85 protein-coding genes and 8 pseudogenes are annotated in these 96908 nt (G+C 68.2%); 30 read left to right on the plus strand and 63 right to left on the minus strand.

The window, feature by feature from the left end; all coding sequences use genetic code 11:
• The 7 genes from CLG85_RS09990 to CLG85_RS10020 form a co-directional block, all read right to left on the minus strand.
• On the minus strand, window positions 1–663 hold a 663-nt coding region (locus tag CLG85_RS09990; RefSeq protein ID WP_260348813.1), incomplete at its 3' end, for a Y-family DNA polymerase.
• A complete protein-coding gene (locus tag CLG85_RS09995) occupies window positions 590–1192 on the minus strand; it encodes an ImuA family protein (protein ID WP_260348814.1) in 603 nt (200 codons plus the stop codon). The genes CLG85_RS09995 and CLG85_RS09990, both read right to left, overlap by 74 nt.
• 208 nt (window positions 1193–1400) lie before the next feature.
• Complete coding sequence (locus CLG85_RS10000) at window positions 1401–2213, minus strand: arginyltransferase (protein WP_095884102.1); 813 nt, start codon at window positions 2211–2213, stop codon at window positions 1401–1403.
• Between the two features lie 248 nt (window positions 2214–2461).
• On the minus strand, window positions 2462–2914 hold the full coding sequence (locus CLG85_RS10005) for an RDD family protein (RefSeq protein ID WP_095884101.1): 453 nt from the start codon (window positions 2912–2914) through the stop codon (window positions 2462–2464).
• Window positions 2915–3066: 152 nt separating this feature from the next.
• Window positions 3067–3513: a DUF2852 domain-containing protein gene (locus CLG85_RS10010; RefSeq protein ID WP_095884100.1), complete on the minus strand. Its 447-nt coding sequence runs from the start codon at window positions 3511–3513 to the stop codon at window positions 3067–3069.
• Between the two features lie 154 nt (window positions 3514–3667).
• A complete protein-coding gene (locus CLG85_RS10015; protein ID WP_260348848.1) occupies window positions 3668–4300 on the minus strand; it encodes an alpha/beta family hydrolase in 633 nt (210 codons plus the stop codon).
• A 5-nt stretch (window positions 4301–4305) separates the two neighbouring features.
• Window positions 4306–4773, minus strand: coding sequence for a YbaK/EbsC family protein (locus tag CLG85_RS10020; protein ID WP_260348815.1), 468 nt, complete (start codon window positions 4771–4773; stop codon window positions 4306–4308).
• A gap of 113 nt (window positions 4774–4886) precedes the next feature.
• On the opposite strand from CLG85_RS10020, the pseudogene CLG85_RS10025 reads away from it, so the two are divergent.
• A pseudogene (locus tag CLG85_RS10025) lies at window positions 4887–7665 on the plus strand (bifunctional [glutamine synthetase] adenylyltransferase/[glutamine synthetase]-adenylyl-L-tyrosine phosphorylase).
• A complete protein-coding gene (locus CLG85_RS10030; RefSeq protein WP_260348817.1) occupies window positions 7662–7919 on the plus strand; it encodes a hypothetical protein in 258 nt (85 codons plus the stop codon). Before CLG85_RS10025 ends, CLG85_RS10030 begins: the two are co-directional and overlap by 4 nt.
• 143 nt (window positions 7920–8062) lie before the next feature.
• On the opposite strand, the gene CLG85_RS10035 is transcribed toward CLG85_RS10030, so the two are convergent.
• From CLG85_RS10035 to CLG85_RS10045, 3 genes are all read right to left on the minus strand, one after another.
• Complete coding sequence (locus tag CLG85_RS10035) at window positions 8063–8704, minus strand: bifunctional 4-hydroxy-2-oxoglutarate aldolase/2-dehydro-3-deoxy-phosphogluconate aldolase (RefSeq protein ID WP_260348818.1); 642 nt, start codon at window positions 8702–8704, stop codon at window positions 8063–8065.
• 90 nt (window positions 8705–8794) lie between these two features.
• A complete protein-coding gene (gene edd, locus CLG85_RS10040) occupies window positions 8795–10600 on the minus strand; it encodes a phosphogluconate dehydratase (RefSeq protein WP_224845242.1) in 1806 nt (601 codons plus the stop codon).
• A 222-nt stretch (window positions 10601–10822) separates the two neighbouring features.
• Window positions 10823–11512, minus strand: coding sequence for a glutathione S-transferase family protein (locus CLG85_RS10045; RefSeq protein ID WP_095882885.1), 690 nt, complete (start codon window positions 11510–11512; stop codon window positions 10823–10825).
• Between the two features lie 148 nt (window positions 11513–11660).
• Here CLG85_RS10045 and CLG85_RS10050 point away from each other — a divergent pair, with 148 nt between their 5' ends.
• Both CLG85_RS10050 and CLG85_RS10055 read left to right on the plus strand, forming a co-directional pair.
• Entirely contained in the window at window positions 11661–12857 is a 1197-nt protein-coding gene (locus CLG85_RS10050; RefSeq protein ID WP_095882886.1) for an RSP_2647 family RNA methyltransferase, read from the plus strand.
• Window positions 12854–13401: pseudogene (locus CLG85_RS10055) on the plus strand (RSP_2648 family PIN domain-containing protein). The gene CLG85_RS10050 and the pseudogene CLG85_RS10055 overlap by 4 nt, the downstream one beginning before the upstream one ends.
• A 4-nt stretch (window positions 13402–13405) precedes the next feature.
• On the opposite strand, the gene CLG85_RS10060 reads toward CLG85_RS10055, so the two are convergent.
• From CLG85_RS10060 to CLG85_RS10085, 6 genes and pseudogenes are all read right to left on the minus strand, one after another.
• Entirely contained in the window at window positions 13406–13801 is a 396-nt protein-coding gene (locus CLG85_RS10060; protein ID WP_095882888.1) for a Na+/H+ antiporter subunit G, read from the minus strand.
• A complete protein-coding gene (locus CLG85_RS10065) occupies window positions 13798–14070 on the minus strand; it encodes a K+/H+ antiporter subunit F (RefSeq protein ID WP_217989778.1) in 273 nt (90 codons plus the stop codon). Before CLG85_RS10065 ends, CLG85_RS10060 begins: the two co-directional genes overlap by 4 nt.
• Window positions 14067–14570, minus strand: coding sequence for a Na+/H+ antiporter subunit E (locus CLG85_RS10070; protein ID WP_095882889.1), 504 nt, complete (start codon window positions 14568–14570; stop codon window positions 14067–14069). Before CLG85_RS10070 ends, CLG85_RS10065 begins: the two co-directional genes overlap by 4 nt.
• Window positions 14570–16267, minus strand: coding sequence for a monovalent cation/H+ antiporter subunit D (locus CLG85_RS10075; RefSeq protein WP_095882890.1), 1698 nt, complete (start codon window positions 16265–16267; stop codon window positions 14570–14572). The genes CLG85_RS10070 and CLG85_RS10075 overlap by 1 nt, the downstream gene beginning before the upstream one ends.
• Entirely contained in the window at window positions 16264–16659 is a 396-nt protein-coding gene (locus CLG85_RS10080) for a Na+/H+ antiporter subunit C (protein ID WP_095882891.1), read from the minus strand. The genes CLG85_RS10075 and CLG85_RS10080 overlap by 4 nt, the downstream gene beginning before the upstream one ends.
• 25 nt (window positions 16660–16684) lie before the next feature.
• A pseudogene (locus CLG85_RS10085) lies at window positions 16685–19519 on the minus strand (monovalent cation/H+ antiporter subunit A); the annotation flags it as partial.
• 468 nt (window positions 19520–19987) lie between these two features.
• Between CLG85_RS10085 and CLG85_RS10090 the strand changes: the two are divergent.
• A pseudogene (locus CLG85_RS10090) lies at window positions 19988–21068 on the plus strand (ABC transporter ATP-binding protein).
• 3 nt (window positions 21069–21071) lie between these two features.
• On the opposite strand, the gene CLG85_RS10095 reads toward CLG85_RS10090, so the two are convergent.
• From CLG85_RS10095 to CLG85_RS10110, 4 genes are all read right to left on the minus strand, one after another.
• Window positions 21072–21974 carry an AEC family transporter gene (locus CLG85_RS10095; protein WP_095882894.1) on the minus strand — a complete coding sequence of 301 codons (903 nt, stop codon included), beginning with the start codon at window positions 21972–21974 and terminating at the stop codon, window positions 21072–21074.
• A gap of 61 nt (window positions 21975–22035) precedes the next feature.
• The gene (locus CLG85_RS10100) at window positions 22036–22980 is read right to left on the minus strand and encodes a glycosyltransferase family 2 protein (protein WP_095882895.1); all 945 of its coding nucleotides are present in this window, start codon (window positions 22978–22980) and stop codon (window positions 22036–22038) included.
• The gene (locus tag CLG85_RS10105; protein WP_095882900.1) at window positions 22977–24725 is read right to left on the minus strand and encodes a glycosyltransferase family 2 protein; all 1749 of its coding nucleotides are present in this window, start codon (window positions 24723–24725) and stop codon (window positions 22977–22979) included. The genes CLG85_RS10100 and CLG85_RS10105 overlap by 4 nt, the downstream gene beginning before the upstream one ends.
• 102 nt (window positions 24726–24827) lie before the next feature.
• Complete coding sequence (locus CLG85_RS10110) at window positions 24828–26039, minus strand: polyhydroxyalkanoate depolymerase (RefSeq protein WP_095882896.1); 1212 nt, start codon at window positions 26037–26039, stop codon at window positions 24828–24830.
• Window positions 26040–26143: 104 nt separating this feature from the next.
• On the opposite strand from CLG85_RS10110, the gene CLG85_RS10115 reads away from it, so the two are divergent.
• Complete coding sequence (locus CLG85_RS10115; protein ID WP_095882897.1) at window positions 26144–26800, plus strand: glutathione S-transferase family protein; 657 nt, start codon at window positions 26144–26146, stop codon at window positions 26798–26800.
• Here the strand turns inward: CLG85_RS10115 and CLG85_RS10120 are convergent.
• The 5 genes from CLG85_RS10120 to CLG85_RS10140 form a co-directional block, all read right to left on the minus strand.
• Entirely contained in the window at window positions 26797–27981 is a 1185-nt protein-coding gene (locus tag CLG85_RS10120; protein WP_095882898.1) for a vWA domain-containing protein, read from the minus strand. The two genes, CLG85_RS10115 and CLG85_RS10120, sit on opposite strands and share 4 nt — an antisense overlap.
• 140 nt (window positions 27982–28121) lie before the next feature.
• The gene (locus tag CLG85_RS10125; RefSeq protein ID WP_224845217.1) at window positions 28122–28289 is read right to left on the minus strand and encodes an apolipoprotein acyltransferase; all 168 of its coding nucleotides are present in this window, start codon (window positions 28287–28289) and stop codon (window positions 28122–28124) included.
• A gap of 9 nt (window positions 28290–28298) precedes the next feature.
• Window positions 28299–29669: a DUF2927 domain-containing protein gene (locus CLG85_RS10130; protein ID WP_260348820.1), complete on the minus strand. Its 1371-nt coding sequence runs from the start codon at window positions 29667–29669 to the stop codon at window positions 28299–28301.
• 3 nt (window positions 29670–29672) lie between these two features.
• Entirely contained in the window at window positions 29673–30125 is a 453-nt protein-coding gene (locus tag CLG85_RS10135) for a GNAT family N-acetyltransferase (RefSeq protein WP_260348821.1), read from the minus strand.
• Between the two features lie 204 nt (window positions 30126–30329).
• Entirely contained in the window at window positions 30330–31937 is a 1608-nt protein-coding gene (locus CLG85_RS10140; RefSeq protein ID WP_260348822.1) for a peptide chain release factor 3, read from the minus strand.
• 88 nt (window positions 31938–32025) lie between these two features.
• On the opposite strand from CLG85_RS10140, the pseudogene CLG85_RS10145 reads away from it, so the two are divergent.
• Window positions 32026–32290: pseudogene (locus CLG85_RS10145) on the plus strand (Rho termination factor N-terminal domain-containing protein).
• A 137-nt stretch (window positions 32291–32427) separates the two neighbouring features.
• Here the strand turns inward: CLG85_RS10145 and CLG85_RS10150 are convergent.
• The gene (locus CLG85_RS10150) at window positions 32428–33468 is read right to left on the minus strand and encodes a Hint domain-containing protein (RefSeq protein ID WP_260348823.1); all 1041 of its coding nucleotides are present in this window, start codon (window positions 33466–33468) and stop codon (window positions 32428–32430) included.
• A 187-nt stretch (window positions 33469–33655) separates the two neighbouring features.
• Here CLG85_RS10150 and CLG85_RS10155 point away from each other — a divergent pair, with 187 nt between their 5' ends.
• The gene (locus CLG85_RS10155) at window positions 33656–34435 is read left to right on the plus strand and encodes an SDR family oxidoreductase (RefSeq protein WP_095884346.1); all 780 of its coding nucleotides are present in this window, start codon (window positions 33656–33658) and stop codon (window positions 34433–34435) included.
• A 10-nt stretch (window positions 34436–34445) separates the two neighbouring features.
• Complete coding sequence (locus tag CLG85_RS10160) at window positions 34446–35585, plus strand: YhaZ family DNA alkylation repair protein (RefSeq protein WP_260348824.1); 1140 nt, start codon at window positions 34446–34448, stop codon at window positions 35583–35585.
• Here the strand turns inward: CLG85_RS10160 and CLG85_RS10165 are convergent.
• The 14 genes and pseudogenes from CLG85_RS10165 to CLG85_RS10230 form a co-directional block, all read right to left on the minus strand.
• Window positions 35582–36676 (minus strand): AbrB family protein, encoded by a 1095-nt coding sequence (locus CLG85_RS10165; protein WP_095880465.1) that lies wholly within the window; start codon window positions 36674–36676, stop codon window positions 35582–35584. The two genes, CLG85_RS10160 and CLG85_RS10165, sit on opposite strands and share 4 nt — an antisense overlap.
• Before the next feature lie 297 nt (window positions 36677–36973).
• A complete protein-coding gene (locus CLG85_RS10170) occupies window positions 36974–37552 on the minus strand; it encodes a c-type cytochrome (RefSeq protein ID WP_095880464.1) in 579 nt (192 codons plus the stop codon).
• The gene (locus CLG85_RS10175) at window positions 37549–38811 is read right to left on the minus strand and encodes a PQQ-dependent sugar dehydrogenase (RefSeq protein ID WP_260348826.1); all 1263 of its coding nucleotides are present in this window, start codon (window positions 38809–38811) and stop codon (window positions 37549–37551) included. The genes CLG85_RS10170 and CLG85_RS10175 overlap by 4 nt, the downstream gene beginning before the upstream one ends.
• 197 nt (window positions 38812–39008) lie before the next feature.
• A pseudogene (gene hemA, locus CLG85_RS10180) lies at window positions 39009–40223 on the minus strand (5-aminolevulinate synthase).
• 2 nt (window positions 40224–40225) lie between these two features.
• Complete coding sequence (locus CLG85_RS10185; RefSeq protein ID WP_095883361.1) at window positions 40226–40651, minus strand: DUF302 domain-containing protein; 426 nt, start codon at window positions 40649–40651, stop codon at window positions 40226–40228.
• A gap of 55 nt (window positions 40652–40706) precedes the next feature.
• On the minus strand, window positions 40707–41930 hold the full coding sequence (locus CLG85_RS10190; protein WP_095883362.1) for a c-type cytochrome: 1224 nt from the start codon (window positions 41928–41930) through the stop codon (window positions 40707–40709).
• Window positions 41914–43167, minus strand: coding sequence for a sulfite dehydrogenase (soxC, locus tag CLG85_RS10195; protein ID WP_260348827.1), 1254 nt, complete (start codon window positions 43165–43167; stop codon window positions 41914–41916). Before soxC ends, CLG85_RS10190 begins: the two co-directional genes overlap by 17 nt.
• Window positions 43168–43199: 32 nt before the next feature.
• Complete coding sequence (soxB, locus tag CLG85_RS10200) at window positions 43200–44897, minus strand: thiosulfohydrolase SoxB (protein WP_095881926.1); 1698 nt, start codon at window positions 44895–44897, stop codon at window positions 43200–43202.
• Window positions 44898–44982: 85 nt separating this feature from the next.
• Window positions 44983–45837 (minus strand): sulfur oxidation c-type cytochrome SoxA, encoded by an 855-nt coding sequence (soxA, locus tag CLG85_RS10205; protein ID WP_095881927.1) that lies wholly within the window; start codon window positions 45835–45837, stop codon window positions 44983–44985.
• 90 nt (window positions 45838–45927) lie between these two features.
• Window positions 45928–46257: a thiosulfate oxidation carrier complex protein SoxZ gene (gene soxZ / locus CLG85_RS10210; RefSeq protein WP_095881928.1), complete on the minus strand. Its 330-nt coding sequence runs from the start codon at window positions 46255–46257 to the stop codon at window positions 45928–45930.
• Between the two features lie 15 nt (window positions 46258–46272).
• Entirely contained in the window at window positions 46273–46689 is a 417-nt protein-coding gene (gene soxY, locus CLG85_RS10215; RefSeq protein WP_095881929.1) for a thiosulfate oxidation carrier protein SoxY, read from the minus strand.
• Window positions 46690–46702: 13 nt separating this feature from the next.
• On the minus strand, window positions 46703–47182 hold the full coding sequence (gene soxX, locus CLG85_RS10220) for a sulfur oxidation c-type cytochrome SoxX (RefSeq protein ID WP_095881930.1): 480 nt from the start codon (window positions 47180–47182) through the stop codon (window positions 46703–46705).
• A gap of 168 nt (window positions 47183–47350) precedes the next feature.
• Window positions 47351–47929, minus strand: coding sequence for a thioredoxin family protein (locus CLG85_RS10225; protein ID WP_095881931.1), 579 nt, complete (start codon window positions 47927–47929; stop codon window positions 47351–47353).
• A gap of 27 nt (window positions 47930–47956) precedes the next feature.
• Window positions 47957–48691, minus strand: coding sequence for a cytochrome c biogenesis CcdA family protein (locus CLG85_RS10230; RefSeq protein ID WP_095881932.1), 735 nt, complete (start codon window positions 48689–48691; stop codon window positions 47957–47959).
• Window positions 48692–48777: 86 nt separating this feature from the next.
• Here CLG85_RS10230 and CLG85_RS10235 point away from each other — a divergent pair, with 86 nt between their 5' ends.
• The 5 genes from CLG85_RS10235 to CLG85_RS27395 all read left to right on the plus strand — a co-directional run bounded on the left by CLG85_RS10235 (window position 48778) and on the right by CLG85_RS27395 (window position 51563).
• Window positions 48778–49149 carry a hypothetical protein gene (locus tag CLG85_RS10235; protein WP_095881933.1) on the plus strand — a complete coding sequence of 124 codons (372 nt, stop codon included), beginning with the start codon at window positions 48778–48780 and terminating at the stop codon, window positions 49147–49149.
• Window positions 49150–49154: 5 nt separating this feature from the next.
• Window positions 49155–49502, plus strand: coding sequence for an ArsR/SmtB family transcription factor (locus CLG85_RS10240; protein WP_224845185.1), 348 nt, complete (start codon window positions 49155–49157; stop codon window positions 49500–49502).
• 42 nt (window positions 49503–49544) lie between these two features.
• The gene (locus CLG85_RS10245) at window positions 49545–50582 is read left to right on the plus strand and encodes a YeeE/YedE family protein (protein ID WP_095881935.1); all 1038 of its coding nucleotides are present in this window, start codon (window positions 49545–49547) and stop codon (window positions 50580–50582) included.
• 71 nt (window positions 50583–50653) lie between these two features.
• The gene (locus CLG85_RS10250) at window positions 50654–51370 is read left to right on the plus strand and encodes an MBL fold metallo-hydrolase (RefSeq protein ID WP_311734983.1); all 717 of its coding nucleotides are present in this window, start codon (window positions 50654–50656) and stop codon (window positions 51368–51370) included.
• On the plus strand, window positions 51339–51563 hold the full coding sequence (locus CLG85_RS27395; RefSeq protein WP_311734984.1) for an MBL fold metallo-hydrolase: 225 nt from the start codon (window positions 51339–51341) through the stop codon (window positions 51561–51563). The genes CLG85_RS10250 and CLG85_RS27395 overlap by 32 nt, the downstream gene beginning before the upstream one ends.
• A 33-nt stretch (window positions 51564–51596) precedes the next feature.
• On the opposite strand, the gene CLG85_RS10255 is transcribed toward CLG85_RS27395, so the two are convergent.
• The 6 genes from CLG85_RS10255 to CLG85_RS10280 all read right to left on the minus strand — a co-directional run bounded on the left by CLG85_RS10255 (window position 51597) and on the right by CLG85_RS10280 (window position 58203).
• Window positions 51597–53021, minus strand: a complete 1425-nt coding sequence (locus CLG85_RS10255; protein WP_260348849.1) for a gamma-aminobutyraldehyde dehydrogenase — start codon at window positions 53019–53021, stop codon at window positions 51597–51599.
• Window positions 53022–53046: 25 nt separating this feature from the next.
• A complete protein-coding gene (locus tag CLG85_RS10260) occupies window positions 53047–53853 on the minus strand; it encodes an ABC transporter permease (protein ID WP_095883848.1) in 807 nt (268 codons plus the stop codon).
• Entirely contained in the window at window positions 53843–54793 is a 951-nt protein-coding gene (locus CLG85_RS10265; protein WP_095883849.1) for an ABC transporter permease, read from the minus strand. The genes CLG85_RS10260 and CLG85_RS10265 overlap by 11 nt, the downstream gene beginning before the upstream one ends.
• A gap of 2 nt (window positions 54794–54795) precedes the next feature.
• Window positions 54796–55818 carry an ABC transporter ATP-binding protein gene (locus CLG85_RS10270; RefSeq protein ID WP_260348829.1) on the minus strand — a complete coding sequence of 341 codons (1023 nt, stop codon included), beginning with the start codon at window positions 55816–55818 and terminating at the stop codon, window positions 54796–54798.
• Window positions 55819–55883: 65 nt separating this feature from the next.
• On the minus strand, window positions 55884–57041 hold the full coding sequence (locus tag CLG85_RS10275) for an ABC transporter substrate-binding protein (RefSeq protein WP_095884157.1): 1158 nt from the start codon (window positions 57039–57041) through the stop codon (window positions 55884–55886).
• Window positions 57042–57288: 247 nt separating this feature from the next.
• Window positions 57289–58203, minus strand: a complete 915-nt coding sequence (locus tag CLG85_RS10280; protein WP_095884156.1) for a LysR family transcriptional regulator — start codon at window positions 58201–58203, stop codon at window positions 57289–57291.
• A 305-nt stretch (window positions 58204–58508) separates the two neighbouring features.
• Between CLG85_RS10280 and CLG85_RS10285 the strand changes: the two genes are divergently transcribed.
• Complete coding sequence (locus CLG85_RS10285; protein WP_375796910.1) at window positions 58509–59939, plus strand: aminotransferase class V-fold PLP-dependent enzyme; 1431 nt, start codon at window positions 58509–58511, stop codon at window positions 59937–59939.
• A gap of 9 nt (window positions 59940–59948) precedes the next feature.
• On the opposite strand, the gene CLG85_RS10290 is transcribed toward CLG85_RS10285, so the two are convergent.
• Window positions 59949–60410, minus strand: coding sequence for an Lrp/AsnC family transcriptional regulator (locus tag CLG85_RS10290; RefSeq protein WP_224845168.1), 462 nt, complete (start codon window positions 60408–60410; stop codon window positions 59949–59951).
• Between the two features lie 177 nt (window positions 60411–60587).
• On the opposite strand from CLG85_RS10290, the gene CLG85_RS10295 reads away from it, so the two are divergent.
• On the plus strand, window positions 60588–61496 hold the full coding sequence (locus CLG85_RS10295; protein WP_260348831.1) for an AEC family transporter: 909 nt from the start codon (window positions 60588–60590) through the stop codon (window positions 61494–61496).
• 394 nt (window positions 61497–61890) lie between these two features.
• On the opposite strand, the gene CLG85_RS10300 is transcribed toward CLG85_RS10295, so the two are convergent.
• Window positions 61891–62034, minus strand: a complete 144-nt coding sequence (locus tag CLG85_RS10300; protein ID WP_176476648.1) for a hypothetical protein — start codon at window positions 62032–62034, stop codon at window positions 61891–61893.
• A 44-nt stretch (window positions 62035–62078) separates the two neighbouring features.
• On the opposite strand from CLG85_RS10300, the gene CLG85_RS10305 reads away from it, so the two are divergent.
• From CLG85_RS10305 to CLG85_RS10330, 6 genes are all read left to right on the plus strand, one after another.
• A complete protein-coding gene (locus CLG85_RS10305; protein ID WP_217989786.1) occupies window positions 62079–63074 on the plus strand; it encodes an ABC transporter substrate-binding protein in 996 nt (331 codons plus the stop codon).
• Window positions 63074–63850 carry an ABC transporter ATP-binding protein gene (locus CLG85_RS10310; protein WP_260348832.1) on the plus strand — a complete coding sequence of 259 codons (777 nt, stop codon included), beginning with the start codon at window positions 63074–63076 and terminating at the stop codon, window positions 63848–63850. Before CLG85_RS10305 ends, CLG85_RS10310 begins: the two co-directional genes overlap by 1 nt.
• An 11-nt stretch (window positions 63851–63861) precedes the next feature.
• Window positions 63862–64677 (plus strand): ABC transporter permease, encoded by an 816-nt coding sequence (locus CLG85_RS10315; protein WP_095883186.1) that lies wholly within the window; start codon window positions 63862–63864, stop codon window positions 64675–64677.
• Between the two features lie 123 nt (window positions 64678–64800).
• Window positions 64801–65802 (plus strand): isopenicillin N synthase family dioxygenase, encoded by a 1002-nt coding sequence (locus CLG85_RS10320; RefSeq protein ID WP_095883183.1) that lies wholly within the window; start codon window positions 64801–64803, stop codon window positions 65800–65802.
• Window positions 65803–65812: 10 nt separating this feature from the next.
• Window positions 65813–66784, plus strand: coding sequence for a LysR family transcriptional regulator (locus tag CLG85_RS10325; RefSeq protein ID WP_217989785.1), 972 nt, complete (start codon window positions 65813–65815; stop codon window positions 66782–66784).
• A 29-nt stretch (window positions 66785–66813) separates the two neighbouring features.
• The gene (locus CLG85_RS10330) at window positions 66814–68181 is read left to right on the plus strand and encodes a cytosine deaminase (RefSeq protein ID WP_260348834.1); all 1368 of its coding nucleotides are present in this window, start codon (window positions 66814–66816) and stop codon (window positions 68179–68181) included.
• Between the two features lie 19 nt (window positions 68182–68200).
• On the opposite strand, the gene CLG85_RS10335 is transcribed toward CLG85_RS10330, so the two are convergent.
• The 6 genes and pseudogenes from CLG85_RS10335 to mnmC2 all read right to left on the minus strand — a co-directional run bounded on the left by CLG85_RS10335 (window position 68201) and on the right by mnmC2 (window position 74177).
• A complete protein-coding gene (locus tag CLG85_RS10335; protein WP_260348836.1) occupies window positions 68201–69199 on the minus strand; it encodes a HupE/UreJ family protein in 999 nt (332 codons plus the stop codon).
• A complete protein-coding gene (locus CLG85_RS10340; protein WP_176476690.1) occupies window positions 69196–70038 on the minus strand; it encodes a peptidylprolyl isomerase in 843 nt (280 codons plus the stop codon). The genes CLG85_RS10335 and CLG85_RS10340 overlap by 4 nt, the downstream gene beginning before the upstream one ends.
• A gap of 25 nt (window positions 70039–70063) precedes the next feature.
• Window positions 70064–70468 (minus strand): DUF302 domain-containing protein, encoded by a 405-nt coding sequence (locus CLG85_RS10345; RefSeq protein WP_095883744.1) that lies wholly within the window; start codon window positions 70466–70468, stop codon window positions 70064–70066.
• Between the two features lie 2 nt (window positions 70469–70470).
• Window positions 70471–72390 (minus strand): DUF3604 domain-containing protein, encoded by a 1920-nt coding sequence (locus CLG85_RS10350; protein WP_095883743.1) that lies wholly within the window; start codon window positions 72388–72390, stop codon window positions 70471–70473.
• A gap of 244 nt (window positions 72391–72634) precedes the next feature.
• Window positions 72635–73508, minus strand: a pseudogene (locus CLG85_RS10355) (DMT family transporter).
• A complete protein-coding gene (gene mnmC2 / locus CLG85_RS10360; RefSeq protein WP_260348838.1) occupies window positions 73509–74177 on the minus strand; it encodes a tRNA (5-methylaminomethyl-2-thiouridine)(34)-methyltransferase MnmC2 in 669 nt (222 codons plus the stop codon).
• A 51-nt stretch (window positions 74178–74228) separates the two neighbouring features.
• Here mnmC2 and CLG85_RS10365 point away from each other — a divergent pair.
• Window positions 74229–75283: pseudogene (locus tag CLG85_RS10365) on the plus strand (NAD(P)/FAD-dependent oxidoreductase).
• 106 nt (window positions 75284–75389) lie between these two features.
• Entirely contained in the window at window positions 75390–76571 is a 1182-nt protein-coding gene (locus tag CLG85_RS10370; protein ID WP_311734985.1) for a M20 aminoacylase family protein, read from the plus strand.
• A gap of 46 nt (window positions 76572–76617) precedes the next feature.
• On the opposite strand, the gene CLG85_RS10375 is transcribed toward CLG85_RS10370, so the two are convergent.
• From CLG85_RS10375 to CLG85_RS10405, 7 genes are all read right to left on the minus strand, one after another.
• The gene (locus tag CLG85_RS10375) at window positions 76618–77286 is read right to left on the minus strand and encodes a class I SAM-dependent methyltransferase (protein ID WP_095882004.1); all 669 of its coding nucleotides are present in this window, start codon (window positions 77284–77286) and stop codon (window positions 76618–76620) included.
• A 101-nt stretch (window positions 77287–77387) separates the two neighbouring features.
• Complete coding sequence (locus tag CLG85_RS10380) at window positions 77388–78341, minus strand: DMT family transporter (RefSeq protein WP_095882003.1); 954 nt, start codon at window positions 78339–78341, stop codon at window positions 77388–77390.
• A gap of 89 nt (window positions 78342–78430) precedes the next feature.
• Window positions 78431–79735, minus strand: coding sequence for a sigma-54-dependent transcriptional regulator (locus tag CLG85_RS10385; RefSeq protein WP_260348839.1), 1305 nt, complete (start codon window positions 79733–79735; stop codon window positions 78431–78433).
• The gene (locus CLG85_RS10390) at window positions 79732–81525 is read right to left on the minus strand and encodes a sensor histidine kinase (RefSeq protein ID WP_260348840.1); all 1794 of its coding nucleotides are present in this window, start codon (window positions 81523–81525) and stop codon (window positions 79732–79734) included. The genes CLG85_RS10385 and CLG85_RS10390 overlap by 4 nt, the downstream gene beginning before the upstream one ends.
• Window positions 81525–81896 carry a DUF1850 domain-containing protein gene (locus CLG85_RS10395; protein ID WP_260348842.1) on the minus strand — a complete coding sequence of 124 codons (372 nt, stop codon included), beginning with the start codon at window positions 81894–81896 and terminating at the stop codon, window positions 81525–81527. The genes CLG85_RS10390 and CLG85_RS10395 overlap by 1 nt, the downstream gene beginning before the upstream one ends.
• Window positions 81893–83974, minus strand: coding sequence for a TRAP transporter permease (locus tag CLG85_RS10400; protein WP_224845131.1), 2082 nt, complete (start codon window positions 83972–83974; stop codon window positions 81893–81895). The genes CLG85_RS10395 and CLG85_RS10400 overlap by 4 nt, the downstream gene beginning before the upstream one ends.
• Before the next feature lie 57 nt (window positions 83975–84031).
• A complete protein-coding gene (locus tag CLG85_RS10405; RefSeq protein ID WP_095880987.1) occupies window positions 84032–84979 on the minus strand; it encodes a TAXI family TRAP transporter solute-binding subunit in 948 nt (315 codons plus the stop codon).
• 402 nt (window positions 84980–85381) lie between these two features.
• Here CLG85_RS10405 and CLG85_RS10410 point away from each other — a divergent pair, with 402 nt between their 5' ends.
• Window positions 85382–88171 (plus strand): bifunctional aconitate hydratase 2/2-methylisocitrate dehydratase, encoded by a 2790-nt coding sequence (locus CLG85_RS10410; protein ID WP_095880988.1) that lies wholly within the window; start codon window positions 85382–85384, stop codon window positions 88169–88171.
• A 123-nt stretch (window positions 88172–88294) separates the two neighbouring features.
• On the opposite strand, the gene CLG85_RS10415 is transcribed toward CLG85_RS10410, so the two are convergent.
• Complete coding sequence (locus CLG85_RS10415) at window positions 88295–88846, minus strand: TetR/AcrR family transcriptional regulator (RefSeq protein WP_095880989.1); 552 nt, start codon at window positions 88844–88846, stop codon at window positions 88295–88297.
• A 97-nt stretch (window positions 88847–88943) separates the two neighbouring features.
• On the opposite strand from CLG85_RS10415, the gene CLG85_RS10420 reads away from it, so the two are divergent.
• The 3 genes from CLG85_RS10420 to CLG85_RS10430 are packed head-to-tail and all read left to right on the plus strand — an operon-like array spanning window position 88944 to window position 92699.
• Complete coding sequence (locus CLG85_RS10420) at window positions 88944–89444, plus strand: (2Fe-2S)-binding protein (protein ID WP_095880990.1); 501 nt, start codon at window positions 88944–88946, stop codon at window positions 89442–89444.
• Entirely contained in the window at window positions 89441–90466 is a 1026-nt protein-coding gene (locus CLG85_RS10425; RefSeq protein ID WP_095880991.1) for an FAD binding domain-containing protein, read from the plus strand. The genes CLG85_RS10420 and CLG85_RS10425 overlap by 4 nt, the downstream gene beginning before the upstream one ends.
• The gene (locus CLG85_RS10430) at window positions 90459–92699 is read left to right on the plus strand and encodes a xanthine dehydrogenase family protein molybdopterin-binding subunit (RefSeq protein WP_260348843.1); all 2241 of its coding nucleotides are present in this window, start codon (window positions 90459–90461) and stop codon (window positions 92697–92699) included. The genes CLG85_RS10425 and CLG85_RS10430 overlap by 8 nt, the downstream gene beginning before the upstream one ends.
• A 43-nt stretch (window positions 92700–92742) precedes the next feature.
• On the opposite strand, the gene CLG85_RS10435 is transcribed toward CLG85_RS10430, so the two are convergent.
• Entirely contained in the window at window positions 92743–94335 is a 1593-nt protein-coding gene (locus CLG85_RS10435; protein WP_260348844.1) for a BCCT family transporter, read from the minus strand.
• Between the two features lie 517 nt (window positions 94336–94852).
• Between CLG85_RS10435 and CLG85_RS10440 the strand changes: the two genes are divergently transcribed.
• Both CLG85_RS10440 and CLG85_RS10445 read left to right on the plus strand, forming a co-directional pair.
• Window positions 94853–96634, plus strand: coding sequence for an ABC transporter ATP-binding protein (locus CLG85_RS10440; protein ID WP_260348845.1), 1782 nt, complete (start codon window positions 94853–94855; stop codon window positions 96632–96634).
• Window positions 96631–96908, plus strand: a 278-nt coding sequence (locus CLG85_RS10445) for a hypothetical protein (protein ID WP_260348846.1), incomplete at its 3' end; no start/stop codon positions are given. The genes CLG85_RS10440 and CLG85_RS10445, both read left to right, overlap by 4 nt.

Below are 96908 nucleotides of genomic sequence, written 5' to 3' on the forward strand. Positions count from 1 at the left end.
CCGAGCGCCTGGTCCGAGCCGCATCACCAGCGCCGGGCCGAAGCGTTTCGCCAGCGGCGCGCGGGGCAGGTGCACCAGATCGGCGATGCGCGAGAGCCCGACGCGCGAGAGCGTGGCGGCGGTCTCATGGTCGATGCGCAGGGCCGAGACCGGCAGCGGCCCCAGCCCCTCGGCCAGCGCGCCCTCGGGCAGCAGGCCACCGCCGTGGCGGGCCAGCGCATGGGCCGCGCCGCGGGTGCCGGCGATGGCGCTCTGGGCTGCCAGTCCCACGCGGTCGAGCCTGTCGTGCAGATCGGCGCGCAAGGCCGCCTCGCCGCCAAAGAGATGCGGCACCCCGGTGATGTCGGCGATCAACCCGTCGACGCCGTCGCGGGCCACCAGCGGCGCGTAGCGCCCGGCCCAGCGGCGCACGCCCGAGAGCGCCGCCGCCTCGCGCGCGAGATCGGCGGGGCGGGTGGCGAGATCGGGACAGATGGCGCGGGCATCGGCCAGCGCCATGCCGCGCGCCAGCCCATGCGCCTGCGCCAGCGGCGAGACGCAATGCAGATGATCGGAATTGCCCGACCGCAGGGTCAGGGCAAAGGGCCCCTCAACGGGGCGTTTCCGCAGGCTCGTGTCGCTCGCCAGCCGCGGAAACCAGATGGAAAGCAGACGTCTCGCCACGCCAATCCACGGTCCAGAGTTTAAGTGTTCCCTTTTTGTTCTTGATAAGCTCCCAGTGCTGCAGAGTCGAGTCCGCCGCGCGGCTGGGAAGCTGTTCGCAGGCCCAGCGTGTCTCGGCGGCATTGCTGCCCTGGCCGCTCTGGATGAGCATCAGCCCGGTGGTCCGCCCGGCCTCGGCGGCCAGCTGCAGCCGCCGTCCGGCGGTGAGCGACAGGAGCTCTCCCGGCTCGGCCACCACCAGCCCCACGGCGGGGCAGCGCAGCGCCTCCTCGGCGGTCCACAGCAGATCGGTCTCGCCTTGCGTCCGGACCAGGAGCAGCCGCGCGCCAAGGCCCTCGGGCAGGCCGCGCAGCAGCGGGGTCTGCGGCGCATGGCGCGGCAGGATCCAGATCAGCGGCCCCGCATGGCGCGTCGCCTGGAAGAGCGCGAAGCCGCGCCGCGCACGCCCCTCGGCCTCGTGCACCCGGGCGGGGCAGAGGGCGAGGGGATCAGCCTCGGCAAGAGGCGCGCTGGCGGGCAGGGAACGCATGGGGACAGTGGCAGCAGAGTCGATACGAGGGGGTAGAGTGAGAACATTGCCAGAACATTCAGCCGGAGGGAAGCATCGGACGGCCCTCCACGGGGGATCGTGCTCCCGCCGGAAGACAGGGCGCCGCGCCCGGCCGTTCTTCTAGGCAGAAATATCCCCGCCGGAGGCAGGATCGCGCAGCGATCCTCCAAGCCTCGTGGCCCTGGCCTCAGCCCCGGCTGTCGGGAAGGGAGATGTTCGCCACCTGCTCGGCAATCGGGTCGGTGCTCAGCGGATGGGTCTCGGAGGCATAGTCGTCATCCCCGCGCATCGGTTCCCAGCGGCCGCGGCGGTAGATCTCGAGCGCCGAGAACTGCGCCTTGTAGCCCATCTTCGGAGAGCCGGGCACCCAGTAGCCCAAGTAGACATAAGGCAGCCCCGCGTCGCGGGCGATGTCGATGTGATCAAGGATCATCCAGGTGCCGAGCCCGGACTTGGGCAGTTCGGGGTCGTAGAAGGAATAGACCATCGACAGCCCGTCATCGAGCACGTCGGTGAGGCAGACCGCGGCGAGGTCGCCGCGCGCGCCGTCGGTGTATTCGACAACGCGGCTGCGGATCGGCGTCTCCTCGATCATCGCGGCGAATTCGAAGATGTCCATGTCGGCCATGCCGCCGTCGGCGTGGCGCGCGTCGAGGTAGCGGCGGAAGAGCTCGAACTGGTCCTCGGTGGCCCAGGGGCTCGAGGCGCGGCGGTGCAGGTGGGCATTGCGCCTCAGCGACCGGCGCTGGCTCTTGGAGGGCGCAAAGCGCCGCACGTCGATCCGCGCCGAGAGGCAGGCGGAACACTCGGAACAGGACGGGCGGTAGAGCACGTTCTGCGAACGGCGGAACCCTTGCTTGGAGAGGCTGTCGTTGAGCTTCTCCGCGCTGTCCCCCTGCAGCGCAGTGAACAGTTTGCGCTCCATCCGGCCCGGCAGGTAGGGGCAGGGTTGCGGCGCCGTGACGTAGAATTGCGGCGCAAGGGGCAGCGAGTGGCGCATTTCGGAACCGTCCGAGCTGTTTGAAAGAAAAACGTAACAACGAAAGGGTCAGTCGCCAACCCCACCTCATCTTACATATGCAGCTATCACGATCTTGGGAGAAGGCGAGCGCGAAAGATCGCCGAAGGGCGCATGGCCCTGAGACCCCGACGCGCCCTACAACTGGCACGCAGGGGCCCTCACGTCCAAGCCGCATAGCAAAGAAAAGGGGCCGAAGCCCCCTCATGACTTACAGAACTGGCGCGGTGTCAGACGGCGCGGCGGTTCAGCGCCACGGTCCCGAGGGCAAGGTCGGTCAGGCCCTGGCCGCGCTCGGTGGCCAGCATGCAGACGATCGACACGATCTGCAGCGGCGCGAAGGACACGGAAACCGTATACCCCAGCGTGTGCAGCAGCGCCTGCGGCAGCCCGAAGCGCTGGCCCTGCCAGTCGCGGAACTCGATGGCCATGAGCCGCATGCCCCAGGTCGCCGAGCCGGTAGCCAGCGTCGCCACGCGGTAGCCGAAGCTGACCACGAGCCAGATGGCGAAGAAGATGAACACGCCAAGGAAAGCGGTGAACAAAAGGGCGATGAACACCAGAACGGCGACGATCATCGTGTCGATGACCCAGGCCATGCCGCGCTTGAGCGCAACACTCTCATAGAAGGCACGCTGGCGCACCGGGTCGGGTAGCTGGGAATAGGTCGCGTTGGGGTACATGTCTCTCTCGCTCGGGCTGTCCGTCTCGGGCGGGGTCAGGTGCTTTGGGTTACGGGGCAGGTGGGGATGATGCCCCTAGATGTCCAGAGGGCAGGGTCCCGAAGAGGAGGCCATGGCCCGGGCTGGGCCATGGCGATATGCGATCGCGGCGATCAGGCGTTTTCGATCTCGCCCGTTTCGCGCTCATCGCGGGCCTTGCGGTCACGCTCGTCCATGAACTGGTCGAACTCGGCCTTGTCACGGGCTTCGCGCAGACGCTGGAGGAAGTCCTCGAAGCTCTTCTGCTCGTCCTCGAGACGGCGCAGCGTGTCGGCTTTGTAGGCGTCGAAAGCGGCGTTGCCGCTCGGGCGCATGGCGTTGAAGCCTTGATGGAACGCGGTGTGACGGGTGCTGTGGCGATTGCGGCAGGATTTTCCGAACATGCGTTTGCTCCAGATCATGTAGGCCAGCAGGCCAAGGCCGATCGGCCAGAAGAAGATGAAACCGAGGATCATGGCGACGATCCACGCGGGTCTGCCCCGCTGGTCGAGCCAGAACTCGGCACGGCGCAACCAGCCGGGGTTGGCGGGCTGGGTGTAGTGCTGCGAGGCGGCGGTCATGGGTCGTGTCCTTTCGGTCCGGGTTGATGTGAATGCTCTTCACATTACCGAAGATCGGTATTCGACCAGTCTCCTTCAAGGGGTGATGTGAAAGGTTTTTACATTTTTCGCGCTGGGCGATTTTTTCGCGGGGCCCGCCGCGCTGGGCGCGCGCCTAGCGCGTCCGTGCCACCCAATCCGAAACCGCCATCGCGGCGCCCGTAAGATTGTCGTCGTGGTTCAGCCCGCTCACGCTCTTGCGCGGCTTGAGGTCATGATCGCCGTCCTCGAGCCAATGCAGGGCTATGCTCTCCGAGAGCGCATAGCCCGCCATCTCCTCGCAAGTGCCGAAGGGATCGCGCGTGCCCTGACAGATCAGCGCGGGCGTGCGCAGCGCCGCCAAATGCTCGGTGCGCAGCGTCTCGGGCTTGCCGGTGGGGTGGAACGGGTAACCGAGACAGACCAGCCCGGCGATCCTGCCCGAGGCAAAGAGATCATCGGCAATGAGGCTCGCGATCCGCCCTCCCATGGATTTGCCGCCGATGAACAGCGGGCCGTCGCAGGCCAGAGCCTCGATCGCCGCGCGGTATTCCTCCTGCAGCAGCTCCACCTTCGGTGGCGGGCGCTTGGAGCCACCCGCGCGCCGCTGCGCCATGTAGCCGAACTCGAAGCGCACGACGCGCAGTCCCTCGCTGGCCAGAAGCGCCGCCAAGCGCGCCATGAAATCGCTGTCCATCGCCGTGCCCGCGCCATGGGCGAGCAGCAGGGTCGGGCGGCCGGGCGCGTCACCGTCGACAAGGAATTCCACGCCCGTCACTCGGTGAACTCCGCCGCCACCGCGCCGGTCAGCCCCGGCAGCACATGCGCGTCGAGCGCGAAGAGGTGCCGCGGCGTGCCTGCCGCCGCCCAGACATGGTCGAACTCCAGCAGCCGCGGGTCGATCCAGGCGCGGATCGGCGTGAGGTGCCCGACCGGCGAGACGCCCCCGATGGCGAAGCCGGTCTGGCCGCGGATCAGCGCCGCATCCGCCTTGCCCAGCGGCTCGCCCGCCAGCGCCGAGGCCTTCTCGGCGCAGACCCGGTTTCCGCCCGCGGTCAGGAACAGCACCGCCGCGCCGCTCTGCTCGGCGCGGAAGATGATCGACTTGGCGATCTGGTCGAGCGCGCAGCCCACCGACTCGGCCGCCTCCTGCGCGGTGCGGGCGTTCTCCACCTCCAGGATCTCCACCGGCAGCCCGGCCTCCTCCAGCGCCGCGCGCACACGTTTCAGGCTCTTGCTCATGATCGTCTCCCGTCTCTGTCGCCCCGAGGCATAGCCGCCCGTGCGGCGGCGCGGCAAGCCACCGCATGCCACATGGCATTGCACAATGCGCGCAACCGTGGCCATCTGCCGCCATGAGCCTTGCCGATGCGATCACCCGCCTGCCGCGCCCCTTCGAACCCGCCCTCGGTGAAGAGGCCCGCGCCGCCGTGCCCTGGGCGTCGGGTGCGATTGCCGATCTGATCGAGGGGACGGGCGGCTCCAGCCCCTATCTCGCGGGTCTCATCCGCAAGGAGGGCGCCTGGCTCGAAGGCGCTGTCGAGGCGCCGCAAGCCGCGCTGGCCAAACTCTTCGACGTGCTGCGCAACACCGAGGGCGACCCCGGCGTGCCGCTGCGCGAGGCCAAGCGCCGGGTCGCGCTGCTGGTCGGGCTCGCGGACCTTGGCGGCGCCTGGCCGCTGGAGCAGGTCACCGGCACCCTCACCGATTTCGCCGACCTCGCGACGCAGATTGCCCTGCGCGACGCGATCTCGCGCGAGGTGAAACGCGGCAAGCTGCCCGGCGCCACCGAGGACGACATTGCCATGGCCGGGGGCATGGTGGTCTTTGCCATGGGCAAGATGGGGGCGGGAGAGCTCAACTACAGCTCCGACATCGACCTCATCTGCCTCTTCGACGAGACCCGCTTCGACCGCGACGATTTCCACGAGGCCCGCGCCTCCTTCATCCGTGCCACCAAGCGCATGAGCGCCACGCTCAACGACCTGACCGGCGAAGGCTACGTCTTTCGCACGGACCTGCGGCTGCGCCCCGATCCCGCCGTCACCCCGGTCTGCATGGCGATGGAGGCCGCCGAGCGCTACTACGAGAGCCTTGGCCGCGCCTGGGAGCGCGCCGCCTGGATCAAGGCCCGGCCCTGCGCCGGCGATCCCGAGGCCGGTGCGCGCTTTCTTGAATCCCTGCGCCCCTTCGTCTGGCGCAAGCACCTCGATTTCGCCGCGATCAAGGACGCCCACGACATGCGCCTGCGCTACCGCGAGACCAAGGGGCTTTCGGGGCCGATCACCCTGGCCGGGGCACAACATGAAGCTGGGCCGCGGCGGCATCCGCGAGATCGAATTTTTCACCCAGACCCGGCAGATCATCGCCGGGGGCCGCGATCCGCGGCTCAGGGTGCGCGGCACGGTGCCGGGGCTGCAGGTGCTGGCCGAGACCGGCTGGGTGCCGCAGCAGGTCTCCGAGACGCTGACGGACCATTACCGCGCGCACCGCGAGATCGAGCATCGCATCCAGATGGTGCAGGACGCCCAGACCCACGCGCTGCCCGGCAGCGAGGAGGGGTTTGCCCGGCTCGCCGCGCTCTGCGGCCGCGACCTTGCCGAGCTGAAGACCGAGCTCAGGACCCGGCTCGAGGAGGTGCACGAGCTGACCGAGGGCTTCTTCGCCCCCGAAAGCCGCAGCGAGCCCGCGGCCGCCTCGCCGCTGGAAGACAGCCCGTTGGTGGCGCGCTGGCCGAGCTACCCGGCGCTGCGCTCCAGCCGCGCGGTGGAGATTTTCAACCGCCTGCGCCCCGAGATCCTCAACCGCCTCGGGCGGGCCGCCCGCCCCGAGGAGGCGCTCTCTGCCTTCGACGGCTTCCTTGCCGGTTTGCCGGCGGGGGTGCAGCTCTTCTCGCTCTTCGAGGCCAACCCGCAGCTCGTCGACCTGCTGGTCGACATCGTCTCGGTGTCGCCCGAACTGGCGCTGCACCTGTCGCGCAACGCGCAGGTCTTCGACGCGGTGATCGGCGGCGACTTCTTTGCTCCCTGGCCGGGGGTCGCGGCGCTCACCGCCGATCTTGCGCAGCGGCTCGATCGCGAGGAGGACTACGAGCGCCAGCTCGATTTCACCCGGCGCTGGCAGCACGAGTGGCACTTCCGCATCGGTGTGCACCTGCTGCGCGGCATCTCCGAGCCGCAGGAGGCGGGCAAGCACTACGCCGAGCTGGCCGAGGCGACGCTCGCCGCCCTGACCCCCGCGGTGCAGGCGGAATTCGCCCGCAAGCACGGGGGCGCCCCGGGCCGCGGCGCGGTGGTGGTCGGTATGGGCAGCCTCGGGGCGGGGCGGCTGCACGCGCATTCGGACCTCGATCTCATCGTCATCTACGACGCGGGCGGGGTCGAGGCCTCCGAGGGCAGGCGGCCGCTGCCCGCGCGCACCTATTACGCCCGGCTGACCCAGGCGCTGATCACCGCGATGACCGCGCCGATGGCCGAAGGCAAGCTCTACGAGATCGACATGCGCCTGCGCCCCTCGGGCAACCAGGGGCCGGTGGCGACCTCGCTCGCCGCCTTCACCGAGTACCAGCGCACGGACGCCTGGGTCTGGGAGCACCTGGCGCTGACCCGCGCGCGGGTAGTGGCGGGCCCGGCGGATCTCGCAGCCGAGGTCGAGGCGCGGCGGCACGAGCTGCTGGCCGGCCCGCGCGATCGCGCTGAGGTGCTGGCCGAGCTGTCGAAGATGCGCGCCCGCATCGCCGCCGCCAAGGGCGCAGGCGATCCCTGGGATCCGAAGCTCGGGCAAGGGCGGATGCAGGACATCGAGCTGGTCGGTCAGGCGGGGGCACTGCTCTCGGGCCAGGCGCCGCGGCGCACCGCGTGCGGCCTCGCCGCGGCGGCGCAGGAGGGCTGGCTGGGCCGAGGCGAGGCCGATCACCTCGCCGCCACCTACCGCCTCTGCTGGGCGCTGCAGATCGGCGCGCGGCTGATCACCGAGGGCAGGCTCGATCCCGGCGAGCTGGGAGCCGGCGGCTGCAGCTTCCTCACCAGCTTGGCAGGGGTCGAGGGCCGGGAGGCCCTGCGCGCGAAGCTGGACGAGATGACCACCCGCGCCGCCGCGATCATCGACGCCGCCCTGCCGGTGCCCGCGGAATGAAGGGCGACGCGCTCGATCCCAAGGCGCTGATCGCCGAGGCCTACCGGATCGAGGGCATCAGCCTCGAGGAGTGCCGCGCGATCTTCCTTGACTGGGCGCTGTCGCTGCCCGAGTCGGAGGAGCCGCGGGCCGCGCTCGAGGCCCTTCTGGCGCGCCACGGCACGCCGGGTCACCCGATGACGCAGGTCTTGGCCGAGGGCCGCACTCCCGTATTGCGACGTCGCCGCGGAGGCCGCGCCGCGCGGCGTCCCTGAGCAGAGAGGTCCCGGCTGCGCCGGAAGCGCCTGCGGCGCGCGTATTTAGGAAAGAGAAGAAGCCTGGAGGCGGGCGTTTCTTCCAGGCCGGAAGGTATCCCGGGGGGAGCGGCGCGGGCGGGGGCGGCGCTGCAACGCCGGGCTCAGCGCGGCAGCGCCGCCGCCTCGCGGGCCAGCGCCACGATACCGTCCCAGTCGCCCGCCTGCATCAGCTCCTTCGGCGCGACCCAGGAGCCGCCGCAGCAGAGCACGTTCTTCAGCGACAGGTAGTCGCCGACGTTCTTCATGCTGACGCCGCCGGTGGGGCAGAACTTCACCTTCGGGATCGGCGCGCCGATGGCCTTGAGCGCGGGGGCGCCGCCATTCGCCTCGGCGGGGAAGAACTTCTGCACCGTGTAGCCGCGCTCGAGCAGGGCCATCGCCTCGGAGGCGGTGGCAGCGCCGGCCAGCAGCGGCAGATCCGCCGCCTCGCAGGCGTCCAGCAGGCGGTCGGTGGCGCCCGGCGAGACACCGAATTTCGCACCAGCCGCGACGGCTGCGGTCACGTCCTCGGGCGTGAGCAGCGTGCCCGCACCGACGACACCGCCCTCGACCTTCGCCATCTCGCGGATCGCGTCCAGCGCCACCGGCGTGCGCAGGGTCACTTCCAGCACCGGCAGGCCACCGGCGACCAGCGCCTCGGCCAGCGGCCGGGCGTGGGCGACGTCGTCGATCACCAGCACCGGGATCACCGGGGCGAGCTTGCAGAGGGCTTCGTTGGCGCGGCTGGCGTCCTGGGGGGTCATGGGCGGGGCCTTTGTCTGGGTGTCACTGGAAGCGGATGGGTCGCGTCAGGGTTATTTTCGAAATGCCGGAAGGGCAAGCGCGAGGCGTGGTCAGACGACCACCGCCGCGCCGTTGGAGGCAAGGCCGACGTTTCGGCGGAAGGCCTCGAAGAGCTCGCGCCCGACGCCGTGGCCATTGCCCGAGAGGTCCGCCGTGGCGTTCTCGCGGGCGTCGAAGCCTTCGGTGAGGCACTGCAGCGTGCCGGTTGTGGCATCGAGCCGGACGATGTCGCCGTCGCGCAGCTTGGCGAGCGGGCCGCCGTCGGCGGCCTCGGGGCAGACGTGGATCGCCGAGGGCACCTTGCCGGACGCGCCCGACATCCGCCCGTCGGTGACCAGAGCCACCTTGAGGCCGCGGTCCTGCAGCACCGCCAGCGTCGGCGTCAGGCTGTGCAGCTCGGGCATGCCGTTCGACTTCGGCCCCTGGAAGCGCACCACGACGATGGTGTCCGAGGTGAATTCGCCAGCCTTGAAGGCGTCCTTCACCTGCGCCTGGTCGTGGAAGATGCGCACCGGTGCTTCGACGACATGATGCTCGGGTTTCACCGCCGAGATCTTCATGATGCCGTGGCCGAGGTTGCCGATCATCTGCTTGAGCCCGCCCGACTTCTGGAACGGGTCCGAGGCGGGGCGCAGGATCTTGTCGTTCTGGCTCTCGCGCGGGGCATCTTCGTAGACGATGGCACCGTCTTTCAGCTTCGGCTCCTGCGTGTAGAGGCGCATGCCGTCGCCGGCGACGGTCTTGACGTCCTCGTGCATGAGGCCCGCATCCAGCAGCTCGCCGATCATGTACTGCAGCCCGCCCGCGGCGTGGAAGTGGTTCACGTCAGCCAGGCCGTTCGGGTAGACCTTGGCCATCAGCGGCACCGCCTGCGAGATCTGGTCGAAGTCCGACAGCTCGAGCGCCACGCCCGCGGCGCGCGCCATCGCGGGCAGGTGCAGCACGAGGTTGGTCGAGCCGCCCGTGGCCATCAGCCCGACGATGCCGTTGACGAAGGCCTTGGCGTCGAGCACGTCGCAGACCGGGCGGTACTCGTTGCCGAGCGCGGTGATCGCCAGGGCGCGTTTCGCCCCGGCCTCGGTCAGCGCGTCGCGCAGCGGGGTGTTCGGGTTGATGAAGGAGCTGCCCGGCATGTGCAGACCCATGAACTCCATCAGCATCTGGTTGGAGTTGGCGGTGCCGTAGAAGGTGCAGGTTCCGGGGCCGTGGTAGCTCTTCATCTCGGCTTCCATCAGCTTGTCACGGCCGACCTCGCCGGTGGCATATTGCTGGCGGACCTTGGCCTTCTCGTCGTTCGGCAAACCGCTGGTCATCGGTCCGGCGGGCAGGAAGAGGCCGGGGATATAGCCGAAGGTGGCCGCGGCGATGACGAGGCCGGGCACGATCTTGTCGCAGACGCCGAGGTAGACGGCCGCGTCATAGGTGTTGTGCGAGAGCGACACCCCTGCGGCGAGCGCGATCACGTCGCGAGAGAAGAGCGAGAGCTCCATGCCGACCTGACCCTGGGTGACCCCGTCGCACATGGCCGGAACCCCGCCCGCCACCTGCGCCGTGCCGCCGACCGAACGCGCCGCGCTGCGCAGCAGCTCGGGGTAGCGCTCGTAGGGCTGGTGGGCCGAGAGCATGTCGTTGTAGGCGGTGACGATGCCGAGGTTCGGCGCGCGCCCCTCGGCGAGCGCGGGCTGGTCGGCGCCCATGGCGGCATAGGCGTGGGCCTGGTTGCCGCACGTCAGATGCGCGCGGCGCGGGCCTTCCTCGGCGGCGCGGCGCATGCGGTCGAGATAGGTGCCGCGGAGGGTTTCCGAGCGGGCCTCGATCTCGGCTGTGACCTTGGCGATGGTGGCGTTGAGCGACATGAGAGGGGCTCCTTTCGCTGTCCGGGGTCGGCCCGGTCTGGCGTCCTTGAGCAGGATGTAACGCGGTTAGCGCTATCAGTAAAGATGCCAGGGCGCGGCAGATGTCCGCGCAGAGGCGCGCGCGCGAAAATGGGGCGATGCGCCGGGGCGATGGTCAGCACTGGTCTCCGTTGATCCCGCGCGTGCCATGGCCGGTAGGGCTGGGCGATGCCACCTCCGGCCTCAGGTCGGGACGGAGGGCTGAAAGCGCGCGTCCATGCGGTCGCGGAACGGGAAACTCTCGAACCAGGGCTGCGCCTCGATCAGGACGCGGCTGAAGGAGGGTCGCAGCAGGAGCCGCTCGAAATAGGCATCGAGCGCGGTCTGCGCGGGGTCGAAGGGCTGCAGGATGCGGGCAAAGAAGAGTGCGGGCGCGGCGGAACACTCGGCAAGCGAGAAATGCTCCCCGGCTGCCCAGACCCGCCCCGTCATGTGCCGCTCGATCATCGCGTAGGCCTGACGCAACTGCTCTCCGGCCTCGGCAACGCCCAGGTGGTCCTTCTGGTCCTCGGGGCGGAAACTGTCGAAGACGATCTTCTGCATCGGCCCCTGCACGTAGAGGTCGAAGAACCGGTCCCAGAGCCGCGCCTGCAGGCAGGTGTCGGGGTCGGCGGGCAGCATCGGCTGCGGCCCGGGGAAGACCCGGTCCAGGTAGTCGATGATGATTGTCGCCTCGGGCAGGGTCACGTTCCGCTCGGTGTCCTGCAGCACAGGCAGCTTGCCGACCGGCCAGAGACCGAGGAGCCGCGCATGCTGGGCCGGATCGCCGAGATCCACCGTGACCGTCTCGAAGACGGTTCCAGCTTCATAGAGCGCAATCAGGATCTTGTGGCAGTAAGAGGCAAGCGGATGGGAATAGAGCGTCAGTCTCAAGGCGGCTCCCTCCTCGGATCGGCAGAGGGAATACTCGGGCCTCGCGCCGCCCGTGGCAAGCCTTCTCGACCGAAGTTGCATGGCAGGGCTGCAGCGCGCGGCTCCGAAGATGCTTTCCAAGGCACCCGAGCGGCGCTAAAGGGGCGAGATGACACAGCCCGATCTCCCCACCGTCCGTCTCCTTCCCAAGGCCAAACCGCAGACGCTGCGCCGCGGCTATCCGTGGGTCTATGCCAACGAACTGGTGGTTGACCGCCGGACCCGGAACCTCGCCGCCGGCACCGTCGCGCGGCTCGAGGACAACGACCGCAAGCTGCTCGGGCTGGTGGGCGTGACGCCGAGCTCGAAGATCATCTGCCGGATGCTCGACCGCGACCCCGAGGCACAAATCGACAAGGCCTGGCTCGCCGCCAAGCTGACCCGTGCGCTGGAACTGCGCGAGCGGCTCTTCCCGGCGCCCTACTACCGGCTCATCCACGCCGAGGCCGACGGGCTGCCCGGCGTGATCATCGATCGGTTCGGCGACACGGCGGTGATCCAGCCGAACGCCGCCTGGGCCGAGCTGCTGCTGCCCGAGCTGGCCGAGGCGCTGGCCGAGGTCTCCGGCGTCAGGAACATCCTCAAGAACGCTGGGGGCCGCGGCCGCCAGCTCGAGGGGCTCGACGATGTCGATGCCGTGCTGCTGGGCAAGGCGCCCGAGGCACCGCTGCCGGTCGAGATGAACGGCGCGACCTACATGGCCGATCTCACCGGCGGCCAGAAGACCGGCCTCTTCTACGACCAGCGCCCGAACCACGGCTTCGCAGCGCGTCTGGCGAGCGGGCAGAAGATGCTCGACGTCTTCTCCCACGTGGGCGGCTTTGCACTTGCAGCCCTTGCGGGTGGCGCGGCAAGCGCGCTGTCGGTCGACGGCTCGGCCTCGGCGTTGGCGCTGGCCGAGGAAGGCGCGAAACGCATGGGTGCGGCGGAGCGCTTCGCCACCCGGCAGGGCGACGCCTTCGACACCCTCGAGGCACTGGGGACCGAGGGCGAGCGCTTCGGCCTGGTGGTTTGCGACCCGCCTGCCTTTGCCCCCGCCAAGCCCGCGCTGGAGGCCGGCCTGCGTGCTTATGAAAAGGTCGCGCGGCTCTCGGCTCCGCTGGTCGAGGAGGGCGGCTACCTCGTGCTCTGCTCCTGCTCGCACGCCGCGGATCTCTCGAGCTTCACCGGCGCCTGCCTTCGCGGCATCGGCCGGGCCGGACGGCGCGCACAGCTGCTGCACACCGGCTTTGCCGGGCCGGACCACCCTCTGCTGCCGCAATTGGCGGAATCGGGCTACCTGAAGGCGCTGGTGTTCCGCCTGTGAAGGTGCTGCTGGACACCTGCGTGATCTACCCCACGGTGATGCGCGAGGTGCTCCTCGGCGTCGCGGCACAGGGGCTCTACCAGCCGCTGTGGTCGGGGCGCATCCTGGAAGAATGGGCCCTCGCGGCGCGCAAGCTCGGCCCGATGGGCGAGGTGCAGGCGCGCGGCGAGATCGCCCAGGTCCGCGCTGCCTGGCCCAATGCCGAGGTGCGCTATCAGCCCGCGCTCGAGGACCGGCTCTGGCTCCCCGACCGGCGGACCTGCACGTGCTGGCCGCCGCCATCTCGGGCAGTGCCGATCTCATCGTCACCGAGAACGCCAAGGACTTCCCGCGCAACATCCTCGCCGAGGAGGGACTTTCCCGAGTCGATGCCGATGGGTTCCTGCGCGGTCTCTGCGAGGCGAACCCGGGCAAGGTCAGGGAGGCCTGCGAGGCGGTCCTCGCCGAGGCCCGGCGGCTTTCGGGCGAGGACTGGAGCATGCGCGGGCTGCTCAAAAAGGCGCGGCTGCCGCGGCTCGGCAAGGCGCTCGAGGCCGCGGGCTGACCGCCTACGCGTCGGCCTTCATCTCCAGCACGTCCGGCGTATCCTCTTCGCGCTTGGCCTCGGTGGCCCAGATCCGGTCGCGCGCCGGTTTCGGCAGTGGCTTGCGGTTCTGGCCGAGGTGGATGTGCACCTTGCCGATGAACGAGGCCGAGACCGGCGCCGTCATGAACAGAAATGCGATGATCAGCAGCTCGTGGTAGGATGGCGCGCCGGAGGCATAGGCAAAGAGCACCGAGGCGAGCAGGATCGAACCCACCCCCAGCGTCGAGGCCTTGGTCGGCGCATGCAGCCGGGCCATCGGGGCCTGCAGTTTCAAAAGGCCGATCGAGCCCACCAGGGTGAAGAGCCCGCCGATGACCAGCGCCGCGGCGATGCAAATATCGAGGATGTCGTGGCTCATTCGATGATGTCTCCTCTCAGCACGAAGCGGGCGACGGCCACCGTTGACACGAAGCCGAGCATGGCGATGATGATCGCCGCCTCGAAGTAGATCTGCGTTGCCCCGGCGATGCCCACGAGGATGATCAGCGCCACGGCGTTGATCGACAGCGTATCGAGCGCGAGGATACGGTCGCCGCTCCGGGGGCCCTTCACCAGCCGGACCATGGTCAGCAGCAGCGACAGGCTCACGGCGGCGAAGGCGAAGATGAGCGCATAGGTGACAATCATTCGAAAATCTCCTTCAGGCGGCGTTCGTAGCGGGACTTGATCTTGCGGGCGACCTTCTCGGGATCCTCGGCGTGGAGCGCATGGACCAGCAGCGCGTGGCCGTGGTCCGAGAGGTCCACCGAGACCGTGCCCGGCGTCAGCGTGATGGTCCCCGCGAGCGCGGTGATCGCCTCGGGGGTGCGGATGTCGAGCGGTATGTTGACCCAGGTCGAGCGGATGTCACGGTTGGGTTTGAAGAGCACGATCATCGCCACGGTGACATTGGCGGTGATGATGTCCCATGCAACGATCAACCCGTAGGGGATGAGCTTCCACGGTCGGGTCACCTGCGGCCTGTTCGGCCAGTATGCGGCGGTGGTGAATGGCAGCAGGACGCCGAGCATCGCCCCGAAGATGAGGCTGTTGATCGACGGCTCGTTGACCAGCAGCTGCCAAATGACCACCAGCGCCACCGAGAGCAGCGGGTGCGGAAAGAGCCTTTGCATGAAACGCGTGGCCATCAGTGTCCTCCCAATGCGTCGTCAGTGGTCGCCTCGGTGCCGGGCTCATGGGATTCGTCGACGGGCAGCTCGGGGCCGCCGGGCTTGGTCTCATGCGCATCGCCGTGGTCGTCATCGTGCTTCACGATCTCCTTGCCCGGGGTGTCGAGCACGGTGGAGATATAGGGTTGCGGCGCGAAGAGTTGTGCGGCGGTGGCATCGAGCTGCCGCGTCACCGGCCCGGCGAAGACGGTCAGCGCCACCAGCAGGCTCACCAGCAACCCGATGGCCAGCATCGGCAGCGGCCGGTTGCCGCCCGTGGGGTCATGTATTTCGCGTGCGCCCTGTTCGTCCTCGGGATCGTCCACCGAACCGCATTGCTCGACGGCAAGCTGGTGCGGCTTCCAGAAGATCGTCGAGCCTGCGCGGGAAAAGCCGACCACCGCCACCAGCGAGGAGCCCAGCACCACGGCCCAGACCCAGCCCATCAGCGCGCCGCCCTCGGCGGCATCGAGGATAAGCAGCTTGCCGAGGAAGCCCGACAGCGGCGGCAGGCCGGTCATGGCGATGGAGGCGATGAAGAAGAGCCCCGCCACCAGCGCGCCGCCGGCCATGGGCAGCGTTGCCTCGAGCTGGCCCGCTACGCTGCCGCGGCGGCTGCGGATCACGTCGACGATGAGAAAGAGCGCCGCCGTCGCCAGTGTCGAATGCAGCGCGTAGTAGAGCGCCGCCGAGATGCCCGCCGGGGTGAATTGCGCCACCGAGGCCAGTAGCATGCCCATCGAGCCGATCACGGAGAAGGCCACCAGCCGCCCGATCTCGCGTGTGCCCAGAACGCCGACCATGCCGATCGCGAGCGTGACCAGCGCCAGCGGCAGCAGCCATTCCTCGTGTGCGCCCGACATCAACGGCAGCTCGGGCGGGAAGATCATCGTGTAGACCCGGATGATGCCATAGGCGCCGACCTTGGTCATGATGGCAAAGAGCGCGGCGACCGGGGCCGGGGCCTCGGCGTAGCTCGACGGCAGCCAGAAGTGCAGCGGCAGCAGCGCCGCCTTGATCGCGAAGACCAGCAGCAGCAGAACGGCAGCGACGCGCAGACCTGCGGAGTTCTCCACGTCCGCCGCCGCCACGCGCTGCGCAAGATCGGCCATATTGAGCGTGCCGGCCTGCGCGTAGAGCGTGCCGAGCGCAAACAGGAACAGCGTCGAGCCCAGCAGGTTGTAGAGCATGTACTGCACGCCCGCCCGGGTGCGCGTCGCGCCGCCCGAATGGACCATGAGTCCGTAGGAGGCGATCAGGAGTACCTCGAAGAAAACGAAGAGGTTGAAGGCGTCACCGGTGAGGAAGGCGCCCATGATCCCCATGATCTGGAACTGGAAGAGCGCGTGGAAATGTTGCCCGCGCCGGTCCCAGCCCGAGCCGATGGCGTAGACCAGCACCGGCAGCGCCAGCACCGCGGTAAGCAGCACCATGGTCGTCGCCAGCCGGTCCGCCACCAGCACGATGCCGAAGGGCGCCTGCCAGTTGCCGAGCTGATAGAGCGTCACCGTGCCGTCGCTGGCCTGCGCGTAGAGGCCGATGGCGATCGCGAGCGTGGCCACCACCGAAGCGACCGAGAAGATCCGCTGCAGGGTCTCGTGGAAGCGCGCGGCAAGCACGATCGTGGCGGCCATCATCGCGGGCAGCACCACGGGTGCGATGATCCAGTGCATCATGCGCGGGACTCCTTCTCGTCGCCCTGTCGTGTGTCAGGGTCTTCTCCGGCGCGACGCTCGCGGGACAGCTCCCGCGCCTCGTCGACATGGTCGTCATCGGCGTTGAGGTAGGAGGCCAGCGCGATCATCACCACCACGGCGGTCATGCCGAAGGAGATCACGATGGCCGTCAGCACCAGCGCCTGCGGCAGCGGATCGGTGTAGCTCGTCACGCCGCCGCGCAGGATCGGCGGCTCGTTGATCACCAGCCGCCCTGAAGCGAAGAGGAACAGGTTCACGGCGTAGGTCAGCAGCGAGGTGCCGATGATCACCGGGAAGGTCCGCAGCCGCAGCACCATGTAGATGCCTGCGGCGGTCAGCACGCCGATGGTGGTCGCAATGAGAAACTCCATCGATCAGGCCCCCCCCGGTCTCGGTATCGCGCGAGGGGTCGATGTCCATCGCGTGTTCGCTGGTCTCGTCGCCCGAGCGGCGCGCCATCCGCGAGAAGCTCTCGAGCGACAGCAGCACGGCGCCGACCACCGCGAGGAAGACCCCGAGGTCGAAGGCCATGGCCGAGGCCAGCTCGAACTTTTCCAGCCCCGGCAGCGTCACGTAGCCGAAGGTCGAGGTCAGGAAGGGCTTTCCGAACAGCCAGGCGCCGATCCCGGTGAGCCCGGCGATCAGCACGCCGGCGCCGATCACCCCGTGGTAGGGGTAACGCTGGCGCTCGTTGGCCCAGGCGAAGCCCGAGGCCATGTATTGCATGACCACGGCGATCGACACCACGAGCCCCGCGACGAAGCCGCCGCCCGGCTCGTTGTGACCGCGCAGGAAGATATAGGCGCCGACCATCAGCACCACCGGCAGGATCAGCCGGGTCACCACCACCATCATCAGCGGGTGGGCGTCACCGGCCTGCGCCTGGTCGGGCACGCGGTTGAGCAGCCTTGCGCGCACCGGCCCGGACAGCAGTGCCTCGGTCACCGCGTAGATCACCAGCGCCGCGATACCAAGCACGATGATCTCGCCGAAGGTGTCATAGCCCCGGAAATCCACAAGGATAACGTTCACCACGTTGGTACCGCCGCCGCCGTCATAGGAATTCTCGAGCATGTAGTCCGAGATCGTCCCCATCGAGAAATCGCGGCGCAGGATGGCATAGGTCAGCCCGGCGGCACCGAGACCCGCCACGCCCGCCAGCACTCCGTCGCGCACCCGGCGCGAGACCGGGGACTCGATCGGCGTGGTGTTGGGCAGGAAGTTCAGCGCCAGCAGCAGCAGGATGATCGTCACCACCTCGACCGAGATCTGCGTTAGCGCAAGATCCGGCGCCGAGAGGTAGTTGAAGGCGATAGACACCATGGTGCCGATGACCCCCATCAGGATCAGCGCGGTCAGGCGGTTGCGGTGGAAGAAGACGATGAGCCCGGTGGCGCTGACGATCAGGATCCAGCCCGCCAGCGGCAGCGGCTCGATCGGCAGCATCTCCCGCGACACCGGCCCGAGCGTGCCGGTGAACCAGGCATGGGCGGCGACCGCCAGCACGGTCACGGTGAAGACCGAGGCATAGCGCGAGAAACTGCCGTTGTGCATCCCCTTCGTCAGGCGCTCGGCGCCGCGGGCAAAGGCGCCAATGAGGGCGTCGAAGATCTGCTTGGCCTCGGGTCGCGGGGCGGCGTCCCAGCCCTTCAGGAGCGGGGTGAAGAGCGCCAGCAGGATCAGGCCGCCGACGGTGGCGATGATCGACATGATCAGCGCCGGGGTGACGCCGTGCCAGAGCGCCAGATGCGCGTGCGGCACCTCGGCCACCTCGCCAATCACCGCGGCGGTCACCAGCTTGACCACGGGCTCGGCGAGGAAAGGCAGGCAGCCCACGGTGACCACGATCAGCCCGAGGAAGGCGGGCGGCCCCCACATGCCGAAATTGGGGTCATGCGGCTTGTGCGGGTAGTCGTCGCGCGTCTTGCCGAGGAAGGCATGGGCGATAAAGCGGAAGCTGTAGGCGGCAGAGAAGATCGCCCCCAGCGTCGCCAGCGCGGGCACCAGCCAGTCCGAGCCGAAGAGCACCGTGTGAGAGGCTTCCTCGAGGAACATCTCCTTGGACAGGAAGCCGTTGAAGAGTGGGATGCCCGCCATGGCCAGCGCGCCGACGATGGCGATGGTCGCGGTCACCGGCATCAGGTGCCGCAGCCCGCCGAGCCGTCGGATGTCGCGGGTGTGCGCCTCGTGGTCGACGATGCCGGCACTCATGAAGAGCGAGCACTTGAAGGCAGCGTGATTGAGGATGTGGAAGACCGCCGCCATGGCGCCATAGGCGGTGCCGGTGCCGAGCAGCATGGTGATGAGGCCAAGGTGCGAGACCGTCGAGAAGGCCAGCAAAGCCTTGAGATCATGCTTGAAGAGACCGATCACAGCGCCGAGCACCATGGTGATCAGGCCCGCCGAGGTGACGATCCAGAACCACTCTTGCGTCCCCGAGAGCGCGGGCCAGAGCCGCGCCATGAGGAAGATGCCCGCCTTCACCATGGTCGCCGAGTGCAGGTAGGACGAGACCGGCGTGGGCGCTGCCATGGCGTGCGGCAGCCAGAAGTGGAAGGGAAACTGCGCCGACTTGGTGAAGCAGCCGAGCAGGATCAGCAGCAGCGCCGGGACGTAATAGGGCGAGGCCTGGATCACGTCGCGCCGCGCGAGGATCTCGGTGATCTCGTAGGTGCCCGCCGCCGAACCCAGCAGGAGCATGCCCCCGATCAGCGCCAGCCCGCCCATGCCGGTCACCGTCAGCGCCATGCGCGCGCCCTGGCGACCCTCGGGGAGGTGCTTCCAGAAGCCGATCAGCAGGAAGGAGGAGAGCGAGGTCAGCTCCCAGAAGATCAGCAGCAGCAGGATGTTGTTGGACAGGACGATCCCAACCATCGCGCCCTGAAAGAGCAGCAGGTAGGTATAGAACTCGCCCATGTTGTCATCACGCGTCAGGTAGTAGCGGGCGTAGATGATCACCAGCGCCCCGATACCGAGGATCAGCCCGGCGAACATCATTCCCAGCCCGTCGAGGAAGAGCGTCACGTTCAGCCCGAGCGCGGGCAGCCACTCCACCGAGGCGGTGACCGTCTCTCCGGCCCAGACTGCGGGCAGGTGGGTGATCAGCCCGAGCAGCGCGGCAAGGGTGACGAAGAGTGTCGTCATCCCGCAGGCGCGCCGACCGGCCTGAATCATCAGGCCCGGCAGCAGGGCTCCGAGGAAAGGAAGGAGCGCAATGATAAAAAGTGACATGGAACTCCCTGATCGTCGTTGGCGGCGTCGAGAGAAGGCAGCCGATTTCACACCGCATCACAACCCGAAAACGGCTAATCTGACGTGAATTTCAGGAAAGTTAGCCGAATTCTAACGGTAATGTCAGGTCGAAAAATTCCATCGAAGTATTGCGATTGTTACTTGCGGTTACTATGGGCGTGAGGTCCTTTGAGTAGAACCATTGCGCCAATATCAACTTTAGGTTGATCAAAGTGTGTGCGTATTTGACGCAGCTGCGCGCGCCGCGACTCCGGTGGTCTCTTCGCCGGTTTTCTGCCTTGGCCCTTGAGGGCGTGCTGCGCGCTCCTGGGCGGCACCCGCTGACGCCGGGAGCTGGTCCGGCCATCGCGGCCCTTCTTCTTGTCTGCCGCTTTTGGGGCTGCTACTCCGGCGTGTAAGCTCAATCCCCGACGATTTTACTTCGGGAACAACGCGAGGCAGGCAGCAGTGGCGCACCCCCGACTGGAGATCCGGAACCTCGTGCGGCGGTTCGAGGGGCGCGCCGTCGTGGATGACGTGTCGCTGACCATCGAGCCGGGGCATGTGACCTGCCTTCTGGGGCCCTCGGGCTGCGGCAAATCGACGACGCTTCGGATGATCGCCGGGGTCGACATGCAGGACAGCGGCGCGATCTTTGTCGACGGCAAGTTGATCTGCGACACGGTTTTCCGCATCCCGCCCGAGCGCCGCGCCATCGGCCTGATGTTCCAGGACTTCGCGCTCTTCCCGCACCTGTCGGTGGGCGAGAACGTTGCCTTCGGCCTCAAGGGCGCGGGCAGCGCCAAGAAGTCCCGGGCGGTGGAACTGCTCGACCGGGTCGGGCTGGCGCATTTCATCGACGAATACCCTCACCAGCTTTCGGGGGGGCGAGCAGCAGCGCGTTGCGCTGGCCCGGGCGCTGGCACCGAAGCCGCGCATCATGCTGATGGATGAGCCCTTCTCGGGTCTCGACAACCGCCTGCGCGACGGCATCCGCGACGAGACGCTGGCGGTGCTGAAGGAAGAGGGCGCCTCGGTGCTGCTGGTCACCCACGAGCCCGAAGAGGCCATGCGCATGGCCGACGAGATCGCCCTGATGCGCGGCGGCAAGATCGTCCAGCGCGGCGCGCCCTACAATATCTACAACGCCCCGGCGGACAAGGCTGCGGTGGCCTTTTTCAGTGATATCAACTCGCTGCGCGGCAAAGTTCAGGGCGCTCTGGCGGATACGCCCTTTGGGCCCTTCCTCGCACCGGGCGTGCCCGACGGCGGAGAGGTCGACATCGTCTTCCGCCCGCAGCATGTGGGCATCGACTTCGATCGGGGCGGGCGCGGTCCGAACCCGACGCAGATGGCCGGCACCCCGGCGCGCGGCGTGGTCGAAAGGGCGCGCTTCATGGGCTCGGAGAGCCTCGTCGAGTTCCGCATGGATTTCGACGGCGGCATGATCCGCGCGACGGTGCCAAACGTCTTCCTGCCGAAACCCGGCACGCCGCTCTGGCTGACCGTGCGCCGCGACCGCTGCTTCGTCTTCCCGGCGCGGGACTGAACCTCAGGCCAGCGCCGCGAGCGAGACCACCGACAGCGCGCTGGTCCAGATGGTCACCGCCGCAATGCGGTCCGTGCGGACGCCATGCAGCAGCGCCAGCGCAAAGGCCATGGCGCCCGACGGGCCCGCCGCCAGAAGCGAGACCTGCGCCTGCCAAAGATCGCTCGCCCCGGCCAGCCAGACCGCCAAGCTGACCATCAGCGGGAAGCCGATCAGCTTCAGCGCCGAGAAGGTGGTGACCACCGTTGAGGGTCTCAGGCTCTGGCCCGAGAGCAGCACGCCGAGTGCGAAAAGGACCAGCGGCGCGGTGGCCGCGCCGGCGAAGCGGCAGGCGGTGAGGAGCGGCTCGGGCAGTGGCAGGCCCGCGAGGTTGACCGCGACGCCGAGCAGGATGGCGCTCAGCGTGGGGTTTGTCGCGAGCCGCTTCAGCGCCGGCAGCGGTCCGGCCGAAGGGCGGGCGATGAGGTCCGAGCTGATGATGAAGAACGCAAACGCTATCGCGGTGTCCCAGGCGACCACCGCGGTCACCGGCAGTGCCCCATCCTCGCCGTAGAGCAGCAGCGCGATCGGGCGGATGTAGAGCAGCGAGTTGACGAAGACCACGCCCATGGCCAGCAGCCATGCCTCGAGTTTCTCGCATCCGAAGGCCCGGCGGGCGAGCGCGTAGGAGGCGGCGAAGGCCAGCGCCTCGCAGGCGCCGTAGGTCAGCAGGGCGCGCACCTCGAAGGCGGCGAAGGGCACGGTTGCGATCACCATGAAGATTAGCCCCGGCTGCATCACCATCAACGCGACCCGATTGGCCGAGGCGGCGTCCTGCCGCGCGAAGACGCCGCGGCGCCCGAGCAGGAAGCCGAGTGCCAGTAGCGCGAAGACCGGTAGGATGTCATGGGTGAGGACGGTAAGCATGGGGGTCTCGTTCTGGGGCGCCCCGAAGTGACGGGCGACGGATCCTTGGGTCAAGCGAGCATCAGCTCTCGGGAGCGCCGGGAAAATGGCGTGCACGCAGGGCGGGCAGGTTCATGGTCCGGCGGCGCAGGAGGCCGTGGTCCGACAGCCTTTGGGTAAGCCCGGGCGTGGCGGTGCAGACCTCGCCGTAGAAGGCGCGCAGCGCCTCTTCGCCGCCCGCATCCTCTATCATCGCGAAAAGCGCGTTCAGGCTCACCGCGCCTTCGCCGCGCGCCTGCGGCTTCAGCTCGGCGCGGTAGGAGCCACGGGCCATCCGGAAGCGATAAGCCGCGAGGAAATGCGCCCAGTCCGCGGCGTGGAAATGCCCAAGCTCGGTCTCGGGCAGGGGGCGCTCGCCGGGGTTGGTCCGGTCGCCGAGCGTCACGTTGTGAATGCGGATATCCAGACCATCGGTGCCGGGCCGGAAGAAGAGCTTGCCCGCCACATGGCTCAGGAACCCGCCCGAGAGGTGCCGGCCCCAAGTGGGAAAACAGGCCTCGGCGGCGCGCTGGCGGGCGGTCTGGTCGAGGGGGAACGCCTTGAAGAGCGTCTCGGCCTGATCGGGCGCGGCGGCCAAGGCCTCGACCGGTCGGACGCGGGCGCAGAGGCAGTCGGGCGGCAGTCCGGCGAGTTGCTCGCCAAGCGGGCGCTCGGGCAGAAGGAATTCGTCCACGTCGATATGCGCCAGCCAATCCACCTCGGGTTTGCGGTTGTTGGCGTGCCGCGCGTTGCGGCCCTGCCGGGCCTGGTGCTTCTCGGGGCGCTTGCCGCGCTTGGCCCACCAGGCGGCATCGGTGGTGGAGACGCGGACCTTGGGGTGGGCGGAGAGCGCCGCCTCCGCCGCGGGGTCGGCCTCGTCGAGGTAGATGTAGAGCCTCTGCGCGCCTTGCTCGAGGTGCCAGGCGGCGAACTCGAGGATGCGGGGAAGGGGCGCATTGGTGGTGGTGACGGTGCCCCAGCGGATCACGGCAGCGCTCCGAAGACGCGGGTCACGGCGGCATCGGGATCGAACGGGTGTTCGAGCAGCATGCCATGCGCCCTGAGCCGGTCGCGCAGCGCGGGCGTGTCGGCGCAGACCTCGTCGAAGAGCGCGCGCAGTCCCGCATCGCCCTCTTTTTCCATGAGAAAACCGATCAGCTCGGCCTGTCCCATCTCGGGGCGCTCCGAACTTTTCCGATAGGATCCGAGCGTCCTGCGGAAATCGAGATGGCCGCGGAACTGCTCCCAGCTGCGGGCGTGCAGATGTGCCAGCCATATCTCGCCCAGCCGGTGACGGTTGACGGCATCCACGCCGCGGTATTTCAAAGTGTGGATGCCGAGCCGGGTTTCGGGGATGCCGGTGCGGGCGAAGACCTTGCCCGAGGTGTGGCTGAGAAAGCCACCGTAGAGATGCGCGCCGAAAGTCGGGTAGATCTCCTGCAGCACCGCCTTGGGCTGGCCCGCGTGCTTGTGGGTGGTCTTGAAGCGCTGCGGCAGGCCTTGCTCGGGCGCTAGCGCCTCGACGGGAGCGATGCGGGCGAAGGCGGCGGCGAGCGGGACCTCTGCCAGCAGCTCACTCAGCGGCCGCTGCGGCAAGAGGAATTCGTCGACGTCGAGATGCCCCAGCCATTGCACGCCCAGCCCGTCGCGCAAGCTCTGCGTTGCGTTATACGCTTGCCGGACCTGATGCGCTTCGGGTCGGGCGCGGCCGCTCGCCTGCCAGTAGGCGACGTCGCATCGGGTGACGCGGATCGCGGGGTGGCGGGTGAGGAAGGCCTCGGCCTCGGGATCCGGCGCATCGAGGTGGATTTGCAGAACCGCGGCGCCGAGCTCGAGGTGATGCGCGGCGAAGCGGGCGATCTCTGGAAGTGGCGCGCGGATGGTCGAGGTCAGCCCCCAGCGCAGGGTCTCGGAGGTGAGCCCGCGGTGGCCGGCAGGCACCGGCGCGGGCGTGTCTGGCGTGCCGGCCGTCTTCGCTCCGACGCGCCGGGCCTGCCGCTGGCGCATGGTCATCAGCCGACGGAACACCGTGCGCTCGTCGGAGATCAGCAGCTCGAGCAGGTGATGGGCGAGGGGCCCGATCACCGGATCGCCCTCGGCCTCGAGCCAGAGCCGCCCGATCATGTTCACGTCGAGCCCGCCGCTCGGCAGCGCGTAGCCGTCCATCTCCATCGGCAGCGGCCCATGGGCCTTGCCGTCGAGCCCGAACGGCCGGTCGGCGGCGTGCCCCGAGTAGAGCCGCTCGCTTTCGTAGAGCTTCATCGTGCCGAAGAGCGTGCTCAGCGCCAGCCCCACCGACCGCTGCACGGGGCCGAGCCCGTGATCACCGAAGGTGGTCACCGACGATACCAGCCAGCGCGGGTCGAGCTGCTGCCGCAGCGCCGCGCCCTCTTCGGCCCAGAGCCGCTGGAACAGCGCCGGGGCATGGGCGGGGAAGTCGCGCTTGCGCAGGTGGGCGATGAGCAGTGCGTTGAGAAACACCAGCTCCGACCGACCGGTCAGTTCGCGCCGCAGCGCGTGGCGCTTGCGATGATGGTTCGAGCGGAAAGGCGGCGCCTCGGCGGGGTCGGCGTCGGGGTCGGTGACGATCTGCGCAGCAAGCCCGGAGAGTGGCGTGTCATAGGGCAAAAGCGCCTCGCCCGGGGCGAAGTCGAGCGCATCCCGGCGCCCCTCCATCTGGGTGAGAATGGCCGCGATTCCGCCGGGATAGGGGGATGTCTTCTCTCCGCTCATGGCGCGGAGACTGGCGCCATCGCGCGGCACAGGCAATCTCCCGCGACCGCGCGCCGCCGCAAGGCCCGCCAGCGTCGCCTTTCCGCCACGGGCCGCGCGGGGTTATTCCATGGCAAGGATCATGTTGCGCACCACCGGGTAGATCTCGTTCTCCCACTTGCGCCCGTTGAAGACGCCGTAATGCCCGACGTTGGCCTGCAGGTGATGGCGCTTGAGGTGCGGACGTAGCGAGCAGCAGAGGTCATGCGCCGCCGAGGTCTGGCCGAGCCCGCAGATGTCGTCGCGCCCGCCCTCGACGGTGAGCAGCGCGGTGTGGCGGATCTTGCCCGGGTCGACCTTGCGGCCGCGGTAGGTCAGCGCGCCGGTGGCCAGCTCGGCCTTCTGGAAGATGCGCTCGATGGTCTCGATGTAGAATTCCTCGGTCAGGTCGAGCACGGCGAAATACTCGTCGTAGAACTCCTTGATCTTGCGCGCCTGCTCGGTCTCCCCGGCGACGATGTGATCGTAGAGCCTCCGGTGCGTCGCGCGGTGCCGGTCCATGTTCATCGACATGAAAGCGGTGAGCTGCACGAACCCCGGGTAGACCTTGCGACCGGCGCCGGCATAGCGCCACGGCACCCGGGCGATCACGTTGCGCTCGAACCACTCGATGGGCTTCTCGTTGGCCAGATCGTTGACCATCGTCGGGCTCTCGCGCACGTCCACCGGACCGGCCATCAGCGTCATCGACAGCGGCGTCGCCGGGTTGCGCTCCTCGGAGATGACGGCCACCGCAGCCAGCGCCTGCACGCAAGGCTGGCAGACACCGAGGATATGCGCGCCCGGGCCGATCTCCTCGAGGAAGCGGATGACGTAGGTGATATAGTCCTCGATCCCGAAATCCCCTTCAGACAGAGGGACGTCGCGGGCGTTCTTCCAGTCGGTGACATAGACGTCATGGTCGCGCAGCAGCACCTTCACCGTGCCCGCGAGCAACGTGGCGAAATGGCCCGAGAGCGGCGCGGTCACCAGCACCTTCGGCTGCGGCGTGTCCATGTCCTTGCGAAAATGCAGCAGCGTGCCGAAGGGCAGGTCCAGCGCCACCTCCTCGACCACCGGCACATCGCGGTTGTCGACCCTTACGGAATTGATGCCGAAAGCCGGGCGGCTGTGACTGAGCCGGAACCGCGAGACCATCTCCAGCACCGCCGCGTTGTGGCGGCTCAGTTGCGCGAAGGTGCCGCCCAGCCGGGGCATGAAATTGATCCCCTGCATCGCCGCGATGCGAAAAGGGGCGATAAAATCATCAAGTCCCTGGTATCCGGCGTAGAGCACGTCGTTTTCCCTTCCCTGCCTCGCAAAAACGCTAGCCAGTTCGGAGCGCCCGATGCGACAAGAAAATGAGGTCTCGCGTCGAGAGGCAGCACCGAGGGGCAGACATGGCGGAAGCAACGCTCACCATTTCATCGAAGAACTACTCGTCCTGGTCGCTGCGCGGCTGGCTGCTGTGCCGCATGGCCGGGCTCGATTTCGTCGAGGAAATGGTCGACACCTCCGACGCCACCGCCCGTCAGGAGCTGCTGCTGCTCTCGCCGACGGTGCTGGTGCCGCGGCTGATCCACGGGCGGGTACAGGTCTGGGACACGCTGGCCATTGCCCAGTATCTCAACGAGATCTTCCCCGACGCCGGGCTCTACCCCGAGGACATCGCCGCGCGCTCGCATTGCCGCTCCATTTCGGGCGAGATGCATTCGGGCTTCTACAACATGCGCTCTGCGCTGCCGATGAACCTCAAGGCGCGGCATGCCAGCTTCAAGATCTTCTCCGGCGCGCGGCCCGACGTCGAGCGGATCAAGCTGATCTGGAATGAATGCCTCGATGCCTACGGCGGGCCGTTCCTCTTTGGCGAGAACCCCTCCGTTGCCGATGCCATGTACGCGCCGGTCTGCACCCGCTTCCGCACCTACTCGGTGCAGCTGGATGACCGGCTGGGGGCCTATGTCGACACCATCCTGAATTGGGCGCCAATGAAGGAATGGACCGAAGGCGCGCTGGCCGAGCCCGACGAGATCGTCGAGCTCGAGGTGGAGTTCTAGCGCGCCAGCTCGCGGATCCCGCGCTCGATCCCTTCCAGCGTCATCGGCACCATGCGCTCCTCGAAAATCTCGCGGATCATCGCGATCGACTGCGTATAGCCCCAGTGTTTCTCGGGCACCGGGTTGATCCAGAGGTGGTCGGGCCATTGCGTCCGCGCCCGCCGCAGCCAGACCTCGCCCGCTTCCTTGTTCCAGTGCTCGCTCGCGCCGCCGGGCACGGCGATCTCGTAGGGGCTCATCGAGGCATCGCCGACGAAGATGCACTTGTAGCTCGGCCCGTAGGTGTTCAGCACCTCCCAGGTCGGCATCTGCGCATCCCAGCGCCGCCGGTTGTCGCGCCAGACACCCTCGTAGAGGCAGTTGTGGAAATAGTAGTGCTCGAGGTGCTTGAACTCGGCCCTCGCCGCCGAGAAGAGCTCCTCCACCACCTTCACATGCGGGTCCATCGAGCCACCCACGTCCAGGAACAGCAGCACCTTCACGGCATTTCGGCGCTCGGGGCGGGTCTTCACGTCGAGATAGCCATGCTCGGCGGTGGCGCGGATTGTGCCGTCAAGATCGAGCTCCTCTTCCGCCCCGTCCCGTGCCCAGGCCCGCAGCCGCTTCAGCGCCACCTTGATGTTGCGCGTGCCGAGCTCGACCTGGTCGTCGAGATTGCGGAACTCGCGCTTGTCCCAGACCTTCACTGCCCGCTGGTGCCGGCTTTCCTCCTGGCCGATGCGCACCCCCTCGGGGTTGTAACCGTAGGCGCCAAAGGGCGAGGTGCCCGCGGTGCCGATCCACTTGCTGCCGCCCTGGTGCCGCCCCTGCTGCTCGCGCAGCCGCGCCTTGAGGGTTTCCATCAGCTTGTCGAAGCCGCCCGCCACCTCGATCTCGGCGCGCTCTTCGGGCGTGAGGTGCTTCTCGGCCATCTTGCGCAGCCAGTCCTCGGGAAGGTCGAGCGCCTCGAGCATCTCGCCCAGCGAGATCGCCTCGAGCCCTTTGAAAGCCTCGGAAAAGGCGCGGTCGAAGCGGTCGAGATGCCGCTCATCCTTCACCAGCGCAGTGCGCGCGAGATAGTAGAAGCCGGTCACGTCGTAACGCGCCAGCCCCGCCTTCAGCGCCTCGAGAAAGCTCAGGAATTCGCGCAGCGACACCGGCACCTGCGCCTGCCGCAATGTCTCGAAGAACCGAAGGAACATGGCTCACCTCCCGGCGGCGATGATGCCGCGCCCGCCCCGAAGCCTCAACCCGGCCCGTTCTTCTAGGCGAAAATATCCCGGGGGAGAGGCGCGCAGCGCCTCGGGGGCAGAGCCCCTCCATTCGCGGCACTTCCGAAAACTCAGAACGCCAGTTTTTCCACGAAGATCGTCAGGATAAGCCCGACCAGCGAAAAGGCGATGGCATAGACCGCGACGAATTGCGCGATGTCGGCCTTGTTGCCCTTGCGGCGCGCGGCGGTCATCCCGCCGATGATGGCGCCAAGAATGGCTCCCGCGATGACGATCATGTGGTGTCCTCAGCTCCCTTGCGCCGGGTCGAGCGCGGCGAGCCTGCGCATCTGCGCGGCGCCGTTCCAATCCGGGCCGAAGCCGTAGCGCGCCCACCCCAGAGAGTCCAGCCGCACCGCGGCGGCCTCGGTCGGGCGGCCGAGCGCGTCCAGCGCCTCGGCGCGCAGGGTCATCAGGCTGGCCAGCAGCGCGGCGTTCTCGTGCCGGCGGGCCGCCGCTTCATGGGGCGCAGTCAGAGCCAGCGCCTCCTCGGGATGGCCCGTCCTGAGCGCCAGCGCGGCGAGCTGGGCAGCGGCATAGGCCTCGTGCAGCCGGGCGTCGGGCAGGGCCGAGAAGATGCGCAGCGCGGCGCGGAACTGGGTCTCGGCCTGCGCGGCCTCCTCGCTGACCAGCAGCCGGCCGAGAGCGAAATGCGAAAATCCGAGCCGATGATCGGTCCAACCCTCGGCGCGGGCGAGGCGCAGGGCCTCCTCGGCGGCGGCGCGGCGTTGCGGCAGTGGCTCGGAGGTGCCAAGCGCGGTCTGGATCGCCTCGATCCAGGCGCGCGGAGTGGGCGCGAGGCGGCGATCGGGCACGCTCTCGCCCGCGGGGTTGAGCCTTGCCAGGATCCCGGGCAGGGCGGCGGCGACCTCCTCGCGGCCCATCCCCGAGCGCAGCGCGGGGTCGTAGAAGGCGCGCAGCACCAGCATGTCATAGCCCGAGAGCACGGTGTGCACGTTGTCGTCGTTGAACACGCTCTCGCCCAGCCGGTAGAGGTCATTGAGCGGGCCGAGCGCCTGCGCGATCTCCTCGTGCAGGCAGTCGCGGATTTCCTGCGGCGCGGCGTCGGCGGGCAGGAAGACGGCGGCGGTCTCGCGTTCGCGCACCTCGGTCCAGCTTGCCTCACCAGCGTTCTGCGCACGGCGGTAGTCGTTCCAGGAGCTGACGCCGGGAATGACGAAACAGGCGGCCTGCGGCAGTTGTTTGCGGATCTTCTCGCGCGGGACCGGGACCAGCGTGATGTTCGCCTCGCCCTTCTGCACCTCGGAGATGTCGATCCCGGCCTCCTCGCGCAGACGTCGCAGCAGCCGGTCGAGATCGGGCCCAAGGCTCGCCGGTGCCTTGCCCGCCACCCGCAGCGTCACCGGCCCCTCGAAGCGGGTGAAGATCGGCAGCGCGCGGCCCGATTCCAGCGAGAAGGCAAGATCGATGACATCCCGCGCAATCTGCGCATTGCTGGCCTGCGGCGGCACCGGGTCGGGCGCGCCGAAGCGGCTGGCGAGCGGCGGGCTCACCTCGGGCGCCACCGTCGCGGCGCCAGCGGCGCGGCTGACGCTCTCGGGCGCCATCGGCGCGCAGGCCCCGATCAGCAGGCTGAGGGAGAGGACCAGCCGCCGCATGGCTCAGCGCCGCTGGTACTTGATGAAGGGGGTGACAGTGCCGATCCGGTCGTAGAGCTGCCGCGCGGTGGTGTTGAACTCCTGCGTCATCCAGTAGACGTTCGGCGCGCCTTCGGCATCGGCGGCGGCATAGACCGCCTCGATCAGCGCCCGGCCGACGCCGGTGCCGCGCGCTTCGGGCGCGGCGTAGAGGTCCTGCAGGTAGCAGACGTTCTCGATCCGCCAGCAATGGCGGTGGAAGACGTAATGCACCAACCCCACCGGCACGCCGCCGACGAGCGCGAGCAGACCGTGGAAATCCTGCGGATCGTCCCCCAGCAACCGCGCGAAGGTGCTGGCATAGACCTCCTCGGGCACGGAGGTCTCATAGAAAGTGAGATAGCCGGTCCAGAGCGCGCGCCACGCGGCTTCGTCCCCAGCCTCGAGTGGCCGGATGATCAGGGAATCTTGGGACATGCTGCCTCTATGCGTTTCTTATCGTTTATTATTCGTAATTTGCCCCGGGCGTCTCGCCCTCTGCCGCGCCAGTATAGCCAGAGCGCCCCCGGGTTTGTCCCGCGAAAGCGAAAGGCGCCGCGAAATTGTGATTTCACGGCGCCTCGAAATGGAAAGTGACCTTAGGTCAGTCAGTTAACCTGTGCAGCGCTGCAACAGCCCGGCTCAGATCATCATCTCCTTGGTGGCCGAGAGGGTCACCCCCGGATAGTCGCGCTCGACCCGGTCGATGTCCCACTGCATCCGCGTCAGGTAGACGATGTCGCCGTCGTTGTCGTGGGCGATGTGCTGCTTGTTGGCCGCGGCGAACTTCTCGACCGCCGCCTTCTCGCCGTGCACCCAGCGCGCGGAGGTGAACTGCGAGGGCTCGAAACGAACCGGCAGCGAATATTCTTGTTCGATCCGCGCGCCGAGCACCTCGAACTGCAGCGCGCCGACGACGCCGACGATGTAGCCCGAGCCGATTGAGGGCTTGAAGACCTTCGCCGCGCCTTCCTCGGCGAACTGGTAGAGCGCCTTTTCCAGGTGCTTGGCCTTCATCGGATCGCCAGCGCGCACGCTCTGAAGCAGCTCCGGTGCAAACGACGGAATGCCGGTGACCTTCAGTGTCTCGCCCTCGGTCAGCGTGTCGCCAATGCGCAGCTGGCCGTGGTTGGGAATGCCGATGATGTCCCCCGCCCAGGCCTCGTCTGCCAGCTCGCGGTCGGCGGCGAGGAAGAGCACCGGGTTGGAGATCGCCATGGGCTTCTTGGTGCGCACATGGGTCAGCTTCATGCCGCGCTCGAAATGGCCCGACGAGAGGCGCACGAAGGCGACGCGGTCGCGGTGCTTGGGGTCCATGTTGGCCTGCACCTTGAAGACGAAGCCGGCGACCTTCTTCTCGTCCGGGGAAATCTGCCGCGGATCGGCGGAGGTCGGCTGCGGCTCGGGGGCGAGCTCGCCGATGCCGTCCATCAGTTCCTTGACGCCGAAGGAGTTGATCGCCGAGCCGAACCAGATCGGGGTCATGTGGCCCTCGAGCACCGACTGCGGGTCGAGCGCGGGCAGCAGCTCGCGCGCCATCTCGACCTCCTCGCGCAGCTGCGCCAGCAGTTCGGCGGGCACATGCTCGGCCAGCTTGGGATCGTCGAGTCCGCTGATCTTGATCGATTCCGCCACGCGGTTGCGGTCGGCGCGGTCCATCAACTCGAGCCGGTCGTGGATCATGTCGTAGCAGCCGACGAAATCGCGCCCCATGCCGATCGGCCAGCTGGCAGGCGTCACGTCGATGGCGAGGTTTTCCTGGATCTCGTCGATGATCTCGAAAGTGTCCCGCGCCTCGCGGTCCATCTTGTTGCAGAAGGTCAGGATCGGCAGGTCGCGCAACCGGCAGACCTCGAAGAGCTTGCGGGTCTGGCTTTCCACGCCCTTGGCGCCGTCGATCACCATGATCGCCGCATCCACCGCCGTCAGCGTGCGGTAGGTGTCTTCGGAGAAGTCCGAGTGGCCGGGCGTGTCGACGAGGTTGTAGCGGAACTGCCCGTATTCGAAGGACATCGCCGAGGCGGAAACCGAGATGCCGCGCTCCTGCTCCATCTTCATGAAGTCAGAGCGGGTGCGTCGCGCCTCGCCCTTTGCGCGGACCTGTCCGGCCATCTGGATCGCCCCGCCGAAAAGCAGGAACTTTTCGGTCAGCGTTGTCTTGCCCGCATCCGGGTGCGAGATGATCGCGAAGGTGCGGCGCCGCGCGATCTCGGGCGGCAGGGTGGGGCGGTTCGAAGCGGTGTCCAGCATGAGCGCGCGTATAGGTGCGGGCGGGGGTTTTGTCTATGGGGAACCGCGCCGCGGGGCCGGCGGTTGAGCCGGTGAAAGGAGACCTCGGATGACCAAGGATCACGGCCCCTCGATCAAGGACCCCGACCTCTACGAGACGCTGCGCGACAAGGGCTACTCGGAGGAGAAAGCTGCGCGTATTTCCAACGCCAAAGCCAACCCCGACATGCATCCTTCCGAAAAGGGCGGCAAGGCGCCCCCCCTACGAGGACTGGACCAAGGCGGAGCTATATGAGCGTGCGCAGGAGATCGGCATTGACGGGCGCTCGAAGATGACCAAGGCCGAACTGATCGACGCCCTGCGGTCCCACTGACACCTGCGCCGGGGGCAGCCTCCGGCGGGCGTATTTTCAAAGAGAAGAAACTCGAAGGCGGCCTCGGCTCGCGCATTCTTCTAGGCAGAAATATCCCGGGGGAGACGCGCGCAGCGCGGCGGGGGCAGAGCCCCCTCTTACCCCGCGGAGGATTGCCGCAGCAGCTCCGCCGCGTCGGGCCGCTGCAAGAGCGTCTCCTGCACCTCCAGCTCCGGCTGGTCCGAAGCGCTGTGTCGCGGCAGCAGCGCGCTTACCTGCTCCGACAGCTCGGCGGGCAGGGCGGCGCGTGTGCGGGTGTCGACCAGCATGGATTCCGCCGCGATGCCCTCGGCGTAGATGATCTGGTGATGGTCGAAGAGCATCTGGTAATAATCCACGAAGCCGCCTTCCCGGCGCAGGATCGTGTCGCCGTTGACCAGGTGCCGGGCGCGCAGCAACAGCTCGGATCGGCCGGCGCCGAGCCGGTCGCGACGCTGGTAGACGAAGAGCCGGTGGTCGGGGCTGACCAACAGGTCGCGCGCGGCGTTGAGCGTGCCGGCGCGGATCAGGATCGGCGCGAAGGCACCCACCGCGCGCAGGGTCTGCTGGCCGATCCAGCGGATCCTCTGCGGGCCGTCGTCTCGGGTCAGCACGCGGTCGCCGACCCGCAGATCCTCGACCGCGCGCTGCGCGCCGGAGGCGAGGGTGATCATCGTGCCGGCGGTGAAGGAAACGCAGGCGAGCTGGGCGAAACGGGCCAGCGCGGTCTGGCGGTTCACCCCGATCAGCGCGTAATCCTCGCGCGGCTGCATCGCGGCGAGCGGCATCAGGTAGACCTCGGCCACCAGCCCCTCGGAGCAGGTCTCGACCAGCACCAGCGCCTCGGTGATGGCGCCGTCGCGGCTCATGAAGGTGAGGCAGGCGTCGAGATGCAGATCGGCGCCGCGGCGGCCCAGCTCGCTGCCGGGGGCGATCTCGAAGGGCGAGGCGGCAGCGGGCAGCAGGCTGAGCCGCGCGGGGCGCGCGAGGGGCGAGAGCTCGTAGATGTCGTCGGGCTGCACCTCTTCGGCGAAGCTCAGCGCGTCGCCGAGGTTGGCGCCACTGACCACGCGCAGATGGCTGCCGCGGTAGACGCTCACGCTATGGGCCGGGCGCGCGGCGCCGGAGCTGGAAAGGGCGCTGGAAAGGGCGTCTGCCATCACTCGTCTCAACCTGCGCGCGGGTCTTTCGGGATTTCCCGAAATGCCTCCGCCCGCTCTAACATTTTCCCGGGCGACGTGCGGTCCGGGGCGATCTCAGCCTACACGCCATTGTCTGTCAGGGGAATGTGTCATCATATGGCCCCGGACCCGGCGTTTTGCCGGCGGACTGGACAGGGAGAAGAAGATGGATCTCGGGATCGCGGGAAAGACGGCGCTGGTCTGCGCCTCGTCGAAGGGGCTGGGGCGCGGCTGTGCCGAGGCGCTGGCCGAGGCGGGCTGCAACCTTGTCATGAACGCGCGCGGCGCCGAGGCGCTGGAGGCGGCGGCCGCCGAGATCCGCGCCGCCCACGGCGTCAAGGTCACCACGGTGGCGGCCGATATCGTCTCGGAGGATGGCAGGGCACAGGCGCTCGAGGAGGCGCGCGGCGCCGACATCCTTGTGACCAACGCGGGTGGCCCGCCGCCGGGGATCTGGAGCGACTGGGACCGGACCGACTTTCTCAAGGCGCTGGACGGCAACATGCTCACCCCGATCGCGCTCATGCAGGCCTTGCTGCCGGGGATGATGGAGCGTGGCTGGGGCCGGGTGGTCAACATCACCTCGCGCTCGGTCAAGGCGCCGATCCTGCAGCTCGGCCTGTCGAACTCGGCGCGGGCGGGGCTGACCGGCTTTGTCGCCGGCACCTCGCGGCAGGTGGCCGAGAAGGGCGTGACGATCAACAACCTGCTGCCCGGCGTGCATGAGACCGCGCGCATCGTGCAGATGGACAGGCACGACGCCGAGAAGACCGGCCGCCCCATCGCCGAGATCAGCGCCGAGCGCGCGGCGGGCATTCCCACCCGCGAATACGGGCAGGCGGCGGACTTCGGACGCATGTGCGCCTATCTTTGCTCGGTACACGCGCGGTTCATCGTTGGGCAGAACATCGTGCTCGACGGTGGCGAAACCCTGGCGACGATCTGAGCGCAGGGACATGGCACGAGGACCCGACGGGCAGGGCGGTGGAGCGGGCTTCTCGCTCGCTGACCAGCTGTTCAACCGCCAATCCCTGGGCGATCTGGGGCGCGACTTCTCGAATCTTCCGGGCTTCGACACCGAGCGCTTCGTAGAGACCGCCTTGCCTCGGCTCGCGGGCCTCGGGGTGCACGCGCGCCTCGAGGTGCTGGCCGAGGCGCTGGCCGAGCAGCTTCCTTCGGCATTTCCCGAAATGGCGGAACAGGTCGAGGCGGCGCTGCCGGAGCCGCTTGATCCCGGGCGGAGCGACGACGACTTCGGCCGCTTCATCCACGCGGTGCCGGGGGTTCTGGCAGTCAAGCACGGCATGGCGCATCCCGAGCGCGCGCTCGACCTGATCCATTCCGCCACGCAGCGTTTCTCGATGGAATTCGCGCTGCGGCCCTTCCTCAACCGCTGGCCCGGCGAAGTGCTGGCGCGGCTCGACCGCTGGGTCGAGGACCCGAACTACCACGTGCGGCGGCTGGTCTCCGAGGGCACCCGACCCAAGCTGCCCTGGGGCATGGGGATCAGCCTCGATCCACTGGTGCCGCTGCGCTATCTCGACGCGCTGCATGCCGACAGCACGCGCTTCGTGACGCGCTCGGTGGCCAACCATCTCAACGATCTGTCGAAGATTGCGCCCGGGGAAGTGCTCGCCCGGCTCGGACGTTGGCAGGGCGACGCGCGGCAAGCGCCCAAGGAGATGGACTGGATCACCCGCCACGCCCTGCGCACCGCGGTCAAGCGCGGCGAACCCGAGGCGCTGGCATTGCTGGGCTATCGCGCGGACCTGCCGGTGGCAGCGCGGGTGACGCTTTCCTCCGCAGATGTGAAGATCGGCGACAGCCTGGGCTTTGCGGTCGAGCTGACTTCGCCGGAAGGTGGCCCGGTGCTGGTGGATTACCGCCTGCGCTTCCATCGTCCGAGCGGCAGCGCCGAGAAGGTGTTCAAGCTGAAATCGGCCAGCCTCGCCCCGGGCAAGCCGCTGCGGCTGGACAAGCGGCACCGGATGAAGGGCGATGCCACCACCTTCCGGCTGCACCCCGGCCCGCACGCGGTGATCGTGCAGGTCAACGGGCACGACGTCGCGGAGGCCCCCTTCGAGCTGAGCGCCTAGACGTCCCCCTTCACGGCGGGGAGCCTGGCTTCGACCCGCGCGGCGACGAAGCGGGCGATCATCGGTCCGGTGGCGAGCACGATGATGAACCGCAGCGTCTGCATGGCCATGACGAAGGCCATGTCGACGTCGCTGGCGGCGGCGATCACTGCGACGGAATCGGCGCCGCCGGGGCTGGTCGCGAGATAGGCGGTCAGCGGGTCCACGCCTGCGAAGATCACCAGCACCGCCGCCATCAGCCCGCAGACGGCCATCAGCAGCAGCACCGAGAACACCAGCCGCGGCAAGGCGCGCGCGGTGTGGCGCAGGATGTCGCGGCTGAAGCGCAGGCCGATGGTCCAGCCGATCACCGCATAGGCCAGCGCCATCATCCAGCCCGGGGTCACCGGAGCGAGCCAGCCGAGCCCGTGCGCCGCCGCGCCCAGAAGGAGCGGGATCAGGAAGGTGCCCGCCGGCATTCGGGTGATCCGGGTCAGTGCGATGCCGAGCGCCATGAGGATCAGCGCGTCGCGCAGGCCTTGGTCGGGCGCCTGGAACAACGGGGCGGGGTCGCTCGGCAGCTCCGGCGCGCCGACCAGGAAGCGCGCCACCAGCGAGGCGCCCGCAGCCACCATGACCACCCGCAGGTATTGCATCACCGCGACCAGCCGGATGTCGGCGCCATGCGCTTCGGCGAGGAAAACCATCGCCTGCGCCGCGCCGGGCGACGCGCCCCAGACGGCGGTGTTGCCCGGCAGCACCTGCTTGAGCGCCAGCACGTAGCCGAGAAGGGCTGCAGCGACGATCACGAAGACCACCCCGGCGGCGAAGATCGGCCAGTCCCGCGCGATCTCGGGCAGCACCGAGGCAGGGATTTGCCCGGCGATCATCGTGCCTACCGCTGCCTGTGCGAGTTCGAAGAGCGGGCGCGGCGTGGCGATGGCGCGCGGGCCCGAGGCCACCCCGCTCGCGGCCAGCGCGATGGCGGCGATCATCGGCCCGAGCAGCAGTGCGGCCGGGAAATGCACCAGCTCAAGCCCGGCGCCAAGGGCCACCGAGAGCAGGAAGACTGCGAGCCACGCCAGCAGGCGGGAGTGGGTGAGACGGGCCATGCGGCCTCCGCTCGGAACAAGGATGGGCGTACCCGCCGGAGCGGTCGAGGCCGGGGAGAGCCAGGGGCACGGCACACGGGAAGCCGGGCCTGTCCCAGGTCTGGGCCAGGACGGGCGGACCGTGTCTGCTCTGATCAGGAAACGGATCGCGCGCGGAATGTCCAGAGGGGGGGCGGCCACGGGACTGCGTTCGGGCCGCCTCAAAGCGCATCGGCGGCGCCTTGAGGCGGATGGCCAACCGGACGGCCGGGGCAGGCATAGGCCGGGGCACTCCCGCGAGACCGGCCTTGCCGAGGATCACTCCGGTCCGGTGATCTCCAGCTTCACTGCGGCGTACCAGTCGGCGACGGCGCGGATCTCCTCGTCGGTCATCTCGGCGGCGATGGAGGACATGATGTCATGCTTGCGCTTGGCGGTCCGGAAGGCCTTGAGCTGGGTGTCGATGTAGATGTTGACCTCGCCGGCAAGGTTGGGCGCCTCGGGCAGTAGCGCGATGCCGTTCGCACCGTGGCAGGACACGCAGGCATCGGGCGCATCCTCCTCGTTCACCCCTTCGGGCAGGCTGGCGCTGGCGGTATGCGCGCCGTACCAGGCGGAGACGTCGGAGATCTGCTGCGCCGTGAGACCCGCCGCCACCACCGACATCATCTCGTTCTCGCGCGTGCCGGTCTTGAAGGCCATGAGCTGGCTTTCGAGATAGGCCTCTGGCTCGCCGCCGATGTTCGGTGCGATGGGGATTTGTGCCATCCCATCAATGCCATGGCAGGTGCGGCACATGTTGGCGACCTTCCGGCCCGCCGCCGGGTCCCCGGCGAAGAGCCGAGTGCCCCCGGCGAGCGTGAGCCCGCCGAGGATCATCAGGGCGACAGCCCTCATTCGGACGCCTTGGGCGCGTAGGCGATACGCCAGATGGCCCCGGCGAAATCGTCCGACACCAGCATCGAGCCATCGCGCAGGAAGGCGATGTCCATCGGGCGGCCACGGTATTCGCCGGTCTCCTCGTCGAGCCAACCCTCTGCGAAGACCTCGGTGGAGGCGGCGTTGCCCTCTTCGTCGAGCGCGGTGAACATCACCCGCGCGCCGACCGGCTCGGTCCGGTTCCACGAGCCATGCTGCGCCGAGAAGATCCCGCCCTTGTATTTGTCGGGGAAGGAACTGCCGGTGTAGAACCGCATTCCGAGGTCGGCGGCATGGGCCTGCATGTTGACCTGCGGGTCGATGAACTCCACCCCCTCAGGGCGCTCGACGTCCTTGTAGTCGGGGATGTCGACGCCGCCGTTGGTCCAGGGGAAGCCGAAGTGCTGCCCGGCAGAGGTCTGGCGGTTCAGCTCGCCCGGCGGGATGTCGTCGCCCATGCCGTCGACCTGGTTGTCGGTGAACCACAGCGAGCCGTCGGTGGGGTTGAAGTCATGCCCGACCGAGTTGCGGATGCCGCGGGTGTAGACCTCGCGGCCAGTGCCGTCGGTATTGATGCGGATGATGCCGCCGATGCCGATCTTGTCGTACATCTCCAGCTTGTCCTTGGGCTGGATGTTGTGCGGCTGCCCGAGCGAGATGTAGAGCTTGCCGTCCGGCCCGACGCGGCAGACCCGCGCAGTGTGATTGAAGCTCTCTTCCTCGGCGGGGATCAACTCGCCCTTGGCAACCACTTCGCCGACGGCCGGATCCGGCCCCTCGAAGAAGAACTCCGCCGCCGGGAAGGTCAGCACCCGGTTGCGTTCGGCGATGTAAAGGAATCCGTCGGGCGAGAAGCAGGGCCCGTTCGGCACGTCGAAGGTAATCGAAGGCGCGAAGTCCTTCACCTCATCCGCCACGCGGTTGCGGTCGCGGTCGACGATCGACCAGACCTTGTCCTTGCGGGTGCCGGCAAAGACCACGGTGCCCTGAGGCGCGACGGCCATCGAGCGCGCGTCCGGCACCACGGCATAGAGGCTGACCTCGAAGCCGTCCGGTACATTGATATGCGGCAGGATTTCCTTCAGCGCATCGGCACGTTCGCCCTCCTGGTCGATGAAGGTGAAGGTGGCATCGGTGCGCTGCATATTGGACAGTTTGTCCATGTTGTCCTGCGCCAACACCGGCGTCGTCAGGACCGTGGACAATAGAAGACTCGAAACGAATTGCTTGGTTTTCATGGTTTCCTCCCTAAATCAGCCCTCCACACTCCGCATGGTGACGAAGTTCCTCCGGGAGGACCTCAGGAAAGCTGCGGGTCGGATGTGCGATTCGTCAACGAATACCTACAATTCTAAGATGCATCTAAAGTAAGGGATTCATGCCTGAAAGAGCGCTGCGCGGGGCGGGGCGCTCTTCCAGGGAGATTTCCGCTGCGCTACTGCGCCGCCATCGGCCTCCGCGCCAGCTGGCATTCGGCCCAGAGCGCCTCGAGCGCCAGAACCAGCCGCCGGATGTCCTCGGCGGAATGCACCGGCGAAGGGGTGATGCGCAGTCGCTCGGTGCGCGCGGCACCGTGGGGTAATTGATCGGCTGGATGTAGATGCCGTGCTCCTCGAGCAGCCGGTCCGAGATGTAGCGGCATTTCTGTGGGCAGCCGACCATCACCGGGATGATGTGGCTTGGGTTCGGCAGATGCGGCACGCCGATCCGGTCCAGCGCCTCGCGCACGCTGGCCACCGCCCGGCGCTGCGCTGCCCGTTCGAGCTGCGAGCGCTTGAGGTGCGTCACGGCGGCGCGGGCGCCGGCGGCGACGGCGGGGGGGCAGCGCGGTGGTGAAGATGAAGCCCGAGGCAAAGCTGCGGATGAAGTCACAGAGCGTCGCCGAGGCAGCGATGTAGCCGCCCTGCACGCCGTAGGCCTTGCCCAGCGTGCCCTGGATGAGGTCGATCCGGTGCATCAGCCCCTCGCGCTCGGCGATGCCGCCGCCGCGCGGGCCGTAGAGGCCGACCGCGTGCACCTCGTCGAGGTAGGTCATGGCGTTGTAGCGCTCGGCCAGATCGCAGATCCCGGCAATCGGGGCGATGTCGCCGTCCATCGAGTAGACGCTCTCGAAGGCGATGAGCTTCGGCCGGTCGAGGGGCAGGGCGGCGAGATGGCGCTCGAGATCCGCGAGATCGTTGTGCTTCCAGATGATCCGCTCGGCCTTGGAGTGGCGGATGCCCTCGATCATCGAGGCGTGGTTGAGCGCGTCCGACAGGATCACCAGCCCGGGAATGCGCGCGCCGAGCGTGCCGAGGCTGGCCCAGTTCGACACGTAGCCCGAGGTGAAGAGCAGCGCCGCCTGCTTGTGGTGCAGATCGGCCAGTTCCGCCTCGAGCAGCACGTGCTCATGCGTGGTGCCCGAGATGTTGCGTGTGCCGCCCGCACCCGCGCCGCAGGTGTCGAGCGCGCCGTGCATCGCCTCCAGAACTGCCGGATGCTGCCCCATGCCGAGATAGTCATTCGAGCACCAGAAGGTCACCTCGCGGTGCTCGCCATGGTGGGTGGCGGCGGGGAAGGCGCCCCGGTGGCGTTCCAGTTCGGCGAAATGGCGGTAGTTGCCGTCGGCCTTGAGCGCGTCGATCTGCGCGCGGAACAGGGCGTCATACATGGTCAGAACTCCGTGGCGGCGGCGGCAATGCGGGCGAGCAGGTCGTTGACCGGCGCCATGCTTTCACGCGCGAAGCTGCGGTAGCCGAGGGTGGTCTGGCCGTCGCGGCTTTCAACGAAGATCGCGTAGGGGCAGAAGGCGACGTTCTCCGGGTCCGCCTCCATTACCTCGCGCGAGGTGGTTGCGGAGCAGAAGAGGTAGACGTCGGCGGCATCGAAGAGATGCGTGTCGGCGCCGATGTCTGCGCCGGTGCGGGCCAGCATCTCGCCGACGTGGCTGACGTGATCGACCACCAGCCCCTCGCCGATGATCGCATTCTCGAGGGCAAAGGTCGCCTCGTCGAAGGAGCCGTCATAGGGGTGGGTGATGACCTCCTGCGCCATGGCGGCGGCGGGCAGGGTGATCAGCAGGGCGAGGGTCTTGAGCATGGCGGGCCTCCGTGGTGCAAGGCCCGGCCGCGGGATGCCGCGGCCGGGTCGTCTGTCATTCGGCGAAGGTCGAGAGATAGGCGATGACCGCGTCGATATCCTCGGGCTTGCGCAGGCCGGGGAAGGACATCTTGGTGCCTTTCATCGCGTCCTTGGGTTTCTCGAGGAAGGCGTGCAGCCGCTCGGGGGTCCAAGTCTCGCCGGCGCCATGGGCTTCCTCGAAGGTCTTCGAGTAGCGGAAGCCATCGATCGAACCGATACCGCGCCCGACGACGCCGTTGAGCTCGGGGCCGGACTTGTTCTTGGCGCCTTCGCCCACCGCGTGGCAGGACATGCACTTCTTGAACACCTTCTCGCCGGCGGCGATCAGCTCCGGGTCGGCGGCAGCGGGCGCGGCAGCGGGTTCCGCGACCGCCGGGGCGGCGTCCGTGGCCTCGGTGCTCGTGTCTGCGGTGGCCACTTCGACCGCATCGGCGGGGGTCTCGGCAGCGGGCTCCGCCGCAGCCTCTTCGCCGCCGTGGTCCGGGGTCACGTCGAGCACGGTGGCGCGCATGGTGATCTCGACGCTCTCCTTGCAGTCGGTCATGCAGGGCTCGCCGCTCCATTGCGGGTACTCGGTCTCGGGCCGGTCATCGACGATGAAGCCGCCCTCGTTGGGCATGACCACATCGGTGAAGTTCTCGTTCGAGAGGGTGAAGTCCTCGTCGACGATGAAGTTCGAGAAGAGGATGTAGGCGACGATGGCATAGACCTCGTCGGGCTCCAGCGACTGCGCGTTGCCGAAGGGCATCGAGCGGTGCACGTAGTCCCAGGCGGTCGAGAGGTGCGGCCAGTAGCTGCCCACGGTTTTCACCGGGTCCTTGTTGGCCAGCGTATCCTCACCGCCCGCCAGCTTCGGCCAGTTGCCCGAGCCCTCGGCGAACTCGCCGTGGCAAACCGCGCAATTCTCCGAGAACAGCATCTCGCCGTCCTCGACCGAGCCGCTACCGGGCGGCAGGCCGGTGCCGTCGGGCGAGACGTCGAGGTTCCAGGCGGCAACCTCCTCGGGCAGGGCTTCGCGGCCGATGCCGAGCGGGCCATCCTTGGGTGCCTCTTCCGCATGGGCGGCGGCGACGAAGCCGCCCGCCGGGGCAGGCGCTGCGGCGACCTCGAGCGGGGTCAGGGTCCGCAGCCCCTCCGGCGCCTCGGCCACGAAGCGGTCTGCCATGTTCACCGCGAAGGTCAGGGTGACCGCGATGCCGCCGAAGACGCTGCCGTAGAGTTTAAGAGACTTCGACATTTTCGGCCTCCCCGTTCGGTTTGACCCACCAGGTCTGGATGCAGTTGTTGTGATAGACTGAGTTCTCGCCGCGCACGTCGCGCAGCTGCGTCTTGGTGGGTTGCACGTAGCCGGTCTCGTCCATGGCGCGGGACTGCAGGAACATCTCCTCGCCGGTCCATTCGGTGTCGAGGTAGAAGCGGGTGAGCGCCTTGTTCTCGCCCTCGCGGGCGAGCCGCGCGGTCTGCCAGTTCTTGCCGCCGTCGGTAGATACGTCGACGCGGGTGATCTTGCCGTGACCGGACCAGGCGAGGCCGGTGATCACCAGCGGGCCGTGGCCGTGCCTGATCGGCGATTGCGGGCTGGGAGAGGTAACCACGGATTTCGCGTCCATCACCCAGGTCCACTTGCGCGAGGTGCCGTCGGCCAGCGTGTCGGTGTACTTGGAGGTTTCCTCGCGGCTTTCCACGGGGCCGTCCATCACCTCGATGCGGCGCAGCCATTTCACCCACATGTTGCCTTCCCAGCCGGGCACCACGAGGCGCACCGGGTAGCCGTGCTCCTTGCGCAGCGCCTCGCCGTTGGCCTTGAAGGCGACGAGCACGTCGTCCAGCGCCTTTTCCATCGGGATCGAGCGGCCGTTGGAGGAGGCATCTGCCCCCTCGACGTAGACCCACTTTTCGGTGGTCGCGGGCAGGCCCGCCTCGCGCAGCAGGGTGCGCAGCGGCACGCCGGTATATTCCATGTTGTGGATCATGCCGTGCGTGAACTGCGCGCCGTTGAGCTGCGCGCCGGCCCATTCCATGCCGGTGTTCGCGGCGCATTCGCAGAAATAGACGTGGTTCTCGCGCGGGAAGCGTTCGAGATCCTCGTAGGTGAAGACCAGCGGCTTATCGACCAGCCCGTTGATCATCAGCCGGTAGTCGCTCTTGCTGAGCTCGATCGCGCCCGAATGGTGCCGCTCGAAGGCGCAGCCCTGCGGGGTGATCGTGCCGTCGAGCGCATGGATCGGCGTGAAGTTGATCGAGCTGATCGGGTCGGCGGTCAGCCACGGCACGTTGCGGCGCACCACGTCCTCCTCGAAGCGGATCGGCAGCCCGTAGGGGGTGACATCGACGCCGTCGCCGAGACCTTGTGCCCAGGGTTGCACCTCGGTGATCAGCGGATCGGGCTCTGCGGCACGCGCGGCCCCTGCGGTCACCGCCACCGTGGCGGCCCCCTGCAGGAAGGCGCGGCGCGAAGTCTTCGGCTCGCTCATTTTGTCCTCCTTTGTTCTCTTGGGGCCCTGCGTCATGCGCCCACGACCTCAACCGAGGTGTTCTCGCCCAGTTGCACGCGGCCAAGGCTGCGGATGTGGCTTTCGACGACGTCCCAGATCGGCGGCCCCTCGGTGCCCTCGTTGACGCTGGCCCAGCCGGCGACGGTGTAGCTTTTCGCGGGGTCGATCGCCTCGCCGGTCCTCAGCAGGGTCATCTCTGAGACGCGCTGCCCGGCGGGGGCGGTGACGTCGATGCGGTAGCTGAGGCCGCCGACGCGGACCATGTCGCCGCCCTGCTGGTAGTAGGGATCGGGGTTGAAGATATTGTCGGCCACGTCCTCGAGCACGATCTTCAGGAACTCGCCGGTCATCTCGGAACGGTAGGCCTCGGGGTAGCTCATCGAGGTGACGTTCCACAGATCCTCGCGGGTGATCGGATCGCCCTCGAGCAGCGACGGCCCCCAGCGCACGCCGGGCGACAGGGCGATCTGCGCGTCGCGCTGGGTGAGCAGCGCGTCGCAGATCAGGTCGTCCCAGGTGCCGTTGAAATTGCCGCGGCGGTAGAGCGTGGTGTCGGTGTGGCCGATGACCTCGGAGAGCTGGTCGGCATAGGGCGCGCGCTGCGCGTCGATCAGCGCGGTCATCTCGGGATCGGGGGCGATCACGTCCGAGAAGATCGGTATCAGCTTGTGGCGGAAGCCCATCATCCGGCCGCCCTGCACGTCGAGATCGACGCGGGAGACGAACTTGCCGTTCGAGCCCGAGGCGATGATGATCGTCTCGCCCACCAGCACCGGCTCGGGCAGCGCGTCATGGGTGTGCCCCGAGAGCAGCACGTCGATGCCCGTCACCTTCTCGGCCATCTTCTTGTCCACGTCGAAGCCGTTGTGGCTCAGCACCACGACCAGCTCGGCGCCACCCGCGCGCACCTCGTCGACCATGTCCTGCATGCGCTCGTCGCGGATGCCGAAGGAGTACTCCGGGAACATCCACGAGGGGTTGGCGATCGGCATGTAGGGGAAGGCCTGGCCGATGACGGCGATCTTCACGCCGCCGCGCTCGAAGAATTTGTAGGGCTGGAACAGCTCGGCGGGCTCGTCCCATTCGGCGTCGAAGATGTTCTGGCCGAGCGCGGCGAAGGGCAGCCCCTCGACAATCTCTCGCACGCGGTCCGAGCCGAGGGTGAACTCCCAGTGGAAGGTCATCGCGTCGGGCTTCAGCAGGTTCATCACGTTGACGCAGTCCTGGCCGGCGGTCTGGTAGCACGTGTAGCTGCCGTGCCAGGTGTCGCCGCCGTCGAGCAGCAGCGCATCAGGGCGCTCGGAGCGGATCTGCTTTACCACGGTCGCCACCCGGTCCATGCCGCCGACGCGGCCATAACCGCGGGCGAGCGCGGTGAAATCGCCCGAGGAGAGGGCGTAATGGGAGGGGGAGCCGTCCTCGATGCCGTACATCTTGCGGAACTCGGCGCCGGTGAGATGGGGGACCTCGCCGCGGTTGCCGCCAACGCCGATGTTGACCGAGGGTTCGCGGAAGTAGATCGGTTTGAGCTGTGCGTGGATATCGGTGATGTGGATCAGCGAGACGTTCCCGAAGGCCGGCATGGCCAGCAGATCGTCCTGCGTCAGGCGCTGCTGCGCCGCGAGCCGCGCCCAGTTGCCGAAACCAGAGCCGCCATAGGTTGCGGCGGCAGCCATGGAGACCTGGAGGAAATCACGTCGGGAGATCATCGTGGTTATCCTTGATACGTATTCGTATAAGTGAATTTATTAGGACGGAGAAGCCCCGCGCGAGCGAACGCGCGGGGCCTTTGGGTCAGTTGCGGACGGAGGGGCCTTCGACCGAGAGGCCGTTGCCGCGCGACGCGACGTAGAGCTCCAGGGCGATGAACTCCGGGCTGCCCGGCGCATAGGTCTCGGCGCGGGTATCCCGCACGCAGCCCTTGAAGCGCGAGTGCACCCCGTTGAGCGCCGCGTTGTTCAGCCGATACGTCGGGAAGCCGTTGATCTGCCCCTGGCTGAGGTGATCGGCGCGGATGTAGTTGCCATAGTTCTGCTCGTGGCAGTTGGCGCAGGAAAGCTCGAGCTGGCCGGTGCGGGTGTAGTAAAGCTCCTTGCCGAGCTCCCAGGTTGCCTGCACCGGTCCGTCGATGGCCACGTTGACCGGCATCCCGCGCGAGACCGCCGAGAGCAGCGCGACCATGTTGATCGCATCGCCGCCGTCGTATTTCCACGCTTCCGCGCCCATGCGCTCCGTGCGGCAGTCGTTCACCTGCATCTGCAGCGTGCGGACTTCCTCGGCGTCGTCGTTCCACTTGGGGTAGGTGGCCTTCACCCCGGCCATGTCCTCGGGCGCGCCGTGGCAGGAGGCGCAGCTCTTGCCCTCGGTCCCTTCGACGGTGTCCCATTGCTCCCGGGCCTTATCGACGAAGATCATGCCGGGGTTGTCAAAATCGTCCGCTTCGAGCGCCTGGGTCTCGTCCGACCGGAAATGCCAGCCCGAGATCACCTCGTCCATCACGTCCGAAAGGAACGCCGGGGCCGGGGCCTTGGTGGTGATCTCGATCTCGCCGTTGATGACGAGCTCGTCGTCATCCGGCCCGCCGGCCTGCACCACCAGCGGTGCGGCCAGCAGGGCGAGCGCGGTGAGCGCAATCGCCTTGCGTGTCATATGTCTCCTCCCTCAAGTTGGCCCGGCCGCCATGGGGTCGGGCGAGACGGTTTTGGGCGCCCGGCTCCTCCCCGGGCGGCCCGCCGTGTATCAGACGATCTCGATCGGCTTGGTGTCCGTGTAGGTCGAGCCGTCATCGTCGTACCAGGTGAAGGTGAATTCCCCGGCCTCGGGCACGAGCGCCTCGAACTCGAAGTAGGGGTTGGTCGAGATCGCCGGCTCCATCTTCACGTCGATGACGTTCTGGCCGTTGAAGTCGCAGGTGAAGCGGTTGATGATCGAGCGCGGGATAAGGCTTCCATCCTTGTCCTTGCGCTGGCCGCTTTCCATCGGGTGGCTGATCAGCGTCTTGAGGGTGACCACCTCGCCCGCGGAGGCGGACTTGGGAACCTTGACGCGGGGTTTCACTCCGGATGCCATCTGTCTTGTCTCCTGTTAGCCGCCGCAGCCGCCGATGGTGACCTTCACGGTCTTGGCGGCGCGGGCGAAAGTGCCGTCCTCGAGCTTCGCCACCGCGATCACCTCCTGCGTGCCGGCAAGCCGGATGCGGGTGGAGGCCATGCGCGAGCCCGCCAGCGGGCCAAAGGCAAAGGTGGCGACGGCGGGGGTCGGGTTGCCGGCGGCAAGCACCAGGATCTCCGACGCGCCGGGCGCGTCGACGCTGATCGGCACGGTGTTGCCGTTCTCGGCGATTTCCGGCGCGGTCAGATCCACGCCGCTGTCGGCCAGGTCCGCGCCGCCGGTGAACTCGGCGATCAGGTCGTCGACCGAGGCGTTGGCGCGGAAGGGCAGGACCGTCAGCGCCATGGCGCCAAGGGCAAGCCCGAAGGTATCTCGTCTGGTCAGGCTCATGCCGTCTCCTCTCTCAGCTGTCCTGAAGGGTCATCAGGAAGGCCACCACGTCCTCCACCTCCTGGGCGGAAAGGATCGGCGGCAGGTCATCCGGTGCGGCTTTTCCGGTGTAGGCATCGCCGGGCCGGATGAAGCCGCTGGTCTTGTAGAAGGCGGGCATCACCGTGCCGTCGAACATCTTCTTGGCGTTGGTGACGATGCCGCGCAGCTCGGCCTCGGAGCGGTAGCCGCCGACGCCGTCGAGCGTCGGGCCCACCTCGCCGTGGAACGGCGCGTCGGCGAGCGCGGTGACCGCGTGGCAGGCCACGCAGTTGCCCTTCGACCTGGTTGTCATGATCTCGGCACCCTTCGCGGGATCCCCCGCGGTGCCGGTCAGCGAGGCCTCGACCTCGCCGTATTCGGTGAAGCTGACGTCATCTGGCGCGGTCGTGTCAGCCAGCACGGCGGACGCAACGATCCCGATGACGGACGCAAGTGCGACCGTGGTTTTCATGTCTCCTCCCCTTCCATGACCTGAATGCTATGGCACACATCCAGCTTATTGCAACAACAAATTCATAGCCGTGAATTTAAAGATATGTCCAGCATCCGACAGCGGCCGCGCGCGGGGACACCCCGCCCAGATTCCGCCTGAACGAAATTCGTGAACTGTATAGTGATGTCAGTTCTTTACGCGGTCTTCTTCAAGTTTCCTCGCGTGGTACTTCTGGAATGGTTCGTCGCCGTCGTAGCCCTTTTCGAGCACCCATTGCAGCATGTGGCGGGTGGTGCCTTTCTCGAAGGCACCGGGCATGACCGCCACCGCGGCCTGCGGCGCGGGCACCTCCTTGGCCTCTTCAGGCAGGAAGATCATCGTCGGGGTGAAGAGCATCCCCCAGCGGCGCACCATGTCCTTCTCGGGCAGCACTGTGCCATCGAGGTCAGTCACCTCGACGTCGCCGAACATGTTGATCTGGATGACGAAGAAGTCCTCGGAGAGCAACTTCGCGATCTCCGGCTGCGGATACACCTCCTCGTGCATCTTGGTGCAGTAGATGCAGCCGCGCTGCTCGATGAGAATCAGCAGGCGCTGACCGGCGGCATTGGCCTCGGCCAGATCTTCGCGCAGATCCTTGAAGGTGTCGTGCATCCAGGGCGCCTTGTGCAGCCCGTCGTCGCCAAGCTGGGCGGCACGCGCGGGCAGGGCGGCGGTAAGGACGATCAGCGCCGCCGAGGCCAGCGTGGGGAACAGTCGTGTCATCACTCTCCTCCTTCGGAGTGGGCCCGGTCAGCCGATGCGGCTGAACCACGGGATGGTGTCGATGAGCCAGGCGGCGATCAGGTTTACGCTGTTGGTCGCGATCAGAACGCCGAACAGGATGAGCAGAAGCCCCATGGCCTTTTCCACTTGCCCGAGGTGGCGGCGGAAACGTGCCATGAAGCGCAGGAAGGGGCCGATGAAGACGGCGGCAAGTACGAAGGGCAGGGTCATCCCCATGCCGTAGGTGAAGAGCAGCAGCGCGCCGTGCTGCGCGGTGTCCTGCCCGGCGGCGGTGAAGAGAATCGCCGCCAGAACCGGCCCGACGCAGGGGGTCCAGCCGAAGGCGAAGGCCAAGCCGATGACGTAGGCGCCGACGAGGCCGGTGGCGCCCCGGGCCTCGGAGCGGACCTGCCGGTAGAGCAGGGGAATCCGCAGAATACCAAGAAAATGCAGCCCCATCAGGACGATGATCCCGGCGGCGACCCAGCGCAGCACGCCGAACCATTCGCGGACCATCTGGCCGAAGACCGTGGCCGTGGCGCCCAGCCCGATGAAGACGGTGATCACCCCGAGCGCGAAAAGCACCGCCCCGGTCACCGCGCGGCGGCGCAGGCCGGGCGGCACGACGCCGGTCTCAGCGACCACATGGACCCCCTGTCCGGCAAGATAGGACAGGTAGAAAGGCACGATCGGCAGGATGCAGGGCGATAGGAAAGACAGCAGTCCGGCCAGGAAAGCGCCCAGAAAAGTGACATCGAACATGCTTGCGACGCGCCTCCTTCAATACATATTCGCATATTACGTTACGTATGTGATATGCTTCTGGTCAATCATTCTGGAACCCTTCGATGCGACTTCTTCTGTGCCTCCTGCTGATCCTGCCGCTTCCGCTGCGTGCTGAGACCCTGCTGCTAATGGCCGAGCAGGCCGGCTGCCGCTATTGCGAGGCCTGGGACGCCGAGATCGCGCCGATCTATCCCAAGTCCTCCGAGGGTCAGGCGGCACCGCTGCGCCGGGCCGATATTCGCGCCCTGCCGCAGGATATTCATCTCGTCCGGCCCGTTGCCTTCACGCCAACGTTCATTCTCGTGACGGACGGGATGGAAACCGGGCGAATCGAAGGCTATCCTGGAGAAGACTTTTTCTGGGCCCTGCTGGCCCGCCTGATCGAAGAGGCTCCGGCCTCGCCCGCGCCACCTCCCGCGCAGATAAACGGATGACGCCGATGTCGAACGCTGCCCAACTCCCCGTCTTCGACGAGGGCATGAGCGAGCCGGAAATGGACCGGTTCATGGAAAAGGCCGAAGAGGCGTCGAACCTGCTCAAGGCGATGAGCCACGGCGGGCGGATGATGATCCTGTGCCACCTCGCCTCGGGCGAGAAGTCGGTGACCGAGCTCGAGGATTTGCTCTCGGCGCGGCAGTCGGCGGTCTCGCAGCAGCTCTCGCGGCTTCGGCTCGAGGGGCTGGTGACACCGCGGCGGGACGGCAAGACGATCTACTACTCGTTGACGGATGACCGTCCGAAGAAGATCATGGAAGTCATCTACGACTTGTTCTGTCGGGAGGAGTGACCGGCGGCGCATGCTGGCGGTCGAAAGGGAGCGACAGTCGCAATGTTCGACTTTGGTGACGGGGCCGCGCTTGCGGCGCTCGTGGGATTGCTTGGCGGCATGGCGCTTGGCCTTGCCGCCCGCCTGGGGCGTTTCTGCACGCTCGGCGCGATAGAGGACGCGCTCTATTCCTCTGACACCCGGCGGCTGCGGATGTGGGGCCTCGCGATCGGCACGGCCGTGATCGCCACCCATGCCGCGATCTCCGCGGGGGTGCTCGATGCGGGCCAGACCTTCTACCTCTCGCGGCAATGGTCGCTGCCAGGCACGGTGCTCGGCGGGCTGCTTTTCGGCTACGGCATGGCGCTCTCGGGCAACTGCGGTTACGGCGCTTTGGCGCGGCTTGGTGGCGGAGACCTGCGTTCGCTGGTGATCGTGGTGGTGATGGGGCTGACTGCCTATGTCACTCTCTCGGGCCCGCTGGCACTGGCGCGGATCACTGTCTTCCCCGACACCCCGGCCACGTCGCCGCAATCACTGTCGCAGCTCACCGGGGCACCGCTGCTTACCGGACTGGTGGTGGGCGCTGCGCTGATCGCGATCTCGCTCTCGGGTGGCGGCATGCTGCGCGCCGGGCGGCACGTCTTCTGGGGCGTGGTGGTCGGATTGGCGGTGACCTCGGCCTGGGTCGGCACGCAGATCGCCGCCACCCAGAGCTTCGGCGCCATCGCGGTCGAAGGCCATTCCTTTGCCCGGCCGCTCGGGGAGAGCCTGCTTTGGCTGATGACCGCCTCGGCTGCGGCGCCCGGCTTTGCCGTCGGCTCGGTCACCGGCGTATTGATCGGCGCCGTCCTCGGCTCGCTGCGCAAGGGGCACTTCCGCTGGGAGGCCTGCGAGGACCCGCGCGAGCTGAAACGGCAAATACTCGGGGCGGCGCTGATGGGGCCGGGGGCGGTGCTGGCCGCGGGCTGCAGCGTCGGGCAGGGGCTGAGCGCCTTTTCCCTACTGTCCTTCAGCGCCCCCGTGGCGCTGCTGTCAATCTTCGCCGGGGCGGCCATCGGACTGCGCCAGCTCATCGTCGGTTTAGCGCCCGCCGAGTAGCGGCGCTTTCGGCTCTTCCCGTCCCGCAATTTGCATCATAGAATGCGAATGTGTGAATGGGAGGAGAGACCATGCCACTGACCCGCAGGCACCTGCTGCAAACCGCCGCGGCTGCCGGCCTCGCGCCGCTGCTGCCCCGTAAGCTGATCGCCGAGGCGACCCTCGGCACCGGCCGGCTGATCACCGTGAGCGACGGCAACCTCGTGCTGCCCGGAGACTTCATCTTCGCCGGCATGCCCGAAGCCGAGCTGGCCGGGATCCTCGCGGCACAGCACATCGACCGCCAGCGCCTGACGCCCGAATGCAACGTGACCCTCTGGCAGGACGGCGAGCAGACCGTGCTCTTCGACGTCGGCGCGGGACCGGACTTCATGGACAGCGCCGGCGCGTTGCAGGACAACCTCGGGGCCGCCGGGATCAGCCCCGACCAGGTGACTGCGGTGGTCTTCACCCACGCGCATCCCGATCACATCTGGGGGCTACTTGACGATTTCGACGAGCCGGCTTTTCCCGAGGCGCGCTACCTGATGGGCCGCGCCGAGTGGGACTACTGGTGGGATCCGGCGACTGCGGACAGCATTGGCGCAGAGCGTCAGCTCTTCGCCCTCGGTGCGCGGAGGCGGATGGAGGCAATCGAGGACCGGATAGAGCGGTTCGAGGATGGCACCGAGATCCTGCCCGGCCTTACAGCCATGCTCCTGCCCGGCCACACGCCCGGACACATGGGCTTCGAGCTGCGGCAGGGGGGGCGAGCAAGTGCTGATCGTCGGGGATGCCATCGGCAATGACCACGTGGCATTTGCCCGCCCGGGCTGGCAGGCGAACTCGGACCAGGACCCGGAGCTGGGCGCGAAGACCCGCGTGGCGCTGATGGATCGGCTGGCGCGGGAGCAGGTGCCGGTGATCGGCTTCCACCTCTCGCAGGGGGGCATGGGGCACGTGGAGCGTGCGGGCGACGGCTACCGCTACGTGCCGCTCTGAGGCGCGGGGCGGCGGGGCCGCCCCTGCCCATCTTCAGTGCGCGATCATCACGTGGCGCGCCACGGTGTAATCCTCGAGCGCGTACATCGACATGTCCTTGCCGTAGCCCGACTGCTTGAGTCCGCCATGCGGCATCTCGTTGACCAGCATGAAGTGCGTGTTCACCCAGGTGCAGCCGTATTGCAGCCGCGCCGACATATCGAGCGCGCGGCCGATGTTCTCGGTCCAGACCGACGAGGCGAGCCCGTACTGGCTGTCGTTGGCCCAGGCGACGGCGGTATCGGCATCGTCGAAGCGGGTGACCGAGACGACGGGGCCGAAGACCTCGCGCTGGACGATCTCGTCCTCCTGCAGCGCGCCGGCGATGACGGTCGGGCGGTAGTAGAAGCCCGAGCCCTCGTGCAGGGCGCCGCCGGTGGTCACCTCGATGTGCTTCAGTTCCGAGGCGCGCTGCACGAAGCTCGCCACCCGGTCGCGCTGGCGCTGCGAGATCAGCGGCGGGACCTCGTTCTTCGTGTCGTCGGCATCGTCAAAGGTGATCGAGGAGACGGCGGAGGAGAGATCCGCCACGAGGTTGTCGTAGACCTTCGCCCCCGCGTAGATGCGGCAGGCGGCGGTGCAGTCCTGCCCGGCGTTGTAATAGCCGAAGGCGCGCAGCCCCTCGACGACGCGGCCCAGGTCGGCGTCGTCCATGACGATCACCGGGGCCTTGCCGCCGAGCTCGAGGTGCGTGCGCTTGACCGACTTCGAGGCCGCTTGCAGCACCTTGCGCCCGGTCGCCACGTCGCCGGTGATCGACACCATGTCGACCTGCGGGTGGTTGATCAGCGCGTTGCCGACGGTGGCGCCCTGGCCGACGATCACGTTGACCACGCCCGCCGGGAAGATGCCGGCGATGATCTCGGCCATCAAGAGCGCGGTCAGTGGCGTCTGTTCCGAGGGTTTCATCACCACCGTGTTGCCGCCCGCGAGCGCCGGGGCCAGCTTCCAGGCCATCATCATCATCGGGTAGTTCCACGGCGCGATCGAGGCGACGACGCCGATCGGATCACGGCGGATCATCGAGGTATGGCCCTCCATGTACTCGCCCGCCACCGGCCCGTGCATGTTCCGCACCGCGCCGGCGAAGAAGCGGAAGCAGTCGGCCACCGCCGGAACCTCGTCGTTGCGCACACATTCGATCGGCTTGCCGCAGTTGAGCGACTCCAGCTTCACGAACTCCTCGGCGCGCGCCTCGATGGCGTCGGCCAGCGCGAGCAGCAGGCCCGAGCGGTGCGCGGCGGTGGTGCGCGCCCAGCCGGGGAAGGCGGCGCGGGCGGCACCCACGGCGCGGTTCACCTGGTCCATGTCCGCCTCGGGCATCTTCACGATCAGCGCGCCGGTGCGCGGGTTGAGCACCGCCTCTTCGGTCTCTTTCCCGGCTTCCTGTGCGCCGCCGATCAGCATCTTGGTCTGCATGATGTCCTCCGTCATTTTCCGTTCTTTACTTGCCCTGTCCCGCGACCGCTTCGGTCCCGCGGGTGAGATAATAGGCGCCCAGGATGGGCAGCAGGGTGACCAGCACCACGACCATGGCGACCACGTTGGTCACCGGGCGTTCGCGCGGGCGCACCAGTTCCTCGAGCATCCAGATCGGCAGCGTCTGCTGCTGACCGGCGGTGAAGGTGGTGACGATGACCTCGTCGAAGCTGAGCGCGAAGGCCAGCATGCCGCCCACCACCAGCGCGGTGGCGATGTTGGGCAGGATGACGTGGCGCAGCGTCTGGAAGAGGTTGGCGCCGAGGTCCATCGAAGCCTCGATGAGGCTGCCGCTGGTGCGGCGGAAGCGGGCGACGGCGTTGTTGTAGACGATCACCACGCAGAAGGTCGCGTGGCCGAGCACGATGGTCCAGGTGCTGAACGGCACCTCGGCGATCGAGAAGGCCGAGCGCAGGGCAATCCCCGTCACCACGCCGGGCAGAGCGATCGGCAGGATCACCAAGAGCGAGATGCTCTCGCGGCCGAAGAACTTCGTGCGGCTCACCGCGGCGGCGCAGAGCGTGCCGAGGATCATCGCGAGCAGCGTCGAGATCGCCGCGACCTTGAGGCTGAGGGCCATCGCCTCCCAGACGTCGGGCCGGTTCCATGTCGCCGCGAACCATTTCAGCGTGTAGCCGGGCGGTGGCCACTGGAAGGATTTCTCCTCGGTGGTGAAGGCGTAGACGAAGATCAGCGCGATCGGCAGGTGCAGGAACAGCAGCCCCGCAGCGGCGGCGATCTTCAGCTTCAGCGAGGCGCGGTCAGAGTGCATCGAAGGCCCCCATGCGCTTGGCGATCCAGAGGTAGACGCCCATGATCACGATTGGCACCACGGCGAAGGCGGCGGCCAGCGGGATGTTCCCGGCGATGCCCTGGTGCTGGTAGACGGCCTGCCCGATGAAGAGCCGTGAGGTGCCGATGATCTGCGGGATGATGTAATCGCCGAGCGTCAGCGAGAAGGTGAAGATCGAGCCCGCGATCACCCCCGGCAGCGCCAGCGGCAAGAGCACGTGGCGGAAGGTCTGCGCGGGTGTCGCGCCGAGATCGCCGCTGGCCTCCAGCATCGAACCCGGCACCCGCTCCAGCGCGGCCTGAATGGGCAGCACCATGTAGGGCAGCCAGACGTAGACGAAGACAAGGAAGGTGCCCGTGGGGCTGACCGAGAGCGAATTGCCCCCGATGACCGGCAGCGCGAGATAGGCGTCGAGCAGCCAGGTCAGGTGCAGCCATTCGAAGATCCACGTCAGGATGCCCTCCTTGGCGAGGATCAGCTTCCACGCGTAGACCTTGACCAGGTAGCTCGACCACAGCGGCATCATGATCCCGAGATAGAAAATCGCCCGCCATGCGCCCTTGGCGTAGCGCGCCGCGTAATAGGCGATTGGGAAGGCGATCACGGCGGAGGCGAGGGTGACGATGGTCGCCATGCCCACCGTGCGGCGGATGATGTCGAAATTGGCCGGGGTGAAGAGCTCGGCGTAGGTCGCCAGAGTGATCTCGTGGTTGATCAGCCCGGTGAAGTGGTCGATCGAGAAGAAGCTCTGCAGCAGCAACGCGAAGAGCGAACCGAGGTAGATGATCCCCAGCCAGAGCGCCGGCGGCGTCAGCAGGATGAGCAGCAGCAGCGTCGGGCGCCGCCAGAGCGTGTCCGAGACCCGCGTCAGCAGCCCCTCGGAGGGGCCTGCCTGCGCGGAGGGGTGCGTATCGGCCATGCTCATGCTCCGACCCGCTGCCCGACCTGCTGCCCGGCCCGTTCACTGGCCCGCATCAGGTGCAGGTCCTCGGGCGCCCAGGTCAGCGCCACCTCGTCACCTTCACGCGGGCGGGCCACGTCCTGCGGCAACAGCGCGGTCAGCCGCGTGCCCTCCGCGTCGAAGCTGACGCGCGTGCTGAGGCCGAGGAAGCTGAGCCCGGTCACCCGCGCCTTCAGAGGCCCCTCAGGGGCGAGCCGCAGCCGCTCGGGGCGGATTGCGGCAGGGCAGGTCTCGCCGGTCAGCCGCGCCACCAGCGCCTCGGGCAGCACGTTCGACGAGCCGACGAAATCGGCGACAAAGGGCACCTCGGGGCGGAAGTAGATGTCCTCGGGGCTGCCGACCTGGATGATCTTGCCGTCGTTGAACACGGCGACGCGGTCGGCCATCGACAGCGCCTCGCCCTGGTCATGGGTGACGAAGACGAAGGTGATGCCGAGCTGGCGCTGCAGGGTCTTCAGCTCTTCCTGCATCTGCTCGCGCAGCTTGAGGTCGAGCGCACCCAGCGGCTCGTCGAGCAGCAGCACACGCGGCTTGTTCACCAGTGCCCGCGCGAGCGCGACGCGCTGGCGCTGGCCGCCCGACAGCTCCGACGGTTTGCGGCTGCCGTAGCCGCCGAGCCGCACCATCTCGAGCGCCGCCTCGGCCTCGGCGTGGCGCTCGCGCTTGCCGCGCCCGGCGATCATCAGCCCGTAGGCGACGTTGTCGCGGACATTGAGATGCGGAAAGAGCGCGTAATCCTGGAACACCGTGTTCACCTGCCGCTTGTAGGGGGGCAGGTCAGCGACGGGCGCGCCGAAGATGCGGATGTCGCCCCCGGTGGGGCGCTCGAAGCCGGCGATCAGCCGCAGGCAGGTGGTCTTGCCCGAGCCCGAGGGCCCCAGCATGGCGAAGAACTCGCCTTCGGCAATGTCGAGGATGACGTCATCCACCGCCTTCACCGCACCGAAGTGGCGGGAGACGTGGTCGAAGCTCACGGCTGGCATGGGAGTATTCCGGTTCTTGTGCCCGCGCCGCAGGCGGCGGCGCGGGGAAGGTCAGGGAAGGCGGATCAGCGGCCGCCGATCACGCCGATGTAGTCGGACACCCAGCGGTAGTAGGGCACGCATTCGCCCTGGCTCTCGCAATTGGCTACCGGGGTCTTCCAGAACTTGATCTTGTCGAACTGCGCGAGGCCGTTGGCGTCGCAGCCTTCCTGGGTCTGCATGCCCGAGCCGTCCGAGCAGGCGGCGGGCACCGAGGGCACCGCGCCGAACCAGACCGAAAGGTCGGACTGCAGGTTGGATGACAGCGTGTGCTCCATCCACTTGTAGGCGCAGTTCGGGTGCTCGGCCTCGGCGTGCAACATGGTGGTGTCGGCCCAGCCGGTGGCGCCCTCCTCGGGGATCACCGAGGCGACGGGCACGCCGTCGGCCTGCAGCAGGTTGACCTGGAACGGCCACGAACCCGAGGCGACGATGCCCTCGTTCTTGAAGTCGTCGATCTGGATGAAGGCGTCGTGCCAGTAGCGGCTCACCAGCTCGCGCTGTGCACGCAGCAGGTCGAGCGCGGCGGCATACTGGTCGGCGTTCAGCTCGTAGGGATCGGTGATCCCCAGCTCAGGCTTGTGCGCCATCAGGTAGTTGGCGGCGTCGGCGATGTGGATCGGGCCGTCATAGGCCTGCACCCGGCCCTTGTTGTTCGACCCGTCGGCAAGGGTCATCTCCTCGAAGACCACGTTCCACGAGGTCGGCGCTTCGGGGAAGGCCTCGGTGTTGTACATCAGCACGTTCGGGCCCCACATGTACGGGGTGCCGTAATGCTCGCCGTTCACCGTATGCCAGGGCGCGTCCTTCAGGCGGTCGTCGACGGTGCTCCACGAGGGGATCAGATCGACGTTGATCGGCTGCACGCGCTTGCCCGCGATCATCCGCAGCGAGGCGTCGCCCGAGGCGGTCACGAGGTCGAAGCCGCCCTCGTTCATCAGCGCGACCATCTCGTCCGAGGTGTTGGCGGTCTTCACCGAGACCTTGCAGGAGGTCGCTTCCTCGAACTTGGTCACCCAGTCGAAGGCGGCATCGGTCTCGCCGCGCTCGATGTAGCCGGCCCAGGCGACGATCGACAGTTCGCCCTCGCCCTCGCCGATCTCGGTCATCTGCGCCACGGCGCTCGTCGCCAGCGAGGCGGCGGTGATCGCACTCACCACGGCGGTGATGAAACGGTTGGTCATTGCACTCTCCCTGTGGGCAGGCCGCGCGAGGCCAATGGCCGTGCAAAGCACGTCCCCGGCGCGGGCGGCGGCCCGAAATTCGCTGTTGGTTGTAGAGCCGGCGGCGGCCTGCGCCGTGGCACGGGGACGTCTTTCAGCCCTTCGGCCACGCGCCCTTGTTCCGCACCAAAATCATGTGACGGCGTCGCTGCGTTCGCAAATTCATTAATCAGAAATGATCATTCGGAAAAACCGATAGCTCGCCCCTTCAGAACCGCGCCGGTCTCTCCCCCTGTCCCATCCGCGCCAGCGACAGGAAATCCTGCACTGCTTCCGAGAGTGGCAGCCCCTTGCGCCAGACCATCCCCACCTGCACGATCGGCAGGCTGCCCGAGACGTCGCGGCTCTCGATCCGGTCGCCATCCAGAGACCATGGACGGTAAACGAGGTCTGGCAGCAGCGCCACGCCCGCGCCGGTGGCCACGAGGCTGCGCACGGCCTCCACCGAGCGCGTGCGGAAGGCGATCTGCGGCTTGCGTCCGAAGGCCGAGAGCAGCTTCACCGCCTCCTCCTCCATCTCGTCGACGTTGAGCATGATGAGCTGTTCGCGCGCCACGTCGTCGAGCCCAATGCTCTCGCGCGCCGTGAGCTTATGGCCCAGCGGCAGCCAGAGCCGGAAGGACGAGACGTCCAGAATTTCGGATTGCAGCGCCATGCGGTCGCGCAGGTTCGAGATCACCATCACCGCCACGTCGAGCTCGCCGCCGACCAGCAGGTGCTCGAGGTATTCGCCCTGATCCTCCAACGCCGAGACCTCCACCGCCGGATTCATCCGCCGGTAGCGCGACAGCAGGTCGGACATGACGTAGCCCGCCATCAGCGAGGTCACCCCGATGTTGAGTCGACCCTGCGTGGTGCCCGGTGCGCGCTGAAAGGCCCTCCGAGCCCCAGACACGTCCGAGAGGATCTTTGTCGCATGGCGCAGGAACTGGTGGCCGCTGTGGGTGATGTCCAGCCCGCGCGCATGGCGCTCGAAGAGGGTGACGCCGAGATCGGCTTCGAGGTTCTTCAGCGCCTCGGTCACCGCAGATTGCGAGATCGACAGCGTCTGCGCCGCGCCGATCACCGAGCCCTTCTCGGCCACGGCGACGAAATAGCGGAGTTGTTTCAAGGTGAAGGACATGGCGCGCTCCCCGGGTGACAGGCGCATTGAAGGGCGGTTTGCGCGCACCGCGCAAGCCTGTTCCTCGGGGAAAGGGCGACGCGCGGCTGAGGTGGGGCGGAGAGCGCACTCTGAGGACAGAGGTGACGCAGTGAGGTGAGTGAAGGGAATAATGTGCTCACAGAGTACAAATTCTTGGAATAGGATTGCTGCATTCCGAGGCACTGGAGTGCCCATTTGGAAACTCCTGCCCTCCCGCTGGTGCTAGGCTGCGTGCAACCGCGATGAACGCGCAAAACTGCCCCATAGAGCAAGAAGAGCACCCCATGTCCTGCACCGATCCCGCCGCCCTGCTGAGCTCCTTCCGCCAGGCCCTGCCGCCTGTCGCACAGATGGGCGAGGACATCGTGGGCAAGGGCGCGATGGTGGATGGGCCCTTCGGGCCGAAGCCGCTGGTCTATGCCGATTATGTCGCCTCGGGCCGGGCGCTGAAGACGCTCGAGATGTTCCTGCTCGAGAACGTGCTGCCGTATTACGCCAACAGCCACACCGAGGCCTCCTTCTGCGGCGGCTTCATGACCCGGCTGCGCGGGGCCGCCCGCGCCACCATCGCCGCCCATTGCGGCGCCGGCCCCGAGCACGCGGTGATCTTCGCGGGCAGCGGGGCGACGGCGGGGCTCAACCGGCTGGTGCATCTGCTTGGCGCGGATCAGGGCAGGGTCAAGGTGATCCTCGGCCCCTACGAGCATCACTCCAACATCCTGCCCTGGCGCGAGAGCGGGGCGGAGGTGGTCGAGCTGCCCGAGGCCACCGACGGCGGGCCGGAGCTTGCCGCGCTCGATGCGGCCCTGGCGGACAGGGCGCAATACGACCGGGTGATCTGCGCCTTCTCGGCGGCCTCGAACGTCTCGGGACTCATCGCCGACGTCGCGGGGCTCACCCGCCGGGTGAAGGAGGCCGGCGCGCTGATGGTCTGGGACTACGCCGGGGGCGGGCCCTACCTGCCCATGCGGATGGACCAACAGGGCGCCGGCATCGACGCGCTGGTCTTCTCGCCGCACAAGTTCATCGGCGGGCCAGGTGCCTCGGGTGTGCTGGTGCTGCGCCGCGACGCGGTGGTTTCGTCGCGCCCGACTTGGGTCGGCGGCGGCACCGTGCGCTTCGTGTCTTCGGAGGGGCATGACTACACGGGGGCGCTGGAGGCGCGTGAGGAGGCGGGCACGCCCAATGTGGTGGGTGACATCCGTGCGGCGCTGGCGGTGATCGTCAAGGAAGAGATCGGCGTGGATTACATGGCGCGGCGCAACGCGGAGCTGGCGGCCCGGGCCATCGCGGCCTGGCAGGCCGAGCCTGGCATCGAGTTGCTTGGCAACACCGGCCCGGCGCGGCTCCCGGTGCTTTCCTTCCGCCTGCGCGACCCGCGCGGTGGCCATATTCACCAGCAGCTCGCCACCAAGATGCTCAGCGACCGGTTCGGCATTCAGGCCCGCGGCGGTTGCGCCTGCGCCGGCCCCTACGTGCTGCGCCTGCTGGGCTATGACGCCGGGGCCGCGGCGCGGACCCGCGCGGCGATCCTCTCGGGGCAGGAGTTGGAGAAGCCCGGCTTCGTGCGGCTCAACCTGTCGGTGCTGATGAGCGAGGCCGAGGTGAGCTACATCCTGCAGAGCGTCGCTACGCTCTCGCGCGACGCGGTGGCCTATGTCGGCGGCTACGAGGTCGACGGCGCCCGGGCGATCTTCTCGGCCAGCGCCGCCTGAGGCGGGACCTCAGGCGTAATCCAGCGGCAGCTCGGTGCTAGACTTGATCGTCTCCATGGCGAACATTGACGACACGTCGTGGATCTCCACCTTCTGGATCAGCCGCTGGTAGACCCGGTCGAAGGTGGCGATATCCGGCACCACGACGCGCAGCATGTAGTCGATCTCGCCCGCCAGCCGGAAGATGTCGACGATCTCGGGGATCTCCTCGGTCGCCTTGACAAAGGCGCTGGACCACGCGCGGCTGTGCTGGTTGGTCCGGATCGCCATGAAGACCGACACCCCGACGTTCAGCTTCTCCTCGTCGAGCAGCGCCACGCGGCGCTTGAAGTAGCCGCGCTCCTCGAGCTTGCGGATGCGCCGCCAGCAAGGGGTAGTGGTCAGGCCGATCTCGGCGGCGATCTCGGCAACCGGCATCTCGGCATTGCGCTGGAGCAGCGCGAGGATCTTCCGGTCGTATAAGTCGAGCATGGAATTCTTCCCGAGGCTGCAATTGGGGTAATCTATCCTAAGTCTGCGGTAAATGGTAGTGCTGGAGTGCCTGACGCCGCCACTGGCAGAAGGCCGCTGACGTTGCAGCCCTGCCGGGCTATAGGGAGAGGGCGCCGTCCGGCCCGGGCCCTACGGCGGCATAACTGGAGTCGCGGCGTGCTGTTCATCACCATCTGGCCCCTGTTCGGGCTGATCTGCCTGGGGTTTCTTCTGTCTCGCAAGGGGTTCCCCGACCCCGGCTTCTGGCCTGCGGCGGAGCGGCTGAACTACTTCCTGCTGTTCCCGGCCTTACTCGTTTCGAGCCTGCTGCGCGCGCCCCTGGATGATCCGCAACTCCTGAGGCTCGGCGGGGCGACTGTCACAACGATCTGCCTCGTGGCGCTCGGCATGGTGCTGGCCAGGCGCCTCTGGCCGATGCCCGCGGCGCGCTTCGGCCCGGCGCTGCAGGGGGCGATACGCTTCAACACCTACCTCGGGCTCGCGATCACCGCGAGCCTCGCCGGCCCCGAGGGCGTGTCCCGCGCGGCGGTCTATCTCGCCATTGCTGTGCCGCTGGTCAACGTGCTGTCGATCGTGGCGCTGAGCGAGGCCGATGTGCTGCGCCGCCCTTGGGTGCTCCTGAAGACCATGCTGCGCAACCCGCTTATCCTCGCCTGCCTCGCCGGGATCGCACTGGCCCTTGTCGGCACCGGGCTGCCCTTCGGCGCGGATCGCTTCCTCGAGTTGCTCGCGCGCGGCAGCCTGCCGCTTGGCCTGCTCTGCGTCGGGGCGGCGCTGCGCCCGGACTCGCTGCGCGGGGATCTGGCGGCGCTGGCTGGCAACTCGGCGCTGCGCCTGCTGCTGGTCCCGGGGATCGCGGCGCTGGTCGGGGCGGGCTTCGGCCTTGGCTCGGTAGAGGTGCTGGTGCTGGTGGTCTTCTCGGCGATCCCGACTGCGCCCACGGCCTACGTGCTGACCCGGCAGATGGGCGGGGACGGTACGCTCATGGCCGGTCTGGTGACCGGGCAGACCCTGCTCGGCGTGCTGACGATTCCCCTGGTGCTGCTGGTGCTGGGCCTGGGCTAGGCCGGGCCCGCAGGGCGCGTGCTCTTTTTCAGCCCGCCCGCGGAGGCCAATCCGCCGGGCGCTCGGCGCGAGAATTTGTCGCCAAAAATGTTCTAAAAATGCGTACGCTTTAAATTTGTGCAATCACTGCGACCTTCTCGAGCGGGGCGACAGTCGAAGATCCCAGGAAAAAAATTGTTTTTCATGAAATTCTGTTGTCCGTCGGGAATCTCACATTGTCTCCTCGAGAATTGTTCAAAATTTGGGCGGCGCGAAAACTGCGATATTTCCGTTGATTGGCTTGGTTCGTGCGTTCCATAAATGAGGGCACGAGTAGAAGCGGTCTGGACCAATTCCTGGACATTGCTCGCCAGAAGTTTCGACTCTGACGAGGCCAGATATCACCAGCAACCATCTACTCAATAACGATAAAAACCAAATCAAAGATCTCGCGGCGCATAAGTGCCGGGCCTGCCTGATGTGCGCAGACCCGGAACGGCAGCGCTGTGCCCGCGACCGGATGCTCGCCGATGGTTTCGGCAAGGCCGCGATCGAGCACCTGCAACTGTCCAACAAATCAGCACACTAGGGAGAGACCTCCACATGATGTCCAAGTCCACCATGCTCTCGGGCCTGGGGTTCGCGCTTACCGCGACCACCGCGCTTGCCGGGGACCCGGTCACTTACCAGCTCGACTGGCTGCCGGGCGGCGACAAGGCGCCCATCTACGTCTGCGTCGACCAGGGCTTCTGCGCGGATGCGGGCCTCGACGTAACCATCGCCTCGGGCCGCGGCTCGTCGGATGCTATCTCGCGGCTGGCGGCCGGCTCCTCGGACATCGGCTCGGCCGACATCGGCGCGCTGATGGCTGCCAAGGCGCAGGAGGGCGTTGCGGTCACTGCGGTGATGTCGGTGTTCAACAAGGGTCCGCACGCCTTCTACACGGTCAAGGACAGCGGCTTCGACAGCGTCGCCGACGTCAAGGGCAAGACGGTCGCCACTTCGCCTTTCACCTCCTCGAACGTCTACCTGCCGCTGGTGCTCGAGGACGTGGGACTGACCGAGGCGGACTTCGAGCTGACCAAGGCCGACGCAGGCGCGCTTGGGCCGATGCTGATGACCGGGCAGGTCGACGGCATCGTCGCCTGGATGACCGACCTCTCGCGCTACACCGGGCAGGGCAGGGACGCGGGCAAGGAGATCATCGCGCTGCCCTGGTCGGCCGCCGGTCTCGAACTCTACTCGGCCTCGCTGGTCGCCAATGACGCCTTCCTCGCCGAGCGCCCGGACGTCGCCAAGCGCTTCGTCGCGGCCTTCAAGAAGTCGGTCGAGTTCTGCCAGACCAACCCCGAGGACGCCGCGCAGTCGGTGGTCAACATGGTGCCCGAGCTTGCGAAGGACGATGTGCTCGGCTCCCTCAACGACACGCTGGGTCTGATCTTCAACGAGGTGACCGAGGCCGACGGGCTTGGCGTCTTCGAGCCGGGCCGTCTGGCTGCCACCTGGACCCGCGTGTCCCAGGCGCAGGGGCTCGACGAGGCGGCGCAGGTCCCCGAGAGCTTCGTCACCCGCGATTTCCAACCCGGCGGGGAAGGCTGATGGAAATCCCCGCCGCCATTCGCTTCGACCGGCTGGGCCAGGTCTTCGAGACCGGCTCGGGCCGGGTGGAGGCCCTGCGCAACGTCAGCTTCGAGGTCGCCCGGCACGAGTTTCTCGCCGTGCTCGGCCCCTCGGGCTGCGGCAAGTCCACCTTGCTGCGCATGATCGCCGGGCTGCTCGAGCCGACCTCGGGTGCGGTCGAAGTGTTCGGGCGGCGGGTCACCGGCCCGCGCGAGGACATCGGAATCGTCTTCCAGAAGCCGACGCTGCTGCCCTGGGCCACCATCGAAGACAACGTTGTCTTCCCCGTCCGCCACAAACGCGGGCGGGTGGGCAGCCACGACCGCGACCGCGCGCAGGAGCTTCTGCGCATGGTCGGGCTCGAGGGCTTCGGCAAGCGCCTGCCCGACGAGCTCTCAGGCGGCATGCAGCAGCGCGTCGGGATCGCCCGCGCTTTGCACATGGACCCCGATATCCTGCTGATGGACGAACCCTTCTCGGCGCTTGACGCGCTGACCCGCGAGGAGATGGGCTTCGATCTGCTGCGCATCTTCGGCGAGCGGCCCAAGACCGTGGTCTTCATCACCCATTCCGTCAGCGAGGCGGCGCTGCTCGCCGACCGCGTGCTGGTGATGACCGGCCGCCCCGGCTCGGTCCTGACAGAGTTGCCTGTGCCTGTCGCCCGCCCGCGCGGCCGCGAGACGATCAAGGATCCGGCGGTCACCGAACTTGCCGCCCACCTGCGGGACCTCCTGCTGCAAAGGGACGCCGCCTGATGAGCCTTTCGATGCCAGATTTTTCACAGCCCGAAAGCACCAAGGGCAAACGCCCCGACCTGCGCCGCATCCTCGCCGCGCCGGGTGTCGCGGCGATCCTCACCATCCTCGGCACCGTGGCGCTCTGGGAGCTTGCCGCGCGCACGCTGAACATCCCGAGCTACCTGCTGCCTGCACCGAGCTCGATCTTCTCGACCTTCCCCAGCATCGGGGCGGAACGCTGGGCCGGCCACGTCTGGGCGACGCTGCGGGTGGCGCTGCTGGGCTTCGGGCTCGCCATCGCCATCGCCATTCCGCTGGCCATCGCGCTGGTGCGCTCGCCCGCGCTCAACCGCACGCTCTATCCGCTGCTGGTCATTGTGCAGTCGACGCCCGTGGTTGCGATTGCGCCGATCATCATCGTGGTGCTGGGGGCAGGGGATGCGCCGCGCATCGTCATCACCACGCTGATCTGCTTCTTCCCCATGGTTGTTTCAACGGCCACCGGCCTTGCCGCCACGCCGCCTGAACTCATCGAGCTGTCCCGCAGCCTGCGCGCCCCGGGCTTCCGCGAGATCACCCAGATCCGTCTGCCCTTCGCCGTGCCCTATATCTTCTCGGCGCTGAAGATCTCGGTGACGCTGGCGGTGATCGGTGCGGTGGTGGCCGAGTTCTGCGCCTCGGACGCGGGCGTCGGCTACTTCATCCAGTTCTCGACCTCGATGTTCAAGCTGCCGCAGGCCTGGGCTGGGCTCTTCGTGCTCGCCGCCATGTCGCTGGCGCTGTTCCAGGCGGTGAGCTGGGCGCAGAAGCTGCTCTTCCCGTGGAGCCTGCCGCGCAAGCGATGACCCTTTTGCGCATCGGGCGGCCCACCGCCCCTTGCATTCCCCCGGAGTAGAAGCAGTCAGGCCCCGGCCCGGACATTGCTCCCCACCCCGCCGGACATTCCGGCACCTACTTTGGAGACCGCAATGAGCACCAACTACGACCTTGCCGAGCTGAACAAGGAAACCACCATCGGCGGCATGGGCAGCACCGTCGAGCGCGACGTCCCCACCATCGACCTGTCGGACTTCGAGACCCGCAAGCACGAGATCGCCGAGGCCCTCTGGGAAGCCTCGACGGGCATCGGCTTCTTTCAGGTCTACAACCATGGCATCCCCGAAGAGGACATCGACGCCGCCTTCGACACCGCCTGGGAGTTCTTCGAGCTGCCGACCGAGGTGAAGGCGCAATACCCGATGCCCAAGGGCACCAACGCGGGCTGGGAATTCAAGGCGCAGGTGCGCCCCTCGACCGGCACGCCGGACAACAAGGAAAGCTACCAGGTCACCCGCCCGCTGATGGGGGGCAAATGGCCAACCGAGGAAGAGCTGCCGCGCTTCAAGGAACGCGCGCTGAAGTTCGAGCGCCAGAACTGGGAACTGGGCATGCGGATCCTGTCGTGCTTCGCGCTGAAGATGGGCTTCCCCGAGGATTTCTTCACCCACGCGCATGATCCGGAGTCGGACCAGTACCAATCGACCCTGCGCCTCATCCACTACATGTCGATGGAAGACGCCAAGCCCGAGGACTTCAAGGCCTGGCGCGCCGGGGCGCATTCCGATTTCGACTGCCTCACCATCCTGCACCAGAAGGAAGGCGAGGGCGGGCTGCAGGTCTGCCCCGGCAAGGACGCGGGCTCGAACGCCTGGACCGACGTGCCGCCGCGCCGCGGCTATATCACCTGCAACATCGGCGACATGCTGATGCGCTGGTCGGACGACCAGCTGCAGTCGACCCTGCACCGCGTACGCATGCCCCACGAAGGCGAGTACAAGGGCCGCCGCCTGTCGCTGCCGTTCTTCTGCCAGGCCAACCGCGACGCGGTGATGCAGGGCCCGCTCGGCAAGTACGAGCCGATCACCGCGGGCGACTACCTGACCATGCGGATCAACGCCAACTTCGCCGCCAGCCAGGCCGCCAAGAAGTAAGGCGTTGAGCATGGGCCTTCCGGGTGACAACATCACGACCAAGGGCAGGGTCTCGATCCCTGCGAGACCCAGCTTCGGAAGGTCCATGCTGCACGGCCGCGCTCTGCGCTACATCGACGAGGTCGCCCGTCAGGGCTCCATCCGCAAGGCGGCGCGCGAACTCAATGTCGCCGCCTCCGCGGTCAACCGGCAGGTGCTCGAGGTCGAGGCCGATTTCGGCGTGCCGATCTTCGAGAGGCTGCCGCGCGGGCTCAAGTTGACCGCCCCGGGAGAGCTGCTCATTGCCCATATCCGCGAGACGCTAAAGGGCCATGACCGCCTGCAGGCGCGTATCCACGCGCTGAAGGGACTGTCGCATGGCGAGGTCACTGTCGCCACCATGGCCACGCTCGCTGCCGGGCGGCTCGGCGATGTGGTCTCCGACTATTGCGAGCGCCATCCGAGGGTGGAGCTGAAGGTGACCGTCTGCAACCGTTCCGAGCTGATGGAGATGGTGGCTTCGGGCGAGGCCGAGATCGGGCTTGGCTACAACCTGCCCGAGGACAACCGCATGCAGCTCTCGGCGGTCTTCCAGCACCGGCTCGGCGCGGTGGTCGCGCCGGGCCATCCGCTCACTGCCAAGCCGAACGTGCGCGTCGCCGACTGCCTGATCTACCCGCTGGTGCTGGCATCGCACAGCCTGTCGCTGCGGCCGCTGATCGAGAACCTCGCCCCGGCCAACGCGGACCTGCGGCCGGTGGTGGAGACCAATTCCACGGAAATGATGAAACGCCTCGTGCGCCGCCCGCCGCATGTGACCTTCCTCAACCGGGTCGACGTCGACCAGGAGCTGCGCGACGGCGACCTTGCCTTCTTGCCGCTCATGGCCGCCGCCGGACGGCAACGGCTCAGCCTCGTGCACCGCAGCCGCGGGGCGCTCAGCTCGGCGGCGGACGGCTTCATGCAGGCGATCAAGGACCACTTCGGGCAGGGCGAAAGCTGAGCGCCCGACAAGATACGGAAAGACCCCAGATGACCACCACGATGCACCGCCGCCTCGACGAGGCGCTTGCGGCAGGTACGGATCTGCTGCTCACCGATCTGCGCTGCCCCGAAGCGCTGCTGACCGAAGGCGCGCCCGCCGGTGCCCCGGTGGATGCCGACGGTACCGCCTCGGTCGACCTCCTGCTCCGCGCCGGGCGCATCGCCGCCGTTGCCGCGCCCGGAGGCGCTGCTGCCGGGGCACCGCGTCTGAGCCTCGGCGGGCGCCATGTCTGGCCGATGCTGGTCGATGCGCACACCCATCTCGACAAGGGCCACGTGATCGGCCGCGCGCCGAGTTCCGGCGGCACCCATCCCGGCGCGCGCGAGGCCACCACCCGCGATCGCATCGCGCATTGGCGGCATGACGATCTGATCCACCGCATGGACTTCGGGCTCTCCTGCGCCGAGGCGCATGGCATCGCCGCGATCCGTACCCATCTCGACAGCCACGAAGGGCAGGGCGAGACCGTCTGGGGTGCCTTCGCCGAGATCCGCGAGGCGTGGAAGGGGCGGGTGGCGCTGCAGGCCTCGGCGCTGGTGCCCTTCGATGCCTGGGGCACCGACTACGCGGAACGGCTGGCCAACATCGTGGCCGACCACGGCGGGCTGCTCGGCGGGGTCACGCGCCCCTCGGGCGGCACGCATGGCGGGCTCGCCGACATCGACGCGCTGCTCGACCGGGTCTTCACGCTTGCGAAGGAGCGCGACCTCGACCTCGACCTGCACGTCGACGAGGCCGCCGAGGCCGATGCCCTGCCGCATGTCGCCCGCGCCACGATCCGCCATGGCTACGAGGGGCGCGTGACCTGCGGCCATTGCTGCTCGCTCTCGCGACTGCCCGAACCCGAGATGGACGCCACGATCGCACTGGCGAAGGAGGCTGGGCTCTCGCTGATCACCCTGCCGACGGTCAACATGTACCTGCAGGACCGCCTGCCGGGGCGCACGCCGCGCTGGCGCGGGGTGATGCCGATCCACGAGTTGCGGGCCGCCGGCGTGCCGGTCGCGGTTGCGGGGGACAACTGCCGTGATCCATTCTACGCCTACGGCGATCACGACATGCTGGATACCTGGCGCGAGGCGGTGCGGATCTGCCATCTCGATCACCCCTTCGCGGGCAGCGCCGGGCTGGCGGGGACCGCTCCGGCGGAAATTTGCGGCTTCGAGGCGGGCAGCCTTGGCGCGGGGCGGCGGGCCGATTTCATGGTGCTCGAGGCCTGGAGCCTCGACCAGCTCATCGCTCGGCCGCAGTCCGACCGGGTGCTGGTGCGCCAGGGACGGGTGCTGGATCTCCGCGCGCCCTCCTACGAAGAGCTGCGGCTAACCCGGACCGAGGCGCAGGTGGAGCCCGCCTGAGGAGGCGGGCTCGGGCCGGTCAGAAGGCGGCGATGCGCTCGATCACCCAGAAAGCGGCTATGGTCCCGATACCATAGCTGCTGATCCGGCTCAGCCGCGCGCCGTGCTCGGCGAGCACCGGTGCCATGCGGCGCGCGAGATAGCCCAGCATGAGACCCAGCGCGATGAACAGCAACTGGCCCAGCTCAACGCCGACGTTGAACGACAGCAGCGCGAGCGGGATGTCCGACTGCGGCAGGCCGATCTCGCGCAGCGCCCCGGCGAAGCCGAGCCCGTGGACCAGCCCAAAGCCGAAGGAGACCAGCGCCGGGAAGCGCTCGGAGACGGGATCGCGCCGCTCGGGCGGCAGCGCCAGTTCGTAGGCGAGAAAGACGATCGACAGCGCCACCACCACCTCGACCGGTGCCGAGGGCAGGCGCAGCCAGCCCAGCGTGGCGGCGGCCAGCGTCAGGCTGTGCGCCAGCGTGAAGGCGGTGATCGCCCAGAGCAGCCGCCGCGGCTGGCGCACCAGCAGCAGCAGGGCGAAGACGAAGAGCAGGTGGTCGACCCCTTCGAGGATATGACTCACCCCCAGCGCGACGTAGCTGGCAAAGACCGCACCCGGGCCAAGCTCGGCGGGCACGGTGAACTCCGGCGTGCCCGCGGTGAGGCGCTGGGTCTGGGCCTGCCCGGGCTCCAGCTCGTAGCGCACCAGCACGTCGGTGCGCGTGCGCGCCAGCCCGTCGATGGTGATCGTGCCCCCGGCGAGCCCCGCGGGGCAGCTGGCGAGGTAGGAGGTGACCCAGGCCCGCCCGTCGAAGGCGGGCTCGGGCGGCGGCGTCTGCTGGCAGTTCGCAGGCAGGCGGGCCGAGATCGGCATGGGGCGCCCGTTCACGTCTGGCATCCGCCAGCTCACCCGCCACTGCGCGCCGTCCATCGCCGAGAGCTCGAGGAACCCGGGGTCGAGCGCATGGGCCGAGGGGGCGGTCGGCTGAAGGGCCGCAAGCAGCAGCACGAGAAGCGCGAGGATCCGTCTCATGGCTGCGCCTGCGCGGCGCCCCCTGGCAGCTCCAGCGTGTAGCGACCGAGCAGTTCGTCGGTGAACGCGCCGCGCATCTTGCGCGCCTCCTCCGAGCGCCAGTCGGCGAGCACCTTGTCGTGCAGCGCCTCGAGCGGCGGCAGCGCGCCGTCCTGCAGGGTGTCCAACCGCACCAGGTGCTGGCCATAGCCGCTGTCCACCGGGCCGGACCAGCGCGCGGGCGGCAGCGTCCCGATCGCCGCAGCAAAGCCGGCGCCGAAGACCCGGTCGATGGCGGGGGCGGGCATGGCGCCGATCATTGCCGGCAGCATGGTCGCCTGGCCGAGCCCGGCGGCATCGGCGCCCTGCGTAAGCTCCGCTGTCAGCGCGGCGATCTCCTCGGGCGTGGCATCTGGCGGCAGCAGCACCTGCGCGAAGCCGAGCCGCGCGGGCCGGGCGTATTGCGCGGCATTCTCGGCGTAATAGGCCTCGAGCGTGGCCGTGTCCGGGGTCATCGCAGCGGCAGGGGCCTCGGCAAGGAATTCCATCTTGGCGCGCATCCGGTTGCGGATCATCGCGTCGCCCTTGTCGAGGCCGAGCGCCAGCGCCTCGCGCACCATGGCCTCCTCGATCGCCCAGTCGCGCACAAGGCCGCGGGATTCTGCCTCGGTCGGGGGCCGGCCCCAGGCGGCGAGAAAGCCGTCGGCCAGCCGGTTCATTTCGGCCTCGGTAAGGCGCAGCACGTCGTCGCGCGGCGCCCGGACCTCGGGCGGGGTCATCACGGAGTAAAGACCGAAGACGAGCCCGCCCAGCACGAAGAAATGCAGCAGCGGGGAGCGGAGAATGGTGCCGATCTTCATGGCCGTGCCTTTGTGGTCTCTCTGGTCACCCGCCGCGCAGCGCTTCGGCGACGCGCCCGAGGCGGACATCCGCGTCCGCGGCCAGTTCGGCGATCTCGGGAACCTCGCCCAGATCGCCCATGGCCATCATCTGCCCCGCGTCCACCAGCCGCACCAGCGCGCCGTCGGGGGTTTCCTCTACCGTGACATTGCAGGGCAACAAGAGCCCCACGTCGGGCCGCGCGGTGACGGCCCGATGCGCCAGCCGCGGATTGCAGGCCCCGAGGATGGTGTAGCGGCGAAACTCCTTGCCGAGCTTCTCGGCAAAGGCCTTGTCGAGGTCGATCCGCGAGATCACCCCGAAGCCCTCGGCGGCGAGCGCGGCGGTCACCGCCTCGAGCGCCGCGTCAAACGGGCGCTCGAGGGTCACGCTGGTTCCGAAATCGGACATGCTCATTCGCCGTGGCTGTACCAGATCGGCGAGCTGTAGGCGCGCTCGGTCACGGTCATCGGGACGTCGTCGGCGAAGGCGGCATCCTCGAAATAGGCGGCGTCATAGGCTGTCCAGCGCGGTGTCGGGATCTCGATCACCCGGGCGTAGTAGAAGGCGTCGAGCGCCGGGTCGAAATCGGGATCGCTCCAGACCGCGATCAGTTCAGGCGCGCCGATGGTGTTGGTGAAGGACGCCGTCGCGACATCGACCGTGTCGCCCACGGGCGGCACCTTGCCGTCCTCGCCCGGCTCGCGGTCGCCCGACCAGGCCACGTCGTAGATCTTCTCCTGCATCTCGCCCGCGGCATCGACCCAGCCCTTGATGATCTGGATGCGGTCGAGGTTGCCCGAGAAGGGATCCTTGAGCGCCGCGACGAGGAAGTTCGGCGCGGTGGCGCCTTCGGGGGCTGGCATCAGGTCTCCGCCCATGGGCACGCCCTTGGCGTAGCCGATGTTGGCGGGCGTGCGGCCGAGCGCGTCGGACTCGGCGAACTCCCAGCCGCCGAAGAAGCGCAGGCCGATGCGCGTGCCGGTGGTGCCGTAGACCTCCTTGCGCTTCATCGCGTCCCAGATCGAGGCGCGGGTGTTCTCGGTGGCCCAGACCGCGGTCAGCCCCGAGGCGCCGAGCTTCCAGTCCTTGACGGTGCGCCCGTCGAAATCGAAGGCATTGCCGGTCGAACGCTCGGGCCCCGGTTCGCTCTGCGGGAACTTGCCCCAGAAGTTGTTCTCTTCGGTCGAGGAAATGCCGGTGTGCGCGTCGGTCGAGCCGAGCAGGCCGAACTTGAATGGGTTGGTGCCGAACTCGTCCTCGAGTTTGAGCCCGCGCTTCAGCGCCTCGCGGGCGTATTCATACTCGATCATGCCCGGCTCCTTGGGCACCACGTTGAGGTTGCCCTTGTCCCAGATCTCGAAGTCGGCGAATTCGTCCGAGGGCGCCAGCGAGGGGTGCTGCTCCGAGGTGCCCTTGCCTTGCGTGACCTCGTAGAGCGGCTCCCAGCGGGCGCGCTTCTCGGCCCAGGCGGCGTCGATCGGGTTGCCGTCGGGGGTCTCGGTGGCGAACATCAGGCCGTTCGACAGGTTGCCGTTGTGCGGGATCGCGAGGATGCGGCCACCGGTCTTGTCCTCATAGGCCTGCATCCAGTCCCAGAGCTCGCGCGGCTGCTCGGTGTCGAAGGTGGTCAGCGGGCGCACCTGGTCGGCGAAATACTTGTCGTCGCGGTAGATCAGGTTGCGGTGCAGGTTGTTGCCGCCGCCGTAGTTCGAGGACCATTCGTAGCCAATGATCGCCGAGAAGATGCCGGGCTCGTTATGCCCCTCAACGATCTCGGTCATGTTCTTCCAGATGTCGAATTGCACGTTGTTATCCGTCATCTGCTCGGGCAGTTCGCCGTTCCCCTGCGCGGCGATCATCTCCATCATCACCGCGCTGGCCGAGGCGCCGCCCTCGACCATGCCGTCGTGCCACTGCTTGAGTTGCGGGTCCGCCATCATGTTGGGATCACCCTCGTAGACACTGGCGACCACGCCCATCGCGTCCGAGTGGTCGGTCACCACCATCCAGTCATAGGGCCGCGACAGTTTCACCGGTTGGCCGGTGCTCGAGGTGATCTCGGCGCCCTTGGCATAGCGCAGCGCTTCGTCCGGCCCGACGCGGGTTCCCGAGGCGAAGGCGTCGGCCGACCAAGAGGTGTGCAGGTGCTGCTCGCCCCAGAGCGGGCGGGTCGGGAAGCTGCGCCCGGCATAGGGCGAATAGCCCGGCTGGTTGAAGAAGCGCTCGATCTTTTCGGGGTCGATGGTGCCGGCGTCGGTGGTCACCTGCGCGAGGAGCGGGGATGCGAGCAATGTGGTGGAGAGCAGGACAGAGGCGAAATGGCGTGCCATCGGACGGCCTTTCTGCGGCAAGGTCTAAGTTAAAATCGATCTTGAAATGGTGCGGGTCCTGCCGAAGCCGACTCGCCCGCTACCTTTGCGTGTTTTATCGTCGCCATTTACCCTGCGTAATCAAGGGCAAATTCCCCCACTCCGCGGGCCGTCCGGGCGAAATGCGGCCTCTCCAAAGAGCGCCGAGCGATGTCCCGCCACCCGCCGGACGGGGCCGCGGCGCACCGCCGCCGCCCCGCGGCGCTCAGCGCTGCTCGGCCTTGCGCGCCCGGATCAGCGTGAAGATGCCTGCGCAGACGATGATCGCCGTGCCCGAGCGCGACGTTGGGCCTCAGCGTCTCGCCGAAGACCAGCATCCCCAGCGCCGCGGCGAACACCAGCTGCAGGTAGGCGAAGGGCTGCACCGCCGAGGCCTCGGCCACCTCGTAGCATTTGATCAGCGTGTAATGGCCGGTCGCCCCGGTCAGGCAGAGCAGCGCCATCATGCCCCAGTCGGGCAGGCTCATCGGTTGCCAGAACCACATGCCGATTAGGGTCGCCGTCGCCACGCCGACGACGCCGGTCCAGAAGAAGGAGGTCGCGGCGCTGTCGGTGCGGGCGACGCGGCGGGTGAGCAGCCCGTAGAGCGCGAACATCAGCGCCGCCACCAATGGGATCGCGGCCAGCGGCGAGAACACCCCGCCCGAGGGCTGCAGGATGATGAGGATGCCGACAAAGCCGATGCCGATCGCGGTCCAGCGCCGCCAGCCGACCTTCTCGCCCAGCACCGGCCCCGACAGCGCGGCGATCAGCAGAGGGTAGCAGGCGAAGACCGCGTGGCTCTCGACAAGGCCGAGATGGACGAAGGCCGAGACCATGACGCAGATCTCCACCACCAGCAGCACGCCGCGAAAGGCCTGCACGAAGGGCTGGCCGCTGCGGACCGCGGCCCGGAGCCCGCCCTTGCTGCGCGCCGCCAGCGTCAGAACGAAGGCGGCGAAGAACCAATAGCGCACCATCGTGACCATGTAGACGTTGGTGGCCTCGGACAGGTGCCGCGAGAGCCCATCCTGCATGGCGAAGATGAAGGTGGTGAGCACCATCAGCCAGATGCCGAGGCGCGTGTTCTGCTGGGCCATTCAGGGCTTCCTTGCGACGGTCATGTGGCGCTTGCGCCCGTGGCCCGGGCGGCGTTCGACCTCGAAGCCCGCCTCGGCCAGTGCCCGGCGCACGTGGCCCGCGGCGGTATATGTGGCGGCGCTGCCGCCGGGGGCGGTGTGGCGCGCGACCGCATCCATCAGCTCCGGCCCCCAGAGCTCGGGGTTCTTGGCCGGGGAGAAACCGTCGAGGAACCAGGCGTCGGCCTGCTCTTGCCAGGCGGGCAGGGTTTGGCGGGCATCGCCCTCGACCATTGCGAACTGCAGGTCGGGCAAGGTGATCTCGCGGGCATCGCGTTGCCAGAAGGGTGCCAGCTCGGCGGCGATCTCCGAAAGCTCGGGAAAGGCGGCCTGCGCCCGCAGCATGTCCGCGGCGGCAAGCGGGAAGGCCTCGAAGGTGGTGAAGCGGAGCTGCCCGGGGATCCGCTCGGCGCGCCAGAGCGCCAGCGTCGCCAGCAGGTTAAGTCCGGTGCCGAAGCCCAGCTCGGCGACGTGGAACCCGTCCCGCAGACGCGCCGGCAGATCATTGCCCGCATGAAAGGTGTGCCGGGTCTCCGACAGGCCGTTCTCGAGCGAATAATAGGGATCGTCGAAGCGCGGCGAGACGGGCACGTCTCCGTCACGCCACTCCGGGGTGTCGGGCTGGCTCATTCTGCGGTCCTGTCCTAGAACTGTGATCCTACATGAAGCGGAGTCGGCGGAATGGCAAGCAGCCAGAAGAGCGTGGATGTGACGGTGCGGGGGGGCGGGCATTTTCGGCCTGTCGATCGCCTGGGCCTGCGCGCTGCGCGGCGCGACGGTGCAGGTCGTGGACCCCTATGGCGCGGGCGCGGGATCGAGCGGCGGGCAGGTCGGCGCGCTGGCGCCGCATGTGCCCGAGAACTGGAACCCGAAGAAGGCCTTCCAGCTCGACAGCCTGCTCATGGCCGGAGAGTTCTGGGCCGGGGTCGAGGCGGCGGGCGGCGTCTCCTCGGGCTATGGACGGCTGGGGCGGCTGCAGCCGCTGGCCGACGGCAAGGCGGTGGAGCTGGCGCGCGGCCGCGAGGTCACGGCGCGCGCGCTCTGGGGCGATAACGCGGTCTGGGAGGTGATCCCGGCGGCGGAGGCCGGTCCATGGGCACCGGTAAGCCCCGCGGGCCTTCTGGTGCGTGACACGCTCACCGCGCGGATGAATCCGCGCCGGGCCTGCGCCGCGCTGGTCGCGGCGCTCGCTGCGCGCGGGATCGAGGTGCAGCGCGAGGCCGAGGACGCCGGGCAGGTGCTCTGGGCCACCGGCTGGCGTGGTCTGAAGGTGCTGTCGAAGGCGCTCGGCAAGGGCGTCGGCACGGGTGTGAAGGGCCAGTCGGTGAGCCTGCGTTTCGACGCGGGCGAGGTGCCGCAGATCTACGCCGAGGGGTTGCACGTGGTGCCTCATGCCGATGGCACGGTTGCGATCGGGTCGACCTCGGAGCGGGACTTCGACGACCCCGCCGGCACCGACGATCAATGCGACGAGCTCATCGCCCGCGCGGTGCTGGCGGTGCCTGCGCTGCAGGGCGCCGAGGTGATCGAACGCTGGGCCGGGGTGCGCCCCCCGCGCGCGCAGCCGAGCGCCGATGCTCGGCGCCTGGCCGGGGCGCGAGGGGCATTTCATCGCCAACGGCGGCTTCAAGATCGGTTTCGGCATGGGCCCCAAGGTGGCGCAGGTCATGGCGGACCTGCTGCTCGACGGACGCGATGCCATCCCCGAGGGATTCCGGGTCGAGGACTCGCTCTGAGCACCTTGGCCTTGCCGCGCGGTTCTGCAAGCATGGCGCGGAATCCGGCAGGGCCCAGTCCGAGAGTGCAGGGCGCCGCCGGATCGGCACAACAGGAGAGACGCGCGTGACTCACGCAGACGACATGCCCGAAGAGATGGCCCGCATCGCGGAAGATGCGAAAGACTGGCGACGACAGATCCACCAGCAGCCGGAACTGCTTTACGAGCTGCACAAGACTGCCGCTTTCGTCGAAGAGAAGCTCAAAGGCTTCGGCGTCGACGAGATCGCGACCGGCATCGCCAAGACCGGGATCGTGGCGCTGATCAAGGGCGCCAGGGGCGACGGCCCGGTGATCGGCCTGCGCGCCGACATGGACGCGCTGCCGATGGACGAGAAGACAAACCTTCCCTATGCCTCGAAGGTGCCCGGCATGATGCATGCCTGCGGCCACGACGGGCACACGGCGACGCTGCTCGCCGCCGCACAATACCTCTGCGAGACCCGCGACTTCGCGGGCACCGTGGCGCTGATCTTCCAGCCCGCCGAAGAGGGCGGCGCCGGGGCGCGCACGATGATCGAAGAGGGGCTGCTCGAGCGCTTCGGGATCGGCGCGGTCTACGCCATGCACAACAAACCCGGCCTGCCGGTCGGCCAGTTCGCCACGCGGCCCGGCCCGCTGATGGCGGGCGGTGACCGCTTCGTGGTCACCGTCACCGGGCGCGGCGGCCATGCCTCGGCACCGACCATGTCGATCGACCCGGTGGTCGCTGCGGCGCATCTCATCGCCTCGGCGCAGACGCTGGTGTCGCGCTTCTCGGACCCGTTCGACCAGGTGGTGGTCTCGATCACCTACCTCGAGGCGGGCTCGGGCCGGGCGCTGAACGTGATCCCCGACACGGCCACCTTCGGCGGCACGATCCGCACGATGAACTCCGCGACCCGGGCCGAGATCGAGGCGCACCTGCGGCGGATTCTCAAGTCCGGCGCCGAGCAGTTCGGCTGCGAGGCCGAGCTCGACTGGCGCCCGGGCTATCCTGTGACCGCCAATGACGCCGCCCGGACCTCCGTCGCCCTGGGGGCCGCCGCCGCGGTCGTCGGGCAAGAGAACGTCGACGACAATTGCACCCGGGTGATGGGCTCGGAGGATTTCGCCTACATGCTCGAGCAGCGCCCCGGCGCGATCCTCTGGTACGGCAACGGCGACAGCGCCGAGCTGCACAACGCCGCCTACAACTTCAATGACGAGGCGATCCTGCCGGGGATGCGCTTCTGGGTGGAGCTGGTCAGCCGCGAGCTTGCCGCCTGAGGGCAAGGGCCTGCCCGCTCAGCCGGGCGGGCCACGCTCTGCCCGGTCAGCCCCGGATGGGATGCGCGGTGAAAAGCACCTGCCCGCGCGGCAGCATCACGTTGCTGCGCGTGACCGTCCAGCCGCTGCCCTGCGCAAGATGCACCACGTCCTCGGCGAGGATGTGGTAGGGCGCACGGATGTCATGGGTCACCACCCCGTCGGGCTGGCGGTAGGGCTGCATTGCGGTCACCGGGTCCGGCGCAAGGAAGACAGTGAATAGGAAGCTCTCGAGCTTGTCGAACCGGCGCAGGTTGGTCAGCGCGCGCCGCAGGTAGGCCGTGGGCAGATGCGGGAAGACCGCGAAGGCGATGGCATGGGTGATGCTCTCCGGCACGCCGGGGAAGTCGAAGCGCGCGTCCTCGATCAGCTGCGCAGGGTCAAGCCGCGCCGGGTCCTCGAGCTCGGCCCGGTGCCCCGCCAGCAGGATCTCGCGCGAGGCATCCGTGGCCCAGTAGTGGCCGGGCTCGAGATAGGGCACTGCCTTGCAGCCGAGCCGCAGCGCCCCGGCGCCGATGTCGAGCAGGTGGTGATGCGGCAGCAGCCCGGCGTCCTGCAGGATCGACATCTCGATCCGCCCGGTCTCGTCCCAGCGGCCGCCGACGATGGCGCGGTGCCGGCCCGCGGCGATGGCGGAGTCGTAGAACCCGGCCAGTTCATAGGGGTTGGTGGACACGGTCTGATGTTTTCCAGGAGGGGTGATGCGCAGGGCGCCCTTGACCCTCCCTTGCGCCCGGAGAGGGGCGCAAGTCAAGATGGCAGGGCCCGGGGTTGCGCTCAGGGCGGCGGCACCGCCGGGGTCTGCGGGCGCCGGTGGGCCAGCTGCTCGCGATGGATGAGGTAGAGCCCGGAGCCGACGATCAGCGCGATGCCCGCCCAGACCATGGCGGCGGGGAAGTCGCCGAACACCAGCCAGCCCAGCAGCGTCGCCGAGGCCAGCTCGATGTAGCCCAGCGGGGCGATCAGTGCCGAGGGGGCGAGCCGCAGCGCGTAGGTCAGGAAGATATGCGACAGGGTCGCCGCGAGGCCCATGCCGCCAAGGTAGCTCCAGGCCGCGCCCTGCGGCCAGATCGCGCCGCCGCCGAGGCTCTCGGGCAGCAGCCACATGAAGGGCGCGCCAAGGATCACCGCGGCGATGGCGGTCGTGGCCTGCTGCGCCACCGGCGCCAGGCTGCGAAGCTGCCGCGTGACCAGCATGTAGCCGGCAAAGGAGACTGCAGTGATGAGCGGCAGGATGGCCGAGAGGCCATGGTTCGCCAACCCGGGCTGCACCACCAGCAGCGCGCCGCCGAAGCCAACGATGGAGGCGAGGATCCGCCGCGGCCCCACGCTCTCTCCCAGCAGCGCCCAGCCGAGGAACATCAGCACGAAGGGCTCGATCTGGCCGATCGCCAGCGCATCGGCGATGGGCATGCGCACCATCGCCCCGACGAAGGCGATGGTCGCGACCAGCGACAGCGCCGCGCGGGCAATGGTGAGCGCCAGCTCGCGCCGGGTCAGCCGCAGCCGGATGCGCAGGACCAGCGCCAGCGCCAGCATCAGCGCCCCTTGCACGACGAAACGCGCCACGGTGATCTCGGCAACGGGAAGGCTGCGCGTGGCGAGCTTCGAGCCGACGTCGATCAGCGGCGCCGTGGCGCAAAAGCCGAGCATGAGCAGCGCCCCGAGCAGGGGGCGGTCGACGTGCAGTGCGGCCGCCGGCGCGGCGAGGGGGGCGTTTGTCGTTTGCATCCACATGCCATGCGCGGGGTGCCGCGATTTGGCAAGGGGGCATGTGCATGCCACAGGCCGGAGCGTACCTTGCCCGTACCTTGCCGGTCTCAGACCCGGATGCCGTAGCGGCTGATCTTGTCGTTGAGGGTCCGCCGCGCCATCCCCAGCGCCTTGGCAGCGCGCTCGGTGTTGCCGCGGCAGCGCTCGAGCGCGAGGCTGATCTCGCGCGCCTCGAAGGCGGCGACGCGGGCCGCAAGGCTCTCGGGCTCGCCGATCGGCGCCGCGGTCTCCTCGGGAAGATCGAGGCCGAGGGCAAACCTTTCGGCCATCGCCTTCAGTTCGCGCACATTGCCGGGCCAGGGTCGCCGCATCAGCCGCTGTCTCAGCGCGTAGTCCACCGAGGGCGTCTCCTGCCCGTAACGCGCCGCGGCGAGGTTGGCGTAATGGCTGAACAGCAACGCGATGTCCTCGCCGAGCACCCGTAGGGGCTCGACGGTGATCTCGGCCCCGGCGAGCCGGTAGAAGAGATCGGCGCGGAAGCTGCCGTCGAGCGTCAGCGGCCGCAAGTCGGTCTTCGAGGTGGCGATGACACGCAGGTCGAGCGGCCGCAAGTGGTTCTCGCCAAGCCGTTCGACCGCGCGTTCCTGCAGGGCGCGCAGCAGCTTGGGCTGGATCGCCGCGGGCATGGCCTCGATCTCGTCGAGCATCAGCGTGCCGCCCGAGGCGGCCTCGAGCTTGCCGGGCTTGTCCTGCGCCCCGGGGAAGGCCCCGGCCACGTGGCCGAAGATCTCGATCTCGAAGAGGCTCTCGGGCAGGGCGGCGCAATTCACCGCAACCAGCGGCCCGGCGGCGCGGGGACTGGCCTCGTGCAGGGCGCGGGCGACCAGCTCCTTGCCGGTGCCGGTCTCGCCGGTGATCACCACGTCGAGATCGGTCGGGCCGATCGCCGCGATGCGGGCGCGGAGGGTGGACATGGCCGCCGACTGACCGAGCAACCCGCCCTCGTCGCGCCGGGTGATGCGCTCCTGCAGCCGGCCGATCTCGGCGCGCGCGGCGCGGCCGCGCAACCCGCGCTCGATCACCGAAAGAAGATGCATGCCGTCATAGGGCTTCTCGAGGAAATCCTCCGCCCCGGCGCGCATCGCCTGCACCGCCTGCGCCAGATCGCCATGGCCGGTGATCAACACCACCGGGCAGTCGGGATCGCGCGCGCGGGCGGCCTCGAGCAGCTGCTGCCCGTCCATGCCGGGCATCCTCAGGTCGGTCAGGATGAGATCGGGGCGGCTGCTGGAGGCCAGCGCGGCCGTGCCCTCGGCGAAGCCCTCGGCATGGTAGCCCGCGGCCTCGATCAGGTCGCAGAGCGCGAGGCGGTGGTCGCGATCATCCTCGACCACATGGATCAGCGGGCTCATTCGGCGGCCTCTCGTTCGTCATCCTGTTCAAGCACCGGCAGGATCACCGCGATTTCCGCCCCTCGGCCGGGGGCGGAGCGGATGTCGAGCCGTCCGCCGAATTGCTGGACCACCTCGAAGCAGATCGCAAGCCCGAGGCCCAGCCCCTCGCCGCCGATCTTGGTCGAGAAGAAGGGTTCGGTGACCCGCGGCAGCACGTCAGGGGCGATGCCGGGGCCATTGTCGGTGACCAGCAGCGTCACCTCCCGCGCGCCGCGCTCGATCGAAAGCGTCACCTCTCCGTGGCCCGGCTCGACCGCCTCGATGGCGTTGTGCAGGAGATTCATCAGCACCTGCTCGAGCCGGGCGTGGCCGGCCTCGACCATGGGGGTATCGGCGCTGGCGTCGAACTGCAGCTGCACCCCCGCGGCATCGGCGCGGGGCTGGGCCAGCGCCAGCGCCGAGCGGGCCACGTCGACGGCGGAGATGGGCGAGAGCGGGGCCGCCTCGCGGCGCGAGAAGTTCTTGAGATGCTTGGTCATCCGCTGCATCCGGCGGATCAGCCCGCGCGCCGACTGCAGCCGGGCGGCGGTCTGCTCAGGCGCGCGCGAGAGGCCGAACTCGGCGGCGGTCAGCGTCGCCTCCATAGCGGCGAGCGGTTGGCTCACCTCGTGCACGATGGCGGCGGACATTCGGCCGAGCGCGGCCATCTTCTCGGATTGCACAAGCGTCGCCTGCGTCGCGCGCAGGTCGGCCTCGACCTGGCGGCGGGCCTCGACCTCGCGTTTGAGTTCGGCAGTACGCTGCCGGACCTTGCGCTCCATGACCTCGGTCTGGCGCAGCCGCAGGGAGATGAGCCGACGGCGGTGCCGCCGCATGTCGGCAAGCCCCAGGCCCAGCAGCCCGGCCAGCAGCACCAGCGCAGCGGTGCCGGCGGCGGCGGCGCGGGCGGGCCAGGTCGGGCTCGCCGCCAGCAGCCGCCAGCCGGTTTCGAAAGGGGTGCCCCGCAGCGTCATGGCGCGGCCCTCGCCCTCGATCCGCAGCGCGCTGCCTTTGGGCAGCAACGGCGCGGTGCTGCCGAGGTCGGTACGTTCATAGAGGCGCGAGGCGTCGAGCCGGTCGAGGGTGGCCCCGGGCAGCCGGGTCAGCGGGCGATAGCGCCACGCCGGCACCGACGACAGGAAGACCACGTCATCCTTGTCGGTGACGGCGATATGCTGGCCGGTCTCGGCCCAGGCCTGCTCCAGCGGGCGCAGGTCGATCTTCACCACCATGACGCCATGCACCCCGAGGCCGGGATCGTCGACCCGGGCCGAGATGAAGTAGCCGGGTTCGCCGGTGGTCACGCCGATGGCGTAGACCGCACCGTTGCCCGTGGCGCGCGCATCGGTGAAATAGGGGCGGAAGCTGTAGTCATGGCCGACGTAGCTGTCGGGCTCGTCCCAGTTGGAGGCGGCGATGGTCACCCCCGCCGCGTTCAGCAGGTAGAGCCGCCCCGAGCCGGTCTGGGTGGCGATCTTCTGCAGGTAACGGTTGGCGGCGTCGATGGTGGCGGCATCGGAGGGCGCGTTCAGTGCCGCGTGGATGCGGGCATCCTCGCCGGTGACGCGCGGCAGGTAGCGGAAGCGGTCGATCTCGGTCTGCAGCGCGCGATGGCTGACCAGCAGCCCCTGCTCCAGCCCCTGCCGCAGCTCGGCGATCACCAGCTGCCAGGCCAGCGCGCCGCAGAGCAGCGCGCCGAGGGTCACCAGCATCAGCCGCAGCCGCCAGGCCGAGCGGAGGCGGGGCAGAAGGGCGCCGCGGCGGGCCATCAGCCCGCGTCGGGGCAGGGGACGAGCTGCACCGGCTTGCCGGAGCTGGCGCCGAGCTCGGTGCAGGCCTCGCCGCAGAGGGTCCAGGCCGAGGGCGTCTTGCCCGAGGCCGCGAGGTTCAGCGCAGGCACCGGCGGCAGGTCCGGCACCCAGACCCACCAGCCGTCTTCGAAGTGGCCACCCTCGCCGGGCTCCATGCCCGCGCCCGAGCCCTTGACCGCCGCCTCCGTCAGATGGAGGCGGTGGTCTTCGGTGATTTCCCAGGTTTCGCGCCACTCCTCGCGCTCGACCGAATGGGTCCACTCCAGCGTGAAGCTGCCGCCCTCGGCAAGGGCGAGCATCATCGCCCCCGCCATCAGGCAGCCGGTCATGCCGACACCGGGGCCTTGCGCCGCCAGACCAGCAGTCCGAAGACCACGGCGAGCGCAAAGCCGATCTCGTCGGTCACCGGCAGCGCCGCAACCAGCGTGAAGGCGGCGGCCACGGCGATCAGCCGCTCCCAGATTGCCAGCGGGCGACCGAGCCAGCCGATGACGCTGGCCCCCCAGAGCGCGAGGGCGATCAGCGCCTTAAGCACGATGTAGGCGACCGCGGGCCAGTAGCCGATGGACCCCGCCAGCGCGCCGCCATCCTGCAGCATCAGCGCCGGGGTGTAGACCGCCATGAAGGGCACGACGAAGCCCGCGGCGGCGACCTTGATCGCCTCGAAGCTGATCTTGAGCCCGCTTTCCTTGGCGATCGGCGCGGCGGCGAAGCAGGCCAGCGCGACCGGCGGCGTCAGATCCGCGAGGATGCCGAAGTAGAAGACAAACATGTGGCTGACGATGAGCGGCACGCCGAGATCGAGCAGCGCCGGACCAGCAATCGACGAGGTGATGATGTAGTTGGGGATCGTCGGGATGCCCATGCCGAGGATGATGCAGGTGATCATAGTGAGCACGAGGCTGAGGAACAGGCTGTTCTGCCCCACCGAGACGATGAACTGGCCAAAGGTGTTGGCCGCGCCGGTGAGGGTCATGACGCCGATGATCACCCCGACGAGGGCGCAGGCGATGCCGACCGGAAGCGCGGTCTTGGCGCCGTCGGCAAGGCTGTCACGGCAGACGGCCAGCGTTTCGCGCCCGCCCTTGAAGGCGGCACAGGCGGCGATGAGCACCGCCAGCACCAGCAGCAGCGCGTGGATGCCGAACTTGAAGAAGGCCGAGGCGCAGAGTCCGAGAACGATCCAGAAGATCACCCGCACCGCCATCGACGAGACCCCCATGGCGATGGCCGCGCCGAGGATCAGCATGCCGGTCAGCGCAAGCCCGATGGTGCCGGCGAAAAGCGGCGTGTAGCCCGAGAACAGCAGCCAGACCAGCACGGCGAGCGGCAGGATCAGGTACCAGCCCTCCTTCAGCGCCTTGCGGGCCGAGGGCATCTGATCGGCCGAGAGACCGCGCAGGTCGCGCTTGCCGGCCTCGAGATGGACCATCCAGAAGGCGCCGGCGAAATAGAGGATGGCGGGCACCAGCGCGGCCTTGACGACCTCGATGTATTGCACGCCCAGCGTCTCGGCCATGATGAAGGCGACGGCGCCCATGACGGGGGGCATGATCTGCCCGCCCATCGAGGCGGTCGCCTCGACGCCGCCGGCAAAGGCCGGGCGGTAGCCGAAGCGCTTCATCAGCGGGATGGTGAACTGGCCGGTGGTGACCACATTGGCCACGCCAGAGCCCGAGATCGTGCCCATCAGCCCCGAGGACAGCACCGAGACCTTGGCGGCGCCGCCCATGCGGTGCCCGACGAGGCCCAGCGAGACGTCGGTGAAGAGCTTGATCATCCCGGCCTTCTCGAGGAAGGAGCCGAAGAGGATGAAGAGGAAGATGTAGGTCGCCGAGACATAGGTGGGGATGCCGTAGATCCCTTCGGTGCCATAGGCGATCTGCTCGACCACCTGTTCAAACGCGTAGCCGCGGTGATTGAACGGAGAGGGCAGGTGCTGCCCGAAGAGCGCATAGGCAAGGAAGAGCCCGCAGATGATCGGCAGGGCGGGGCCCATAAGCATCCAGGCGGCGACAAAGACGGTGACCACGGCGATGCACCCGAAGACCAGGTCGGTCAGTGTCGGATCGCCCGCGCGCATCAGCAGCGGCGTGTACTCGATCCACTGGTAGGCCGCGACGGCCACGCCGGCGGCGGCAAACAGCGTGCAGAGCGCCCGCAGCGGCGCGCCGTAGCCGCGGCCGAGCGCCAGCAGCGGGAAGCCGAGCGCCATCAGGAAGCCGACGTGCACCGCGCGCATCACCTGGCTCGGCAGGTCGATGACATGGGCGGCGATGGAAATCTGGTAGAGCGAGAAGGCAACCGCCAGCCAGAAAAGGAAACGCCCGGTCAGGCTCGGCGGAAAGCTCGAGGCCAGCGGGTCGTGCAGTTCGGCCTGTTCTTCGGCCGCAGTGTGTCCGGTCATGTCGTCCTCCCGTCGTGCAGGCAGCCCGGCCGGAGCCGGGCCGCCGCACGGGTCCGCTTAGAGCAGGCCCTGTTCCTTGTAGTACTTCTCGGCGCCCGGGTGCATCGGGATCGGCGAGTTCTTGATCGCGTCCTTGATGTCGATGGCGCCAGCTGCCGCATGCGCGGCCTTGAGCTGGTCGAGGTTCTCGAACAGCAGCTTGGTCATCTGGTACGCCAGCTCGTCCGAGACGTCGGTGCTGGTGACGAGGATGTTGGTGATCGCCAGCGTCGGGATGTCCGCGTCCTGGCCCGGGTAGGTGCCGGCGGGGATCACGCCCGCGGCATAGGGTGCGCCGAGGGTGTCCGCCACGTCAGCCGGGATCGACACGTAGGTCACGTCCTGCGTCGACGACAGATCCTTCAGCGCCGCCGAGCCAAGGCCCGAGCTCTGCAGGGTGGCGTCGAGCTGGCGGTTCTTCATCAGTTCGACCGATTCCGCGAAGGGCAGGTACTCGACCTTGCCCAGGTCATCGTAGGTCATGCCGAGCGCGCCGAGGATCTTGCGGGCGTTGACCTCGGTGCCGGACTTGGCGGCGCCGACCGAGACGGACTTTCCGGCCAGTTCGGTGACGGTGGTCACACCGGCATCCGCCGAGGCGGCGATCTGGATGTAGTTGGGGTAGATCGCGGCGATGGCGCGGAGCTTGTCGAGCGGCTTGGAGAAGCCGACGTCGGCGTTGCCCTCATAGGCGTCCTTGACGGAGTCGCCGAGCGCGAAGCCGATCTCGCCGCGGCCCTGCTGCAGCAGGTTCAGGTTCTCGACCGAGGCCTTGGTGGACTGCACCTGGGTGCGCGCGTCGGGGATGTTCTTGGCGTAGATGTCCGCCATCGCGACGCCGAGCGGATAGTAGACGCCCGAGGTGCCGCCGGTCAGCACGTTAACGAATTCCGTTGCCATCGCGGCGGGCGCGGTGACGGCGAGGCTGCCGGCGATCAATGCGCCGAGCCCGAAAGTTCTGATCATGATGGTCCTCCCGAAACATACATTCACGGCAGCGGGTGCTCCCATCCTGCCGCGCGGTGCGCGAACCATGGGCAAGCCGTGCGCGCCGGGCAAGCGTGGAAGCGGTTATGTGCCGAAATTTCTTCGCAGGAATCTGCCCCTGGCGGGGCGGATTTCTGCTCCGGGCCGCGGGAGCAGGGCCACGGAACCGCGCCATCGCCTCGGCGCAGAGCGCGTCGCAGGGGCCACCGAAACAGCGCCCGTGACCCGTCGGGCCATCCTCCGCCGAGCCATGCGCTATTGGCACTTGCCAGTAAATCGCCACTGGTATACTGCCGCATACAATAAGCCGACCGCCGTTCGCCGGACGTCCTCGCCGCCCGGTGCTCCAGCTTAATCCAACATTGAACCGTAGGGATCGCCATGAGCTTGTACACCGATTACTTGGCAGAAATCGAAACGCGGAAAGCCGAAGGTCTGCACCCGAAGCCGATCGACGATGGCGCTCTGGTCGCAGAGCTGATCGCGCAGATCGAGGACACCGACAACGCATACCGCAAGGACTCGCTCGAGTTCTTCATCTACAACACGCTGCCCGGCACCACCAGCGCCGCCGGCGTGAAGGCTGCCTTCCTCAAGAAGATCATCCTCGGCGAGGCTGTGGTCGCAGAGATCACCCCCGCCTTCGCCTTCGAGCTGCTGTCGCACATGAAGGGCGGCCCCTCGGTCGCGGTGCTTCTCGACCTCGCGCTCGGCGATGATGCGGCGATCGCCGCCCAGGCCGCCGAAGTCCTGAAGACCCAGGTCTTCCTCTACGAGGCCGACACCGTCCGCCTTGCCGATGCCTACAAGGCCGGCAACGCCGTGGCCAAGGAGATTCTCGAGAGCTACGTGCAGGCCGAGTTCTTCACCAAGCTTCCTGACGTCGATGACGTGGTCGAAGTGGTCACCTACATCGCCGCCGAAGGCGATATCTCGACCGACCTTCTGTCGCCGGGCAACCAGGCGCACTCGCGCTCGGACCGTGAACTGCACGGCAAGTGCATGATCTCGGAAGCCGCGCAGAAGGAAATCGAGGCGCTGAAGCTGCAGCACCCGGGCAAGCGCGTGATGCTGATCGCCGAGAAGGGCACCATGGGCGTGGGCTCGTCGCGGATGTCGGGCGTCAACAACGTGGCACTCTGGACCGGCAAGCAGGCCAGCCCCTACGTGCCCTTCGTCAACATCGCCCCGGTCGTCGCGGGCACCAATGGCATCTCGCCGATCTTCCTGACCACCGTCGGCGTGACCGGCGGCATCGGTCTTGACCTCAAGAACTGGGTCAAGAAACTCGACGAGAACGGCAAGCCGATCCTCAACAACGAAGGCAACCCGATCCTCGACCAGAAGTATTCGGTCGAGACCGGCACCGTGCTGAAGATCGACACCAAGGCCAAGAAGCTGACCAGCGAAGACGGCGAAGAGCTGGCCGACGTCGCCTCCGCCTTCACCCCGCAGAAGGTCGAGTTCATGAAGGCCGGCGGTTCCTACGCCGTGGTCTTCGGCAAGATGCTGCAGACCTTCGCCGCCGAAACCCTGGGTGTGAAAGCGCCGCTGGTCTTCGCGCCGAACAAGGAAGTCAGCCACGAGGGCCAGGGCCTGACCGCGGTCGAGAAGATCTTCAACCGCAACGCCCGCGGCACCACGCCGGGCAAGACCCTGCACGCCGGTTCGGACGTGCGCGTCAAGGTCAACATCGTGGGCAGCCAGGACACCACCGGCCTGATGACCAGCCAGGAACTCGAGGCAATGGCCGCAACGGTGATCTCGCCGTCGGTCGACGGTGCCTACCAGTCCGGCTGCCACACCGCCTCGGTCTGGGACAAGAAGGCCCAGGCCAACATCCCGCGCCTGATGAAGTTCATGAACAACTTCGGCCTTATCACTGCGCGTGACCCCAAGGGCCAATATCACTCGATGACCGACGTCATCCACAAGGTGCTGAACGACATCACCGTGGATGACTGGGACATCATCATCGGCGGCGACAGCCACACCCGCATGTCCAAGGGCGTCGCCTTCGGCGCGGACTCGGGCACCGTGGCGCTGGCGCTGGCGACCGGCGAGGCAACGATGCCGATCCCCGAGTCGGTCAAGGTCACCTTCAAGGGCAAGATGGCCGACCACATGGACTTCCGCGACGTGGTGCACGCCACCCAGGCGCAGATGCTCCAGCAGCACGGCGACAACGTCTTCCAGGGCCGCGTCATCGAGGTGCACATCGGCACGCTGCTGGCCGACCAGGCCTTCACCTTCACCGACTGGACCGCAGAGATGAAGGCCAAGGCCTCGATCTGCATCTCCAACGACGAGACGTTGATCGGGTCGCTCGAACTCGCCAAGCACCGCATCCAGGTGATGATCGACAAGGGCATGGACAACGAGGCCGGCACGCTGGCAGGCCTGATCGCCAAGGCCGACAAGCGCATCGCCGAGATCCGCTCGGGCGAGAAGCCCGCGCTGACCCCGGATGAAAACGCCAAGTACGTCGCCGAAGTGGTTGTCGACCTCGACCAGATCGTCGAGCCGATGATCGCCGACCCGGACGTCAACAATGCCGACCCGTCGCGCCGCTACACCCATGACACCATTCGCCCGATCTCCTACTACGGTGCGGAGAAGAAGGTTGACCTCGGCTTCGTGGGCTCGTGCATGGTGCACAAGGGTGACATGAAGATCGTCGCGCAGATGTTGAAAAACCTTGAGAAATCTCAGGGCAAGGTCGAGTTCAAGGCGCCGCTCGTCGTGGCAGCGCCGACCTACAACATCATCGACGAGCTGAAGCAAGAGGGCGACTGGGAAATCCTGCAGAAGTACTCGGGCTTCGAGTTCGACGACCTCTTCCCGAAGACCCAGAACCGCACCGAGTACGAGAACATCCTCTATCTCGAGCGTCCGGGCTGCAACCTGTGCATGGGCAACCAGGAAAAGGCCGCCAAGGGCGACACCGTCCTGGCCACCTCGACCCGCCTGTTCCAGGGCCGCGTCGTGGAGGACACCGCCGACAAGAAGGGCGAGTCGCTGCTCGCCTCTACCCCGGTGGTTGTGCTCTCGGCCATCCTCGGCCGCACGCCGAGCGCCGATGAGTACAAGTCCGCGGTGGAAGGCATCGACCTGACCAAGTTCGCGCCGCCGGTTCAGGCGCCCGCGACCTCGCGCTCCGCGCACTTCTGAGATCGTCTGCCCCGCTGAGGGGCAGCGCGAAACCGCGGCGGCGGGGACCCATGTCCCCGCCGCCGTTTTCGTGTCCCGGGGAAAGATTGCTGTCCCCGCGGGGACAGGGCAGGGCGCGCAGGTCTATGTCGCCCGCAGGCCGTCGAGGAAGACGTTCAGCAGCACCTCGGAGCGCGCCGGATCGGCGCCGGGGCCGTAATTGAGCCCGATCAGCACCCGCAGCAGGTCCTCGCTGGTCACGTCGCCCCGCAGCCGTCCGTCGGCCAGCGCGCGGGCGTGCAGCGCGGCAATGGCCCCGCGCAGGCGCTCGGATTGTTCGCTGAAGAAGGTCGAGTCGGGCTCGAAAACCGGCGCCAGCGCGGCGATCATTCCCTTTTTCGTAGCCATCAGCTGCAGCGCGCCGCGCATCCAATCCTCGAGCTCATCCTCGGCGGCGCGCCGCTCGAGCGTCTCGACCTCCCGCGCATAGACAGCCTGGAACAGTGCCTCGCGCGAGGGGAAGTGCCGGTAAAGCGTGCCAATTCCGACACCGGCCTCGCGGGCGACCGCTTCGAGGCTACCGCCTTCCTTGCCGAAGACCTCGCGCGCGGCATCGAGCAGCCGCTCGCGATTGCGCAATTGGTCGGCGCGCGGCTTCCTCGCCTTCGGCTTTTCCTGGCCTATTTCGCTGCCCATACGTCAACCCACTTGAAAACGGAGGGAGCCTCCGTATTTAATCATCCATGGCCGGATGCCCCGGCCTTCCCACCAGCTTATGGCAAGAGAGGGAAAGATGACACCGACACTCAATCTGACAATCAACGGAGTGCCGCAGCAGATCGCCCTCGACGATCCGCGCGCCACATTGCTCGACCTGCTGCGCGAGCGGATCGGCCTCACGGGCACGAAGAAGGGTTGCGACCGCGGCCAGTGCGGCGCCTGTACGGTGCTGATCGACGGGCGGCGGATGAATGCCTGTCTGGCGCTGGCGCTTTCCTACGACGGCGCCGAGATCACCACCGTCGAGGGGCTTGCGACGGGCGAGACGCTGCATCCGGTACAGGCCGCATTCATTGCCCATGACGGCTTCCAGTGCGGCTATTGCACGCCCGGGCAGATCATGTCCGCCGTCGGCCTTATCGCCGAGGGCGAGGCCGGGCTCGACCCCGAGCGCATCCGCGAGGGCATGAGTGGCAACCTCTGCCGCTGCGCCGCCTACGCCGGGATCACCGAGGCTGTGCTCGAGGCCACCCGCGAGATGACCTCGGCGACCGGGGAAAGGGAATCCGCATGAACCGCTTCGAGTATACCCGCGCCGAGACACTCGGCGCCGCCGTCGGGGCGGAGGGAGCCTTTCTCGCCGGGGGCACCAACCTTCTCGACCTGATGAAGATCGGCGTTGCCGCGCCGGACCGGCTGGTCGACATCTCGCATCTGCCGCTGGACCGGATCGAGGAGAGCGCCGGCGGCCTGCGCATCGGCGCCATGGTTCGCAACGCGGATATCGCCCGCGATCCGCAGGTGCTGGCGCGCTACCCGGCGCTGGCCGAGGCGCTGCTCTCCGGCGCCTCTGCGCAGCTGCGCAATGCGGCGACCACGGGCGGCAACGTCATGCAGGCCACCCGCTGCAGCTACTTCCAGGACCCGCTCTCGCCCTGCAACCGGCGCGAGCCCGGCAGCGGCTGCGGCGCGCTTGGCGGGGTGACGCGGACCCACGCGGTGCTTGGCTGGACCGAGGGCTGCATCGCCGTGCACCCCTCGGACATGTGCGTGGCGCTGGCCGCCTATGATGCGGTGGTCGAGATCACCGGGCCGGGCGGTCTGCGAGAGGTCGCGATGGAAGAGTTTCACCCGCTGCCCGACGCCGAAGGGGCGGGAGCGCCGTCGTTGTCGCCGGGCGAGATCATCACTCACATCCGCCTTCCCGATCCCGGCCCGCTGGCCCGCCATGGCCGCTACGTGAAGCTGCGCGAGCGGACCTCCTTTGCCTTTGCCATCGTCTCGGCCGCCGCCGCATTGGCGATCGAGGATGGCGTGATCACCGAGGCCCGGCTGGCGCTTGGCGGCGTCGCCGCCCGTCCGTGGCGCTGCCGCAAGGCGGAAGAGGCACTGAAGGGCGCGCTTGCGACCGCGGAAACCTTCGCCCGCGCCTCAGAACTGGCGACGGACGGCGCGCGTCCCTCCGGGGACAATGCCGCGAAAATTGTCCTCGCGCAGCGCATTGCCGCCCGAGCATTGGAGCGGGCTGCCGCCGGAACACCCGACCGCTTGCCCGCGCTTCCCGCCTCCGTCTTCGCAGGAGATGACAATGGATGACCTGATGAACTTGCAGGGCCAGGGCCACGTCCGCCTTGGCTCCAGTGCCGGACAGGCGCTGACGCGGCGCGACGGGAGGCTCAAGGTCACCGGCGCCGCCACCTATGCCGCCGACAACCGCCCGGATGGGCTGCTGCATGCGGTGCTCGCCACCGCCGGCATTGCCAAGGGGCGCGTCACCCAACTCGACGTCGCCGCCGCCGCGGCGCACCCGGGCGTGGTCAAGGTCTACACGCCGGAGAATGCCCCGCGGCTGGCGATCAGCCCGGACGAGAAGATCCACCCCTTCGTCTGGCGGATGGAGACGCTGACCGACGACCGCGTGCGCTATGCCGGCCAACCCATCGCGCTGGTGCTGGCCGAGACGCTGGAGGCCGCCACCGAGGGCGCGCGGCTGCTCGCTCCGCGCTACGAGGCGGAGCCGCACAGGGTGACGCTTGACGACGCCGAGCCTTTCGAGACCGACACCACCGTCTTCGGCCGCCCCGCCACCCACGTCTCGGGCGATGTCGAAGCGGCCCGCTCGGGCGCGGCGCATCATGTCGAGGCCACGGTCGAGACCTCGCAGCAGTACCACAATTCCATCGAGCCCCATGCGATCACCGCCCGTTGGGACGGTGCGCGGCTTGAGATAGACACCCCAAACCAGGCGATAGGACTGTCGAAGCAGACCTTCGCGGCCTTTCTCGGGATCGATCCGTCGCAGATCCTGCTGCGCAGCCCGTTCATCGGCGGCGGTTTCGGCTCGAAGGCGATCCTCTACGGCGGGCAGCTCCTGGCGGTCCTCGCCGCGCGCGAGTTGGGCCGCCCGGTGAAGCTGGTGCTGCGGCGCGACCAGATGTACGGGCCCGTGGGGCATCGCGCGCCGACCCGTCAGGCGCTGCAGATCGACCTCGACGCCGAGGGAAATATCGCGGCGCTGGAGCATGACACGGTGACGCTCACCTCCAGCTTCGACCAATTTCTCGAAAGCGCGTCGAACGCCTCGCACAGCCTCTATGCCGCGCCGAACCTTCGCACCACGCACCATGGGCGGCGGGCGGATGTGGGCACCCCAGGGCCGATGCGCGCGCCGGGCGAGGCACCGGGCTCGGCGGCGCTCGAGATCGCCATGGATGCCGCGGCGCGGTCGGCGGGCCTGGACCCGCTGGAGTTCCGCCTGAAGAACTACGCCGAGAGTGATCCCTCGACCGGGCAGCCGTTCTCGTCGAAGGGTCTGCGCGAATGCTACGCCGAGGCGGCGAGGCTCTTCGGCTGGGCCGGGCGGCCCGCCGAGCCGCGGAGCCTGCGCGAGGGGCGGCTGCTGAAGGGTTGGGGCATGGGCACGGCGCAGTTTCCCTGTCCGATGTTCCAGGCCGCCGCCCATGCCACTCTGCGCGCCGACGGCACCGCGGTGATCGAGACCTCGGCCGCCGACATGGGGCAGGGCGCCTGGACCGCGCTGGCGCAGATCGCCGCCGACGGGCTGGGGATCGATCTCGACAAGGTTGAGTTCCGCTCGGGCCATTCGGACCTGCCCGACGCGGGGGTCGCGGGCGGCTCGGGGCACACTGCAACTGCCGGCACCGCGCTCTTCAACGCCGGGGCGGACGCGGTGCGGCAGCTCGCCGAGCTGGCCACGACCGATCCGGCCTCGCCGCTTTTCGGGGCGGGCAACGCGGGTGTCACGGCGCGCGCGGGGCGGCTTTGGCGCAATGACGACGAGCGTTCGGAATCCTACGAGGATATCCTTGCCCGCGCCGGGCTGGATTTGGTCCGGGGCGAGGGCAAGGGTGCGCGCGAGGGCGAGCCGGAGCGCGCGATGTTCTCGCACGGGGCGGTCTTTGCCGAGGTGCTGGTCGATCCCGATCTGGGGCAGGTGCGGGTGAGCCGCCTCATCGGCGCCTTCGCCGCGGGGCGGATCGTCAACCCGCGGCTGGCGCGGAGCCAGCTGCTCGGCGGGATGATCTGGGGCATCGGAATGGCCCTGCAGGAAGAGGCCGTTCACGATGCGCGCACGGGGCGGCTGACCAATGCCGACCTTGCGGGATACCACGTGCCGGTCAACGCCGACGTGCCGATGATCGAGGCGCTGACCGTGCACGAGGACGATCCTTATGTGAACGCGCTCGGCATCAAGGGTGTGGGCGAGATCGGCGTGACCGGCACCGTCGGCGCCATCGGCAACGCGGTCTGGCATGCAACCGGGGTGCAGCCGGCGCGCTTTCCGATCCACCCGGAAAGCCTGATCTGAGACTCTCCCGGCGCGTCCTCGCGGCGCGCCGGGCGCAACGCGCTCAGCCGCGGGTGAGCTGGCGCAGCACCGCCAGGAACATTCCGGCCAGCACCACGGAAAACGGCAGTGTCATCACCAGCATCGCGTCGCGGATCGCGCCGATGCCGCCAGCGGTGATGATCGCCCCGGTCAGCGCGGCGATGGCCACGGCCCAGAGCATCGAGTGCAGCGGGGTTTCGCCCTGCGGGCTGCCGGCCGAGCCGATCGACTTGATGGCGATGATCGCCGCGGTCGAGGAAGCCATGATCAGCACCAGGAAAAGCAGCGTCAGCACGGCGGTCATCAGCGTGGCGCCGGTCGGACCCAGCATGACGTTCACGGCGGCGACGATGCGATAGGCGTGCTCGGCTTGCAGGATCGATCCGCCCGCGCGCCCGTCGATCTCCATCAGCAGCGCCGAGCCGCCGGTGCCCGAGAACCAGGCAAAGCACATCAGCGACGGGCCGAGCATGGCCCCGAGGATGAATTGCCGCACCGTGCGTCCCCTGGAGATACGCACGAGGAACAGGCCGACGAAGGGCGCGAAGGCGACCCACCAGGCCCAGTAGAAGATCGTCCAGTCTCCCTGCCAGGCATGCCGGGCGCTGTCCTGCACCGGGTCGTAGATCGTGACCATCTGCACCGGCAGGGTCGCCACGTAACGCAGGACGCTTTCCACAAAGACCCGGACCACCTGCGTACCGCCTCCGAAGATCACGAAGACCGCCAGTACAAGGAAGGCGAGCGCGATGCCGCAATGCGAGGTCCATTTCACCCCGCGCTCCATGCCCGAGACGATCGAGGCGATGGTCGCCGCGATGGCGAGGACCAGCGCGGTCAGCAGCGCCACCAGCGGCGGGTTTCCCGCCTGGTCGGCGAAGAAGGCCGCCCCGGTCAGCTCCGACAGCCCCGCGCAGATATGCTCGAGCCCAAGCACGATGGTGGTGGCGATGCCGGAGACCGTGGCGAGGATCGCCAGCACGTCGATCATGTCTCCGAGCCGCCCCTCGAGCCGCTTGCCCACCAGTGGCTCGAGGCCCGAGCGCATGGTCAGCGGGTGGCCATTGCGGTGGCAGGCCAGCCCCAATGCCAGCCCGACCATGACATAGCTGCTCCAGGCCGAGAGCCCCCAGTGAAAGAACACGAAGCGCATCGCCGAGGGCAGGGTCTCGGCCTGCGCCGCCGGAAGCGCGCCGCTCAGCGTGTCGGGGTTGGTAAGGAAATCCGAGACCGGCTCGCTCACCGAGAAGACCAGGATGCCGATGCCGATCCCGGCGCAGAACATCATCGCCAGCCACGAGAAGGTGCCGATCTCGGGGCGTGCCCCGGGCGGGCCGAGCCGCAGCCGGCCCGAGACCGGCAGGCAGACCACGACCAGGTTGAACAGCACGAAGACGGCCAGAAGATAGATGTACCAGCCGGCAAAGCGCGTCAGTACTAGGTCCTTCAGCGCCTGCAACTCCCGCGTGGCCGTCGCCGGAGCCAGAAGGATCAGCAGCATGAGCAGGGTGATCAGCGCCTTGGCAGTGATCGACACCGCCGGGTTGAAGCCGCGGTAGAAGCCGGCGGGCACCGTCCGGAGCTGGAGCTGGGCGCTCGGGGTGTCGCTGGGCATGGACGGCTCTCCTCGAGATAGAATGGGGCAGATGTCTGGACGGGTACCGGGCTCTTTTTGGGGCTTCATGGGGGCGGGCAGGATCCGGCGATCCGCCCGGAGACCGGGGTGGCTGGAGCTATGCGGGGCCGTGCGGGGGAAAGATCGGGATGGGGGCGCGTGTCGGGACAGATATGCCGCCAAGCCTGCGGTCGAATTGTTGTCAGACTATTTGAATTCGGCTTTCGGCCGGTCCCGCCCGGCGCGTCGGCGCGCAAGGCCCGGAGAGGTGTCCGCGCATCGGGCATCCCCGGAGCAGACTCTGGTACGGGACGGCAGATCGGCGGGTTCTTGCCGTTCTGTGCGCGTGGCTTTGGCGGCGGGTCAGGAAACGCTTGCGCTTCTCGGGTGATCGGCGATCCTGAGAGCTGATTTCCAGAAGATATTTTCCCGCATCGCGCGCCGGTCCCCGACCCCCGTGCGGCGCGCCACTGTATTTCAGACGCGAAGCCCCTGGAGGATTGTCTTGGGCGGCACGATGGCTCGCATCCTTTTTCTGCTCGACACGCAGGCCCGGCAGCGGCTCTGGCGGGTGCTCGCCGTGAGCATCGGCATGGGGCTCGCCGACATGGCGGCGGTGCTCTCCATCGCGCCTTTCCTGATGGTCGCGGCCAGCCCGCAAAAGGCGCTCGGCAACCCCGTGCACGGCGCGCTGCGCGACGCCCTCGGCATCGAGGGGGAAACCGCCTTCCTGGTGCTGCTGGCGCTCGCCTCGCTGGGCATGCTCACCGCAGCCATTGTGTTCCGGATCTGGGGCTTCACCTACCTGCGGGGTTTCGTGCGCGGCCAGAGCGTGAGCCTCGCCTCGCGGCTGGTTTCGCGCTACATGCGCGCGCCGCTCGACACCCGGCTGAGGCGGCACTCGGCGGAGCTGGTCAGCAACATCCAGTCCGAGGTCGAGCGGGTGGTCAACGGCGTGATGATGAACGCGGTGCGGCTGCTCACCGCGCTCAGCACCGCGCTGTCGCTGGCGGTGATGCTGGTGGTGGTCGAACCGCGCGCCGCGCTGACCATGGGGCTGCTGCTGGGGCTCGGCTACGGCGCGATCTTCGCCGCGGTGCGCGGGCCGATGCGCCGGGTCGGCGACGTGCGCATGGGCGCCACGCGCGAGACCGCGCGGCTGCTTGGCGAGGCGCTCTCGGGCTCGCGCGAGGTCAAGCTCTACGGCATGGAGCGCAGCTACCTCGAGCGCTTCGAAGAGGCCTTCCGGCGCCGCGCCGATGCCACCACCACCGCCGATCTTTTGCGCGACATCCCCAAGTCGGTGCTCGAGGTGCTGACCTTCGGCACGATGATCCTGATCGTGATCTGGACCCTTGCCGAGCAGGGCGAGAGCAGCAGCGCCCTGCCGATCGTCGCGCTCTATGCCTTTGCCGCCGCGCGACTTTTCCCGGCGCTGCAGCGCATCTACGCTTCGGCGGCGGCGCTGCGCGGCGATCTTCCGGCGGTGGACGAGCTGCATGCCGATCTTGCCGCGGTCGAGGGGGTGGGCCTGTCGGATGCGTTGGCGGTCGAGGGCCTGCCGCTGGAAGATGCGCTGGAGCTGCGCGGCGTCAGCTACGACTACCCGGACGGGCAGCGCCAGCTCATCCGCGATCTCGACCTCAGGGTGCCGGCGAAGCGCATCGTCGGGCTCGTCGGGGCCACCGGCGCGGGCAAGAGCACCATCCTCGACATGCTGACCGGTCTGATCCGCCCCGGCAGCGGCGGGCTCTACGTCGACGGGACAAGGATCACCCCCGAGAATCTCGCGCGCTGGCGCCGCTCGGTGGCCTATGTGCCGCAGGACAGCTGCATGATCGAGGGCAGCATCGGCGACAACATCCGCTTCGGCTTCACCCCCGGGACAGACGCCGCCGAGGCGCTGCGCCGCGCCGGCAGTTTCGCCGGGCTGGACGGGCTGATCGCCGAGCTGCCGCAGGGCTATGACACGCCTCTCGGGGAACGCGGCCAGAGCCTCTCGGTCGGCCAGCGCCAGCGCATCGGCATTGCCCGGGCGATCTACCGCGACCCGGCGCTGCTGGTGCTCGACGAGTCGACCTCGGCGCTCGACACCATCAGCGAGGCCGAGCTGACCGCTGCCGTGCAGGCGCTGCGCGGGCGCACCACGGTGGTGATCGTGGCGCATCGGCTCAGCTCGGTGCGCAACTGCGATCTCATTTACCTGATCGGCGCGGGCCGGGTGCTGGAGCAGGGCCGCTACGACGAGCTGACCGGGCGCGACTCGAAATTCCACGCCTTCCACCGGGCCGGCACATGAGCGCCGCGCCGCCCTTCGGGGCCGGTCCATCTCTGACACCGCTGCAGGTGGCACAGGTCATCGGCAACCTCGAATGGGGCGGCACGCAGGAGCTGCTGGTCTACCTCGCCGAACGGCAGCGGATCGAGCGCCTGGCGCTGCGGGTCTTCGTGCTGTCCGACCCGGTGGACACCCCCTATGCGGCGCGGCTGGAGCGGGCGGGCGTGCCGGTCAGCTACCTGCGCCGCGGCGCCGGGGGGGCTGCCGGGGCTCGGTGCGCCGCCTTGCGACTGAG

This window comes from Alloyangia mangrovi, from assembly GCF_002300555.2.
Lineage (GTDB): Bacteria > Pseudomonadota > Alphaproteobacteria > Rhodobacterales > Rhodobacteraceae > Salipiger > Salipiger mangrovi.

Coding starts and splice junctions, on each gene's coding strand:
- CLG85_RS09995 (WP_260348814.1), bottom strand. CDS start 1,192: ATGCGTTCCCTGCCCGCCAGCGCGCCTCTTGCCGAGGCTGATCCCCTC.
- CLG85_RS10000 (WP_095884102.1), bottom strand. CDS start 2,213: ATGCGCCACTCGCTGCCCCTTGCGCCGCAATTCTACGTCACGGCGCCG.
- CLG85_RS10005 (WP_095884101.1), bottom strand. CDS start 2,914: ATGTACCCCAACGCGACCTATTCCCAGCTACCCGACCCGGTGCGCCAG.
- CLG85_RS10010 (WP_095884100.1), bottom strand. CDS start 3,513: ATGACCGCCGCCTCGCAGCACTACACCCAGCCCGCCAACCCCGGCTGG.
- CLG85_RS10020 (WP_260348815.1), bottom strand. CDS start 4,773: ATGAGCAAGAGCCTGAAACGTGTGCGCGCGGCGCTGGAGGAGGCCGGG.
- CLG85_RS10030 (WP_260348817.1), top strand. CDS start 7,662: ATGAAGGGCGACGCGCTCGATCCCAAGGCGCTGATCGCCGAGGCCTAC.
- CLG85_RS10035 (WP_260348818.1), bottom strand. CDS start 8,704: ATGACCCCCCAGGACGCCAGCCGCGCCAACGAAGCCCTCTGCAAGCTC.
- edd (WP_224845242.1), bottom strand. CDS start 10,600: ATGTCGCTCAACGCCACCATCGCCAAGGTCACAGCCGAGATCGAGGCC.
- CLG85_RS10050 (WP_095882886.1), top strand. CDS start 11,661: ATGACACAGCCCGATCTCCCCACCGTCCGTCTCCTTCCCAAGGCCAAA.
- CLG85_RS10060 (WP_095882888.1), bottom strand. CDS start 13,801: ATGAGCCACGACATCCTCGATATTTGCATCGCCGCGGCGCTGGTCATC.
- CLG85_RS10065 (WP_217989778.1), bottom strand. CDS start 14,070: ATGATTGTCACCTATGCGCTCATCTTCGCCTTCGCCGCCGTGAGCCTG.
- CLG85_RS10070 (WP_095882889.1), bottom strand. CDS start 14,570: ATGGCCACGCGTTTCATGCAAAGGCTCTTTCCGCACCCGCTGCTCTCG.
- CLG85_RS10075 (WP_095882890.1), bottom strand. CDS start 16,267: ATGATGCACTGGATCATCGCACCCGTGGTGCTGCCCGCGATGATGGCC.
- CLG85_RS10080 (WP_095882891.1), bottom strand. CDS start 16,659: ATGGAGTTTCTCATTGCGACCACCATCGGCGTGCTGACCGCCGCAGGC.
- CLG85_RS10095 (WP_095882894.1), bottom strand. CDS start 21,974: ATGCTTACCGTCCTCACCCATGACATCCTACCGGTCTTCGCGCTACTG.
- CLG85_RS10105 (WP_095882900.1), bottom strand. CDS start 24,725: ATGAGCGGAGAGAAGACATCCCCCTATCCCGGCGGAATCGCGGCCATT.
- CLG85_RS10115 (WP_095882897.1), top strand. CDS start 26,144: ATGGCGGAAGCAACGCTCACCATTTCATCGAAGAACTACTCGTCCTGG.
- CLG85_RS10120 (WP_095882898.1), bottom strand. CDS start 27,981: ATGTTCCTTCGGTTCTTCGAGACATTGCGGCAGGCGCAGGTGCCGGTG.
- CLG85_RS10125 (WP_224845217.1), bottom strand. CDS start 28,289: ATGATCGTCATCGCGGGAGCCATTCTTGGCGCCATCATCGGCGGGATG.
- CLG85_RS10130 (WP_260348820.1), bottom strand. CDS start 29,669: ATGCGGCGGCTGGTCCTCTCCCTCAGCCTGCTGATCGGGGCCTGCGCG.
- CLG85_RS10135 (WP_260348821.1), bottom strand. CDS start 30,125: ATGTCCCAAGATTCCCTGATCATCCGGCCACTCGAGGCTGGGGACGAA.
- CLG85_RS10140 (WP_260348822.1), bottom strand. CDS start 31,937: ATGCTGGACACCGCTTCGAACCGCCCCACCCTGCCGCCCGAGATCGCG.
- CLG85_RS10150 (WP_260348823.1), bottom strand. CDS start 33,468: ATGGCAGACGCCCTTTCCAGCGCCCTTTCCAGCTCCGGCGCCGCGCGC.
- CLG85_RS10155 (WP_095884346.1), top strand. CDS start 33,656: ATGGATCTCGGGATCGCGGGAAAGACGGCGCTGGTCTGCGCCTCGTCG.
- CLG85_RS10160 (WP_260348824.1), top strand. CDS start 34,446: ATGGCACGAGGACCCGACGGGCAGGGCGGTGGAGCGGGCTTCTCGCTC.
- CLG85_RS10165 (WP_095880465.1), bottom strand. CDS start 36,676: ATGGCCCGTCTCACCCACTCCCGCCTGCTGGCGTGGCTCGCAGTCTTC.
- CLG85_RS10170 (WP_095880464.1), bottom strand. CDS start 37,552: ATGAGGGCTGTCGCCCTGATGATCCTCGGCGGGCTCACGCTCGCCGGG.
- CLG85_RS10175 (WP_260348826.1), bottom strand. CDS start 38,811: ATGAAAACCAAGCAATTCGTTTCGAGTCTTCTATTGTCCACGGTCCTG.
- CLG85_RS10185 (WP_095883361.1), bottom strand. CDS start 40,651: ATGCTCAAGACCCTCGCCCTGCTGATCACCCTGCCCGCCGCCGCCATG.
- CLG85_RS10190 (WP_095883362.1), bottom strand. CDS start 41,930: ATGTCGAAGTCTCTTAAACTCTACGGCAGCGTCTTCGGCGGCATCGCG.
- soxC (WP_260348827.1), bottom strand. CDS start 43,167: ATGAGCGAGCCGAAGACTTCGCGCCGCGCCTTCCTGCAGGGGGCCGCC.
- soxB (WP_095881926.1), bottom strand. CDS start 44,897: ATGATCTCCCGACGTGATTTCCTCCAGGTCTCCATGGCTGCCGCCGCA.
- soxA (WP_095881927.1), bottom strand. CDS start 45,837: ATGACACGCAAGGCGATTGCGCTCACCGCGCTCGCCCTGCTGGCCGCA.
- soxZ (WP_095881928.1), bottom strand. CDS start 46,257: ATGGCATCCGGAGTGAAACCCCGCGTCAAGGTTCCCAAGTCCGCCTCC.
- soxY (WP_095881929.1), bottom strand. CDS start 46,689: ATGAGCCTGACCAGACGAGATACCTTCGGGCTTGCCCTTGGCGCCATG.
- soxX (WP_095881930.1), bottom strand. CDS start 47,182: ATGAAAACCACGGTCGCACTTGCGTCCGTCATCGGGATCGTTGCGTCC.
- CLG85_RS10225 (WP_095881931.1), bottom strand. CDS start 47,929: ATGACACGACTGTTCCCCACGCTGGCCTCGGCGGCGCTGATCGTCCTT.
- CLG85_RS10230 (WP_095881932.1), bottom strand. CDS start 48,691: ATGTTCGATGTCACTTTTCTGGGCGCTTTCCTGGCCGGACTGCTGTCT.
- CLG85_RS10235 (WP_095881933.1), top strand. CDS start 48,778: ATGCGACTTCTTCTGTGCCTCCTGCTGATCCTGCCGCTTCCGCTGCGT.
- CLG85_RS10240 (WP_224845185.1), top strand. CDS start 49,155: ATGTCGAACGCTGCCCAACTCCCCGTCTTCGACGAGGGCATGAGCGAG.
- CLG85_RS10245 (WP_095881935.1), top strand. CDS start 49,545: ATGTTCGACTTTGGTGACGGGGCCGCGCTTGCGGCGCTCGTGGGATTG.
- CLG85_RS10250 (WP_311734983.1), top strand. CDS start 50,654: ATGCCACTGACCCGCAGGCACCTGCTGCAAACCGCCGCGGCTGCCGGC.
- CLG85_RS10255 (WP_260348849.1), bottom strand. CDS start 53,021: ATGCAGACCAAGATGCTGATCGGCGGCGCACAGGAAGCCGGGAAAGAG.
- CLG85_RS10260 (WP_095883848.1), bottom strand. CDS start 53,853: ATGCACTCTGACCGCGCCTCGCTGAAGCTGAAGATCGCCGCCGCTGCG.
- CLG85_RS10265 (WP_095883849.1), bottom strand. CDS start 54,793: ATGGCCGATACGCACCCCTCCGCGCAGGCAGGCCCCTCCGAGGGGCTG.
- CLG85_RS10270 (WP_260348829.1), bottom strand. CDS start 55,818: ATGCCAGCCGTGAGCTTCGACCACGTCTCCCGCCACTTCGGTGCGGTG.
- CLG85_RS10275 (WP_095884157.1), bottom strand. CDS start 57,041: ATGACCAACCGTTTCATCACCGCCGTGGTGAGTGCGATCACCGCCGCC.
- CLG85_RS10280 (WP_095884156.1), bottom strand. CDS start 58,203: ATGTCCTTCACCTTGAAACAACTCCGCTATTTCGTCGCCGTGGCCGAG.
- CLG85_RS10285 (WP_375796910.1), top strand. CDS start 58,509: ATGTCCTGCACCGATCCCGCCGCCCTGCTGAGCTCCTTCCGCCAGGCC.
- CLG85_RS10290 (WP_224845168.1), bottom strand. CDS start 60,410: ATGCTCGACTTATACGACCGGAAGATCCTCGCGCTGCTCCAGCGCAAT.
- CLG85_RS10305 (WP_217989786.1), top strand. CDS start 62,079: ATGATGTCCAAGTCCACCATGCTCTCGGGCCTGGGGTTCGCGCTTACC.
- CLG85_RS10310 (WP_260348832.1), top strand. CDS start 63,074: ATGGAAATCCCCGCCGCCATTCGCTTCGACCGGCTGGGCCAGGTCTTC.
- CLG85_RS10315 (WP_095883186.1), top strand. CDS start 63,862: ATGCCAGATTTTTCACAGCCCGAAAGCACCAAGGGCAAACGCCCCGAC.
- CLG85_RS10320 (WP_095883183.1), top strand. CDS start 64,801: ATGAGCACCAACTACGACCTTGCCGAGCTGAACAAGGAAACCACCATC.
- CLG85_RS10325 (WP_217989785.1), top strand. CDS start 65,813: ATGGGCCTTCCGGGTGACAACATCACGACCAAGGGCAGGGTCTCGATC.
- CLG85_RS10330 (WP_260348834.1), top strand. CDS start 66,814: ATGACCACCACGATGCACCGCCGCCTCGACGAGGCGCTTGCGGCAGGT.
- CLG85_RS10335 (WP_260348836.1), bottom strand. CDS start 69,199: ATGAGACGGATCCTCGCGCTTCTCGTGCTGCTGCTTGCGGCCCTTCAG.
- CLG85_RS10340 (WP_176476690.1), bottom strand. CDS start 70,038: ATGAAGATCGGCACCATTCTCCGCTCCCCGCTGCTGCATTTCTTCGTG.
- CLG85_RS10345 (WP_095883744.1), bottom strand. CDS start 70,468: ATGTCCGATTTCGGAACCAGCGTGACCCTCGAGCGCCCGTTTGACGCG.
- CLG85_RS10350 (WP_095883743.1), bottom strand. CDS start 72,390: ATGGCACGCCATTTCGCCTCTGTCCTGCTCTCCACCACATTGCTCGCA.
- mnmC2 (WP_260348838.1), bottom strand. CDS start 74,177: ATGAGCCAGCCCGACACCCCGGAGTGGCGTGACGGAGACGTGCCCGTC.
- CLG85_RS10380 (WP_095882003.1), bottom strand. CDS start 78,341: ATGCAAACGACAAACGCCCCCCTCGCCGCGCCGGCGGCCGCACTGCAC.
- CLG85_RS10385 (WP_260348839.1), bottom strand. CDS start 79,735: ATGAGCCCGCTGATCCATGTGGTCGAGGATGATCGCGACCACCGCCTC.
- CLG85_RS10390 (WP_260348840.1), bottom strand. CDS start 81,525: ATGGCCCGCCGCGGCGCCCTTCTGCCCCGCCTCCGCTCGGCCTGGCGG.
- CLG85_RS10395 (WP_260348842.1), bottom strand. CDS start 81,896: ATGACCGGCTGCCTGATGGCGGGGGCGATGATGCTCGCCCTTGCCGAG.
- CLG85_RS10400 (WP_224845131.1), bottom strand. CDS start 83,974: ATGACCGGACACACTGCGGCCGAAGAACAGGCCGAACTGCACGACCCG.
- CLG85_RS10405 (WP_095880987.1), bottom strand. CDS start 84,979: ATGATCAGAACTTTCGGGCTCGGCGCATTGATCGCCGGCAGCCTCGCC.
- CLG85_RS10410 (WP_095880988.1), top strand. CDS start 85,382: ATGAGCTTGTACACCGATTACTTGGCAGAAATCGAAACGCGGAAAGCC.
- CLG85_RS10415 (WP_095880989.1), bottom strand. CDS start 88,846: ATGGGCAGCGAAATAGGCCAGGAAAAGCCGAAGGCGAGGAAGCCGCGC.
- CLG85_RS10420 (WP_095880990.1), top strand. CDS start 88,944: ATGACACCGACACTCAATCTGACAATCAACGGAGTGCCGCAGCAGATC.
- CLG85_RS10425 (WP_095880991.1), top strand. CDS start 89,441: ATGAACCGCTTCGAGTATACCCGCGCCGAGACACTCGGCGCCGCCGTC.
- CLG85_RS10430 (WP_260348843.1), top strand. CDS start 90,459: ATGGATGACCTGATGAACTTGCAGGGCCAGGGCCACGTCCGCCTTGGC.
- CLG85_RS10435 (WP_260348844.1), bottom strand. CDS start 94,335: ATGCCCAGCGACACCCCGAGCGCCCAGCTCCAGCTCCGGACGGTGCCC.
- CLG85_RS10440 (WP_260348845.1), top strand. CDS start 94,853: ATGGCTCGCATCCTTTTTCTGCTCGACACGCAGGCCCGGCAGCGGCTC.